Consider the following 110648-nt stretch of genomic DNA (forward strand, 5'->3'; position numbering starts at 1 on the left):
CCCGCCCGTGGCGTGATACAGGGGCAGCACCATCATCATCCGGTCGGTCTTGCGCGCCTTGGCCGCCACGCCGAACACCTGCAGGTAATAGAGCGCACGGGTATGGGCCACGATCGCCGCCTTGGGCAGGCCCGTGGTGCCCGAGGTGTACATTTTCAGGCAGGGGTCCTTGGCGCGCAGATGCGCCCGGCGCGACCGGTCCGGGCGGGCGTCAGAGACGGCGTCCAGAGCCGCGTCGAAATCCTTCGAGCCGTCAATCTCGCTTTGAGCGCCATCGGTGGCCCAGACGGTGATCTTGCCATCCAGCGCCTCGCGCGCCGTCGCGTACTGCTCCGCCAGCGCGCCCTCGACGATGAGATGCTGCGCCCCGGCGATGGTGACGCCATGGGAAAGCGCCTGGCCCTGCACCTGATTATTCAACAGCGCGGCCAGCACGCCGACTTTCGACAGACCATACCAGACCGCCACATACTCCCAGCGATTACCCATGTAGAGCGCGACCGTATCGCCAGGCTCAAGGCCGGTATCGACCGCCCAGTTGGCGATCCGGTTGGCGTAGGCGTCAAACGCGCGATAGCTGATCTCGCGATTATCCTCGTCCAGGAACGCTGTGCGCTTGGCGTGGGCGTCAACGCTGGCTTCCAATAGATCCGGCGTCAGGGTCTCGGAATCGGGAGTGATGGATTTGAGCGTACCCAGAAGTCGCGCAAGCTCAGTGATATAAAACCATTCCCGGCTGATCGCCGTCATCAGACCCATGTCCGTCTCCTCCCGATGCTGCGCCATATTGCGCTTGCGTAAGGGACAGTACGTCCGCACCAGCGCGGGTCAAGCACGCCTCTGCGCTGGGCCTACCCGGAAAATACAATCTTTGAGTGCAAACATTGAGGCGGCGAATAATTTATGTGGCCTGACCATATTGAATGTTCGGACAATCTAGGGATTTTGTAGCCCGGCCAATGTCCACAATCTTTATGGGGGAAAGTTGGGCCATGAAATGGGGTGAGGCGCTTCGCGCTTTCCGGGCTCGCAACAATATCAAGCAGGAAGCCGCTGCAGACATGCTTGGTGTAAGTCAGGCCTACATTTCCCGTCTGGAAACCGGAGCCCAGAGCCCCTCAGCGGATGTGGAAATAAAATTGCAGGCCCTTCTCTCCGAGCCCGCTCACCGCCCCGTCTGTGAATATATCAAGGCCCTGGTCAGTCATTCACCTTACATCATGTTTCTTCTGAGCCATAGCGGCGGTGATGTGTGGGTTGAGGCCGCCAGCCAGAAAGCACTGCACATGGCCGGCAAGCTGGATGCAATGGCGCCGGCGCTCGTCGTCGGAGAGCCATTGGGCATGGACAACCGCCCCGAGTCCTTTCACGGCATTCGCAAGATGATCGAGATGGGAGGTTTTGATGGCCAGCTGGCCTTTATCGACGTCATCTGGCACGCCAACCTGATCGAAACCGGTGAACTTGTGTATTTTCGAAACACGCTGGTCCCGGTGCGCGGCGAGCAGGCCCGCTGGTACATCCACGGCACCACCAGAGTCATCAAACAGGAACAATATGATCGCCTCTGGAACGAATGGGAAGGGCCGGTGCTCTGTTATGACTTCGAAAAAAAGAGAGTGAGGCAGGAGCCCGCTGGCGGAAACCGGGAAGCGCAAACCCCTGCATGAAATAATTCAATAACTTCGCGGCCATTTATTGGTTAAGCTCGACTTTACGGTTTGAGCGGCCCTGTGCCTTGTGGCGACCAGTATGCGCCACAAAGGGGAGACGCCAATGACTGAACTTTCCATGTCCGGACGTGCCGCCTTCATCGGTCTTGACGCCAGAGCCATGGCGGCTCTGAAAGCCGCCCGGCCAACCATAGACCGCACACTGCCCTCGTCGCTCGACACGCTTTACCAGCTGATCAACCAGGCCCCGGAAGCCGCCGGCAAGTTTGAGGGCGGTGATGCCCAGACGCGCGCCCGCACCGCCTGAGGCCAGACATCATGTTCCTGACCCGCTTTATTTACACAAGCCGTCCGACTTTCGTGATCCGCCCTCCGGATGTGTGCCCCAAGCTGAAGTCCTTGTACGAGGCTGGCCTGGCGCACAATCCGGCCAACGGGATCACAGGGGTTCTGGCCATTGACTCGGGCCGCTTCGTCCAGGCCCTCGAAGGCTCGCGATCGGATGTGTCGCGCACCATCCAGCGCATCATCAGGGACGACCGTCACACCGATATCGAGCTGGTGTGCATGGAGGAAGTGTCCTGTAGAGCGTTCGAGGACTGGGCAGTCGCCTTTCTGGCGCCCGATGACCTGCCCGAGTGCGAGCCTGTGCATGCCGGCGACACCGGCACCATGCCGTCCGATGCGCTGATGCAGCGCCTGATCCGGATCCGCGAGACCGGCGTGATTGCATGCCGCAGCGTAACGCCCGACCTGCGAGCCGGGGCCGCGTAGCGTCCCCTTTCCCGGCTCGTTTACTGAAGGCGCCGGACGTCATCCGGCGCCTTCATTTTATCCTGCGGCGCCTAGCTCTTGGCGCCCGGCCTCCCAATTCGGCTATACCGCGTGCTTCTGACCCCCGCGCCGCCCGGCGCGGCGCCGTGCGGGACGCCTGGAGCCTCATGACTGACGTGATCACCGCCGATAGCCCCAAGCCTGCGGCGCGCGCGCATATGCACCTGCTGGCGGCGTGGGGCCGGAGCGCAGCGGGCCTGTCCTGGTTCAGCTCGGGGCTGGGGCTGGGCGCAGCCCTGATCTATGCCGGTTTCGCCTGGTGCGCCGCGGGCGCGCTGGCGGCGCTGATTGCCGGCGAGCCGGTCTGGGGCTGGGCGCTGGGCGCCGGACTATTGGCGCTGGCGCGCGCTGGCGCCCAGTGGGGCGAGGCGCGGGCCGGTTTTGAAGCCGGCGCCCGGGTGCGTTCGCGCGTGCGCAAGCAGGCCGCCGAGGCCCTGTCCCGGCGCGGCCCCGGCTTCACCGAACGCCATGACAGCGCCGTCCTGACCACCGCCCTGATTGACGGGGTGGAAAAGCTGGACGGTTATTTCGCCCGCCACCAGCCGCTGGCGCGGCTCATCGCGCCGGTCCCGCTCTTGCTCGCGGGCCTGGCTCTCCTGGCCAGCCCGGCGGCGGGGGTGATCTTTCTGGCCAGCGCACCGGTGCTGGCCGCCGCGCTGGCCCTGACCGGGATCGGCGCCGCGGCCGCCGCGCGCGGCCAGCTGGACGCCCTGCGGCGCATGGCAGGGCGCTTCAATGACCGGCTGCAGGCGCTGGAGACCCTCAACGCCTTCAATGCTGCGGGCCGGGAGCGCGAGGGTCTGGCCCGCGCTGCGGAGGCCTTCCGGGTCCGCACCATGGCGATCCTGGCCGCCGCTTTCCTGTCCTCAGGCGCGCTGGAGCTCATCGCCTCGATCGCCCTGGCCGCCGTGGCGATTCAGGCGGCGCTGTCCCTGTCGGGCGCCTGGCCGTTCGATCTGGGCGCCGGGGTCAGCGTGCAGGCCGGTCTGTTCGCGCTCTTGCTGGCGCCGGAAATCTACAATCCCTTCCGGCGTCTGGCCGCGACCTATCATGATCGCGCCGATGCGCTGGCCGCCGCCGAAGCGCTGGCGCCGGTGTTCGGGGCCGATGAACCGGCCTCCCCCGGCGCGCCTGCGCCCTTCATCGCCGCCGCACCTGAAGTGCGCTTCATCAATGCCGCCTGCCGCTACCCGGATGGCCGTGAAGGCCTGGCGCCCCTGAGCTTCACCGCGCAGGCCGGACAGATCACCGCCCTGTGGGGACCGTCGGGCGTGGGCAAGTCCACCGCGCTGAAACTGCTCATGGGATATGCGCCGCTGACCGGCGGCGAGATCCGGCTGGACGGACAGACGCTGAACGCGCCGCTGACGGGTGCAGCGGGCTGGGTGGGGCAGAGGGCGCGCCTGTTTCATGCCAGCGTGCGCGAAAATATCGCCCTGTTCGATCCCGATCTGCCGGACGCCGCCATCTTCGCCGCCGCTGACGCCGCCGGGGTGAGCGCCTTCACCGCCAGCCTGCCTGAAGGCCTCGACACCGCGCTGGGCGAGCAGGGCGCTGGCGTGTCCGGTGGCCAGGCCCAGCGCATCGCGCTCGCCCGTGCGCTGGCCGCGGACCGCAAGCTCATCCTCATGGACGAACCCACCGCCCATCTAGATGGCGAGAGCGAGCAGCGCTTTATCGAGGCGCTGAAAATCGCCGCGCGCGGGCGCACCGTGATCATCGCCACGCACAGCCCGGCGGTGCGCGCGGCCTGCCACAAGGTCATTTCCCTCGAGCCGAGGGCGCAGGCGGCATGAAGGATCTCCTCTTCTTCCTGTCGCTGGCCCGTCAGGACCGCTGGCGCCTGGCGCTGGGCGCCGCGCTGGCGGCGGCGAGCGCTGTCACGGGCCTGGCCCTGATGGCGCTGGCAGGCTGGGTTGCGGCTGCGGCGGGCGCGGGGACCGTGCTGGTCATGGGCGCGCTGATCGGCGGCGGCGGTCTGCGCCTCCTGGCCCTTATGCGTCCGGTGCTGCGCTATAGCGAACGCATGGCCAGCCACGACGCCGCCTTCCGGGCGCTGGCCCGGTTGCGGCTGTGGGTGTTTGACGCGGCTGCTCCGCTGGCGCCGGGACCGCTGACCGCGCTGCGCAGCGGCGATCTGCTGGCGCGCGTGACCCGTGATGTGGATGCGCTGGACGCGCTTTACATGCGCATGACCACCACGCTGGCCGCTGCGCTTGCGGCCCTGATCGCCGCCGCCGTGCTGCTCGCCCTGACCGCCCCCGCAGCCCTGCCCGCTGTTCTGGGCCTCTATATCCTGACCGCGCTGGTTCTGCCCGCCGCCGCCGCGCGCTGCAGCGCGGCGCCGGGCGCACGGGCCGTGAGCGCCAGTGCGCTGGCCCGCGCCGAAGCCGCCGATCTGGTCTCGGGGCTGGCCGATCTCAAGGCCGGCGGCGCCGATGCCCGCGTGATCGCCCGGCTGGACAGCGCCAGCGTGAACTGGGTCGGCGCCCAGCGCCAGCTGAACGCGAGCGCCCGGCGCCATGGCGCAATCCTGAGCCTGGCCGGTCCGCTCATCCTCATCGCCGGCTTCGCCGCCGCCCATGCCGGGGGCGCGCCGCCCGCACTGGCCGCGCTGGCCGGGTTCGCTGGTTTCGCCCTGTTTGAAACCGCCCTGCCGCTGGTGCAAGCCGGAGAGCAATACGGACAAACCCGCACCGCCGCCGGGCGGTTGCGCGCGCTCTCGGCAACGGCTCCCGCGATCGCGAGCGCCGTTCGTCCCGCCCCGGCGCCAGCCAGTCATGATCTGGCGTTCGAGGGGGTGCGCTTCACCTATCCGGGCGCAGACAAACCCGCCCTCAATGGCCTGGATCTCACCTTGCCCGAAGGCGCGCGCCTGGCGGTCACCGGCGCCTCCGGCGCGGGCAAGTCCTCCCTCATCCGCCTGGCGCTCGCCTTCTATGCGCCGGACGCTGGCGCCGTGCGCCTGGGCGGCGCGCCTGTCCCTACGCTCGACCCCGGCGATGTCCGCAGCCGGTTGGCGCTGGCGGGTCAGCGCGCCGAGCTTCTCTCCGGGACGGTGGCGGAAAACCTGCGCCTGGCGCGCCCGGATGCGAACGAGGCCGCTCTGTGGGATGCGTTGGCGCTGGCGCGCGCGGACAAGTTTGTGCGCGAGCTTCCGGACGGGCTGGATACCTGGATTGGCGAACAGGGCGGGCTGATCTCAGGCGGGCAAGCGCGCCGCCTCGTACTGGCGCGCGCTTACTTGCGCGATGCGCCGGTACTCCTGCTGGACGAGCCCAGCGAGGGGCTGGACGCAGACACCGAAGCCGATATCGCCGAAAGCCTCGCCGTCTGGCTCGACGCCGATCCCCGGCGCTCGGCCCTGATCATCACCCACCGCCCGCGCCTGCTGGCGCTGGCGCATGAGGCGGTGGTGATGGAGGAAGGCCGCGTGATCGAACGCGGCGCGCCCGAGGCGCTTTCGGCCCGGGGCGGCGCGTTCGCCCGGCTGTTTCCCGACTATTCCAGCGAGGCCCTTTGAGGGATCAGCGCCAGAACTGCCACCATGGCGTTTCTTCCTGGGGCTGGTGAATGCCCAGCCACGCACGGCACTGCTCCACGGCAGGCGAGAGATGACCCCAGGCGGGCACATGATCGGTGATCCAGATATCCGCCGTCGGCCAGAACACCGACAGGATGAACGCCCCCACCAGAACCGTGACGATAATCGTCAGGATCGGACGAAACAGATCGGCCAGAAATTTCATAACGCGCCTCCCTCCAGCGCCAGGACTGACCCCAGCATAGCCCAGGCGCGGCTGAACCGTGAGTGAATTCAAGGAAGCGCGCGAAAGCGTCCAGGAGGCGATGGTACGGGCGGTCGGACTCGAACCGACATGACCTTGCGGCCGGGGGATTTTGAATCCCCTGCGTCTACCAGTTCCGCCACGCCCGCACGTGTTCGACGCTTATCGCGCTTCCATGCCCGAAACCGGACGCGGTGTGAAGAGGCCAGCGCCAGCACCACACTTGATCCCGGCGCGCATTCCCCCGTATCGGTGGCGTCATCAGTCCCCGGCGCGATCCCGCGCTATCAGGAGCCGCCATGTCCGGCGCAGACGCCTCTTTTGAAACCGCCCAGCCGCGCGGCGGGTTGATCGCCGCTCTTGAGGTGATCGCGCGGGAGGCGCCCGAAGAGGGCCTGACCCTGACCGAGCTGGGCGCGAGGCTGGGCGAGCGCGCCTTCGGGGTGATCCTGTTCGCTCTGGCCATCCCGGTGTGCATGCCCTTTCTCTATGGCGTGCCGCAGATCGTGGCCCTGCCCATGATGGCGCTGGCCCTGCAGATGGCCGCCGGACGCGCCCAGCCCTGGCTGCCCGCGCGCCTGGGCGCGCGCCGGCTCAGCCGCGCCGCCCTGATGCGCACCGCCCAAGGCGCACGTAAATGGTTCGGCTGGGTGGAACGTCTGGCCCGCCCGCGCCTGCGAGTCCTGACGGGGCCGGTTGGCGAGCGGGTGACGGGCGCGCTGTTCGTCCTGTTCTGCGCCTCCATCCTGACGCCGCTTCCCCTGACCAATTCCACGCCGGGCATCGCCATCGCCATCGCCGCCATCGGCCTGATCACCCGCGACGGGCTGGTGCTGCTGGCCGGACTGATCCTGGGCGCGGCATGGATCGCCATTCTGACCATCGGTTTCGCCCTGTTCGGGCTGGCCTTTGTGGAGCTGATGAGCCAGGCCATCCGCGCGGCCGCCAGCTGGGGCGGAGCTCATCCGCTCGCCCTGACTTCGGCGACGGCCGCAGGCTTGCTGGCGCTGTTTGCGCTCTGGATGGGCCTGCGGCGCCGCGCCCCCTCCCGCAGCGGGCGCGAGAGCGATAATGTGGACGCCATGGCCCCTCCACCGCACCCTGCCTTGCGCCTCATCGACCGCGTCATGCGCCCGGATCTGTGGCCGCTGATCGGAGCGGGCGGATCGGCGGCGCTGCTGGCGGGCGCGTTTGCGTTCGAGATTTTCGGCGATTTTCCGCCTTGCCCGCTGTGCATTGACCAGCGTTGGGCCCATGTCTGGGTGGTGATTGCAGGCCTCGGCCTGGGCGCGATTTTCCGTTTCGCGCCAACCCTGCCGGACCTCGCCATGCGCGCCGGAGCAGGCCTGATGGCGGCGTTTTTTGCATTTGCTGCATGGCAAGCCATGCGTCACGCGGGTCTGGAATACGGGCTGCTGGATACCCAATGCCCGGCCGCCGACATATCAGGGCTGACTTTGGAGCAGCTGATGGCCCAGCTCGATACGGCCCAGACCGTGGTCGCCTGCGACGAGGTGGTCTGGTCGCTCTTCGGGATTTCCATGGCGGGTTATAACGCCCTGGTCTCGGGCGCGCTGTGCGCAATTTCACTTCTTGTCATGTTCCGCAAACCTGTCAGGAGCGCCTCATGAGCAAGCCCTTCAAGCGCCGCACCGTGCGCCGTCCCGGCCCCGCCCGCGATGCCCGCGCCATCGAGGCGATGGTGCGCGTCGATCACGCCGGAGAATATGGCGCTGTGCGCATCTATCGCGGCCAGCGCGCCGTGTTCGGCGCCAACCGGACCACCGCCCGCACCGCCGCCCAGCTGCGCGAAATGGAGGCTGACGAACAGCATCATCTCGACGCCTTCGACGGCGATATCCGCGCCGGTCTCGCCCGCCCCACCCTGCTGGCCCCGGCCTGGAACGCCGCCGGCGTGGCGCTGGGCGCTGTCACCGCCCTGATGAGCGAGCACGCCGCCCACGCCTGCACCGAGGCGGTGGAGACCGTGATCGAGGGCCATTACAACGCCCAGATCGAAGCGCTTGAAATCATGGGCGAGACAGAACTCGCCGAGCGCTTCACCCGGTTCCGGGACGAGGAAGTCGCTCACAAGAATCTGGCGGTGGAGGAAGGCGCGCGCCAGGCGCCGGGTTATCCCGTCCTGTCCGCCGCCATCAAGGCCGGCTGCCACGCCGCCATCGAGATCAGCAAGCGGGTGTGATCCAAAAAAATAACTTGAACGCTATATAGCTCTCAGGTTATTATCCTCCATGGCCTGGACCGTGGAGATGCATCCGGCTTTTGAAGCCGAGTTTCATCAACTGTCTGAAACCGTACAGGACGCCATCGCCAGCCGGGCGCTCCTGCTGATGCGCACAGGGCCTGCGCTTGGACGCCCGTTCTGCGACACGCTCCATGGGTCCGGCCACGCCAATATGAAAGAGTTGCGGTTCAATGCAGAGGGCGGCGTATGGCGGGTGGCTTTTGCTTTCGATCTGGAGCGCAAGGCGATCATTCTGGCGGCGGGCGACAAGGCGGGCGCGCATCAGGGGCGATTTTACAAGCGTTTGATCCGCATTGCGGACCAGCGCTTTTCTGACCACCTCAAAGGGCAGGAAGGACGATGAGCATGGGACGCGATTTCACCGAGGTGCTGGCGCAGATGCCGGCTGACCGGCGCGCGCGGATCGAGGCCGAAGCCGAGCGGCTTTACGGCGAACACGTCACGCTGAGCGCCTTGCGCAAGGCCCGGGCGCTGACCCAGGCCCAGCTCGCCGAACGGCTGGGCAAATCACAGGTCAGCATCGCGCGGCTGGAAAAACGCAGCGATCTCCTCCTGTCCACCCTGCGCAGCTATGTCGAAGCGATGGGCGGCACCCTCACCCTGTCAGCGCATTTTCCCGATGGCGAGCCTGTCCTGCTTGATACGCTTCTGGACACGCATGAGGCCGAAACGGCCTGAAAGCCTCACCCCAGCGCGCGCTTCACCGCCGTGCGCCAGCCGCCCACGAGTGTTTCGCGGCGGGCGGCGTCCATGGCGGGGCGGAAGCTGCGTTCGGCGCGCCAGAGCGCGCGCGCGTCCTCGATCCCGCCAAACTCGCCAGCGCCCAGACCGGCCAGAAACGCCGCGCCCCAGGCGCTGGATTCGGTATTGACCGGGCGCACCGCCTCCACAGCCGTTATATCAGCCAGGCGCTGCAGAAAATCAGCATCGCGCGCCATGCCGCCATCGACTTTCAGCGTACTGACGCTCACCCCGTCGGCGCGCATGGCCTCGAGCAGGTCATGGGTCTGGTAGGCCACGCTGTCCAGCGCCGCGCGCGCAATCTCCGCCTTGCCGGAACCGCGCGTCAGCCCGGTGATCAGGCCCCGCGCATCGGGATCCCAATAGGGCGCGCCAAGTCCGGAAAAGGCCGGCACCAGATACACCCCGCTGTCCGGATCGGCGCCTGCGGCCAGACCCGCCGCCTCCGAGGCGCGCGCGATCAGGCCCAGCCCGTCACGCAGCCACTGGATCGCCGCCCCCGCTGACAGGACCGACCCCTCCAGCGCAAACGACGACACGCCATTGAGCCGCCAGGCCGTGGTGGCCAGCAGGCGCGCGCGTGAACGCACGGGCTCTGCGCCGGTATTGACCAGCATGAACGCGCCCGTGCCGTAGGTGGACTTCATCTCGCCAGGTTTCAGGCAGGCCTGGCCGATGGCGGCGGCCTGCTGATCGCCCGCCGCGCCGCTGATCGCCACCGGGCGGCCAAAGATCACCGGATCGCTGTCGCCATAATGACCGGCGCAATCAACGACCTCGGGCAGGACCGCGCCCGGGACGCGGAACAGGGCCAGCAACTCTTCGTCCCAGTCCCCGGCGGCGAGATTGTAGAGGCTGGTCCGGCTGGCGTTGGTGGCGTCGCTGACATGCACCCGCCCGCCGGTCAGGCGCCAGATCAGAAAGCTCTCCACCGTGCCGAAGGCGAGCTGGCCGGCCTCGGCCTTCACCCGCGCGCCAGGCACATTGTCGAGAATCCAGGCGAGCTTGGTGGCCGAGAAATACGGGTCCAGCACCAGCCCGGCGCGCGCCGCCACCATGTCCTCTGCGCCGTCGGCGCGATGGCGCGCGCAGATATCCGCCGTGCGCCGGTCCTGCCAGACGATGGCGTTATGGACCGGGCGCCCGGACGCGCGGTCCCAGACCAGCGTGGTCTCGCGCTGATTGGTCACGCCCAGGGCGGCGATGCGAAAGCCCTTGTCCTCGGCGGCGCTGAACGCCTTGCGAGCGGTGGACAGCACCGTGGCCCACAGCACTTCGGGGTCATGCTCCACCCAGCCGGGCCTTGGATAGCCTTGCGCGAATTCTTCCTGAGCGACAGCGATGACGCGCCCGGTGAGATCAAACGCCAGCGCCCGGCTGGACGTGGTGCCCTGATCAATGGCCAGAAGTGCGGTTTCCGCCATGGCGTCCTCCCTGTGATGTCTATTATGGTCAGCCCGGCTATACTCAACCTGACGCTAACGTTTCCCTGCGTCCTGGAGAATGACTTTCCATGAATTTCCGGCCTGAAACCCTTGAAAGCCCCACGCGTGCGCGCATTCGTCTGCGCGTGGCCGAAGCGCAGGGCCCAGCCCGCGGCGTCATCCAGATCCATCATGGCCTGGCCGAGCATTCGGGCCGCTATCAGCGATTCGCCCTGTTCCTGTCGGAAAGAGGCTTTCATGTCGCCGTCCAGGACCAGCGCGGCCATGGCGAGACGACCGCACCGGACGCACAACGCGGCGTGTTCGCCGCCCGCGACGGCTGGAGCCGGGTGGTCGCCGACGCCCGCGCTGTGGAAGATCATTTACGCGAGCGCTTTTCCGGCCTGCCGCTGATCCTTTACGGCCACTCCATGGGCGGCGTGACGGCCATGACCCACGCCATGGCCCGCAAGGGCGCAGTGGACGGGATGGCCATCTGGAACTCCAACCTGGCCATGGGCTCGCGCGCCGGGCTGATCCGCACCGTGCTGGCGCTGGAATCGCTGTTCAAGAAGCCCACAGACCCCTCCACGTGGATGGAGGCGCTAACCTTCAAGGGCTGGGGCAAACGCATCAAGAATGCGCGCACGGAGTTTGACTGGCTCTCGCGCCTGCCCGAAGAGGTGGACGCCTATATCGCCGATCCCCTCGCGGGCTGGCCGGCCTCCATCTCCATGTGGCGCGATCTGGTGGAAGGCACGCTGCGCGGGGAGGATGAGGAGGCGCTGCGCCTGATGCCGGCCGACCTGCCCATCCATCTGGCCGCCGGCGGTCAGGACCCGGTGGTGGATAACGGCGCGGCGGTCAAAACCCTGGCTGCCCGCCTGCATGCTGCGCGCTTTACCGATGTAACCATGCGCTTTGATCCGCAAGGGCGTCACGAGACCCTGCACGATACCGGCTTTGACCAGGCCATGGCCGATTTCGCCGCTTGGGCGGAACGGGTCTGCGGCCGGGCTGGCTAGGACAGGATTTCAGGTTGCCAGACGCGCGCGTCTCGCGCACCTTGCCAGTCCAACCGGGAGGGGCGGATGGTGAGCTTGAACGCGATTATTGCAGCACTGGCGGCGGCCAGCCTGGGGCTGGCCGGAGCGGATGACCGCCCGCCTCACGTCCTGATGCTGGACTTCATGAGCGCCGTTCAGGACGAGCGTTATGAAGACGTACTCGCTCAAGGCGCCGTGCTCACAGAACACCCGGTCTTCGCCCAGCTGCCTGGCGAAGGGCGCGCAATGATCGCCGCGGAAATGGGTGCTGCGCATTATTTCAGACGGGAAATGGATCAGGCCGAGCTGTATTTCATCCAGGCGCGCACTCTGTATCCCGCCATACACAGCGTTTCCTATTACCTGATCACCATGTACGCCTACAGCTACAGGTCTGATGAAGCCTCGGACCTGTTTCTGGGCATAGCCCCGAACGACACGAGCCTCAACGACCTCAGGCCCAACATCCTTATGGCTATTGCAGGCGGACTGCGCCGCAATGGCGACATGGCGCGGCTGGACGCCTTTCTGGAGGGGGTCTTGCGGCGCTATCAGCCGCCCGAAGGCCCCTCCGGACATGACTGGGCGCGCCAGATGGTGATCGAGCGCCATGCCGAGATGGGCCGCATTGATGAGGCCATGCAGGAGGCGCGCAATCTGGTAGGCGCCTCGGCTCTCATGAATCTGCGCGCCGAACGCCGGTTCGAGGAATTATGGACCTGGTCCGGCTTTGATCGCATCACCGATGTGCGCCGGGGGATGGAGCGGGAAACGCAAACCCTGCGCGACCAGTTGGCTGGCCGAAATCCCGCCTTGCGCGCTGCAGCACAGCTTTCAGCCAATCTTTTGCATCTGGGCGATATTGACGGGGCCGAAGAGACGGCCAGAGCCTGGCTGGCGCGGGTTGAGGCGGGCGAACGCTTTGGCGACGCATGGGAATATCACGCGCTTCTGCATGTGCGCCTGGCGGATGTGAAGCGCGCACGCGGGGACGAAGCGGGCGCTGAAGCGCGCTTTTGGCGCGCTGTTGAGACGGCGCTGGCCTCCGACCACCCGGAAATGGCGGGGCCTTATTTGCTGGATATCGCCCGGCAGCAGGCATTGACGGGACGGGCCCGGGAGGCCCTTGAAACGCTTGAACAGGTCCAGGAAGACTTCCTGACCAGCCGGGGGCGCAGCATCACCACCTATATCCGCACCCTGGCCGCTCACCAGCTGGGCGACTCGTCCGGGGCTGAGGCCCTGATGGCGGATATGCGTGAAAACAGCGGGCTAAACCATCTGCGCGTGCTTCTTTTCACAGGTCAGATGGAGGCGGCGGAAGCCGCCTTGCGGGAGCAAGTCAGCACGCCCTCCGGCGCCGAGGATATTCTGGCCATGCTGCACGCATACCGCACCCATGAGCGCGCCGTTCAGCCCGCCCTCCAGCTCGAGGCCCGCGCACGGCTGCTCGAGCTTGCAGGCCGCCCCGGCATCGCTGAAGCGATTGCAGAGGCGGGCCGGATTTTGAGTATTGACGATCTCTACGAGCTTGATCTGGAGCCGTGATCTCAGCCTTCGCGCAAGGGTGCGCTGGCGAAACTGCGTTGAACCGTCCAGCCATGGTGAACAGGCCCGGAGCCCTTGCCAAGGCCTGGCGCCTGGCGGATCGCTTCGTGGAGATAATCACCCGCCGCCTCCACCGCCCGGTCCAGCGGCAGGCCCTGGGCCATCAGGGCGGCGATGCCTGAAGCCAGCGTGCAGCCCGTGCCATGAGTGTGACGGGTCTTCAGACGTGGGCGGGTGAACAGGCGAACACCCTTGCGCGTGACCAGAATATCAATGACATCAGCGCCTTCGCCATGACCGCCTTTGACCAGTGCTGCCCCGGCGCCCTGCTTCAGCATGGCCTCTCCCGCAGCACGCTGGTCGTCAATGTCTGAAATCGTCAGGCCGGTCAGGGCTTCCGCCTCGGGAATATTGGGCGTCACCAGCGCTGCGCGCGGCAGGAGCCGGGTCTTCATGGCCTCCAGGGCGCTGTCGTCCACCAGCCGGGCGCCGGAGGCGGCGACCATCACCGGATCGGCGATCAGCGGGATGGTCTGCCCGCCCTGCTCTGCGATGGCCTGAAGGACGGCGTCGAGCACGCCGGCGCTGGCGATCATGCCGGTTTTGATGCAATCGGCGCCGATATCGCCCAGGACGGCGCCGATCTGGCCCTGGATGACATCAGCGGGGACCGGATGAACGGCGCTGACCCCTTCGGTCGATTGCACCGTTACAGCCGTTATGGCGGTGGCGGCATACCCGCCCAGCGCGGTGACCGTCTTGATGTCGGCCTGGATGCCGGCGCCGCCCGAACTGTCCGAGCCAGCGATCACCAGCACCCGGCCACGCGGGTGTTCCGGGCCGAAATCATCCGTCATGTCCGTCATGGCTTGCCTTGTGCTCCCGTTGCGGGGTTTGCTTGCCCCCGATGTAGCGCCTGAAGGGGAGACTGGCCATGGCGTCGGGATGTGAATGGATGACGAAAGCGGTCATGACGGCGGCACTGGGCGCAGCGCTGGCGGCCTGCGGCGCGCCGGCGGGCCAGGCGCCTGAGCCCATCGCGCTGGACTCAGCAAGCCTCAGCGAGACCGAGCTGGGCGGACGGCTGTCACAGGCCATCACGTTTGAGACTATTTCAGACCGGGAAGACCCGCGCGCCAGCTGGGACGCCTTCGAGGCGTTCCGCGCCTGGCTGGCCGAAACCCATCCCATGATCTTCTCGCGCATGCAGGTGGAGGATCTCGGCCACGGCACGCTCTGGTTCACGCTGGAGGGGCGCAATCGCGGCCTCCGGCCTGCCGTGTTCATCGCCCACCAGGACGTGGTGCCGGTGGAGCCGGGAACCGAAGGCAACTGGATGCATCCGCCCTTTGGCGGGGTCATCGCGAACGGTCAGGTCTGGGGCCGCGGCGCACTGGACATGAAGGGCCATCTGGTCGCGCTGATGGGCGCCATGGAGAGCCTGCTCACAGACGGGTTCGAGCCGGAGCGTACGCTTCATATCGGACTTGGCCATGACGAGGAGGTCGGCGGGCGCGGCGCCCAGTCCATGGCCGCCTGGCTGGAGGCGCGCGGCCAGCGCGCCTGGTTCGTCCTGGACGAGGGCGGCATGATCATCGAGGATTCCCCCTTCACCGGCGGGCCGGTGGCGCTGATCGGCGTGGCCGAGAAGGGCTTCCTGACCGTGGAGGTGACGGCTCGCGCACGCGGCGGGCATTCCTCCACCCCGCCCCAACAGACCTCCATCGCGCTGATGGCCGAGGCCATAGCCCGCATCCAGAACGCCCCCTTCGACATGAGTCTTGAAGGCGGGCCGGGCCGCGAGATGTTCCGCGCCCTGGCGCCCCATATGGGCGGCATGGCCGGCTTCGCCGCCGCCCGTCCGGGCCTGATGGGCTTCCTCATCGAAGGCGAGCTAAAAAAAGAGGACGCCGGGCGCGCCATGCTGGGCACCACCATCGCCCCCACCGTCATCTCGGGTGGTACGGTGATGAATGTCCTGCCCCAGGAGACCCGGCTGCTGGTCAATCTGCGCCTGCATCCGCGCGATACCGGGGAAAGCGCGCTGGCCCATCTGCGCGCCGCCGTGGCCGGGCTGGAGGGCGTCAGCGTGGAGCCCTATGAGGCCTGGTCCGACCCGCCGGGCGTCGCGGCCATGGACGGCCCGGCCTGGGACATTATCGCAGGCGCTGCGGCGAGCGCGGCCGGACCGGAGACTCCCGTGGCGCCCTATCTCATGGTGGCGACCACCGATCTTCGCCATTTTGCGGACGTGGCCGACAATCTCTACCGCTTCATGGCCGCGCGCGTGCACATGGCCGATCTGGACGGCATTCACGGCGACAATGAGCGCATCGCGCTGTCAAACCTGCCGCTGGCGGCGGACTATTTCCGCACCGTCATCCGTGCAGCAGGCGAGGACGCAGAGAGCTGAAACCTGCCCTACGCAAAAAGGATGGATGACAGGCGCCGCCGTCCTGTCTTGGCGAGCTCGGAGGCCGGACCAGCAGCGTCAAAAATGCGCAGGAGAAGTTGACGCGCGGCGGCCTCATTCCAGTCGCGGTCCAGAGTGATGGACGCCAGCAGCGCATCCACGCTGCCGGTCATGTCACCAGCGGCCAGGCGGGCGCGGGCCAGCGAAAACTGGGCTTCGGGATCCTTGGCGGCTTTTCCCGCGCGCGCTTCGGCGGCGGCCAGATCGTCTGCGCCCTCAACCTCTCCGGCGAGTTCCATTGAGGCGCGCACGGACGCCAGGGCGGGATGGGTTTTCTTCGCCTCCGGCGCACTATCCAGAAGCGCTCGCGCCTGATCGGCGTCGCCACTGATCAGGCTGACGCGCGCCAGTCCGGCGATGGCCTCGGCGCTTTCCTTGTCCATCTGCAGGGCCTGGGCGAAGTCCTGGGCGGCGCCGCCCAGATCGCCTTCGGCCAGCGCGGCCTCAGCGCGCGCGATCAGCTCCTCAATGGCGCCTTCGTCCACATCACCGGCCAGGCGAGCGATGAATTGCTTGATCTGGCTTTCCGGCAGCGCGCCCATGAAGCCGTCCACCGGCTGGCCGTTCTGAAAGGCGAATACGGCGGGGATGGACTGGATGCGCAGCTGCCCGGCGATGCCTGGGTTCTCGTCGATATTGATCTTGACCAGCTTCACCGCACCCTTGGCCGCACGCACCGCGGCCTCGATAACCGGGGTGAGCTGGCGGCAGGGGCCGCACCAGGGCGCCCAGAAATCCACCAGCACCGGAACCGTCTTGGACGGCTCGATCACATCGGCCATGAAGCTCTGATCGGTCCCCTCGCGGATGAGGCCGTCGCCGTCTGCGCCAGCCTGGGGCTGGGTCTGGGGCTGTCCGCCCGCGCCGATGATCTCCATGGGGATGCTCCTTGAAAGAGGGCCGTGAATGCTTGCCCCTTAGGTGGCCGCTTGCGGGCAGGCTTGCAAGCCTCAAGCGGCGCCAATCGCGCCAAGATCGCGCACGTCCGTCTCACGGCCCAGCGCACGCACGAAGGTGAGAAGGTCCGCGCTGGAGAGCGCCGTGGTGGCGTCGTTTTTCAGCGGATGGAAGTTCACGATGTCATGGGCCATCAGCGCCTCATCCAGGATGAAGCGCACGCGCTGCTCAGGATCATTGATGATGGCGAAGGCCGTGACCGAGCCCGGCGTGACGCCCAGCGTCTCCTCCAGCAGCTGAGCCGAACCAAAGGACAGGCGCGCGCAGCCAATCGCCTTGTGCAGCTGGTTGAGCGCAATCTCTGTCGATTGCAGCGCACTGATCAGGATGAGGGCGCCCTTCTTGTCCTTCAGGAACAGGTTCTTGGTGTGCCCGCCGGGCATCTCCGCCTTGATCGCCTCGCCCTCGGCCACGGTGAAGACCGGTTCGTGATCCACCGTGCGGTGGGCGATGCCCATCGCGTCCAAAAAGGCCAATAGCTCAGCGCGGGCGACGGGCGGGGCGGGAGGGGTGGGCGGATTGGTCATGGCCCCCGCATTAGCCTTGTCCGGCAAGCGTGCGCAAGCTCTGCGAAACGATTGGGCGCCGGTGATCAGGCGGGCTTGCCAAACCCTCTGCGATGCGCGATATACCCGCCTCCCGGCTCTGGCCGGGCCCTGTCACGCAGGTTTGAGCGGGCGTAGCTCAGGGGTAGAGCATCACCTTGCCAAGGTGAGGGTCGTGAGTTCGAATCTCATCGCCCGCTCCATTTTCCTTCACAAGACCTGATCCCCGTCCGGGGCGCTTACAGTGCGTTGCGTTACGCGCCTTCAAGGCGCTTGCGCTCTCCTTGACGTGCGGGAGCGTCCATCGGGCTGGGCCGCAAACCGGTTGGCGCGTTTGCAATAACAATGTCAGGACTTCATCGCGCTGGCGGCTCGGGCATTGGCCGTGACTAGCTTCCAGTCGCCCGCTGCGATATGGGCGGGCGTGGCGATCCAGGAGCCGCCCACGCACGCCACATTGGGCAGGGCGAGATAATCCGGAGCGCGCGCCTGGCTGATCGAGCCGGTGGGGCAAAAGACCAGATCGGGCAAGGGGCCGTGCAGGGCCTTGAGATAATCAATGCCGCCCGCCGGTTCGGCGGGAAAGAATTTCAGCGCCGCGAACCCCGCCTCGCGCGCGGCCATGGCCTCGCTGGCGCTGGCTACGCCCGGCAGGGATGGCAGGCCGGTCTCTTGCAGCGCGGCGGCGAGCGGGGCAGTCAGGCCCGGGCTGACCAGAAACGCCGCACCGGCGTTCGCGCTGTCTTTAGCGTCCTTGGCTGAGCGGATGGTGCCCATGCCCACAATCAGCTCCGGCGCGGCGTCCTGCATGGCCTTGAGCGCATCAAGGGCGGCGGCTGTGCGTAAGGTCAGCTCCACCACCCTGAGGCCGCCCGCCGCCAGGGCGCGCGCGAGCGGCGCGGCGGTGTTGGCGTCCTCAACGGTCAGGACGGGGATCACACTGGCTGCGCTCAGCAGGGCATGTGTGCTCAAGGTCATTACAAGCCTCCGGTTTCCGCCAGCGCCGCTGCACCCAGCAGAGCGGCCTCATCAGACAGGATCAGGCGCACCGGGATCGCCTCCACATAGCGCGTCATGGGCCCGCGGCGCACCCGGCGCGCCTCGAACGCGCTGGCCTCCAGCAAGGGCCGGATTCGCGGCAGAATCCCCCCCGCCAGCCAGGTGCCGCCGCGTGCGCCGGTAATGACCGATACATCGCCAGCATAAGCGCCAAGGCACGCGCAGAACAGCATCACCACGCGCCCTTCCAGGCTGGCCGGGTCGGCCAGAGCTCCGGCGGTGATCTCCTCGGGCCGCGCGCCAGGCCAGACCCGCCCCTCAATGGCGCACAGGGCGCGGTGGATATTCACCAGCCCCCGGCCGGACAGGATGCGCTCCCAGCTCACAAAGCCGTGCTCGCGCGCAATATAATCACCCACGGCGACCTCTTCGGCCGTGCGCGGGGCGAAGCCGGCATGGCCGCCCTCGGTAGCGATCACGCCATACCCGCCCGGGCGCGGCGCCAGCAGGCCCAGCCCCAGCCCTGTGCCTGGACCCAGCACGGCGACCGGCGCGTCGGGCACGGCTTCTCCTTCATTGAGCACGGCCACATGATCGGGCGGACACAGCGGCGCGCCGCGCGCCTGGGCGGCGAAATCATTGACCGCGATCAGGCCGTTCAACCCCAGCTCGCCAGCCAATGAGCCCGGATCCAGCTTCCATGTCGCGTTGGTCAAACGCATCTTGCCCGGTGCGATGGGCGCGGCGATGGCGAAGCACGCGCGCTGCGGGCGTACGCCGCCGCAGCTTTCCAGGAAGGCCATCGCCGCATCGCGCAGATCTTCAAAATCCTCATTGCGGAAACGCTGTACATGACTAAGCGCAAAGCCGCTTTCGCCCGAGCCCTCCGCCAGGGCGAAACGCGCATTGGTTCCGCCGATATCGGCGGCCAGATACAGGGCGGACGCACGTCTCGTCTTCATGCGTGAACCGGCCCCTGATCCGCGCCCAGGCGCGCGCCATCCAGTTCGGACAGGCACAACCCGCCCTCCTCGGCGCAGGCGGCCAGCTGGCGAAAGCCACTGAACAGCTCGCGCCCAAACCCGTCCTGGCGCGCCTGCGGCGCCTCCGCCGGCTCGCGGCCGGCCCACTCTGCTTCATCGATTTCAAGCTCAAGCACGCCCGCCCCGGCGTCGAGGCGGATGACATCGCCCTCACGCAGCCGGGCCAGTGGTCCGCCTGTCAGCGCCTCGGGCGTCACATGAATGGCGGCGGGCACCTTGCCCGAGGCGCCGGACATGCGCCCGTCGGTCACCAGCGCCACCTTGAAACCCCGGTCCTGCAACACGCCCAGCGCCGGGGTCAGCTTGTGCAGCTCGGGCATGCCGTTGGCGCGCGGGCCCTGGAAACGCACCACCACCACCACATCACGCTCCAGCGCGCCGGATCTGAACGCGTCGAGCATGGCGTCCTGGCTGTCGAAAATGGCGCAGGGCGCAGTGACGGCGCGGTGTTCGGGTTTGACGGCGGAGACCTTGATCACCGCCCGGCCCAGCCGTCCCGACAGGACGCGCAACCCGCCATCCCTGGCCACCGGATTTAAGGCCGGCCGCAGCACATCCAGATCAGCGCTCTCGCGCGGGGGATCACGCCAAATGAGAGCGCTACCATCAAGGCCCGGCTCTTGGGCGAACTGGTCCAGAGCGTCCGCGCCCAGGGTCAGGACATCCCGATGCAGAAGACCCGCATCCATCAGTTCGCGGATCAGGAAGGCGAGCCCGCCCGCGGCGTGGAAGTGGTTCACGTCCGCCGGGCCGTTGGGATAGATTTTCGCCAGAAGCGGCGTGACCTGGGACAGGGCGTCGAAATCATCCCAGTTGATGATCAGACCCGCCGCCCGCGCTATGGCGGGCAGGTGCAGGGCGTGATTGGTCGACCCGCCCGTGGCGTGCAGGCCGACAATGGCGTTGACGATGGCGCGCGCATCCACCGCCTGTCCCAGCGGGCGATAGTCGCGCCCGAGCGCGGTGATGGCCGCGGCGCGCCGGGCCGTCGCATCGATCATGGCGTCGCGCAGTGGCGTGCCCGGCGGGATAAAGGCGCTGCCCGGCACGTGCAGACCCATGATCTCCATCAGCATCTGGTTGGAATTGGCCGTCCCGTAGAAGGTGCAGGTGCCCGGGCTGTGATAGCTCGCGCTTTCCGCATCCAGCAGCGCCGCCCGGTCCGCCTTGCCTTCCGCATAAAGCTGGCGGATGCGCGCCTTTTCCGGATTGGGCAGGCCCGAAGGCATGGGTCCGGCGGGCAGGAACAGCACCGGCAGATGGCCAAAGCGCAGCGCGCCGATCAGCAGGCCCGGCACGATCTTGTCGCATGTGCCCAGGCAGATCGCCGCGTCAAACATGTTGTGAGACAGCGAGACAGCGGTCGCCATGGCGATGACGTCGCGCGAGAACAGCGACAGCTCCATGCCCGGCTGGCCTTGCGTAACCCCGTCGCACATGGCCGGCGTCCCGCCGGCCACCTGGCCCGTGGCGCGCACGGCGCGCAGGGCCGCCTTGATCCTGGCCGGATAGGTTTCCATCGGCTGATGGGCCGAGAGCATGTCATTGAATGCGCTGACAATACCCACATTGGGCCAGACCATGTCCTTGAGCGCAGGCTTGTCCTCACCCGACGCGGCGAAGCCGTGAGCGAGATTGCCGCAGGAGAGTATCTTTCGCTGGGGGCCATCGGCGCTGGCGCGCGCGATCATGTCCAGATAGGCCGCGCGGGTCTCGCGCGAGCGCGCCTCGATGCGCGCTGTAACTTCGGCAAGGACAGGATGAAGGGTCATGGACGGCCTCCTTTCAGGGCCACCAGCTGATCGTCAGGGGCAGGTGCTGATCCTGCAGGAGCGCGCGCACGGGCATGTCCGCCACAGGGCCGTGCGCCAGCGCCGCCTCCAGCGCCGCGCGCTTGGACGCGCCGCTGGTCAGGAGATCCGCCCGCCGCACGCCGTTCAGCGCGGCGCGCGTCAGGGTCATGCGCTGTGTGTGCACGCCGGTTACGGCGGAGGCATGCGCGGTGATGGCGCAGGCCAGCGGCCCCTTCGCATTAAGCGCCTGATCCAGCCCCTGCGCATGGGGAAACCAGGACAGGCTGTGGCCGTCATCGCCCATGCCCAGCACCACCGCATCAAACGGGCGCGGGAGCGCCGAAAGCCGGGCATTGATCGCGTCCGCGCCCGCCTGCGGCCCATCATGGGCGCTCTTCAGGCCTGTCAGGCGCGCGCTTGCGGCCCTGTCATGCAACAGGGTCTCGCGGATGAACGTCTCGTTGGACCCCGCCTCGCCCGGGTCCACCCAGCGCTCATCAGCCAGCACGACATGGATACGCGCCCAATCCAGATCGATCCCTGACAGCGCCTGATAGACCGGGCGCGGGGTTGAACCGCCAGACGCGGCGAACACCGCCACGTCCCGCTCGCGCAAACCCGCCTCCAGCGCCGCCGCGATATCGTGCGCCACACTGTCCGCCGCACTGGCGGCGCTGCTAAATTCCCGCAACCGCTCAGCTTTCATGGCCGTCATACCAGTCGCGTCCGTCACGGGCCATGAGCTGCAGGGCCTGGGGCGGGCCGTCCGTGCCGGCGGGATAGGGATGCAGCGCCAGCCCCGCTTCGCGCCAGGCCGCGATCACGGCGTCGGTCCAGCGCCAGGCCGCCTCCACCTCGTCGCGGCGCATGAACAGGGCGAGATTGCCGCGCACCACCGCCATCAAGAGGCGCTCATAGGCGTCCGGATAATCCGCCTCGAACGCCTCGGCATAGCTGAGGTTCAGGGGCACATAGCGCAGCCGCATCCCGCCCGGACCGGGATCCTTGGTCATGAGCATGAGCTTCACGCCCTCATCGGGCTGCAGCCGGATGACCAGACGGTTGGGCTGCAAACGGCCCGCATCGGCCTGGATCACGTCATGGGGCACGGGCTTGAACTGGATCACGATCTCCGAACGCCGCGTCGCCATGCGTTTGCCGGTGCGCAAATAGAAGGGCACGCCTGACCAGCGCCAGTTGTCGATATCGGCCCTAAGCGCCACAAAGGTCTCGGTGCGCGTGGCCTCGCCTACCTCTTCGCCATAGCCCTCCACCGCCTCCTGGCCGATCAGACCCGCCCCGTACTGGCCGCGCACAATGCCGGTCCTGGCCTCATCGGGTCCGATCAGGCGCAGGGCGCGCAGGACTTTGAGCTTTTCGGCGCGCACCGCATCGCCCTCCAGGCTCGCCGGCGGCTCCATGGCCACCAGGCACAACAGCTGGAGGAGATGGTTCTGCACCATGTCGCGCAAGGCGCCCGCCCGGTCGTAATAGGCCGCCCGCTTGCCCGCGCCCAGGGTCTCGGCCACGGTGATCTGGACATGGTCCACCCCGGCCGCATTCCACACCGGCTCGAACAGCATGTTGGCGAAACGCAGCACCAGAAGATTCTGGACCGTCTCCTTGCCCAGATAATGGTCGATGCGGAAAATCGCATCCTCGTCAAAGGCCTGGCCTACGGCCTCATTGATGAGGCGCGCGGAATGGAAATCATGCCCGATGGGCTTTTCCAGTACGATCCGGCTGCCTGGCGTGTTCAGCCCATGGGCCGCGATCGCCGCACACACCGAACCGTAAATCGAAGGCGGCAGGGCCAGATAGAACAGGCGCGCCTTGCTGGCCTGCGGGTCCAGCGCCGATTTGAGCGCGCCCCAGCCCGGCGCCTCGCCTTTGGCGTCGACAGGCGTATAGCTCACCCGTTCGCAAAAGGCGCTCCATTTGTCCTCACCCTTGGCGCCATTGATGAATTCGCGCGCGCGCTCAAGGAATTCCTCTGTGGTCATGTCCTCGCGTGCGGCCGCCAGAATGCGCGAGGTCTGCGGGATCTGCCCGTCGCACCAGCGGTGAAACAGGGCGGGCAAAATCTTGCGCCGCGCCAGATCGCCCGTGGCGCCGAACACGATCATGTCAAAGGGCTGGACCGGAACCAGTTCGGCCATGGGGCGGCGCTCCTACCACACTACGGCGCTTAAGGCCGGTCAGGATGGCGATCATAGCCACAGATGCACGATTGAAAACCGCCCAGCCGTCGCCCGCTGCGCACACATGCACGCGCCAGCCCCTGGCGGGCACGGCCTGACTGCCGCTGACGGCGCCGAAAACCCCGATTCTAGCAACAAGGCGCCGACGGAGCTGCGTCTTGCAGACGCCCTGGATGAACGGCGCGCCGGAAGTGGCGGCGGTGCAGCTGCGCCAGGCCGGAAGGCGTCCCCCGCACACGCACGGTTGGCGCTGGCGTGTGATGGGTTTAGATGACGCGGGGCTGCGCGCAGGCGGCCAGGCGGACGCAAGTGCATGGTGATCCTTCAGCTCATCCCTGAACTTGATGCGGGCGGCGCGGAGCGCACCACGATCGAGATGGCGGAAGCCGTCACGCGCGCCGGCGGGCGCTGCCTGGTGGCGAGCTGCGGCGGGCGCCTGGAGAGCGCGCTGCTAGAGGCGGGTGGCGAGCTGATCCGTCTGGACATGAAATCGAAAAATCCCGTCACCCTCTGGCGCAACGCCGCCCGGCTGGCCAGGCTGATCGAGGCTGAGGGCGTCCAGATCGTCCACGCCCGCTCGCGCGCCCCGGCCTGGAGCGGCCGCTGGGCGGCCCGGCGCACAGGCGCAGCTTTCGTCACCACCTATCACGGGACCTACTCGGCCCGCACCGGCCTCAAGCGCGTGTATAACGCGGTGATGGCCTCCGGCGACCGGGTGATCGCCAACTCGTACTTCATCGCAGACCATGTGCGCGCCGAACACGGCGTCGGTGAAGACCGTCTGCGGGTGATTCCGCGCGGGGTGGATCTCGATGTGTTCGACCCGGCCGCCGTGGCGCCCGAGCGCGTGGCGGCGATGCGCGCGCGCTGGGGCGCAAGTCCGGGCGAGGCGGTGGTGCTTCTGCCAGGACGGCTGACGCGCTGGAAAGGCCAGGCCTTCCTGATTGAGGCGCTGGCTGGCTGGCCGTCCACGATCCGGCTTGTGTGCGCAGGCGACGCCCAGGGGCGCGGCGCGTATGAGGACGCCCTCAAAGCAGCGGCGGAAGCGGCGGGCGTGACCCTGGTCCTGCCCGGTCATGAAAGCGATATGGCCGCCGCGTACATGGCGGCCGATCTGGTCGTCTGCCCCTCGCTGGAGCCTGAAGCCTTCGGGCGCACGGCGGCCGAGGCCATGGCCATGGGCGCGCCGGTGATCGCGTCTGACCATGGCGGCGCGCGCGAGGTGGTGGCCGAGGGCGAGACGGGCTGGCGCGCTGCGCCGGGCGATGCTGAGGCCTGGCGCAATGCCATTGCAGCAGCGCTGGCGCTTGATTCCCAGGCGCGCGCGGCGCTGGCCGGACGGGGCCGGGCGCGGGCCGCCGCACTGTTTTCAAAGCAGGCGCTGCAAGAGTCCACCTTGCAGGTCTATCGTGAACTTCTAGAGTAGCGCCATGAATGGCTCCGATGCAGACAAGCAGCAGGTTCTCGTCCTGCACGATGGCGACCTGACCAGCGTGGTGCGCATGCTGGCGGCCGCGCGCCTGATCCGCAGCCATCACCGCACGGCGCGCATCACCCTGCTCACCGGCCCCGATTTCGAGAGCCTGTTGAAATACTGTCCGTATTTCAATGCGGTGGAGACCGGGATTTCGGATACGGCCAGGAAAAATTTCTTCGACCGATTGAAGGCGGCGCGCAATTCAGGCTTCGACATTGTCTATGATCTCGGCGCCGGATCGGCCTCGAACAAGATTCGCGCCGCCATGCGATTTGCACGCACGCGCTGGGTCGAGGCGGTCTCCAATCCCAAGGCGCCGGGCCATCCCCTCGACCAGATCGCCGACCAGCTGGGCGCCGCCGGGCTATGCCGGGTAGGCCATGCACTGGGCGAGGCGCCGGGACCTGAGCTGGACTGGGTGGATTTCGTCGCCAAGCGATCGCGCACGCTGGACCCGGCCTATTTCGGCCTGCAGGAGCGCTACGCCCTGTTTTGTCCGGCAGGAGATGACAGCCCGCCCGCCCAGCGCTGGCCGAAGGAACGCTGGGCCTCGCTGGCTCATGAACTGCGTCAGAAAGGCGTGGAGCCGGTGATTGTGGGCGGTCCCTCCACCCGCGAGCTGGGGCGATATATCGCCCACATCACCCCCGGCGCGCGCGATCTTACGGGCCGGGCCAATCTGATCCAGCTGGCCGGGCTCGGCCGTCAGGCCCAGTGCGCCTTCGGCGAGGACGTCGCCCTGCTGCATATGATCGTGGCGGCGGGCTCGCCTGCGGTGATGTTCCATCCCGGCGACAACGCGCCGATTTACAGCGCGCCGCGCGGGTCTGCGCCCACGCTTCTCATGCATGCGCCGACCCTGGCCCAGATCAGCCCGTCCGAAGCTGTTCAGGCCATGCGCTGCGCAGGCGGCTTCGCCGGCGCCAGCGTGGCGGCGTGAACGCCTTGCATTTCCATACGTCATCGCGATATTCGCTACCCGAAGCCCGCGCGAGTCTGTATTCTCGCGGTCCGTTTTGCAGCTGTCATGGAGAAGACGCATAGCTCGACGTCCACACGCCGCGCCGCCGCCCAAAAAAGAGGGCCCGCGCATCAATGGGGAAATCCGCGTACCGCGGGTGCTCCTGATCGATGAATCTGGCGAGAAGCAGGGAATTGTACCCATCGATGCGGCGCTTGAAGCCGCCGCGGAGGCCGGGCTTGACCTGGTCGAGGTATCGCCCAACGCCGATCCGCCTGTCTGCAAGATCGTCGATTATGGCAAGCTGAAATTCCAGGAACAGAAAAAGAAGGCCGAGGCCCGCAAGAAGCAGAAGACGCAGGATGTCAAAGAGATCAAACTGCGTCCGAACATCGATGTGCATGACTATCAGGTCAAGGCGCGCGCGATGGCCCGCTTCTTCGAGGACGGCGACAAGGTGAAAGTCACCTTGCGCTTCCGCGGTCGGGAAATGGCGCACCAGGACCGGGGCATGGATGTCATGAACCGGGTCAAGGCCGATTTCGCCGAGACCGCCAAGGTGGAGTTCGAGCCCAAGCTCGAAGGCCGCCAGATGGTGATGATCCTGGCGCCGCGCTAGAGATTAGCTCGACGCCTGAACTCTACGGCCCGGCGCCCTGCCGGGCCGTTTTGTTTGGAGAATGGCCGTTAAGGCGTCCCGCCCTGCCCCAGCCCGCGCGCGGCGGCGGCCTGTCCGGCGGAGACGGGCGCATGGCGCGCACCGTGGATCACATAGCCGTGGCGGACCCAATAGACCTGAACGGGCGGACGCTCGACCCCGCCGGTTAGCGGACTTTGGAAGAAACCGGGCGAGAGTTGCACTGCGCGCGATGCGGCGTGGGACGCAGCGGCGTGATCAGGCCTGCCCTGGATGCCCCATGGCGTCTCTGTGCGCGTCACGGTGCGCGTATCTGCGCCAGAGACAGCGCGTGCGACCGAGCGGGGCTCATGATTATAGGGTGCGGGACCCGCGCCAGCCGGCACCGGCGCGCCTGACAGGCCCGGATCGAGGCTGAGCGCCGCGGCGCTGGCGATGAGGATCACAAGGCTCATGTGTGCCAGTATAGCACACCCGCGCGGCCTCGCGAGCTCAAACCATAGTTAACGCTCAGAAATCATACGCAATGCCCTTTTTCTCCCAGTCCCCGTAACGGGTGGGTTCGGGGCCCTTCGGTCCGCCCAGCTCGCGCTGGCGCGCCTGTTCCTCACGTTCAGCCTGACGGCGCGCCTCCGCCTCGGCCAGAGCGCGTTCCGCCTCCGGGCTCAGCGGTTTGCGCTTGTCTGCGTCCATCTCGCTCATCGCTTGCAGTTTCCTTGACCAGCGACCAGATACATAGGCGGACAGGCCGGGGCGGCCAAGTTTGCAGATGGAAACGGACATGACGGGTAATGGTTTGAGGACCTTCATGCTGCTGGCGGCGCTGACCGCGCTGTTCATGGGCGTGGGCTATCTGATCGGCGGTCCGGGCGGCGCGATGCTGGCGCTGGGCCTGGCCGCGGCGATGAATGTGTTCGCCTTCTGGAACGCCGACAAGCTGATGCTGCGCATGCATGGCGCGCGCGAAATACTGCCTGATGAACGCGATCCGCGCCTGTATCAGTTTGCGTCCGACACCGCACGCATGGCTGAAGGGGCGGGCATGCCGGTCCCGCGCATCTACGTCATCGACAATCCTCAACCCAATGCTTTCGCCACGGGCCGCGATCCCAACAACGCCGCCGTGGCCGCCACAACGGGCCTGCTGGCCCAGCTCAACCGCGAAGAGGTGATGGGCGTGATGGCCCACGAACTCGCCCATGTGCGCACGCGCGACACGCTGACCATGACGGTCACGGCCACCATCGCAGGCGCCATCGGCTTCCTGGCCAATTTCGCACTGTTCTTCGGCGGCCGCGAGCGCGGCGGGCTGATCGCGGCGCTGGCGCTGGCTATCCTGGCGCCGATCGCAGCCAGCCTGGTGCAGATGGCTATCTCGCGTGCGCGCGAATATGAGGCCGACCGCATCGGGGCGGAGATTTGCGGCAATCCCCAATGGCTGGCCAGCGCGCTGGAGAAGATCGAGCGCGGCGCGCGGCGCACGATCAATCCCAGCGCCGAGCGCAATCCGGCCACCGCCCACATGTTCATCATCAATCCCCTAAACGGCCAGGGGGCGGACAATCTGTTCTCCACCCACCCGGCGACGGCCAACCGCATTGCGCGCCTGCGTGAGATGGGCGGCGCGGCGCCCACCCCGCCCGCCGGCCCCTGGGGCCATCACGGCGCCTGGGGCGGGGCCATGGAGGACGAAGACGCCCGCGGCGGCAGATTTGGCGGACCCTGGGGTTGAAACACCTGTGAATATCCCATACCGGACATTAACCATGGCCGGGTTAGCTCTGGCGTGTTGTCACACACGCATCAGAGGGGCCCATGGCCGCACCGGCCGTTTCCATCATCTGTTTGGGCGCCTGCCTCACCCTCAGCGCCGCCCTGCCGGTGACGGGCGCCGCCCTAGGCGCGCCTGAGACCGGCCAGGCCGCTGTCCTGTTCAACCCGTCCGCCACGCCCAGCCAGCTCGCCCTGGCCGCCGCCAGCGCGGGCGTTGAGATCGTGCGTTTCGGTGGCGCGCCGGGAACCCTCATCGTCCATATCGATCAACCTGGCGGCCATGACGCGCTACGCCGCGCCGGCGCCTGGCTGATCGCTGATCCCGTCATTCTGGGCGGATGCGCCGTCCAGCCGATTAAGGAGTCTCGCTCATGAGCCGCCTTGAGACTGTCCGCACGAACGCCCTGAAAGTGCTGTTCGCGACCTTGTGCGCCCTCACCGTCCTCTATCTGGGCGCCGGGCTGATGATCGATACGGGCCGCGCGCTTACGGGCACGGTCTTCATGGCCGCCATTGTGGCCCTGGCGGGCCTGTCCTGGCGGGCCGCGCCAGGGACCTGGACCACGCGCGCCGTGTTTGGCGCAGCCATGATGGGTTTCCCGGCCGCGCTCACCTATCTGATGAGCGGCCATCCCTGGCAGATCGACATGCACATGACCTTCTTCGCTGCGCTGGCGGCGGTCACCGTGCTTGTGGACTGGCGCGCCCTGATCGCTGCGGCGGGCGCTGCGGCGCTGCATCACCTGACCTTGAATTTCGCCCTGCCCGCAGCCGTCTTCCCAGATGGCGGCGATTTCTCCCGCGTGGTGTTCCACGCCGTGGTGGTGATCGCCCAGACGGGCCTTCTGATCTGGCTCGCCCACGGCGTGGCGCGCGCGCTCAGCGAAGCGGACGATGCGCTTACCCTGGCCAACGCCGCCAAGGGCGAAGCCGATGAGCTGCTCCAGACCGACCGTATCCGCCAGGCCGAGATCACCCGCTCGCGCGAGACCATCGCCACGGTGTCCGGCGAGTTTGAACAGAGCGTCAGCCGTGTTCTGGAAGATTTGCAGACCGCCTCCGCCCAGCTGTCGGGGCTCGCAGGAGAGCTGCGCACGGATGCCGGAGCCACGCGCGCAAGCGCCGAGGGCGCAGCCGGTCAGGCGCGTGAAACCAGCGGACATGTGGAGGCCGTCGCCTCCGCCGCCCAGGAACTGGCCGCCTCAATCGCCGAGGTCACCCGCACGCTGGGCTCCGCCGATGAAATCTCCGTGCGCGCTGAAGGTGAAGCGGGTCGCGCAGGCGGCTCCATGGAAGAGCTGCACAACGCCGCGCGCGAGATCGAGGACATCGCCGGGCTGGTCAGCGATATCGCCGAACAGACCAATCTTCTGGCCCTGAACGCCACCATTGAGGCGGCGCGCGCCGGCGAGGCCGGCAAGGGGTTCGCCGTGGTGGCCAGCGAGGTCAAGCAGCTGGCGGTCCAGACCGCCAAGGCCACAGGTGATATCCGCAGCAAGATCGAGGCGATGCGCGCCGCCGCCGATGCAGCCACCAGCGCCCTGACCCAGATCGCCAGCACCATCTCCGACATCCGCGAGGCGTCGTCCAGCGCGCGCAATGCGTTCGCCGAGCAGTCCAGCGCCACCGATGAGATCGCCCGCCTGGCCGCCGATGCAGCCGGGTCCACGGCGCGGGTGGGTGAGGAAGCCAGCGCGGTCACTGGCGCGGCAGCGCGCGCCGATGAGGCAGCAGCGCGCTTTGACGACGCTTCGCGTGAACTGGCCGCCGCTGCGGCGCGCCTGGGGGAGGAACTGAGCGTGTTCCGGCGCAAACTGAGTGAAGCCGCCTAGCAGCCGCTTTCAGGGTCTAGCTCTTGAAGAAGGCTTCCGCGTCGCGCGCCAGAGCCTCGCGGGCCGCCGCCACGATGGCGGCGCCTTTTTCCGGCGTCGCCTGGGACGGATCAGAGCCGATGCGCCCGTCGGGAAAATTGCGCCGGTAATCCGCCGCGTCTGTGAACGAGCCTTGGGGGGCGATTTTCGGGCTCATGGCCACGTCCTTCACCGCGTGCGGATAGGCGTAATAGGTCACCGCCACTTCCGACGCCGTGGCGTGGCTGCCATCGCCCACGGGGAAGATGGATTTGCACACATCCATCACGCCCGGCAGCTCCCACCAGTTCATCTGGCGCAGCTTGTAGGGACAGGCGTCCCCGTCCATGGACCAGGCCGCATAGCTTTCGGCGAACGCCGCAGCGATGGTGGCGATATTGCCGCCATGGCCGTTGATGAAATAGATGCGCCGGAAGCCGTGGCGCACCAGCGAGTCGATCCAGTCATTGATCGCCGCGATCATGGTGGACGGACGCAGCGTCATCGAACCGGCAAAGCCCAGATGATGCTGGGCGACGCCCACATTGAAGGTCGGCCCCACCAGGAAGCCGGCCGCCTCGCCCGCCTCGCGCGCGATCACTTCAGGGCAGATGGCGTCGGTGCCGACCAGCCCGTTGGGGCCGTGCTGCTCGAATGAGCCGATGGGAATGACAATGCCTTTAGAGGTCTTGAGATAGGCCTCGACCTCGGGCCAGGACGCCGTTTGAAGCTGCATGGCGATCCCCTTCACGCTGGGACGGACAATGCGCGCGACAGGACAACAGCTTGGCCTCCAGCGCAAGCAGGCTTTTCACCGGGCAAGGCGGTTTGCGGGGCAGGCTGTATGCCGGCGGCCCTCCTCCATTGCGGCGCCCTGGGCGAAAGTGGGGCGCAGAGGGACACAAGCTGGCGTATCCCGCCATGCACCCATTCAGACTCCGGGCGATCGCCGGACTTAGGCTTGCGGGCTGGCGCCCCGCTTTGAAAAGCTCAGCTTAGAAACGCTATAAAGGAGTGTGCTCAGGATGCCGACTGGCCAAGGGCGCGCGCCAAGCCGATGAGCTGCCGGCGCACTGCGGGACTGTCGATTGCAAGAAACGCCCGGGCGATGTCCACCCCGTCCCGTGTTTCAAGGAGCTTGCGTAACGTGGCGTCATCGGGACTGTCTTTGGATGGGCGCCTGATCAGCCCTTCGTAAAAAAATGCAACCTCTACATCGAGGATTCCGGCGAGCTCGAAGAGACGGCCAGCGCCAATGCGATTGCGCCCATTTTCGTATTTCTGCACTTGCCGGAAGGTGACGCCCAAGGCTTCGGCAAGGTTCTGCTGAGACAAGGACAGCATATTTCTACGGAGCTTGAGCCGGCGCCCCACATACTGATCGATATAGCTTGGGGCCTGGCGCACTGGCATGGTTTGACATCTCTGTGAGTGGCGGCTGGAGCCTTTCAAGAATCACTCTTTTGCGGCTGAGCCCGCTCTTGGAGGCTGAACCAGGAAATGCGGCAACAGATCCGCAACAATTCTGCGTCCCGCGCCTTCCGGCTGCTCCAGAATCTCGCCCAGAGGACGACCAATCAACGCATCACCGGTGGCGCTAATGGCGATGAACAGCACCGCCGAGCGAATGCGGTCCCTGGCCAGCCCGTCAGCATCGCCCAGTTTCTCCTGGATCGCCTCGACCAGATCCTGCACGGCCGCTTCGACGGGCTGAAGGTGGGACAACTCGCCTGATGAGACGATCCATGCTGCGAGCCGGGCTGCGCCGCCTTCGTCAAAAGCTTCAAAAACAGTGCTGACAATATCCAGCGGAGCGCCCTGGTCAGTGCGCAGCCGCATGATCATCTGATCGAGCGTGTCGGTGAGATCGGCGACCATCGAAGCCATCACGGCCGATCTCAGTCCCGCTGCAGAGCCGAAATGGTAGATGAGATTGGCATGGGTCATGCCGATTTCAGCGCCAATCGCGGCCAGGGTCACCGCCTCCGGACCCTTTGACAGCAAGAGCGATCTCGCCGACGCGATGCTTTCATCCCGCGCCTGCTCCGGGGTGCGGCGGCGTCTTGGAGTTTGTACGTCGCTCATGTATTGACATTCCTGTAAATTACAGCCATGTAGACAGCCTCATCGGTACGAGCAGCTTGGGAGTCGTTCAAGTGCCAGCCAATACTCTAGTCGAAGATAATTCTGTGTGTGAGGAGCGCCCTCCTGCCTCTGCGGTATCCCGGCGCGTGCAGCCTTTACGTGCAATGCGGGCGCTCCGCCGCCTGATTGCCGATCAGGAGGACACCTTCCAGGTGTTCGAGATCATGAACGCGCTGGCCGGGCGGTCCATCGATCGTGGCTATGCCCGCCTTCTGGACACGCCGCAGGGCGGGCGTCAGGCCTTCCTTCAGATCGAGCTGTCTGAACGGCTGAGCGACCGGGCCTGGCTGGAGACCATGCCTGCAGGCAGCGTCGGCGCGGCCTATCTTGATTTCATGGGCGAGCGCGGCTTCACAGCGGACGGCCTCGCCGGAGAAAGCGCGAAAGTCGCCGACACCGAAATCGACGCCGCCCACCCCCGCGCCTGGTATGCGCGCCGCCTCAGGGACGTCCATGATGTCTGGCACGTGCTGACCGGGTACGGCACGGACGCCTTGGGAGAGGCCTGCGTGGTGGCGTTCTCGCTGCCCCAGACCCGCAGCGCTGGTTTCGGTCTGATCGCGGCGGGGGCGGGCGTTCAGTTCGCGCGGGCGCGCACAGGCTATCCTTGCGCGCGGGCGATCCTGCGTGCGTGGCGGGACGGCCGGCGGGCCGCCTGGCTGCCAGGTGAGGATTACGAGGCGATGATGTCCGAGCCACTGGATGCGGTGCGCACGCGGCTGCGCATCCCGCGCCCCGTACTTTATGAGCAAGTGCCTGCCGCGGTTCGCGACGGGTATCTGGGAGGCGGGAGATGAAGCGGGCGCTGATCCTCGCCAGCCTGGCGATGCTCCAGGGACCTGCAGCGGCGCTCGCGGGGACTGCCTCTGTTCCCGCCCCTGCCGGAATCTGGCTGACGCCCGCTGGCGGCGCCGTGGAGATTTCCGCCTGCGGCGAAGCCCTGTGCGGCCAGCTGATCGATGCGCAGGCGCTGCAGGATGATCCGGATCTGCGTGATGAGAACAACCGCGATCCTGCGCTGAGGTCGAGGCCGTTGCGCGGCGTAGACGTGCTCAACGGTTTCACCGGCGGACCGCAAACATGGACGGGCGGCGCGCTCTATGACCCTGAATCCGGCCGCGCAGCGGGACGCGGGCGGCTGACGCTGGCCGATGCGGACACGCTCGAGGTCCGCGGCTGCATCGCCCCCCTGCTATGCCAGACCCAAACCTGGACGCGCCGGAAGTGAGGCTCCGGCCTGCTCCGCCAAAACCCGCGCCGCCGCACGCTTATTGAACAGGACACCGTCCGCTATAGCGCCTTCGCGCGCATTGCATTCATGCGCTCCTTGCCCGTGTGAACGAGAAGCGGATCAGCGCTACTGACTACGTTGTAAGCAAGATATTCCTTGCCCCGCTAAGCCGTTAACAGGAGCGCGCCGCAATCAACATGCGCGTCAATAGATATTGACATGCGGCTAAATAAGAAGATCATGGGGTCAACTGCCGATGGAGCCGCACCCTCAGCAGATGTGAAAAAGCGGCGCTCAACAATCACAAGGCTGCCACCAACGGACGGCCGGCAAATCGGGGAGGTATTTCAATGGCTTTTTCAGCCTGTGTTCGCGCGCGCCTGGCGTCCAGCGCTTCGGCGGTTGTTTTGCTTGCAGCGGCTTCGCCCGCCTTGGCGCATGATAATTCGGAGATGGTGAACGTCTCCCAGCCCGCCGCTCAGGAGGGCGAGCGCGTGCGTGATGTGATCATCATCACCGCCCAGCGCCGCGAGCAGGAAATTCAGGACATTCCCATCGCGGTGACGGCGCTCAGCGCCGACGATCTGAGGGGCATGCGGATCGAAGGCGGCTCGGAACTGCTGCGCGCGGTGCCGAATGTGTCGTTCTCGAAAGCCAATTTCTCCATGTATAATTTCTCGATCCGCGGGATCGGGACCAAGGCGATCTCCGCCAGTTCCGATCCGGCGGTGGCGATCAGCTTCAACAACACGCCCCTGATCCGCAACCGCCTGTTCGAGCAGGAATATCTCGACGTGAACCGGGTCGAGGTGCTGCGCGGGCCGCAAGGCACGCTCTATGGCCGCAACGCCACCGGCGGCGTGGTGAATATGTTCCCCATGCTGCCCACGAACGAGTTCGAGGGTGAGATCGGCGCCGAGGTGGGCAATTATAACACCCGCCGCTTGACGGGCATGATCAACGTGCCAATCACCGACACTTTCGCGGTGCGGGCCGCCGCCGCCTCCACCCAGCGCGACGGGTTCGACTACAACAGTTTCAACGACACCTGGGTGAACGACCGCGATCTGTGGAGCGCGCGGCTCTCCGCCCAATGGGAGCCGACCGACCGGTTCAGCGCCAACATCATCTGGGAGCATTTCCAGGAGGATGACCGCCGCGCCCGCACGGGCAAGCAGTTGTGCACCCGCGACCCGGGGCCCGATATGGTGGGAAGCACGGCGGTCACCGATACTTTCATACGCAATCGCATGAGCCAGGGCTGTCTGCCCGGTTCGCTTTATGATGATGCCGCTTATGGCGTGCCGAACGCCGCCTCTTTCCCGCATGTACTGATAGCAGGCGCGTTCGCCAGCATCGGCAGGGGGGCGGACGGTATGAATACTTATTTGGTTGATCTAGGGGTCGATCCCTATGAAGGACTGGAGCAATCGCGCAATCTGAGGGAGATCGCGACCAGTTATGATCCGCTGTTCAGGGCCGAGAACGATATCGTCCAACTTAACATGGAATTCGCCCTGACCGACCGGCTGCGGCTGTATTCGCAGACCGCTTACGCCAAGGATGATTATTATTCGACGCAGGATTACAACCGCTTCGTCAGCAATCCGATCTTCAACGACACCAATGTTCTGGACACGCCCGAATCCCGGATACCGGGCGGCGTTTACACCGATCCCCAGCTCGGCCCGTCCGACCGGATGGTGTCGGCCGATCTGAGCCAGTCCGACAACCGTCAATGGTATCAGGAAATCCGTCTGCAATCGGAATTTGACAACGGGTTCAATTTCAGCCTCGGCGTCAACTGGCTGGATTTCGAATCCGAAGACAATTATTATGTGTTTAATAATGTATTCAGCGCTGTTGCGGAATATTATTACAATACCAGCACAGGAACGGGCATCCACCCGCCTGGCGCCGTTGGAGGAACGGTCACCTGCGGCGATCCGGTATTGCCGCCTCACAAGGAATGCGTCTGGGTTGACCCTTCCCCGCTCAGCGAGCTTGTTGGCGACGGGCATAATTATTTCCGCAGCCGCAATGTGGTCCAGATCCGTTCCCAGGCGGTGTTCGGCGAAGGCTATTGGGATCTGTCCCCCGATCTGCGCCTGACTGCGGGCCTGCGCTATACCCGCGACCGCAAGATCACCACCCCCTATCCCAGCCAGCTTCTGCTGGGCGCGCAGATGGACGGTCAGCCCGGCCCGTCTTCGGGCGGCTTTGTCAGCCGGGGCTATCCCGCCCTGCCGGACATCCGGCAGAGCTGGGGGGCGCTTACCGGCCGGCTGGTGCTGGACTGGACGCCCGATCTGGGCTTCACCAACGACACGCTGATCTACGCTTCCTTCGCGCGCGGCTATAAGGGCGGAGGCACGAACCCGCCCCGGGTCGATCTCAATCCGGGCGTCATCGAATACCTGCCCCTGGCCGAGGATTTCGAGCCCGAATACGTCAATGCTTTCGAGATCGGGACCAAGAACATCCTGATGGATGGCCGGCTCAGCCTGAACGCCACCGGTTTCTTCTATGACTATACCGATTATCAGGTCTCGCAGATCGTGGACCGGATATCGCTCAATGAGAATTTCGACGCGCGCATGTGGGGGGTGGAGCTGGAAGCCCTGTTCCGGCCCAACCGCAATCTCCAGCTTCACGCCAATATCGGCTATCTGAACACCCGCATCGCCAATGGCGAAGGCTCCATTGATGTCATGGACCGCACCCAGGGTGACCCCGAGTGGACCGTGCTGCGTCCCTGGGCCCAGGTGCCATCCAATTGCATCGCTCCGACCCAGCATGTGGAAACCATTCTGAATTCCAGCATGACCGATACTTTTAAGTGGTTCGGGCTTCAGGCGCTCTGCGCGGGGTCGTCGCGCTTCGGCTCGTTCAACCCCGATTTCGACACCACGATTCCGATGTGGAATTTCTTCGGCTTCACTTGGGATCCGTTGACGGAAGCACCGAATGACGGGCGCGGCATCATGGCCGATCTCAGCGGCAATTCCCTGCCCAATGCGCCGGAATGGACGGTCAGCGTGGGCGGCGCCTACACCTTCTTCATGGAGGACTGGGAGCTGACCCTGCGCGGGGACTATTACTGGCAGGATGCCAGCTATGCCCGCGTCTACAATACCGATTTCGACCGCCTGCGATCGTGGGACAACGCCAACGTCTCCGTGACCCTGGCCCGTCCCCGCGACGGCCTGTCCTTCGACGTCTATGTCAAGAACGTGTTCGACTCCACGCCGATCACCGACTTCTTCGTCAATAGCGACGATACCGGTCTGACCACCAATGTCTTCACCCTCGATCCCCGCCTGATCGCCCTGCGGGTGACCAAGCAGTTCTGAGGATCATCGAGAACCCCACCCCGCAATGCCATCTCGGGGTGGGGTCCATTAGACAGATATAACGGCTTGGCAAAGCCGGTGGGGTCCCTTTAACCAATTGAAATTAAAAAGAAAAATTCTTGACTCCTGCTTGCTGACGTATATGTTCAGAGCGCCTCAATCAGAGGCTGTATAATAACAAACATGGAGGAGATCATGCTTAAGACATTGACTTTGGCCTCGATCAGCGCTGCGGCGATGATGGCTTTGAGCTCACCGGCCTTGGCCCAGGAGTGGGATCAGGCGCCTTACGCTGGCTCTGTATCGGGCACTCTCACCCTGTCGCAAAGCATCATACTCAACTGTGATGTATCGGGAAATGTTGCCATTAGCAGCGCCACTGGTCCGGCCACGATCAACAATCCTGCTTTTAGCCCAGGTGGCTGGCAGTGCGGTTTCTTGGTCAATCCCATACAGCCATGGCAAGTTGATCTAGTTCCGGGACGGACAGATGTTGTGGATGTGACTGCTGGCGCAACATCGATACTTGGAAGCTGTGGAGGAACGGCTCGGGTTGCTTGGGATAACGCGACCAGTTCCATCACCTTCAACAATACGGCTTTCCCGCCCACTTCAGGATCAGGCGGGACGTGCACGGTCAATGGCACTCTGACTGTGAGTCCCCCACTTGGGATTGATCCTTAGGGCTGCATTCGGACGGTGAAACCGCCGTCCTCCCCTTCACCTTCGGCTGGGCGCCCTCCGGGCGTCCAGCCTTCTGGCGTTCCGGCGCACTGCGCCTGCGATGGGCGTCCCATGAACATCAAAGCCGAGCCTGGATCATGACCGCCGCTTTCGGCCCGCCCGCTTCCGCGATCGGTGAGGAGGCCATCATCAGCCTGCGCAATCAGGGCGCGCGGTCTCTCCTGGCGCTTCTGGGGATCGTGATCGGGGCGGCGTCCGTCGTGGCGCTTCTGAACATGGGGCATATGTCCCGGCTTGAAGCGCTCAACCGGTTCGAGCGCATGGGTGTGGACTCGCTGCAGGTCAACACCACGCCCACCGGCCCGGCGCCGGCCGGGCTCGACCGCGCCCTTGCCGAGACGCTGCACGAGCGGGACGCGCAGATTGTTCGTGTTGCGCCGCTCGCCGTGGGCCGGGGGCAAGTCCATTCCGGCGCCGGGAGCGCTGATGCGATGATCGCGGCGGTCACGCCCGAACTGCACGACCTGGCCGGGCTGGCGCTGGCGTCGGGCCGGGCGCTCACGGCGCTGGACGCCTGCAGCCAGGTGGCTGTGATCGGCGCCGGTCTGGTTGAGGCCCTGTCGACGTCAGGCGCGCCCGTGGCGCCGGGCCAGCTGCTTCACACAGGCGGATACGGTTTCACCGTCATCGGCGTGCTCGAGCCTATCGCGATGGAAGCGCTCAGTCCGGTGGACTATGACCGCGCCATCCTCATCCCCCTTGAGTGCGCGCAGAGGGTTCTGCCAGGTCCCGATCCGACAGCGGCCCTGATCCGTCTCACCCCCGGCGCCGACGGGGAGGCGGCGGGCGAGCGGGTCGCCGCCGCGCTGGCCAATTCACGCACGGCCGTCCAGACTCGCAGCGCGCGCACGCTGATCGACGCGCTGAACACGTATGAAGCGGTGCATTCGCGGCTGCTGGTGTCGATCGGCGCCATATCGCTTCTGGTGGGCGGCATCGGGGTCATGAATGTGATGCTGATGAGCGTGATGGAGCGCCGGAGGGAGATCGGCGTGCGCATGGCGGTGGGCGCGCGGCGGCGCGACATCCAGCTCATGTTCCTCCTGGAAAGCGCGGCTCTGGCCCTGTGCGGCGGCGTGCTGGGCGCGCTTTGCGGGATAGCTGTGTCGGCGGTTATCGCCGCCCTGTCGGGATGGGGCTTCTCCGTCGCCTGGTGGACGCTGCCGCTGGGCCCCGGTCTCGCGGCGATTGTGGGGGTGGCGTTCGGCCTCTACCCGGCGATGGCGGCGTCTCGCCTCGACCCTATCGAGGCCCTGCATGCGTCATAGCGCCCTGCATCATACGGTCATCACCGCCACCACACTGGTGCTGGGGTGCGGAGCGAGCGGCGCCATCGCCCAGCCGGACGTCCCCGCCAGCCCCATCGCGAACGTCCCCTCCCCGCAGGGCGTCGTCATTCCGCAAGGCGAGCCGCTCGCCCTGAGGCTGGACGAGGCGGTCGCCCTTATGCTGCGGCATAACCGGACGGTCCGGTCGGCCTATCTCCAGCGCGTGGCCGAACGCTTCGACCTGCGCGCCTCGGAGCGGGCCTTCATCCCCCAGGCCCTGATCGGCACGCAGATCGTCACGCGGCGCGACGCCGAGGGCGGCGCTTCGACGGATGCGGTTGTCTCTACCGGCGTGTCGTGGCGCACGCCCGTGGGAACCTCCGTAAGCTTCGTCTGGGATCAGCGCCAGTCTCTCCATGAAGGGCCAGACACAGGGTGGGGCGCGGCCACGCTGAGCGTCAGCCAGCCTTTGAGGCGCGGAGCGGGCACAGACGTGAACATGGCGCCGCTGCGCATCGCGCGCCTGCAGGAACGCATCAACCAGCTGCAGCTGCAGGCGACGGTCTCGAATGAGATCGCAGCCGTGATTCTGGCCTATCGCGCGCTGGTCCAGGCGCAGGAGCAGACACGGCTGGCCGAGCTTTCGCTCGAACGCAGCCAGGCGATACTGGCGACCAATGAGGCGCTGATCGAGGCGGGCCGTATGGCCGCCGCCGACATCGTACAGACCGAGTCGGCCGTGGCCGGGCAGGAACTGGCCGTGCTTCAGGCCCGCCAGCAGCAGACCTCCGCCCAGCTCGCCCTGCTTCAGCGTCTGGCCATCGATCCGGGCGTCAATGTGATCGCGATCGACACGATCGAAGCCGAACGGGTGCCGATCGATTTCGACCGCGCCCTGGACTACGCGCTGTCGGCCCGCGTGGACGTGCTGGCCCAGCGTCAGGCGCTGGAGCAGATGCGCCATTCGCTCATCATGGCGCGCAATGACCGACTGCTGGACGTCTCTGTGACGGCCTCGGTCACGCGTTTCGGCGACGGGGACCGTTTCCCCGCGCCGCTCGCCGGGCGCACGGATTACGCGGCGGGGCTGCGCGTGGAAATTCCCATCGGCGACATCAGCCGGCGCCAGAACGAAATACGGGCGGAGATGAATGTGCGTACAGCCGAACTGCGCCAGGAAGATCTGGTGCAGGGGGTGCATACCCAGGTGCGCGACGCGATCCAGAATGTCGAGGCGAGCTGGCGGCAGGTCGAGGCCGCCCAGCGGCGCCAGACGCTGGCTGAGCGCGCTCTGGACATCCAGCTCGAAAGGCTCCGCTTCGGACGGGGGTCGAATTTCGAGACGCTGTCGCTTCAGGCGGACCTGCGGGCGGCGGACACCCAGGCGCTCACGGCCAAGATCGCCTATCTGAACGCATTGACTGCACTGGATCAGCAGATCGGGAGCACGCTTGAGACATGGCAAGTCTCACTGAACGATTGAGGGTCCGGCCCGGCCGCCTCGTGATCGCCGCCGCCATGGGCATGCTGGCGGTGACGGGCCTGGTCTGGCTCGCGACCTTCGGGGACGGGGGTGACCAGGCGGCCAACGCGCGCAGCATAGAGGTCCGGCCCGCGCCCTTCACACTATACGCGCATTTCACCGGTCACATCATTCCTGGCGATCAGGCCGAGATCGCGGCGCCCTTCGACGGAACGGTGAGGCAGGTGCATTTCTCCTTCGGCGATCAGGTGGCCCGGGACGATCTGCTGATCACTTTCGACCCGGCTGATGTCGCCCGGGCGCGTGCAGAGGCGGAAGCCGCATGGCTGCGAGCCGAAGACGCGATGGACCGTATAGAATCCTGGAGCGAGGGTGCGGAGATGCGCCGGGCCCGGCGTGCGCTGGAGAGCGCTGACACCGATCTGCGCGATGCCGAACGGCGTCTGGAGGAGACCGCCGCCCTGTTCGAGCGCGGCCTGGTTTCCCGCAACGAACTCGAAGGCCTGGTCCAGCAGGAGCGGTCGCGCCGCCGCGCTTTTGTGCAAGCGCAGGAGGAACTCGCCGAGACGCGGCGGCGGGGGGAAGGGACCGAGCGGCGCATCGCCTATCTGGAGCGGGAAATGGCGCGGGCGCAGATGCAAACCGTCGATGACGGCGCGGTCACGGAGATCCGCGCACCGTCCTATGGCGTAATCGTGCGGCCCAGCACCGGGCGCGAGGCCGATGAAACAGGGACTGTCAGCTTACGGGTTTCGCGTGGCCAGGTATTGGCGGTCATCGCCAGCCCGGACGGTCTGGCCGTGCAGTTTCATCTTGATGAAGGCGATCTGGGCATTGTCAGCCCGGGCCAGCCGGTGAGCGTCAGCGGGCCCGGCTTTGACGGCGCCCAGCTCAGCGGCCGCATTTCAGGCGTGTCGGGGCAGGCCGAGAGAGGCGGGCGGGACGCCATGGCGCGCTTCGCCGCGCACATCCGGCTTGATCCGCTGGAACCGGACGCCGCCGAGCGCGTGCGGATCGGCATGACCGCGCACATCAGGGTCATTACCTATCACAGTGAAGCCGCTCTGGTGATCCCGCCGGAAGCCGTCCAGGGCGGCAGCGGCGGCGCCTGGGTCATGGTCAGGGACGATGCGCACAACGCCGCCGAGCGGCGGGATATTCAAATCGGGCGGGTCGGGCCCGCCGGCGTTGAAGTCCTGGCGGGGCTTGAGCCAGGCCATGTCGTTATCTGGTGAAGCGTGATTGGCTTGGGTCTTGCGCTCTGATCGTCCAGCAGCGGTCAGGATCACTCGCGGGGCATGAAAGCCATCGCCATCGGCTGCGCCGCGCAGCCGCCCGCAAATGGTTTCCGACGTGCCTGCGCGCTGGCGATAAGCGGCCCGCCTCAGCCCCCCTGGCCCGCGGCGCCGGCTTCACCGTACGCCCGGCTTGCACATAAGGTGACCGGCCCGGCAACAGAGGCGGCAAAGCAGCTTATGGAGGGGGAGCATGTGATCATGTGCAAGGCTTTGAAGCCTTGCCTCCCCCTCCACCTGATGCCGCGCGCCTATTTCGGGGGCATGCGCGCGCCGGCGTCCAGGCGCACGCATTCGGCGTTGATATAGTCGTTCTTCACCATGAAGGCGGCCAGATCGGCGTATTCGGCCGGCGTGCCGAAGCGCTGGGGGAACTGAAGATGGCTGGCCAGGTTCTGCTTCACTTCAGGCGGCATCTGCTCGTAGATCGGGGTTTCGAAGAAGCCCGGCAGGATGGTGTTCACGCGGATGCCCTCGCGCGCCAGATCCCGGGCCATGGGCAGGGTCATGCCGTAAATTCCGCCCTTGGAGGCCGAATAGGCCACCTGGCCGATCTGCCCGTCCTGGGCGGCCACCGACGCGGTGTGGATGATCACGCCGCGCCCCGAGGCGTCCGGATCCAGCGTCAGCATGCCCGCCGCCGAGATCGCCGCGCAATTGAACGAGCCGACGAGATTGATGCTGACCACCAGGGCGAACTTGTCGAGCTGGTGCATGACGATATCGCCCGCCGAGGAGCGGCGCGCAGTCTTCTCCGCCCAGCCAATGCCAGCGCAATTGACCATCACGCGCTCCTGGCCGTGGGCGGCGCGGGCGGTCTCGAAACCGGCCTTCACGCTCTCCACATCGGCGACATTGACCTTGGCGAACACCCCGCCGATCTCGGCGGCGACGGCCTGGCCGCGCGCCTCGTTGAGATCGAAAATGGCGACCTTGGCGCCCTCGGCGGCCAGACGCCGGGCCGTGCCCTCGCCCAGACCTGACGCGCCGCCGGTGACCACCGCTGCAATGCCCTTGATGTCCATGAAACGCTCCCCTTGGAGTTTGGTAAGTGATGACAGCGCGCTAAACGGCGCGTTGGCCACGGGACATAGCGCGCCTTTGCCAACGATGGAAGGCGCGGCTATGACGCGCCTGCGCGCTCTGCTAGACCACGCGGCCAGGCTTAGGGAGACCGCCGCGCCATGACCCGTTCCAACCCCCTCACCGCCCTCGTCCTGCATGGCGGGGCGGGCGTGCTCGCCGAGCGCTCCTATGACGCTGAGATCGCCCATTTGCACAGCCTGGCCGAGGAAGGCCGCGCAGCGCTGGATAGCGGCGCGCCCGCGCTCGACGTGGTGTGCGACATGGTGCGCGCGCTGGAACTGTCCGGGCTTTATGTGGCCGGCAAGGGCGCCTCGCCCAACCGGGCCGGGCGCTATGAGCTGGACGCCGCTGTAATGGACGGGCGCGCGCGCCGGGCCGGCGCGGTGTCGGCGCTGGAAGGCTTCCTGTCGCCGGTGGATGCCGCGCGCGCGGTGATGGAGCATACGCCCCATGTTCTGCTGGCGGGCGAAGGCGCGGCCCATTTTGCGCGCGAGCGGGGTCTGGCGCCTGTGCGTGATCCGGACGGATATTACATCCCCGCCGCCGCACCCGACACCCGCGCCATTCCCACCGGCACGGTGGGGGCGGTGGCGCTGGACGCCTCCGGCGCGCTGGCCGCGGCTACTTCCACAGGCGGCACGCTCAACAAGGTGTGGGGCCGGGTCGGCGACACGCCCATCATCGGCTCTGGCACCTGGGCCGATGAGCGCGCGGCGGTGTCCTGCACCGGCCAGGGCGAGTTCTTCATGCGCGCCAACGCCGCCGCCGATGTCTCGGCGCGGGTGCGTTATGCCGGATCAGACTTGGACGCAGCCGTGAAAGGCGCGCTGGACGATGTGGCGCATCTGGGCGGCGAAGGCGGCATCATCGCGGTGGACGCCTCGGGCGCGGTGTCGGCGCGCTACAACTCGCCGGGTATGAAGCACGCCATCGCCTATCCCGACGGGCGCATCACGGCGGGCGTTACATAGCTCAGCCCAGCTTGCCCTTCAGCGCGGCGGCGAAGGCTGCGCCCAGCTCCGGACCCTGTTCGGGATAGAGATAGGGCTCGATCACTTCCAGCTCCATCAGGGCCAGCTGGCCGTCGAGGCCGCGCACCATATCCACACGCGCATAGAGCAGATCGGCCTCGCCGGTGATCTGTCCGGCCGCGTCCAGCACCTGGCGCGCCAGCGCCAGCTCGTCATCTGAGGGCGTCCACACCGCTTCGCGCCCGCCGAACAGGGACTGGACGCGGTAATCGCCATCCTTGGGCCGCTTGACGAGAGCATGGGAGAACCGGCCGCCGAAGAACAGGAGAGAATACTCCCCCTCCTCCGGCACGCTTGGCAGGAAGGGCTGGATCAGGCAGGCGCCCGGGGGCAGTGCGTCAGGGGCCGGCAGCGCCTCGCCGCGCCGGATCAGGGCCTGGCGCCAGGCGCCGCCCCCCACCAGCGGCTTGACCACCAGCCGGTCGGTCTCGAACAAGGCGAACCCGTCCGCGATGGCTGCCGCATCGGCGCGCGCGCGCCACAGCGTGGGGATGGACGGCGCCCCCGCTTCGGCCATGGCGCGCAAATAAGTCTTTTCGATATTCCAGCGCACGACCGATGGCGGGTTCCAAACCGGCGCGCGGGCGGCCAGCGCATCGAGCTTTTGCAGAAACGCGGCGAGCTTGGGCGGATAGTCCCACACCGTCCCCACCATGAAGCCGTCAAAGCCGGATGCGTCGAAATCCTCGTCCCACACGCGCGCTTCCAGGGTAATGCCGGCATCCGCGCAGCCCGCCTTCAGGGCGCCGAATTCCAGATCGAACTCGAACCAGTCGGCCCGGGCGCCGGGCCGGTCCTTCATCATATCTGCGGAGGTGAGAAAACAGATGCGCGCGCTCATGGACCCGCGCTTAGCGCGCGCACGCGCCAGACGCCAGCGCCCGGGGCGCCTTGAGCGCGCGCGCGGTCCGGGCTATGGCGGGGGCCCTCCTCCAAACTCTGTCCCTGTTCCGCACGAAAGGCCGCTCCATGTCTGCAACCCGCTTTGATGTTCTGGGCGTCGGCAACGCCATTGTCGACGTGCTCGCCCGGGTAGACGAAGCCTTTGTGCAGACCCATGGCCTGGTAAAAGACGCCATGCTGCTTATCGACGAGGAGCGCGCCGACGCGCTCTATGCGGCCTTCCCCCCGGGCGAGGAAATCTCCGGCGGGTCAGCGGCCAATACGCTGGCGGGCGTGGCGAGCTTCGGCGCGCGCGGCGCCTATATCGGCAAGGTAGCGGACGATCAGCTGGGCGGAACGTTTGCGCGCGATCTGCGCGCTGCGGGGGTGCATTTCGACACCGCGCCCTTGTCAGGCGGGCCGTCGACAGCCCGCTGCCTGATCGCGGTGCCGCCCGATGCGCGCCGGGCGATGAACACCTATCTGGGCGCCTCCACCCTCCTGGACCCCGAAGATATACACCGCGAGCTCGTGTCTTCGGCCACGATCGTGTTCCTGGAGGGCTATCTGTTTGACCGCGAGGAGGCCAAGGCGGCCTATGTGCGCGCCTCCGAATTCGCCCACGCCGCAGACCGGGCGGTGGCCCTGACCCTGTCGGACGTGTTCTGCGTGGAGCGCCACCGGGCGAGCTTCCGCCAGCTGGTGGCTCACCACGTGGACGTATTGTTCGCCAACGAGGCCGAGCTCAAATCCCTCTATGAGACCGACAGCTTCGATGAGGCGCTGGCCGCTGTGCGGGCCGAAACCCGCATCGCCGCCGTCACCCGCTCGGAAAAGGGCGCTGTGGTCGTCTCCGGCGCGGACGAAGCCCATGTGCCCGCGGTGAAAATCGAGCGCCTGGTGGACACCACCGGGGCCGGCGACCAGTTCGCCGCAGGCTTCCTGACCGGGTTTGCGCTGGGGCGCGACCTGGAGACTTGCGGACGCCTGGGCGTTATCGCGGCCGGCGAGGTGATCACCCATATTGGCGCGCGCCCCCACGCCTCGCTCAAGGATCTGGCGGTCCGGGCCGGACTGTCGCTCGAGCGCTAGGCGCTCAATTGCGTTCGTCCTTGCCTGGAGCACCATCCTCCTCTTCGGGGTAGTATTCATCCTCGGCCATGGCCAGAGCTTCCTGGGAAGTGGCGTAGATCGGCACGAAATGGCATTGCTCTTCCGGCGCCAGCGCCTTGCCCTTGCGCAGGCGGTAGATGCAGTAAGCGCCCATCGCCGCCAGAGCCGCGGCCATGCCGCCAAATAGCGCGTAACCGCCCAGAACGCCCATCAGCACGCCGGCTGCGAACGGACCAATCGCTGCGCCGATGGCGAAAAACTGCAACAGGCCGCGCGTGGCCTCCAGCACCTGATCAGGGCGCAACATGTCATGGGTGCGCGCCACGGTGAGGCCGTAAATCGGAAACACCAGCGCGCCAAAGAGAAATGCGGCGCCAATCAAGGCATTGAACGAGATGGCCGCCGTCACCGACACCAGGGCGGCAGCCACGGACGCAAGAATCGTCACGCCGGCTATGACCTTGCGCCGGTCACGGGAATCCGAGAAGCGTCCTACAGGAAACTGCGAGATCATGCCGCCAACGATGGCGACAAACATGAAAACCGCCACCTGATTGCGGTCATATCCCAGATCGGTGATGAACACCGGCGCCATGCCCCAGAAGGCGCCGCCGACAATACCGCTGACCAGACAGCCTATGACCCCGACCGGAGACGCCTTGAGCAAGGCTTTCAGGCCAAGTCCGCCGGCCGGTTGCGGTGCGGGCGCGCTCACGCGCACCACGGTTGTGGGCACAAGGGACAGGACAAACAAAACAGCGGCCACGCTGAACAGCACGAAGGTGGCCGGATCCCCGGCCATGAGCAGAAGCTGACCGGCCGCCACAGCGGAGAGATTGACCACCATATAGACAGAGAAAACGCGGCCGCGCGCGTCAGCGGGCGCCTGGGCGTTGAGCCAGCTTTCAATCACCAAGGCCAATCCGACAACGGCGATGCCCGATATCAGCCGGAACACCACCCATGGCCACACCTCAACCCAAATGGCGTGGGCCAGCGCCATGGCCGTGAAAACTGCAGCGAACGCGGCGAAGGCGCGGATGTGACCGACCTGCTGGATGATGTGAACACACACATAGGCGCCAATGATGAAGCCCACGAAATAGGACGACATGATCAGGCCGATCCAGGCTGGAGCGAAGTCCTCCAGGCTGGCGCGCACGCCCAGAAGCGTGCCGAACAGGCCCGTTCCCATATACAGCAAGGCTGTGGTGAGCAGCAGAACGATGAGCGTGATGCGCGGCGTAACCAGCGTCTCGATGGTGTGGCCGGAGGCGGCCGGATTGTCCGTTGTCATGGAACCAGGATGCATTTGGGAGGATTACGGTTTTTCAGACGGCCGTCAGGATCAACGCGGCTTGAACACGCGATACACCATCGGGCCAAACAGCGCGCCCAGAACAAATGGGACCCCTATGATCAAAATACGGTTGGTTTCAAATGACCAAAACAAAAATTTCACCTCTACGAGCGCCATATTTTGCACAGCAAAAATTATAACCACTCCCAAAAGAATAATGGCGATGACCTTAAGCGCTATATTCACTTTAAACTCCGCTATCTTGCCTCGGCGCCGATCGGAACAACCAGCCAATAATCGGTAATTATACTGTTTGATACATGGAAATCAAATCTGATCATTTGCGACACTGGCACGCCGGGGCAGCGCACCGACAGAGCGCTCCGGAGCGGACAGGCCATACCCCTTGCTCTGACAGGCTTCTTCACGGGCCTGCCGCGCCGTTTCAAACCCTGGTCGCGGCGGCTCAATGAACGGTTTCAGCCGCTTAACCCAATATTCAGCACGCCCGGCCATCATGGCGCTCAATCAAGGCGTCCGTTGCGGGCGTCAGGCTGGATGCCGGGGGCTCCATGGCGCCGATCAGACATGCCATTGCACGCGTGATGCGTTCGCTGGTGATCAAGTTCACGCTGCTTAGCGGCCTCATCCTGATCCTGGCGACCACTGCGCTGATGAGCGTGGAGTACTATCTCAAACGCGCCGAGAATACCGAAACGGGTCTGGCTCACGCCCAGATCATCACCGAGCTGTTCGCCACTACGCTGGCCCCGGCCATCGCGGCCGGCGATACGGCCTTCCTGGAACAACGCCTGAGCCATTTCGCAGACCGCCCCGACGTGGACGGGCTTTACGCCGTCAATGTCAGCCGCACCGTGATCGCCGCCGAAGGCGATGTACCGGTGACCCCGGGCATGCGCGCCGCTGACGCCCTGCTGCAATCGGCGCTGGGCGCGGTGGACACACGGATCGAGACCGTGGGCGATGATATCCATGTGGCCGCCGTCGCTGTTCATGACGGACGGGTGGTGGGCGCGGTAATGACTGCGGTTCCGATCCATGCCGTGGCGCGCCCGGCGGGCGAGATTCTGCGCCGCCAGCTGGCGCTGGCGCTGGGCGCACTGCTGGTCTTCCTGCCCCTGGTGGCCTTTGTGGTGCAGCGCGCGCTGAGCCCCATGCGCAAGCTGATCGAGGCGGCGCGCGCGGCGTCATCGCGCAATCTGGACATCCGCATCGATATCCGCACCGGCGACGAGCTGGAGCTGCTGGCTAATGCCTTCAACCGCATGTTCGCGCGCCTGGAGGCGAGCGTGAAGCGGGTTCATCGCCTGGCCTATGTGGACATGATCACCGAGCTGCCCAATCGCGAACGCTTCCGCAAGGAAGTCGAGCGCGTCACCCGCGAGGCGGCCGACACGGACCGCGAGGGTGCGGTGCTGTTTCTCGATCTCGACCGGTTCAAGCGGGTCAATGATTCGCTGGGCATTGGCGAGGGCGACCGGCTGTTGGACGCGGTAGCCCGGCGTCTGCGCGAAGCGGCGCGCGGCTGGGATCTGGCCCATGGCGAGACCGGAGCCGAGCCCTCCATGGTGGCGCGCCTGGGCGGAGACGAGTTCACCGTGCTGATGCCGCATGTGCGCGATGTGGCGGACGCAGCGCGCCTGGCCCGGAGGATCATCGACTCGGTGCGCCGTCCATTCGAGATTTCCGGCCACCAGGTCTTCCTGGGCGTGTCAGCAGGCATCGCCGTGTTCCCGCGCGACGGGGACGATCCCGAAACCCTGCTGCGCCACGCCGATCTCGCCATGGCGGCAGCCAAGCGCAATGGCGGCAATGCGTTCGAGTATTTCGAAGCCTCCATGAACCGCAGCGCCTTCGAGCGTCTGGTGCTGGAGAACGAGCTGCGCGAAGCGGTGCGTGATGACCAGCTGGTGGTGTTCTACCAGCCCAAAATCAGCTTCGCCGATGGCGGCATCTCCGGCGCAGAGGCGCTGGTGCGATGGCGCCACCCGACTGCGGGCATGCTCTCGCCGGGCGCCTTCATCCAGGCGGCGGAGGAGTGCGGGCTGATCGGGGAGATCGGGAACTGGGTGTTGCGCCGCGCCTGCCGCGACGCCGAAGCCATGCGCCAGACCGGCATCGCCATGCCGGTGGCGGTCAATGTCTCGGCCATGCAGTTCGAAAGCGAAGACTTCGCGCACCGGGTCATCGAGGCCCTTGATGAGTCCGGCCTCCCTCCGCACATGCTGGAGCTGGAGCTGACCGAATCCACCGCCATGCGCGACCCCGAGCGCGTGATCGCCCAGATCGCGCCGCTGCGCGAGATGGGCGTCACCTTCGCGATTGACGATTTCGGCACCGGCCATTCGAGCCTGTCCTATCTCACGCGCATGCCCTTCGACGTGTTCAAGATCGACCAGAGCTTTGTGCGCAACATGATGGATGACGAACACGCGCGCATCGTGGTCGACACCATCCTGGCCATGGCCCGTTCGCTGAAGCTGAAGACCGTGGCCGAAGGCGTGGAGACGCCCGAGCAATACGCCGCGTTGCGCGAGCTCGGCGCGACGCTGGCGCAGGGCTATCTGTTCGCCCGGCCCATGCCCCTGGACGAGTATGAGCGCTTCGCCGCGCCCGGCGGATTTTCCGCCAGCGCCGTCAGCTGAAAGCCGGCCGCAAGGATTTGAAGCATGTGGTATTTTAGCCACTCACAAATCCTTTCTCGAATTTAATTGAACAAACCAGGCCAGTTGTGGCATAAATGCACTTGCGGCTTTCACAAGCCGCGCCCTGGTGAATGCCGTCCCCCCGCGAGCACGCCAGGACAAGCCGGACCCCTCCCGGCATTCAGACGCGCCCTTACCCCGGGGCGCGCCCAAGCAGCGCCCGGCGGCCCCCCACCGCCGGGCGCGCCATTTTCAGATCCCCTGTATGCGTTCCGGTTTTTCACGCCCTGATATCAGCACTTGGGGCGCGGGCGGGGCGGGGCTAGAAACGCTCCATGACCGGATTTGACCCTGACCGCAGCGGCGAAGACGAGATCGCGCGCCTGCTGGATGAAATCCCGCTCCTGTTCAAGGCGCGCGCCTTTGCCGAATCCCTGAACGATCCGGCCTTCTTCTCGCGCCTGGGCGAGCGTCTGGACGTGCGTGAACAGGCGCTGGCGCGCGCCTATCTCGACGGGCTGGGCTTTCCCGAAGGCGAGCCGGCCCTGCTGGGCTCCTGGGAGGACGCGGTGGGGGTGGCTGAAACCCTCGACCAGAACCCGGCGGCCTGGGAGGCCGAGGAAATGTTGCGCGCCGCCCTCACCGCCCGGGTGCTGGAGCGCCTGGACGAAGAAGCGCTGAACGCGGCCTACGCCCTGGTCCAGTCGCGCATCGGAGAGCACGCCCGCGACGCTGCCGAGGCCAGCGCGGCCATGGACGACATGTATGACGAGGACGTGGTCAACGCCGCCGCGGGCGGGCTGGTCCAGGCCGCCCATGGCGCAGTGCTGGTGCTGCTGGCCGAGGCTGAGGACGAAGACCCGCCTCATCCCTTCCTGGCGCGCTGGCGCCTGTTCGTGCGCGGACGCTGGCCGGTGGCCGTATCGGGCGCCAGCTATAACATCCTGTAACCCCGGCTGGAGCCCGACCTTATGCGCCCCCTCACCCTTGCCAGCTGGAATGTCAATTCAGTGCGATTGCGCGCGCCCCAGATCGCCCGCTTCGCGGACATGGCCCGGCCCGATGTGATCTGCCTGCAGGAGATCAAGTGCCTCGAGGACCAGTTCCCTCACAAGATCTTCGCCGATATGGGCTATCCCCACGCCGCTGTCACCGGCCAGAAGGGCATGCACGGCGTGGCCGTGGTCTCACGCCTGCCCATCGAGGCGCTGGACCCTCACCCGCTCTGTCCCAAGGACGAGGCGCGCCAGCAGCGCGTGAAGATCGAAGGCGTCGAGATCCTCAATCTCTACATCCCCGCCGGCGGCGACGAACCGGATCCGGACACCAATCCGCGCTTCCGCCACAAGCTCGATTTCCTGGGCGTGCTCGAAACCTACCTGGCCGGGCGCAAGGACGAGCCGGGCGCGCGGGTGCTTACCGGCGATCTCAATATCGCGCCGCTCGAGCATGATGTCTGGTCGCACAAGCAGCTGCTCAAGGTCATCTCTCATACGCCCGTGGAAACCGAGGCGCTGGAACGCCTGCGCAAGGCGGGCGGCTGGACCGATGCGGCCCGCGCCCTGATCCCGGAGCCGGAAAAGCTGTTCACCTGGTGGAGCTACCGCAATCGCGACTGGCGAAAGTCCAACCGGGGCCGGCGCCTCGATCACATCTGGGTCAATGGCGATCTGGAAGCTGCGGCGCTGTCAGGCGGGCGCGCGGGCTTCAAGGTCTGGGAAGACTGCCGCGACTGGCCCCAGCCCTCCGATCACGCCCCGGTGACGCTGGAATTGCGCTAGCCAAGCGCCCGCCGCCATACGGTTCCGGGATGACCCCGCGCACGCGAAGTGGTAGACTCTGCTCCTGACAGGCGGGTCCAGAGCGCCGCCAGACATCCTGAGTCAGGGAGATTTCATGAACCTGCGTCAGATCGTCCAGTCTCTTCTGGGACTGGTAATCTTCGCCCTGAGCGTGATCGCCGCTGGGGCGCTCACCACCCAGCATCTGGCGCGCGAGACCGCCAAAAGCATCTGCGCGCAAAATGGGGTTCACACGGTGGACACCTCGCCTCTCGGGCTGACGATAGAATGCCGTTCGCCAGAGGACGCAGGGCGCTGAAGCCCTTCAGGGCGCGCTGCGCTGATAATGCACCACCACGCCTTCGGGTTCGGCGGTCTCGCCAGTTTCGGAAAAGCCGGTTTTCTCCAGTACGCGGCGCGCGCCGATCAGGTGAGCCAGCGTGCGTGCGCGCACGGATTTGACCCGGGGATCGCTGAACGCCCAAGCCAGCAGCCCCTCCACCGCCTCGGTGGCCAGGCCCTGCTCGCGGAAGCTGGGCAGCATGGCGTAGCCCACCTCGATCACCCCGTCTGCGCCCGGCGGGCCGTAGAAACCGCCCGTGCCCACAGCCCGGTCCGGACCGCCTTGCATGAGCATGAGGAAAGCCCAGGCGCGCCAACCGGTTTCCTCCGGCGTCGCCATCAGGGCGTCGAGCGTGCGGCGCATGGACGGCAGATCGATCAGCTCGGGCGGCCAGGCCGGCTCGCGCCGGGCGGCCAGCGCGGCGAAGAAGGCTTCGCGGTCCTCCAGCTGCAGGCGCGCCAGTTCGGCGTCCAGCGCCACAAGGCGCAAACGCGCCGTGCGCTGCTCGATGCGCCGTGCAGATTCAGCCGGTCCGGTCATGGCCCGATATTACCCCGCTCCTCAGCCCAAGTTTAGTGTGCCCGCAGGCGCGCAGGCTTCCTAGCCATTAATTGTGACGCTTTACCCGAGCCCGCTGCGCAAGGCGCAGCATTACATCTGCATCGTCCAGCCTTCCACGCCCATGGCCGCCTGGCGGATGGCTTCCGACAGGGTGGGGTGGGCGTGGGAGGTGCGCGCCACGTCTTCCGAAGACGCGCGGAACTCCATGGCCAGCGCCAGCTCGGCGATCATCTCGCCTGCATGCGGCCCGATGATATGGGCTCCCAGGATCTCGTCGGTCTTGGCGTCAGCAAGGATTTTCACCATGCCGTCGGTCTGGTGGATGGTGCGCGCGCGCGAATTGGCCATGAAAGGAAATTGCCCGGCCTTGAATTTGCGGCCTTGCTCTTTCAGCTGTTCCTCGGTGTAACCGACCGAGGCGATCTCGGGGAAGGTGTAGACCACGTTGGGCGTGGCCAGATAATTGACATGGCCCGCCTTGCCCGCGATCAGCTCAGCGCAGGCTGCGCCGTCATCCTCGGCCTTGTGGGCCAGCATCGGGCCATGGGTGGCGTCGCCGATCACCCACACGCCGTCCGCGGACGTCTTGAAATGCTCATTGGGGATGAAGCCGCGCTTGTCGGTTTCCACGCCCACTGTATCAAGGCCGAGGCCTTCAGTGTACGGACGCCGGCCGATGCACACCAGCACCACATCGGCCTCATGGCTCTGCTCGTCGCCGCCATCCGCCGCCTCGGTGACCACGGTGAGGCCGTCCTTGCCGGTTTTCACGCCCGTGACCTTGCGCGAAAGCTGGAACTTGACGCCCTGCTTTTCAAACAGCTTGCGCGCAGCTTTCGACACCGCCCCGTCCATGCCCGGCAGGACGCGGTCGAGATATTCCACCACGGTCACCTCGGAGCCCAGCCGGCGCCAGACCGAGCCCAGCTCCAGCCCGATCACGCCCGCCCCGATCACAGTGAGCTTTTTGGGAACCTCTTTAAGCTCCAGCGCGCCGGTGGACGACACGATGCGCTCTTCATCGATCTCCACGCCCGGAAGCGGGGTCACTTCGGAGCCGGTGGCGATGACGATATGGCGCGCCTCCAGCGTCTGGGCCTCGCCATCCTCGCCCGTCACCTTGACCTTGCCCTTGCCCGCAATCGCCCCGGCGCCGTGGAATACCTTGACCTTGTTCTTCTTCATCAGGAAGGCGACGCCGTCAGTGAGGCCTTTCACCGCGCTGGCCTTGCGCGCCATCATCTTGTCCAGGTCGAGTTTGAGCTCACCCACGCCGATGCCCATGTCGGCGAAATGCTTGTCAGCTTCTTCATAAAGCTCCGAGGCGTGCAGCAGCGCCTTGGACGGTATGCAGCCGACATTCAGGCAGGTGCCGCCCAGCGTCTTGCGCTTTTCGATCAGCGCGGTCTTCAGCCCCAGCTGGCCGGCGCGGATGGCGCAGTTATAGCCGCCCGGACCACCGCCAATAATGATGACGTCAAAGCTGTCGGCCATGGTGCGTAGACCCTTTCCTTATTGCCCGGCGCTGGATGAGGAGGAGGAGGGGCGGGGCGCGTTTGGCCGCACCCTACTCCCCCCCGCGCTTGCGTCAACGCGATCTTGAAGCAGGCCAGTCCTGCATGAACGCCTAGGGCGCCGCGCCGATGCGGCTGAGCGGCACGCCCTGCTCGCGCACCACGGCGCCCTGGACATCGCGGATTTCCAGATTGAGGCTCCCGCCCTCCCAGTCGATGGCGATGACGCCGTAATTCTCCGGCGCATACATGTCCCCTATGCGGTGCGGGCCCGGTTCGTCATGCTCGTCGCGGAAGGGCATGTTCAGCGAGGAGGAGGTGATTTCGTAGAGCGGATAGCTGGTCAGATCGGCGCGCACATAAAGCCCGGCGGCATGACGGTCGCCGGATGCGATGACCACGCCATTGGCGCCAGTCTCGCGGATCAGGCGGTAGAGCCGGTCACGCTCGCGCGGCAGGGTGCGCCAGGACTCCCAGCCATGCCCGTCGGCATGAACCTGAATGGAGGATACCAGCAGGCGCAGCTCGGCCGGTTCACGCAATTGCGCCTCCAGCCAGGCCCATTGCGCCTCGCCCAGCATATCCTGGTCCGGGTCTTCACTGGGCACATAACGCTCGCGCCCCGGCGCGCCGCGTTCATCGGTGGGGGTGAGGTCAGAGCGGAACCAGCGCGTATCGAGCAAGATCACCTGCACGCGCCGGCCTTCGGGGCCGAACACATGGGCGTCGTAAATTCCCTCGCGCGACCGGCGCACATCGTCGCGCTCCGCGCCCCAGAAATCCAGGAACAGGCGCTCGGAAAAGCCCTTGAAGGCGAAATCGCGGCCCAGATCATTCATGCCGTAATCATGATCGTCCCACACCGCCAGCATGGGCTGGGCCGCGCGCAGGCGGCGGAATTCGGGCCGGGCGGCGAGCTGGTGATAGGCCGCGCGCAGCTCAGGCAGGGTGGCGTCATAGGCGCGCGCATCGCCATACACATTGTCGCCGCCATAGATGAACAGGTCATGGCCGCCCTGCGCGATCACATCCAGGATCGGTATGGCGCGCTCGGGCGTATTGCACGAGCCGAACGCAATGGAGGTCAGCACGTCCTCAGCCCCCGGCAGGGGCGGGCCGGACGGCGCGCGCGGAATGTCATAGACGAACTGGTCGTAGAACGGCTCCAGCGCCTCCCAGGGCGTGCGCGGCGCCTCCATCAGCCCCACCTCGCGCAGGAGCTGGGGCGAAGGCGGCGGCGTGTCGCGCGCCGGATCGAGCGCCACCGGCTCCCCGCAGGCGGACAAGACGAGGGCCAGCACGGCGCAGGCGGGGGCGAGGCGGATCATGGCGGGCGCTCCTGGAACGGTCCGTCAGGTGATGCGCGCGTCAGGGCCCCAAATCAAGCCTCAGCCGGTCAACCCCGTCGCGAAAGCGCACGATCTGGAAACGCACGGGCACATGCCCGGCTTCGGGACACTCTCCCCGGCCCACGCCGTGGGCGCGCGCGGTCCAGCCTTCAGGCATGCAGACATAGGCGGACTCTCCGGCGGCCATCATGTCATCGGCCTCATGCTCCACGCGCAGATAGAGCTCCGGGCCGTAGGGGAATTGACGCCACACGCTCATGCATTCGCCCGGCGCTACGTTTTGCCAGCCGGTCACGTTCTGGCCGCTCCGGGCCTGCGTCTCGCCCGCCACCGCCGCGCGCAAGGACGCCGAGGACCGGTTGCACACCGTCAGCTCGCGCAAACGCGCGGCATGCCCGTCCGGCCCGGCGCGCCCCTCAAGGCACAGCGCGGCGTCATCCCCGGGCAGGTCGCGGCAATTGATTTCATAGCGCACATGATGGCGGTTCTCGCGCCAGCCGGTCGTCACTAATGCAAACTGCGCCTCGCGCCAGGTCTGCGCACAGGGCGGGTGCGTAACCGGCCCGTCGTGGGAGCCGGCGGGCACACACAGCGCCGCGCCGCCCTGCGCAGGCCAGACAAAACTGCCCGAGCGCGCATGCACTTGCGCCTGCCCGGCCCGGCCCAACCCGATATTGCCTTCCAGGCACGCGCCGGGCTCGACCGTGAACCAGCCGCGCTGAATTTCAGCCCCGTCATCGCCCGGGCGCACAACCGAAAACGCCGCGCGCGCCGGGGTCTCGTTGCACAGCGTGACCAGCGTGTCCGAGCCGCCCGTCTGAACCGCAAGCGCGGCAATAATCGCCAGCATGATATCCCTCCCGCAAGCTCATCTTCCGATGTGCCGCGAAAAGCACGCCCTGTGAAGGGCGGAGCCTACCTACCCCGTCACCACCTGATGCATCAGGCGGCCGGGCAGGAAGCTGAAGGCGCCGGGAATGATCAGGGCGGCGAAGACCAGGGTCAGGGCAGTGATGCGGTGCTTTCCGGTCTGGCCCTTGCGGGCCTGGCGGATCAGGCCGTAGAGGCCAAACAGCGTGACCGGGATCAGTACATGCAGCCAGCTGAAAGCCCCGTTATGGCGGATGAAGATGGCCGTGACCGCGACGGTCAGCATCAGTCCGGCCCAGACATAGCCCAGCTGGCGGTGAGGCAGGGTGCCCTTGGGGGCGATAAGCTGCACCGCGCCCAGACCCAATGCAGCGATGGCCGAACCGGCGTGCAGCTGGATATGCCAGGGGGCGTCGAGGAAGGCGTCGATATTCATGGCGGCTGTCTCCGTCAGGCCTTGCGTCCTGCGAAAGACAAGGCGCGCTCCGGCCCGTCTGGAAACCGGCGTTTCGCGAACGGGCTGAAAGCGTGCGCGAATGGCGCTATGGCTGTCGTTCACGCTTCGCGAATGAACGCGGTGTGCAAGATGCTGCACTGATGGAGAGGGCGCGCATGACCATCAGCCGGAGCCTGTTGGCCCGCATTGCGCGCGAAGGCGCGGTGCTGCTGGCCGTGGGGACGTTCCTGGCGATCCTCGGCCCCTACGGCACCGGCGCCTATGGCTGGCCGGACGTCTGGGTCTACTGGACGGGGCTGATCGTTCTTGGGGCGGTGTTCGGCCATCTCACCGGTCACGCCGCAGCGCGCCTGGCGCCGGACTGGCCGCGCTGGAGCTGGTATGGCGCAGCGGCGGCGGGGCTGACCCTTCCCGTCACCGCAGCGGTGTTCGCCATCAACACAGCCTATACGGGCCGGATCTGCTGGAGCCAGCTGCCGCTGACCGCAGCCATGGTGCTGGTGATCGCCTGCGCAGTCTCCGCATTGGGCTACGCGCTCGACCAGCTCAAACGCGCCCGTGAGGCGGCCCGCGACGCGCAGCGCGAGGCCGAAAGCCTGGCCGCCGCCGGGGCGTCGCCCCGCCCCTCCCCGGCCCTGCTCGACAAGCTGCCCGCGCGTCTACGCCAGGCGGCGATCCTGTCAATGACGGCCGAGGATCATTACCTGCGGGTGCGCACCGATGCGGGCGATGCCCTGATCCTGATGCGCCTGTCGGACGCCATCGCCGCCTGTGAAGGTCTCGACGGCGCACGCACCCACCGCTCCTGGTGGGTCTCCCGCGCCGCCATCACCGGGGCCAGCCGCTCAGGCGGACGCGCCGTGCTGATCCTCACCGACGGGACGCAGGCGCCGGTCAGCCGCAGCCATTACGCGCCCTTGCGCGAAGCGGGCTGGTTCTGACGCGCGGTCAGCGCGATCCACAGCTCCGCCGCCATGAGATTGGGAACCCAGCACGCAAAGCTGATGGCGATATAGGACGAGCTGAACGGCAGGTCCGCGAGGCCCACCACGGCCAGCTGCAGGCGCAACGTCACTGCCGAGAAGGTCAGGGCGAAACTGCGGATCATCCAGCGCCGGTGCACATGATAGCGCCCGCGCGCCACCGCCTGCACCGCCATCGCCGTGGTCACCAGCCAGGCCGCGCCCAGAAGCCCGAAGCCGGCGGCCGCAATCGGGCCATGAGTATTGCCAAAGGCCAGGATCACACCGGCGGTCCCGGCGATGACGCAGCACGCCGCATAGACCACCCCCAGCCCCATATGGAGCCGGCGCCGGATTTGGCGCAGACGGGTCCAGAACTGGAACGGCCCAATCCCCAGAGCGGCGGCGCCAAACAGGGCGTGGACCGCCAGAAAGGGGATGGCGTGAGCGTTGGCCAGCACATCCACCGGCGCGCCGGGCGGTTCTGGCAGGGCGTAGCGCAGGCTCGCTGCGGCCACGGATACGCTCAAGGCAGCGAGCACTAGGAAACCGGCGTTTTTCAGCTCGAAAACCGGTGTTTTCACCATCAAAACAGCCCCTCCCACTACACGTCGCGCCGCCCCGCTCCCCCGTCAGGGCCTCAGCACATCGGCGAAGATTGCGCGGTTCGCCGCCCAGTCAGCACGGCTCTGGGCCCAGACTTCGGTGAATACACCGTCAAATCCGGGAACCGGCACGACCTCACCGGTATTGGTCGAGCCAAGCTTGCGCGCGACCGCTGCGGAGTTGATATTATCTTTTGCAATCAAATGGATGACCCGCTCCCAACGGAGCCGATCAAAGACAAAATCCAGCGCCGCCGCCGCCGCTTCCGGGCCATAGCCCTTGCCCCAGTGAGCACGCAGGATCGACCAGCCCACCTCCGGCGCCGGCCATTGATGCGGATTCCACGGACCGACCCGGCCAACCCATTGACCGGTCGCCTTCTCTTCGACCGAGAAAAAGCCGTAGCCGCGCATCTGCCAGTGGCCCATCAGCGCCGCCATATTGCGCCAGGTGATGGCGTCGGGCTGGGTTCCGCCGATATGGCGGGCCGCTTCCGGATCGCTCATCAGGGCGCAAAAGCCTGCAAAGTCAGACTCTTGTGGAACGCGCAGGCGCAGGCGGGCGGTTTCTATTACAGGGCTTGCGGTCATGGGACTCATCGGGGTTTGGATCAGAGGGCTGACTTCATGCTCGCTCCGCGCGCCGAGCAGCGCAAGCGGCTTGGCTCTTGCCGGGCGCGCCCGCGCGCGCCACCTTGGCGCTCGTCACACAAACGCGAGGCGCATCATGCCCTTCGACCACGCATCAGGATCGGGCGGACCGGCGCTCAACGTGCTGGGCGGACCGCTGGCCGATTGCAGCCATGATCCCAAGACCGGCTTTTACCGCGATGGCTGTTGTCATACCGGGCCCGAGGACCGGGGCGTGCACACGGTCTGCGCGGTGATGAGCGATGACTTCCTGAAATTTTCCATGAGCCGGGGCAATGACTTGTCGACCCCGCGCCCCGAATACGACTTCCCCGGCCTGAAGCCCGGCGACCGCTGGTGCCTGTGCGCCGCGCGCTGGCGCGAGGCCTATGAGGCGGGCTGCGCGCCGCAGGTGATCCTGGCCGCCACCCATGCGCGCACGCTGGCCGTCGCGCGCCTCGAAGCCCTCGCCGCCCACGCCGCAGACCGGCATTAGGAGATTGATATCATGACTGAACCGGCTTTCGAGATCGTCGAGGAACGCTCCGGCTCCAAGGGCCGCTATGCGGCGCGCGCGCAAGGCAAGCCGGATGCGGAGCTGACCTTTTCCATCATGAACGAGCACACCATCATCATCGACCATACCGGCGTACCCGATGAGTGGCGCGGCATGGGCGTGGGCAAGGCGCTGGTGGAGCGGGCCGTTCTGGACGCCCGCGCGCGCGGCGTGCGCATCGTGCCGCTCTGCCCCTTCGCCAAGGCCCAGATCGACCGCAATCCCGACTGGCAGGACGTGCTGGGCGGACGTCCCAAGAGCTAGCGTTCAGTCCGCTTCGGCCCCGAACGGGCGGGCGAGCAAGACTTCAATGGCCCCGTCCACATCCAGCGCGCCGGACAGGACCGCGTTCACCGCATCACAGATCGGCATCTCCACGCCCACTCGCCGGGCCAGTTCCACAACGGCGGGCGCCGTGGCGACGCCTTCGGTGACGGCTGTGCGCGCGGCCAGAATGTCGGCCAGCGACTCGCCCCGGCCCAGCGCCAGCCCGCAGGACATGTTGCGCGACTGGGGCGAGGAGCAGGTCAGCACCAGATCGCCCAACCCGCACAGGCCCGCCAGCGTCTCGCGGCGCGCGCCCAGCGCCAGGCCCAGCCGGGTCATCTCGGCGAAGCCGCGCGCGATCAGGGCCGCATGGGCCGAGCGCCCAAGCTCCTTGCCCTCGCTGATGCCGCAGGCGATGGCGAGCACATTCTTCACCGCCCCGCCCGCTTCCGCCCCGATGAGATCGGGCGCCCAGTAGGGGCGGAAAGTGGCCGAACCGATGGCGGCCATCAGCCGCTCGCCCAGCCCCTGATCCTCGCACGCCAGCGTCACTGCGGTGGGCAGGCCCTTGGCCACATCGATGGCGAAGCTCGGCCCTGACAGGACGGCGGGCACAGCGTGGGGAACGGTCTGCGCCAGCACTTCAGTCATCAGCGCCAGCGAGCCCTGCTCGATGCCCTTGGCGCATAGCACCACAGGCGCGCCCGGCGCGATGTGGGCGGCGAAAGCGGATAGCGTGCGCCGGGCGTGCTGGGCGGGACAGACCAGCAGATACGCCTGGCAGCCCGCCAGCGCTTCGGGGGATGTCTCGGCCCGGATCGCGTCTGCCAGGCGCACGCCCTTTAGGAAGGCGGTGTTTTCGCGGGTGGCGCGGATCGCTTCGGCCACGTCGCGCTCATAGGCCCACAGCGCCACATCGCGCCCGGCGCGGGCGCCCGCCTGGGCCAGCGCCGTGCCCCAGGCGCCTGCGCCGATCACCCCGATGGACTGGATGGCTTGCATCAAACTCTCCTTCAGGCCTTGGGGCCCTTGCGCCCGCCGCCCGTGGCTGGATCGCGGGCCGCCGCGTCGGCATCCAGCGGCCAGCGCGCCCGGGCCGGGGCGTCGAGCCCGTCTACGAGGCCCAGCGCCAGCCGCTCGGCGCCCGCCAGCGCAATCATGGCGGCGTTGTCGGTGCAATATTTCAGGGGCGGGGCGATCAGCTCGAACCCGCGCGCCTGCGCGGCTTCAGTCAGCGCCGCACGCACCGTCTGGTTCGCCGCCACACCGCCCGCCGCCACCAGCGTGCGGGAAGCCTGCGGGAACGCCTCGATGAAGCGGTCCATGGCCCGGCCCGTGCGTTCGCTGAGATGGCTGGCGATGGCGCTCTGGACGGCGCCAGCCAGATCCGCGCGGTCCTGGTCACCGGGCGCCTCCAGCGCGTCCCAGGCCCGGCGCGCGGCGGTCTTGAGGCCCGCAAACGAGAAGTCGCAGCCCGGCTTGCCCGTCAGCATGCGCGGCAGATCAAAGCGCTCAGGGTTACGCGCCGCGCGCGCCGCGCGCTCCACCGCCGGACCGCCGGGAAAGCCGAGCCCCATGATCTTGGCGGTCTTGTCGAAGGCCTCGCCCGCCGCATCGTCGATTGTGGAGCCCAGCCGCGTCATGGCGCCCACGCCCTCCACGATCACCAGCTGGGTATGCCCGCCTGACACCAGCAGCAAAAGATAGGGAAAATCGAGCTTCCGGGTCAGGCGCGGCGACAGGGCGTGGCCTTCCAGATGATTGACCGCCACCAGGGCGATGCCGGCGCCCAGCGCCAGCCCCTTGGCGGTCATCAGCGCGGCCATCACCCCGCCGATCAGGCCTGGTCCGGCCGTGGCGGCGACGCCGTCAAGCTCATGAGCCGACAGTCCGGCCTCAGCGAGCACTTCGGCGGCCAGCCCGTCCATGCGTTCGGCATGGGCGCGCGCGGCGATCTCCGGCACCACCCCGCCATAGGGGGCGTGAGCGGCGTCCTGACCCAGAACGCGTTCGGCCAGAACCGTGACGCTTCCGTCCGGCGCCCGGCGCAGAACGGCCGCGGCGGTGTCGTCGCAGCTGGACTCAAGGCCCAGCACGGTCAGCGCCTTTTGCTGCGGTGGGACGGGTTGCCCCGATGGGAAAGCATGGGATAACGCCATATGTGATCGTTAGCGCTGCGCGCGTCCTCATACAATGGGCGCCGCCTGTCAGGAGCGCCCATGCCGTTTACACCGATGCCCATCGCCACGCGCACCTCGCCGCTGGCCCTCGCCCAGGCCCATAATCTGCAGGCCATTCTGGCCCATGCCGCCGGGCAGGAAGACAAGGACGCCGCGTTTCCGATCCTGGGCATGAGCACCACAGGCGACCGGATCACCGACCGCGCCCTGCTGGCGGCGGGCGGAAAAGGCCTGTTCACCAAGGAGCTGGAGACTGCGCTGCTGGCGGGCGAGGCGCGCTTTGCGGTGCACTCCATGAAGGATGTGCCCACGCGCCTGCCCGATGGATTGACCATCGCGGCTATCCTCGAACGCGAGGATCCGCGCGACGTGCTGCTGGTCGCGGACGGTTCGGCACGGCTCGCCGATCTGCCGCAAGGCGCGGTGCTGGGCACCGCCTCGATCCGGCGCCAGGCCCAAGCGCTGGCTGCGCGGAACGATCTGCAGGTTGTCCTCCTGCGCGGCAATGTGGACACGCGCCTGGGCAAGCTGCGCAGCGGCGAGGTGGACGCGACCTTCCTGGCCCGCGCCGGATTGCGCCGCCTGGGCCGCGCCGAAGCCGCTCTGGCCCCGCTGGAAATTGACGACATGCTCCCCGCCCCGGCCCAGGGCTGCGTGGGGGTGGAGATTCGCGCCGGCGATGAAGAGGCCGAAGCCCTGTGCGCGGCCATCCAGCATCCCGACAGCGCGCTGGCCGCCGCCGCAGAACGCGGCGTGCTGGAAGCGCTGGACGGCTCCTGCCGCACGCCCATCGCGGCGCATGCCACACTTGACAACGGCCGGATCCGGCTTCGGGCCGAAGCCCTCTCCACCGATGGTCAACAGGTCTGGCGTGATGCCGGCGAAGCACCCGTGGGCGGGCTTGAAGACGCCGCCGAACTGGGCCGCCATGTGGGCGAGGCCATCCGCAAGGCGGGCGGCGCGGCCCTCGCCGAGATCATTGCCGGCACAGGCTGAGCCATGAGGGAGCGCCCGCCGGTTCTGGTCACCCGCGCCGAGCCGGGCGCTGCGCGCACCTGTGAAACACTGGCCAGGCTCGGCTACCGCGCTGTGAACGCCGCCACGGCCCGCATTGAGCCCATGGACGCCCGCCCGGACTGGAGCGCGGCTTCGGCCATCATCGTCACCAGCCCCAATGGCGCCGCCCGCCTTGCCGCCCTTGGCGCGCCCCCTCACCTTCCTGTCTATGCCGTGGGCGAAGCCAGCGCCCGCGCCGCCCGCGAGGCCGGCCACGGCACGGTGATCACCGGAACCGGCGACGCCGCAGGCCTTCTGGACGTGATCCTCGCCGCCTCGCCGGACGCCCCGGCCAGGCAAGGCCGCATCATCCATTTGCGCGGCGCCGATCAGGCCTTTGATCTGGCTGGCGCGCTGCATGCGCTGGGCAGGCCCACCGACAGCCATGTGGTCTATCGCGCCCGCGCCGTGGACGGCCTCAGCCAAGAAGCCAGCGCCGCGCTGGGGCCGGACGCCATCGTGTTGATCCACTCCCCGCTGGGCGCAGAACGCCTGCTCGAACAGACCGAACGCGCCGGGCGCCTGTCAGCCCTCGCCGCGGCCCGCGTCATCGCGATTTCCGACGCCGCCGCGGCTCCCTTGCGGCGCGCAGGCGCGGGCCGGATCACGCTGGCGGCGCGCCCGGACGAGGCCAGCCTCCTTGATGCGCTGGCGGCGATTTGCCCCCCTCACGCATGACACCAGACGGTGGCGCGGACGGGCGGCGCAGCTTAGACTCACCCGATAGTCAAACAGGACCGCAGCCGGGACGAGCGTGATGAGCGGGCGGAAAAAACCTCAATCCTCAACCGACGAACCCGTGGACGCCGAGTTCAAGCCGGTCGACAGCGAGGCCGACACCCCGCCCGCGCGCCGGAGCCTTCTGGGCTGGCTGAAGCTCGCCGGCTTTGTCGCCGCCGCCGCGATTCTGGGCGGTCTGGGCGGCTGGGTCGCAGGGCGCGTCGCGCCCGCGCCCGAGCCCGCTGACCTCTCCGCGCTGGAAGCCCGGCTGGACGCGCTGGAACAGGACGCCTGGCCCATCGTCCCGGATCTGGAGCGTGTGCTGGACAGTCTCGATGACCGCCTCACCGCGCTCGAAGCCAGCGGCCCGGCGGACGCCTTGCGCGCCGAGGCGCTCGAACAGCTGGTGCGCGATGCGGCGGGTCTCGCCGAACGCGTGAGCGCGCTGGAGGAAGCCGGCCCCGGCGAGGGCGCAGATGAGGCGGCGCTGGAGGCGCTGGAATCCCGGCTGCGCGAGGCGGAGGCCGCCTCCGCTGAGCGTCTGGACGATCTGGAAACTCGCCTCGCCGCCCTGGCCGCCGGCGAGGCGGGCGATACAGCCGATATCGCCGCCGCTCTGGCGCCCCTGCAACGGCGCCTGGGTGAGCTGGACGCGCGCATCGCCACCGTGCAGAGCGAGGCCGGCGCGGCGCCCGATCTGAGCGCCCTCACCTCCCGGCTCGACGCCATGGCAGAGCGCATCGAGGCGGCTGAGCGCCTGGCCCGCAGCGCATCCGAGACCGCTGCGGGACCCGCTGCGCCTGATCACGCCCGCCGGGCGCTCGCCTATACCGATCTGGCTGAGGCGGCCGTTCGTTCCGGCCCGTTCGCGCTGGAGCTGGCCGAGTTGCGCCGCGCCTGGCCTGGGGCGCCTGGCGTGCAGCGTCTGAACGCCCATGCCCGCAACGGCGCGCCCTCGCGCGAGCGCCTCATCGCGAGCTTCCCCGAAACCGCCCTGCGCGATGCGTCGGGCGAGACGCAAGTCTGGTTCGGCGTGCTGCGGGTGGCCCGCCAAAGCCAGGCTCCCGGCCCTGCGGACGCGGCGCGCGCGGCGCTGGATGAGGGCGATCTGGCTGGCGCCGTCAGCGTGATCGAAGCTCTGGACGGCCCCGCCATGGAGGCGGCGGCGGAGTGGCTCACAGGCGCGCGCGCGCGCCTTGATATCGAGGCGGCGATCAGCGCCCTGCGTGACGCGCTGCAGGCGGAGGCGGGCGAATGATCCGGCTGATCCTCACCATCGCGCTGTGTGTGGTCACAGCGGTTCTGGCGGTCTTCCTCACCCTCAATCCGGGCCTGGTGCGGGTGGAGTTCCTGGGCGTCGCCGCCGAGGCGCCGTTTGCGCTGGCCATGGCGCTGTTGATCCTGTCGACCTTCGTGCTGGTGGCGGCCTGGTGGGTGATCGCCAAGGCCTGGGGCGCGCCCGACGCGTTCCGCAAATTCCGCCTGCGCCGCAAGCGCGATCAGGGCTTTGACGCGCTGGAACGCGCCCTCATCGCCTCGGCCGCCGGCCAGGGCGCGCTGGCCGTGCGTCAGGCCGCGCGCGCCGAGGCGCTGCTGGACCGTCCGGCGCTGTCGCGGCTGCTTTCTGCACGCGCGGCCGAAGCCGATGGCGATCTGGCCAGCGCGCAGAGCCTGTATGAGGCCATGCTGGAAGACCCGCGCACTCGTCTGGTGGCGCGCCGGGGGCTGGCGGCCATCGCCGAGGCGCGTCAGGACCCGGTGGGCGTCATCACCCATGCACGCGAGGCGTTCGATACCGCAGGCCCCGCCCGCTGGGCGTTTGATTCGCTGTTCTCGGCCCAGGTCAACGCCGCGCGCTGGCGCGATGCGGAAGCCACCCTGACCGAAGGCGAAAAGCGCGGCCATGTGGACAAGGCGCGCGCGGCGCGCACCCGCGCCGTGCTGCTGACCGCCGAGGCGCGGCACATCGAGGACGCCGATCCTGAAACGGCGGCCAAACTCGCCGAGCGCGCCGCCAGCGCCTCTCCGGGATTCGCCCCCGCCGCCGATCTGGCCGCGCGGCTTCTGTCCGCCCAGCGCCGCCACCGGCGCGCCGCCGAGATTGTCGAGGCCGCCTGGACGCGTGCGCCGCACCCGGCGCTGGCGCGCGCCTATGGCGCCTTGCGCAAGTCCGACACCAAGGCCAAGCGCGCCGAGCGCCTGCGCGAGCTGGCCGCGCTCAATCCCGAGCATCGCGAGAGCCGCATCCTTCTGGCCGAGACCGCGCTGGACCAGTCCAACCGCGAGGCGGCCCGCGCCGCCCTGGCCTCGCTGACCGCCCAGCCGCCGGTCTCGGCGCGGGTTTGCGTGATGGCCGCGCGCGCCGCGCAGCTGGACGGCGACCAGAACGCGGCCCAGCGCTGGATGACCCGCGCCGCCCACGCGCCGGGCGAGGCCGACTGGTCCGATCTGGATGAAACCGGCGCCGCCTTCCCCTTCACCGATGAGGACTGGAAGCGCATGGTGGACGCCTGGGGCCGCGAAGAGCGCCTGATCCATCCGCGCCATGAGCGCTTCGAGATCGCCGCCGCCGCAGCCCCCGAGGCTGCGCTGCTGGCGGCGCCCTCAGCCCCGGCGGCTGCAAAACCGGGCGACAAGCCCGCTGCGGACAGCTATCAGCCCCCGCGGGCGCCGGACGATCCCGGCGTCGAGGACGAGACGCGCAAGGACTGAGCCCGCATGAGCCTGCTTACCCCGAAAAAGCGCCTGCTGATCGGCGTCACCGGCGGCTCGGCGTCCGGCAAGACCGAGATCGCGCGCGCCGCCGCCCGCGCCGCCGCCCCGCTCAGCGCCATCGTCATGGCCGAGGATGATTATTACGGCGATCATGGCGCCAAGCCCGATTTCGACCCCGCCGCGTTCAATTTCGACCACCCGGCCTCGCGCGATCATGACCTGCTGGCGCGCCAGCTCGCCGCCCTCAAGGACGGCAAATCGGTCAAGGCGCCGGTCTATGACTTCACCATCCACCGGCGCCGCGCCGACACCCGCCGCATCGAGCCGGCCGATGTAATCGTGGTGGAGGGCATCCATCTGTTCTGCGATGCCGCGGTGCGCGCCCTGTTTGACCTGCGCGTGTTTGTGGAGGCGCCCGACGATATCCGCCTCGCCCGCCGGCTCCTGCGCGATGTCAATGAGCGCGGGCGCACGCCCCAGTCGGTGGTCGGCCAGTATCTGCGCACCGTGCGCCCCATGCATCACGAATGGACCGCGCCGGGGCGCGAACACGCCCATCTGGTGATCCATAATGACGCCGCCGCGGCCCGGCCCGCCGATCACCTGGCCTCGTTTTTCGAAACCCTGTCCCTGCCCGTGTGCGACGCCATCGACCGCTTCAAGGCCGAGCGCGCCGGACGGTAATCGGAAGCTGATGACCGGGGCTGATCCGGCGCTCAAAAGCGCTGCGGCGCGGCGCACACACCCGCTTGCCCGCGCACCCGTTCGCCGCTAGTGTCCGCCCCCGCTGAACCGGGCCTCGCGCCCGCTCCGGCAAGCCGCTTTAGCTCAGCTGGTAGAGCAACGCATTCGTAATGCGTAGGTCGCGTGTTCGAGTCACGCAAGCGGCACCATTTTTCCACAAGCCCATGATTCCTTAGTGGATATAGCTCCAGAAACATCTTCCAGCAAAGCGTTGGGAGCGATCTTAACTGCAGTGACGAGGCGCTCGATGGCACCCAGGTTTGGGTTCCGTTCGGCTGCTTCAATCCCGCTGATGTAGGTTGTATGTAGCCCGTTGAGTTCGGCCAACGCCTCTTGCGTGAAGCCGAGCTCGCGTCGCCGCCACTGAACGCTGGGCTATCTCAGCCCCATGGAGTACGAAAGAAGAACTGTGGAAGCTTTGGATGTTGCCCACCGAAGCGGCGGCAGCTCAAGGAGTGCTCTTGCAAGATTTATCTCACGTTACTGTAGCCGAGCTTCTGAAGCTTCATTCCCAGATCGGAGAAGCGTTGCGGGCAAGGGGTGTGGTGCGCAGCGCCAACAATCCTACCGGCGACCTCGCCGAGTATCTGTTCTGCGCTGCCTTTGGCTGGAAGCAGGCTCCGAACTCCGAGCAAGGATATGATGCTACCGGCCCGGACGGGACGCGTTATCAGATCAAGGGGCGGCGGGTGCATCGACGAAACTCGTCGCGTCAGTTGTCGGCCATCCGCGATCTTTCGAGCCAGCACTTTGACGTGCTAGCAGGCGTGATCTTCGATGATGATTTCCGCGTGGTCAGGGCGGCGCTGATCCCGCGTGAGGTGGTGGAGGCGCGGTCGAAGTATATTGCGCACACCAACAGCCATAAATTCATACTGCGGGACGACGTCTGGTCGGCACCAGATGTTCAGGACGTGACCGCTGAAATTGCAGCGGCGATGCCTTAGATCGTGTTCATGCCCCCGCTGAACCGGGCCTCGCGCCCGCTCCGGCAAGCCGCTTTAGCTCAGCTGGTAGAGCAACGCATTCGTAATGCGTAGGTCGCGTGTTCGAGTCACGCAAGCGGCACCATTCCCATTCAAAACCCGAACCGGTTGCACAGGCGGCGCGGCGGCGGGCCCTGGCCGCGGTCGATGAGGGCGCGGGCTTCGGCGTCGAACCGCTCGCACCCGGTCCAGGCGTTGAACGGGATGGGCGCCAGATAATCAATCGTGAAGTGGAGAAAAGATATCTCCCGGGCGATCGCCTCGCGCTCCATGGCGCGCGCCATCGCGTCCAGCCCGGCGGGCTCTTCCCCGGTAACGCGCCAGTACAGGTAACGCAGTTCGAACGCCTGGGTCTCCCAGTCCCCCCAGGCCTCGATGGCGCAATGAAGGCCGAACGCATCGCCCGCGTCGGCGGCGTCGGCCAGGCCCTGGCGCTGGGGAAAACGCGCCGCGCAATCGGCTGGAAACCGCTCCATGCGCTCCATAAGCGCCTCGATTTCGCGATCATCAACCGGAGGCGCGCCGGGGAAGCAGCCAAATTGGGCGGGCGGCCCCAGGCCCGTCAGGATGAGGCTGCGGGCGGGCTCATCAAACACCGTGCAGCCGGTCTCGGGGCTGGCCTCAAAGGGGGCCAGAAAATCATTTTCCATGTGGAATCTGTAAATCCGGACCGCAAGCGTTTGCTGTTCCAGGGCGCGCGCCTGCGCCTCAAGCTGCGGCGTCTTCACCCCGGTCACACGCCAGTGGATGTAAAACAGCTCGAACGGCTCGACGCTCACCTCGTCCCACACCTCCACCGCGCAGGTCAGGGCGAACGCATCGCCATGCATGATGCTGCTCTCGAGCTGTTCGAAGGCGTCAAAGCGCTCGGCGCATTCAGGCGGCAGGCGGGCCATGCGCGCCTCATGGGCCTGCCATTCGGCGATCTCGCTGCAGGCGGGCGCCGCAGCCAGAGCGAGCGCTGAAAGCGCGAAAATCACCCAACCCCTGATCATGGCCGCAGCTTACAGCCCGCCCCCTGGCTTGAAAAGACAGGTTGGACCCGCCGCCCCTGCCCGCACCCCCTGCCCTGCGCGTCAAATCGCTGTAATGTCCGCACCCGGAGCAAGGTTTTGGAGGCGGGACGATGACGGCGATGCTGACCCTGGCGGGCGGGATCGGGCTGTTTCTCCTGGGCATGGGGCTGCTCACGGACGGGCTGAAGATCGCCGCGGGCGGCGCGCTGCGCACCTTGCTCCAGACCTGGACGCGCACAAGCGTGCGCGGCTTCGCGGTCGGCGTGCTGATCACCGCCGTGGTGCAATCGTCCAGCGCGGTGACGGTGGCCACGGTCGGCTTCGTCAATGCGCGGCTCCTGAGCCTGCGCCGGGCGGTGTGGGTGATCCTCGGGACCAATGTGGGCACCACCATGACCGGCTGGCTGGTGGCGCTGGTCGGGGTGAAGGTGGATGTGGGCGCGCTCGCCCTGCCGCTGATCGGGATCGGCATGGCGCTCACCCTCACCGCGGGCGAGCGCGCCCGGCTGGCCGGGGCGGGGCGCTCGCTCACCGGGTTCGGGCTGTTCTTCCTGGGCGTGGGCGTGCTGGCGGCGGGGTTTGGCGGCGTCGCGCCCTCGCTGGCTGCGCTGACGCCGGAGAGCGCAGGGCTCCTCTCCATCGCCGCCTTCGTGCTGATCGGCGCGCTGGTCACCGTGCTGACCCAATCGTCCAGCGCGGCCATCGCCATCGTCCTGACCGCCAGCGCCGGGGAGGCCTTCGCGCTGGAGCTGGCCGCGGCGGCTGTGATCGGCACCAATCTGGGCACCACCTCCACCGCCGTGTTCGCAGCCCTGGGCGCAGGCGCGCCCGCGCGCCGGGTGGCGAGCGCGCACATCCTGTTCAACCTGTTCGCCGGCGCCGTGGCGCTGATCACCCTGCCCCTGCTGCTGCCCGCCGCGCGCGAGCTGGCCGGGCTGGCGCTGGGGTCGGAGGACATGCCCTCCACGCTCGCCCTGTTCCACACCCTGTTCAATGTCACCGGCGTGATCCTCGCCTGGCCGCTGGTGAACCGGACGGTGCGCTGGCTCTCGGCGCGTTTCGTGACCGAGGACGAGACGCTGGCGCGCCCGGCCCATCTCGATCCCACCTCCCTGCCCGTGCCGAGCCTGGCGCTCAATGCGCTGGCCATGGAGCTGGCGCGCATGACCAGCCTGACGCTGGAGCTGGTGCGCGAGGCGGCGGGGCCGAAGCCAGTAGCGCGCAAGCGCCTGGCCTTGCGTGCGGACGGGCTGATGCAGCTGGGCGAGCGCATCCGCGAGTTTCTCGCCCGGCTCAACGCCTCGGCCCTGCCTGAAAGCGTGACCGCCGCAGTGCCCGATCTGGTGCGCACGCTGCAGCATCTGGAAGAACTAGCGGGTCTGGCCGCCGAGATCGCGCCCGACCGCACGCCGCCGGGCCGGTTCGGCAAGGGCGAGGCATGGCTGGCATTGCAGCAGGCGCTGCAGGCCTGCCTCGATTTCGATCCGGCGGGGATGAGCGAGCTGGCGTTCGAGCGCAGGCTGAAAAAGCTCGATCGCACCTTCCAGAGCGCCTACCGGGATGTGAAGACCGAGCTGCTGCACGGCGTGTCGAAGGGCGAGCTGGACGTGGGCGCTGTGGACCCGGCCCTGATGCACGCCAGGCGCATCCGCCAGATCTGCGATACGGTTCTGAAAGCGCGCCGGCGCCTGCACGCCTGGCGCCCGCTGGCCAGCGACACCGATCCCAAGGGCGCAGAGCCCGCTGAGACCGCGTCAGCCGAAAGCTGAACCGCTCTTGCCGGGCAGGCAGCGGATCAGGCGGCTGTCACGCACGCCGGCGCGCCGGTGGGGTACCGCTTCGCTCTGATAGAACTTGTCCGTGACCATTTCCAGAAACGCGCCCGCGCTGGGATAGGCCGCGATGAAGGCCATATCCCAGGCCTCGTCCGCCGGGCCGATCAGCGTGCAGCGCGGCGAGCCGCGCCAGAGAATGCGCCCGCCCACCCGCGCGAACACCGGCGCAGAGGTCTCGCCATAAAGCCTGTAGGCCTCCGCCCCGCTCATCGCGCGGCCATCGGGGTAGTCTGCGTGCTCACGCAGCGAGATCAGGTTGAGCATCTCCACCGGCTCGTCGCGCGGCAGCGCCTTGAAAGCCTCAAACGCGGCGCGCTCAGGATCGATATGGCTCATTCACTGCGCTCCTGCGGCGCCAGCACCAGGGCCACCTGAACGCTCTCGTCCGGGCTGGCGGCTGTGCGCGCGCCGTCCGGCGCGGCAGGTGCGCGCAGGGCGGTTTCAGCGCTGGTCACCGCCTTGAGGTCCTCGACCGTATCGCCGATCAGCGCCTCCAGCGGCCCCTCGCCGATCACGGTCAGCACGCTGACCGGCGTCTTCATGGACATCTGGGCTTCGGACTTCACCTTGCGCGCGGCGGCCAGCACGTTGAGGAAGGCCTCGCCTTGCGTGCGGAACGCATCTTCCCCGGCCTGATCGGACTGGCGCGGCCAGTGACCGCAGGCATGGACCGTGCCCGCAGCCTCACCGTGGAAGACGGCGTGCAGGGCGTCCGTGACGTAAGGAATGAAAGGCGCGAACAGGCGGATCAGCGCGTCGCTGGCGTGCCACAAGGTGAGCGCCGCAGAGCGTTCCTCGACCGAGGGCGGGCCTTCATAACGAGTGCGCCGCTTCACGATCTCCAGATAATTGTCGCAGTAATCGCTCCAGAAGAAGGCCTCGATGGCGCGCTGTGCGGCGGCGTATTCATACGCTTCGAAGCTTTCCGACGCCTTGCGCACGGTCTCGGCGAGCTTGCCCATCAGCCACACATCCATGGGATGGCTGATGCGCCCCGATTCCACATCGGCGCGCGGCGTCGCCGGATCGAGGGGGCCGTGGGCTTCAGCCGCGCTGATCGCCATGTGGGCGAGCTTGGAGGCGTTCCACAGCTTGGTGACCAGGCGCTTGCCCTGTTTGAGCGTGTTGACCGCCAGCGCTGTGTCCTGGCCCAGACGCGACGTGCCCGTCCAGTAGCGCACCGGGTCCGTGCCGTACTCGTCCAGCAGCTTGATCGGATCGATGATATTGCCCTTGGACTTGGACATTTTCGATCCGTCGCCCGCCAGGCACCAGCCGGAAATGGCGATATCGCGCCAGGGAACCTGGTTCTCGTGATGGAGCGCCTTGACGATGGTGTAGAAGGCCCAGGTGCGGATGATCTCATGGGCCTGCGGGCGCAGGGCCATGGGGAACTGGCGTTTGTGGGTCTCGTAGTCGAAGCTCAGCTCTTGCGTGATCGAGCGGGTCACCAGCTGGGGCGAGACTGACGAGGTCGCCCAGGTGTCCATCACGTCGCGCTCGCCCTCCACCTCGTGAGGTTCATAGCCGCGCGGCGCCTGCAAGGTGGGGTCCACCGGCAGCTCGTCTTTCGACGCGACGATAATCTTGCCTTCCTCGCCGGGGCGTTTGGAGTACCAGACCGGCAAAGGCACGCCGAAATGGCGCTGGCGCGAGATGGACCAGTCCCATTTGAGCCCCTCCACCCAGCTTTCAAAACGCTGGCGCATATAGGCCGGACGCCAGGTGATCTCGCGGCCCTTGGCCAGGATCTCCTCCTTGAAATCCAGCGTGCGGATGAACCATTGCGGCGTGACGATGATCTCCAGCGGCGCGCCCGAACGCTCGGCCGCCGGGATCACCTGACGGGTGGGCTCCTGATTGAGCACCGCGCCGCGCTCTTTGAGCAGCTCCAGGATCGCTTCCTTGGCCTTGGCCGCCTTGAGGCCGGCCAGCGCGGCGGAGATCTCGCGCGCGCCGTCCGGATCCAGGCTCGGCCAGCCCTCATCGCCGAAGGGCAGGTCCGCGATCATCTTGCCGGCCTGGTCGATCACCAGGCGCAGGGGCAGTTTGTGGGTGCGCCACCACTGGATATCGGTGACGTCGCCGAACGTGCAGCACATCACCACGCCGGTGCCCTTTTCAGGGTCCACGCTGGGCTCTGCGAAAATCTCCACCGGAACACGATAGAGCGGGGTGATGGCGCGCTTGCCGATCAGCTCGCCCGCACGCGGATGATCGGGATGGATCATCAGACCGCCGCACGCGCCGATCAGTTCCGGGCGCGTGGTGGCGATCACCACCGGCTCGCCGCCGCCCTCAACCTCGAAGGCGATATAGTTGAGCAGGCCCTCGCGCTCGATCTCCTCCACCTCGGCCTGGGCGATGGCGGTGCGGTCGGCCGGATCCCACAAGGTGGGCTCCAGGCGCCGCTCCAGAAGGCCCTTGGCGTAGAGGTCCAGGAAGGACATCTGCGACACCGCGCGGCTTTCGTCCGAAATGGTCTGGTATTCCCGGCTCCAGTCCACGCTCAGCGCCAGGCGCGAGAACAGATCGCGGAATTGCTGGTGATATTCAGGGATCACCTCGCGGCACAGCGCGATGAATTCATCGCGCGCCATGGTCCCGCCGCGCACCTTGCGCACCTTCTCCACCAGCCGCTCGGTGGGCAGGCCGTTATCGTCCCAGCCGATGGGATAGAGCACGTTGCGCCCGCTCATGCGCATATAGCGCGCCATGATGTCGGCCTGGGTGTAGGAATAGACATGGCCCACGTGCAGCGCGCCAGACACGGTCGGGGGCGGGGTGTCGATCACGTAATCGGTGTCGGCCGGCCGGGCCGGATCCCAGCGGAAGGCGTCATCTTCTGCCCAGCGCGCGCGCAGCGCGGCCTCATTGGCCTTGGCGTCATAGGAATCGGGAAACGGGGTCATGGGCGCAGGACCGTGATGTCTGGAGCGGCAGGGATTGGCTGGCGGTCTTAGACGATTTCGCCGCAGTGCAAAAGCGGGCGTGCTGGGGGCCGGGCCCACATTACCCACATGCCTGGCAGGCGGGCGCCCGCCTCAGGGCTGCCCGCCCTCCGTCAGCGTTCCGGACCTGTCCGGGCACCGGGTCACGATGCTGGCAGAGGAAAAGTCAAACTCGAGGCGCCAGCAATCAAGCAGCACATCGCTCCCGATGGTGATCCGGTATGGATCATCAGCCCGGCGCGCGCCGGGCGCCCTGACCGTGATGCGGTCTATAGGCCCGTAGCGGCGTTCATACTCGACCCTGGCATGATGGGCTTCAATCTCGCCGCGCTGGGCGAAGCGCAGAATGGATGCCGGCGAAAGGCCTTGAAGCTCGAACCCGGTATTGCGGTGTTCAAACGCCAGCGCCTGTTCGATAAACCAGAATGAAGCAAACACCAGCGCCTCTTCCGGCTGGGCGATCAGGCTGCGGTCTTCAAGAGCCATGGCGGTTGAACGCTCCAGTGAGGAGGGGCGCGAGACGCTGAAGCTGATCTCGAAGGGCAGACCGTATGACCGCGCCTGCCCGACCCATTCCAGCCCGCGCCGGCCCTCGAAGCGGGATACGGTCATCGGCGCATGGGCGGGGCGCTCGGGATCGTGAAACACCATTATGAGACGGTCAATATTCTGAAGCGCAGCAACGCCGATCACGCCGTCTGCGCCGTCAGCCATCACGGTGTCCTCAAACCAGACCACGCGCTGGCGAAACGCCCGTCCGCCATGAGGCAGGATCCGGGCGCGCCCGGTGCGCCCACGCGTCACATCCCCCTGGATATCCAGACGGACGCCCAGTGACAGAACCGGATTGGACCTCAGCCCCAGCCGGTTGGCCGCCTCAGGATTGAGCAGAATGAAGCGGGGGCCATCGGGGGCCACAAGCAGGCGCACAGGATGGCCGTTGATATCAGCCGCCAGCATGGGCCGCTGACCGGGCTGGGCCTCCACCACCAGCTCAGCGCCCCGCTGGGCCGCATATGCCGCCCTGAATGAAGCGATACAGGAGATGATCAGGGTGAGACAGACAAGCGGACCGGTCAAAAGGCCCTGCCGCCAGAATAAAATCATGCCGCCCTCGCCGGTTTCACCTCTGGAGCTCAACCTAGTTCAGAACAAGCCGGATGGCGCGAATAATGTGCAATTTAATGGTCCGGCAAGGCGGCTTGATCCCCTTCTCCGCCTTATACCGATGCAGCGCAGGGCTTTGTGCGCGGGCCGTGAGGGGCCTACATGAAGGCCTCATCGTCACGCCTGCACCGGACCTCTCCTCATGACCGAGTATTCGCCCCGCGAGATCGTCTCCGAGCTTGACCGCCACATCATCGGCCAGTCCGAGGCGAAGAAGGCGGTGGCCATCGCCCTGCGCAATCGCTGGCGGCGCAAGCGCCTGCCCGAGGGCCTGCGCGAGGAGGTGACGCCCAAGAACATCCTGATGATCGGCCCGACGGGCGTGGGCAAGACCGAGATCTCGCGCCGCCTGGCCAAGCTGGCCGGCGCGCCCTTCCTCAAGGTGGAGGCCACCAAGTTCACCGAGGTGGGCTATGTGGGCCGGGACGTGGATTCCATCGCCCGCGATCTGGTCGAGGTCGCCATCTCCATCGTGCGCGAGGCCAAGCGCGAAGAGGTCAAGGCCAAGGCCCATGGCGCCGCCGAGCGCCGGGTTCTCGATGCCCTGGTGGGCGCGGATGCGTCCGCCTCCACCCGCGAGGCCTTCCGCAAGAAGCTGCTGGCGGGCGAGCTGGACGACAAGGAGATCGAGATCCAGCTCTCCGATGACTCTTCGCCGCTGAGCAATATCGACATTCCCGGCATGCCCGGCGGGGTGGGGATGATCAATCTGTCGGAGATTCTGGGCAAAGGCTTTGGCGGGCGCGCCAAGACCGTGCGCACCACGGTCAAGGACGCCTACGCCCCCCTGATCAACGAGGAAGCCGACAAGCTGCTGGACGAATCCCAGATACAGGCCGAGGCGGTGCGCCTGGCCGAGAATGAGGGTATCGTCTTCCTGGACGAGATCGACAAGGTCGCCGCCCGCGCCGAATCGCGCGGCGCGGACGTGTCGCGCGAAGGCGTGCAGCGCGATCTCCTGCCCCTGATCGAGGGCGCCACCGTGGCCACCAAATACGGGCCGGTGAAGACCGACCACGTGCTGTTCATCGCCTCGGGCGCGTTCCACGTGACCAAGCCCAGCGATCTCCTGCCCGAACTGCAGGGCCGCCTGCCCATCCGGGTGGAGCTGCGCGCCCTCACCCGCGACGATTTCCGCCGCATCCTCACCGAGCCCCAGGCGAGCCTGGTCACCCAGTATGTCGCGCTGATGAAGACCGAGGGCTTCGAGCTGACCTTCGAGGACAGCGCCATCGACGCCATCGCCGACTACGCGGCGGAAGTGAATGCCAGCGTGGAGAATATCGGCGCGCGCCGGCTGCAGACCATTCTGGAGCGCGTGGTCGAGGAGATCAGCTTCACCGCCTCCGACCGCCCGGGCGAAGCGCTGAGTGTGGATGCTGCCTATGTGAAGGACCGCGTCGATTCGCTGGCCAAGAACGCCGACCTGTCGAAATTCATTCTGTAGACTCTTTGAGTGGTCGCCTTTTCGAACCGCAAAACCGGTTCCCACTTTTGCTGAAAAGGCTCCGGATAGCGACAAGGATTGTCAAAGTGTGTAGGATGACCCTCTCGCTTTAGCCGGAGGCCGCCATGCACATCTCCCTGACCGAACGCCTGGAAGCCTGGGTCCGCGCCAAGGTGGAGAGCGGGCTCTATAACAATGCCAGCGAGGTCATCCGCGAGGCCCTGCGCACCCAGATGCGCGCGGAACAGACCTATCAGGAGAAGCTCGACGCCCTGCGCGCCGAGATCGACAAGGGCTGGGCCCAGGCGGATGCGGGCGATGTGGTCGAGTTCGACTTTGATGCGATCATGAAAGAAGTCGAGGCTGAACTGGCCGATGCTGACGATGCGCCAGACGCGCAGGCTATAGCGGACGCTGTGCATGGCTAGGCTTCGCTTCACGCGTGACGCCAACGCGGACATGAAAGCGATCCTGAAATACTCGGTGTCTCAATGGGGCAAAAGCGTCGCCACCGGCTATGTGCAACGTCTGGAGCGTTCCTGCGAACGCGTGGCGGCCCGTCCTGAAACCGGCCGGACGCGGTCAGACCTGCGCGAGGGCCTGAGGTCGGTGGCGGTCGCCAGCCATGTGGTTTTCTTCAGGATTGACCCCGACTCCGTCACCATCGTGCGGGTGCTTCATGCGCGCCAGGATCCCGGCTCCGCGCTAGAGACAGGCGCTTAGGCTCTGTCCGCACTGCAGCAGCCCTGCGCGTGCTTAACGCCCGTCAGCGCAGCGAGGACGCGCGGCCTTGATGTCCGCCGCCGCCCCTGAACCCCGCCCCCCTGCAGCGCGTGGCGCGCCATGGTGTTGCCGCCTGCATCCCCCTGTGCTAGTTCGGCGCCGGGTTGGAACGGGCGTCCGGGCTCAGGCCTGAAGCGGCGTTTCAAAACTCAAGTTCCTTCAAAGGCTTGCACGCGCTCCGGCGTGGTCTGCAAGCGGGCATCACGAGAAGAAAGCGGCGCACACGGTGACCACCGGACAGGATGCGATCACGAGCGAGGCGGGCGGGCGCTATGCCCGCGCGCTGTTTGAGCTGGCAGATGAGGCTGGCGCGCTGGACGCGGTCGAGGCGGACATGACGGCGCTGGGCGCCGCGTTCGCCCAGTCCGCCGAGCTGCGCCGGGCCCTGTCGAGCCCGGTGCACAAGACCGGCGACAAGGCCGCGGTGCTGGCCGCTCTGGCCCAAAAGCTGAAATTCCAGGACATGACCGCGCGCTTCCTGGCCGTCACGGCCGGCAATGGCCGCGCGGGCGAGCTGCCGGACATGGCGCGCGCCTTCGCCGCGCTGGCGGCCAAACGCCGCGGCGCCTTGTCGGCCGACGTGGCCAGCGCGGATGCGCTGACGGCCGCCCAACTCAAGGACCTGGCCGCCGCGCTTAAGACGGCGCTGGGCAAGGACGTGGAGATCCGCGCCGAAGTGCGGCCGGAACTGATCGGCGGGCTGATCGTCAAGGTCGGCTCGCGCCTGTTTGATTCCTCTCTGAGCACGCAGCTCGAGGGTTTGCGCAAATCGTTGAAAGAGGCCTGACGCCATGGACATCCGGGCTGCGGAAATCTCCGCCATTCTCAAAGACCAGATCAAGAATTACGGCGCCGGCGCGGACGTGTCCGAAATCGGCCAGGTATTGTCAGTGGGCGACGGCATCGCCCGCGTTCACGGGCTGGACGAGGTCCAGGCCGGCGAGCTGGTGGAGTTCACTGGCGGGGTGAAGGGCATGGCCCTGAACCTGGAGCGCGACAATGTGGGCTGCGTGATCTTCGGCGATGACCGGGGCATCAAGGAAGGCGACACCGTCAAGCGCCTGGGCTCCATCGTGGACACGCCGGTGGGCAAGGGCCTGTTGGGCCGCGTGGTCAACGCGCTGGGCGAGCCGATCGACGGCAAGGGCCCGCTCAAAGACGTCGCCGAGCGCCGCGTTGTGGACGTGAAGGCGCCGGGCATTCTGCCGCGCAAATCCGTGCACGAGCCGATGGCGACCGGCATCAAGGCCATCGATGCGATGATCCCGGTGGGCCGCGGCCAGCGCGAGCTGATCATCGGCGACCGCCAGACCGGCAAGACCGCCATCGCGCTCGACACCATCCTGAACCAGAAGCAGATCAACGAAGGCGATGACGAGAGCAAGAAGCTCTACTGTGTCTATGTCGCCATCGGCCAGAAGCGCTCCACCGTCGCCCAGATCGTCAAGACGCTCGAGGAGAACGGCGCGCTGGACTACACCATCGTGGTCGCCGCCACCGCCTCGGACCCCGCGCCGATGCAGTTCCTGGCGCCCTTCACCGGCTGCGCCATGGGCGAGTTCTTCCGCGATAACGGCATGCATGCCCTGATCGTGTATGATGACCTGTCCAAACAGGCCGTGGCCTACCGCCAGATGTCGCTGCTGCTGCGCCGCCCGCCCGGCCGCGAAGCCTATCCCGGCGACGTGTTCTACCTGCACTCGCGCCTCCTGGAGCGCGCAGCCAAGCTCAATGAGGACCATGGTTCAGGTTCGCTGACCGCCCTGCCGGTCATCGAGACCCAGGCCAATGACGTGTCGGCCTATATCCCGACCAATGTGATCTCCATCACCGACGGCCAGATCTTCCTGGAAACCGACCTGTTCTATCAGGGCGTCCGCCCGGCGGTGAACGTCGGTCTGTCGGTGTCGCGCGTGGGCTCTTCGGCCCAGACCAAGGCGATGAAAGCCGTGGCCGGCAAGATGAAGGGCGAGCTCGCTCAGTATCGCGAGATGGCCGCCTTCGCCCAGTTCGGCTCCGACCTGGACGCCGCCACCCAGCGCCTGCTGGCGCGCGGCGAGCGCCTGACCGAGCTGCTCAAACAGCCCCAGTTCTCGCCCCTGTCCATGGAAGAACAGGTGTGCGTGATCTTCGCGGGCACGCGCGGCTATCTCGACAAGATCGCCACGCGCGATGTGGGCCGGTTCGAGGCGGAGTTCCTGCGCCATCTCCACGCCGACAAGGCGGACCTTCTGGAGACCATCCGCAAGGAGCAGAAGCTGTCTGACGAGACCGAGGCCAAGCTGAAAAGCACGGTCGAGGCCTTCACGGCGCGCTTCGCCTGATCCCTTACCGCCGGCGGCATGACGCCGCCGGCGCCTTATTGACCCCAGCGGCGCGGAAATCATGGCCAGTCTCAAGGACCTGAAAAACCGGATCAGCTCGGTCAACTCGACCAAGAAGATCACCAAGGCGATGCAAATGGTCGCCGCCGCCAAGCTGCGCAAGGCGCAGGACGCGGCCGAGGCCGCGCGTCCCTATGCCGAGCGCATGGCCGGCGTGATGGCCAATCTGGCCACTGCGATGGACGGCCCAGAGGCCCCGCGCCTGCTGGTGGGAACCGGCCAGGACGAGGTGCGCCTGCTGGTGGTGGCCACCGCCGACCGCGGCCTGTGCGGGGGCTTCAACACCAATATCTCGCGCCTGGCGCGCGAGCGCGTTGCCGCCCTGACCGCGGCGGGCAAGACGGTGAAGATCCTGTGCGTGGGTAAAAAGGGCGCGGACGCCCTCAAGCGCCTGCATGCAGACAAGATCATCGAGGTGATCGAGCTGAAAAGCGTCAAGGCGCTGGACGGCGCGGTGGCCGGCCGGATCGGCGAGCGCGTCGTGTCGCTGTTCGAAGAGGGCGCGTTTGACGTTTGCGAGGTGATCAGCTCGCAATTCGTCTCCGTGATCACCCAGAAGCCGCGCGCCCAGGTGTTGATCCCGGCGCGCGACGCCATCGACGAGAGCGTGGCCCGCCCCGATCTGAAAGGCGCGATCTACGAATACGAGCCGGACGAGGAGCAGATCCTCGCCACCTTGCTGCCGCGCTATGTGAACACAGTCATCCTGTCGGCGCTCCTGGAGAACGCCGCCGGTGAGATGGGCGCCAAGATGGCGGCCATGGACTCCGCCACGCGCAATGCCGGCGAGCTGATCAACAAGCTGAACCTGCAATACAACCGCACCCGCCAGGCCAAGATCACCAAGGAGCTGATCGAGATCATCTCCGGCGCCGAGGCGGTGTGACGCAACACCACGATTTCGGGCGGACGCGGCCGCGCCGCCCCTGGACAAGAAGAGGCTGAGTACGATGAGCAAACTCAAGGGCCGGATCGCACAGGTCACAGGCGCGGTCGTCGACGTGGAGTTCGAAGGCGGTCTGCCGGACATTCTCAATGCGCTGGAAACCGAGAACGCCGGACGCAAGCTGGTGCTGGAAGTGGCCCAGCACCTGGGCGAGAACGCCGTGCGCACCATCGCCATGGACGCCACCGAGGGCCTCAAGCGCGGCCAGGCCGTCACCGACACCGGCGAGCCGATCAAGGTTCCCGTCGGCCCCGGCACGCTGGGCCGCATCCTGAACGTCACGGGCGATCCCATTGACGAGGCCGGCAAGGTCAACACCACCGCCGTAGCCCCGATCCACCGCCCGGCGCCGGACTTCGAGGAGCAATCCACCGAAGCGGAAATCCTGCCCACCGGCATCAAGGTCATCGACCTGCTCTGCCCCTACGCCAAGGGCGGCAAGATCGGCCTGTTCGGCGGCGCGGGCGTGGGCAAGACCGTGCTGATCCAGGAGCTGATCAACAACATCGCCAAGCTGTTCGGCGGCTATTCGGTGTTCGCCGGCGTCGGCGAGCGCACCCGGGAAGGCAATGACCTGTACTGGGAGATGATCGAATCGGGCGTGAACAAGAACCCGAAAGACAATGACGGCTCGGTTGAAGGCTCGCGCTGCGCGCTGGTGTTCGGCCAGATGAACGAACCGCCGGGCGCGCGTGCGCGCGTGGCGCTGTCCGGTCTCGCGCAAGCCGAATATTTCCGCGATGAGGAAGGCAAGGACGTCTTGTTCTTCGTGGACAATATCTTCCGCTTCACCCAGGCTGGCGCGGAAGTGTCGGCGCTCTTGGGCCGCATCCCGTCCGCGGTGGGCTACCAGCCGACGCTGGCCACCGACATGGGCGCGCTGCAAGAGCGCATCACCTCCACCAAGAAGGGCTCGATCACCTCGGTGCAGGCCGTGTACGTGCCCGCCGACGACCTGACCGACCCGGCCCCGGCCACCACCTTCTCGCACCTGGACGCCACCACCGTGCTGTCGCGCGCGATCTCGGAAAAAGGCATCTACCCGGCCGTGGACCCGCTCGATTCCACCTCGCGCATCCTGGAGCCGCGCATTGTGGGCGAAGAGCACTACAACACCGCCCGCCGCGTGCAGGAAATCCTCCAGCGCTACAAGTCGCTGCAGGACATCATCGCGATCCTGGGCATGGACGAGCTGTCCGAAGAGGACAAGCTGATCGTGGCGCGCGCGCGCAAGATCGAGCGCTTCCTGTCCCAGCCCTTCGACGTGGCCGAAGTGTTCACCGGCTCGCCGGGCATCCAGGTGCCGGTTGAGGACACGGTGCGCTCGTTCAAGGCGATCTGCGAGGGCGAGTATGACCACCTGCCCGAGCCCGCCTTCTACATGGTCGGCACCATCGAGGACGCGGTGAAGAAAGCCGAACGCCTGGCCGCTGAAGCGGCGTAGAGCTGACAATGGCCTCCGGCCACCCCACGCTGCGGATCGAGGATTGCGTCAACAGCGCATGTCCCTGGTCCGGAAAACCGGTGAGCGCCGATTCGCTCACCGTCTATCGCGGGGCGGTGGTAGGCTTCTGTAATCCCGGCTGCCGGGACAAGTTTGAAGCGGCGACCCGCGCGTTCGACAGCGTGATAGCCGCAAGGGACGATGACAATGGCTGACAAGCTTCATTTCGATCTCGTCTCGCCGGAAAAGCGCGTGTTCGCCGGTGAGGTGGACATGGTCGTGGTCCCTGGCGAGGACGGTGATTTCGGGGTGCTGGCCGGGCACGCTCCGTTCATGAGCACGATCCGCTCGGGCGCCATCGCGGTGCATGAGGGCGGGTCGGTGACGCGCACCTTCATCCATGGCGGCTTCGCCGAAGTGACCCCGGACGGGCTCACCATCCTGGCCGAAGAAGCCATCGCGCTGGATTCGGTGAACGCCGAAAGCGTGTCAGCCGAGCTGACCAAGGCGCGTGAAACCCTCTCCATGGCCCGCGACGACGCCGAGCGCGCCGAAGCCGAGGCCCGCGTGGACAAGCTCGAAGCCCTGCTGGCGGCGCTAGCTCACTAGCCAGACGGCCGCAACCGGACATGAAAAAGGCCGCGCTCTTTCGAGCGCGGCCTTTGTGTTTTGGGGTGGCGCCGGAGGTCTAGAAGTCCACGCCCAGACTCACATACAGCCGCCGAGGCTCCAGAATGGTGGAGTAGACATTGCTGGTGAGGATCTGGGCGGGGTTATTGCGGCGCGGGTATTCGCGATAGTCGATGAAGTCCTTGTCCGTCAGGTTCTGCACCACCGCCGTCAGGCGCACCTGATCGCTGAACCGCCAGGTGGCGCCCAGATCGAACTGGGTGAAGCCGCGAAACGCGCCCAGCGCCTCGAACGCGCCCTGGGCCGATCCGCCATCCTGGGGCTCGTGATAATTGCGCGGACGCCAGGCGCTGGAGCGGTATTCCGCCGTCAGAAAGCCCGTCAGCCGGGACGTGGCGTCCCATAAAAGCGTGGCGTTGGCCATGTGATCGGGCACAGACACCAGCGGATCACCGACACGGCTGGCTGCACTGTCCGGGTTGAGCTGACTGCGGGTGACCTCGGAGTCAGTGTAGGTGTAGTTGGCCTGCACCCGCCAGTCAGTGGCCAGCTGGGCCGTAGCGGCCAGTTCCAGCCCCTGAATGACCGCCTCGCCGATATTGAGCGATACGCCCGCATTGGCGCCCGTGCCGCGCTCGACCAGATTGGTCAGTTCATTGCGGAACACGGTGGCCTGCACCGACCAGGGACCGGGATTATAAAGGGCGCTGACCTCGTAATTGGTGCTGGTCTCAGGCTTCAGGTCCGGATTGCCGAAAATCGGCGTCGTGCCCTGATTGCCAAATCCGATAATGCCGCTGGACAACTGCTCCACCGGAGGCGTGCGGTAGCCGCGCCCGGCGCCGCCTTTCAGCGTCCATGCCCCCGCCGGCGCCCAGACCAGATAGAGGCGCGGGGTGAACTCGCCGGAAAACGCCTCGCTGTCATCATAGCGCAGCCCGCCCGTCAGGGTGAGGCTGGGGCTGAGCGCCCAGCTGTCCTCAATGAACACGGAATACTGGCTGACCGCCGCAGAGCCGCCGCCGAACAGGCCGTCCGTCAGCTCAGGGTCGAGATACTGGCCGCCCACGGTGAGCGTATGCGCGCCCAGCTCGCTGACCAGCCGGGTGTCGAACACCCAGGTCTCCATTTCCAGCACGCGCGGGCCGCCCTCAACGGCCGGATCCAGACCGCTGCCCGCATTGATCGTGCGCCCCAGCGTCTCGACAAAGTCATGGGTCAGGCTGGTGAGCCATGTGCCAAAGCTGAATTCGCCCTCATGCGAAAGCCGGAATTGCTGGCGGTTAAAGCCTAGCTCGCGCTGATAGCCGCGGCAGAAATTGGGGTCGGTGAAATCGCCATGAGAGCAAGGCCCGCTGGTCCCTTGAAGGCGGTGCAGACCGCCCATCTGGCCACGGTCATTATTGTAGGTCTGCTCGGTGCGGTCCCAGCGAAAGGAGAAACGCTGTCCCGGCGCCGCGTCGAAATCCAGCCGGGCGCCCATCGTGACGATATCGGCCTGAACCGGGTTTTGTCCCATGGTGGCGCTCTCCACCAGCCGCTCGGGCGCAAACGGATCCACGCCGGGAATCTCGATATTGGAGTCGCCTCTCCGGGACACGCGCGCATAGCCGCTAAAGCCCAGGCGCTCGCCCAGCGGGCCGGCCAGATAACCTTCCGCCAGCGCTGTTGAGCCGAAGCGCGAATCCTCCTGGAACGTGCCCGATACCTGCACCGAGCCGCCCCAGGTCTCGCCCGGCTGGCGGGTGATCACATTGACCACGCCACCGATCGCGTCCGAGCCGTAAAGCGTGGACATGGGTCCGCGGATCACCTCCACCCGCTCAATCGCGGCGGCGGGCGGGAAAAACACGCTGGCGGCGTCATTAAAGGCATTGGGCGCCACTGTGCCCATTACGTTCTGGCGCACGCCGTCGAGCAGCACCAGGGTGTAATCGCTGGGCAAGCCGCGCAGGGATATCGCCTGATTGCCCGTCTTGCCGCTGCGCGCATCAAACGGCCGGGCGTTCACCCCCTCAACCCCCGTCACAATATCCACCAGGCTGAGAATATTGCGGCGCTCCATCGCCTCGCGCCCGATCACGGTCATGGAGGCGGGAGCCTGCTCGATCCGCTGGGTATAGCCAGCCGCTGTGACCACGATCACATCGACATTCTGCTGGCCCGCATCCGCGTCCGCGGCGGCGTTAGCAAAAGCGGGCGCGGCGGCCAGGATGGCGGCGGCGCTGGAGAGGAGGAGACGTTTCATTTTCTGGGACCAACATGTTTGGTGATTGCGAGGCATTTGCAATACGCGCCCACGACCGGCCCTGTCCATAGTTTTTGAGAATGAATTGCAGTTAAGGTTCTGCGGCGTTCGCGCGCAGGGCTCGCGGCCTACCCCTCGCCGCCCGCCTGGTCCTGATCGCCGGCGTCCAGCACGTCAGGCAGGCGCACGCGCAGCCAGCCCTCTTTCACCGACACCTCGGGCACGGCCTCGCGGGTGAAGGCGGCGTAGATCACGCCGCCCGGCCCGGCGATCTCCAGCACATCGCCCGCGCCGAAATCCTGCACCGCACGGACGTTGCCGATGGGCGCTCCGTCCTCGTCACGCGCCTCCAGCCCGATCAGATCGGCGTGGTAGAACTCGTCTTCGTCCGGCGCGGGCAGCGCCGCGCGCGGCACGTGCAGGAGCGCGCCCTTCATGGCCATGAGCTGTTCGCGGGTCAGGCCCTCGCGCACCGTGACGATGAGCACGCCGGACGGGCCGGGCTTGGCCTTCACCGGGGTCAGGATCACCTGGCCCGACGCATCCAGGAACGGGCCATAGGAACAGGCCGCTCCGGCATCGCCGAAGGGCTTGATCTTCGCCTCGCCGCGCACGCCATGGGCGCCCGCAAGGGCGGCGATGACGACCAGATCGGGCGGGGCGGATGAAGGCATGGGATCAAGACCGGCCCGGCCCTGCGGGGAGATATCCCCTCGCAAGGGCCGGATATCCGGATGACTAGGCCTTGGCCGCTTCGTCTTCAGCAGCGGCGTCTTCAGCCGGCGCTTCGGCGGCGGCTTCTTCAGCCGGAGCTTCAGCAGCGGTCTCTTCGGCGGGGGCCTCCTCAGCGGCGGGCGCCTCGGCGGCGGCCTTGGCTTCGGCTTCAGCCGTCTTGCGGGCCTCTTCCTTCTCGGCGCGCTCGGCGGCGCGTTCCTTGGCTTTCTCGCCCGGCTCGGCCTTTTTCGGGTTATTGCCCGGCTTCCACTCCATCACCCCGGCGGCGGCCAGGAAGCGCGCCACGCGGTCGGTGGGCTGGGCGCCCTTCTTGATCCACTCGGCGGCCTTTTCCGCGTCCAGCTTCACGCGGTCGGCGTGATCCTTGGGCAGCATGGGGTTATAGGCGCCGATCTTCTCGATGAAGCGGCCATCGCGCGGATTGCGGCTGTCAGCCACCACGATGCGGTAATAGGGGCGTTTCTTGGCGCCGCCACGGGCGAGACGGATTTTCACAGACATGGGTTCTGGGTCCTTTTAGGTGTTCGAGATCATTTTTTCGGTTTGGCGCCGGGCAGGCCGGGAAGGCCGGGAAAACCGCCCGGAGCGGGCGGTTTCGTGGGGCCGCCAGCGCCCGGCAGGCCTGGCAGTCCACCCGCGCCCGAAGGCGCGTGTCCTTTGAGAAGATCGGCCGCGGCGGCATCCAGCCCCGGCCCGCCCATGCCGGGGGGCATCTTGCCCCCGCCCGGCATGCCCGGCAGGCCCTTGCCCTTGCCGGCCTTCTTCATCATGTCCGCCATCTGGCGGTGCATCTTGATCAGCTTGTTGACCTCGGGCACTTCGACGCCCGCGCCCTTGGCGATGCGGCGCTTGCGGCTGGCTTTGAGGATGTCCGGCTTGGCGCGTTCTTCGGGCGTCATCGACAGGATGATCGCCTCCTGGCGCGCAATCGCCTTGTCGTCAAAACCCGACGCGGCCATCTGGGCCTTGGCCGCCTTGTTCATGCCGGGCATCATCCCCATGATCGAGGCGAGCCCGCCCATTTTCTTCAGCTGGCCGAGCTGGTCGCGCAGATCCTCCAGGTCGAACTTGCCCTTGGCCATCTTGCGGGCCAGGCGCTCGGCCTTTTCCTGATCAACCTCGGCTGCCGCCTTCTCCACCAGGGAGACGATGTCGCCGCGCCCCAGGATGCGCCCGGCCAGGCGGCGCGCATCAAACGCGTCGAGCCCGTCGACCTTTTCCGAGACGCCCAGGAACTTGATCGGCAGGCCGGTGACCCAGCGCATGGACAGGGCCGCGCCGCCGCGCCCGTCGCCATCCATCCGCGTCAGGATCAGGCCGGTCAGCGGCAGGCGCTCATGGAAACGCCGCGCCGTCTCCACCGCGTCCTGGCCGGTCAGGGCGTCAGCCACCAGCAGCGTCTCGCGCGGGCGTGCGATGTCGGCGATGCGCGCGGCCTCGGCCATCATCTCTTCATCGATGGAGGTGCGGCCGGCGGTGTCCAGGATCACCACGTCATAGCCCTGCAGGCGCGCCGCGCTCATGGCGCGCTTGGCGATCTCGGTCGCCGACTGGCCCTTGACGATGGGCAGGCTCGCCACCCCCGCCTTCTCGGCCATCTGCGCCAGCTGCTCCATCGCCGCCGGGCGGCGGGTGTCGAGGGAGGCGACCAGCACCTTCTTCTTCTCACGCGAGCTCAGGCGCAGGGCCAGCTTGGCCGTGGTGGTGGTCTTGCCCGAGCCCTGAAGGCCCGCCATCAGGATCGCCACCGGCGGCTCGCCGGCCAGCGACAGGCCTTGCGGCCCGCCGTCCTCGCCGCCCAGCAGCACCACCAGCTCGTCATGGACGATCTTGATGACCTGCTGGCCAGGGGCCACGGCGCGGATGACGCGCTCGCCCACCGCCTCAGCGCGCACGCGGCTCATGAAGTCCTTGACCGCCGGCAGGGCCACATCGGCCTCCAGCAGCGCCACACGGATCTCGCGCAGGGCCGCGTCCACGTCCTTCTCAGAGAGCGCGCCGCGCCCCGTGAGCTGGTCGAAGACGCCGGACAGGCGGTCGGTCAACGTGTCGAACATCAGTCGTCCTTCAAAAGCATCAGCGCGCCCCTGAAATCGCACCGGCAAGCGCACACGCCGCAACGACCCCGCTGGACGCAACGCGTCGAGCCTGGGTGTCTCGCCGGCCTCCGGGAGTTGCTCCCGCGCTTGTGCGGGCTCCGTGTGCCGGTGATGACGAGCGTAATGCCGGTCCTTCAGAGAACCCGCGGGGGATAGGGGGAGACGGGCGGAGAGTCAAGGGTGGGGAGGCCGGGAGCCACGCAGTGACAGGGCCAGCAGCACACCCAGCACGGCTGCGATGTAGAGGTCGGATGCCATGGCGGCGAGCTTGAGCGTGTTGAACGCTTCAGCCGACAAGGCATGACGCACGCCCGCAGCGCCAAAGAATACAAAGCCGAGAAGTGCCGCTGCACGCCGCCAGGAGGCCGCCCCCAGGCTGATCATGGCCATCAACCCCATGGCGATATTGGCGAAGCCCAGCTCCTGGATGAAGGGGATCACCACCGGATCGCTGATCTGGAAAATGCTCGCCGCAGTGAAGTCCGGGCGCATAACCTGGCTTGCTCCTGCCGTAAACAGGCGCACGCCCACAGCCCAGAACACAAACCATTTGAGCGCCAGCTCGGTCAGGCCAGCCATACTGCGCCCGCGCGTGCGCTCAATGGCGATGGACGCCAGCGGCAGCGCTACAAACAGGGCGAACAGCATGCCCAGATACATGGAGCCCTCCCTGTGAGGATGGGGCCGACAGTATCCCTGATGGGGACGGGCGTGGCTACCCGCTCACCTTCTTCAACCGCTCGCGCAGCTCGCCTAGGACGAACTCATTGCCAGCGGCGATATCGCCGGTGGTCATGACGTCGCCGGTTGCGTCGATGGCGCCGGCGAAGCCGCCCGCCTCGCGGATCATCACCATGCCTGCGGCGATGTCCCAGGGTTTCAGCCCGCGTTCCCAGAAGCCGTCAAACCGGCCCGCCGCCGTCCAGGCCAGATCCAGCGAGGCCGCGCCATAGCGCCGGATTCCGGCGCACATCGGCATGATGGCGTGCAGTTCTTTGAGGGCGCGCGCATGGCCGGTCTTGCCGAAGAAGGGCAGGCCGGTGGCGATCACGCAGTCCTGGAAATTGCGCCGGTCGGCGACGCGCAGGCGCCGGTCATTGAGATAGGCGCCGCGGCCCTTTTCGGCGTGGAACAGATCGTCGGTGGCGGGGTTGTAGATCACCCCGGCCACCAGCTCGCCCTCGCGCTCCAGCGCCACCGAGATGGCGAAATGGGGCTGGGCGTGGGTGAAATTCGTGGTCCCGTCCAGCGGATCGACGATCCAGCGGTGGGAGCGGTCGGTGCCCTCCACCACGCCGCGCTCTTCCATCAGGAAGCCATAACCGGGCCGCCCCTTGGACAGCTCGGCAAAAAGAACTTCTTCCGATTTGAGATCGGCGGCGGTGACGAAATCGGCAGGGCCCTTGCGGGACACCTGCAGGTGCTCGACCTCGTTGAAATCACGCGCCAGCTTGCGGCCCGCCTTGCGGACCGCGCCGGTCATCACCTGCATCAGGGCGGAAACGGTGCTCATGGGCTCTAGTCGGCCCGGCGCACGTAGGAGCCGTCCTCGGTGGACACGACCACCTTCTCGCCAACGCCGACAAATGGCGGCACGGCCGAGCGAATATTGCCGGTGAGAATGGCCGGCTTGTAGGAATTGGCTGCGGTCTGGCCCTTCACCACCGGCTCGGTCTCGATCACTTCCAGCTCAACATGGTTGGGCAGGGAGATGCCGATGGGCTTGTCCTCATAGAATTCCAGCGTGACCATCATGCCGTCGGTGAGATAGGCCGCGCGCTCCTCGCCCACGAAATCCACATGCAGCGAGATCTGCTCGTAGCTTTCAGTGTTCATGAACACCAGCATCTCGCCCTCGGGATAGAGATACTGATAGTCGCGCTGCTCCAGGCGCACGCGCTCCACCTTGTCGGCCGAGCGGAAACGCTCATTGAGCTTGCGTCCGTCCAGGATGTTCTTCAGCTCGACCTGGGCGAAGGCGCCGCCCTTGCCGGGCTTGACGTGATCGGCCTTGACCGCCGTCCACAGCGTGTCCTGGTGCTTGAGCACCATGCCGGGCTTGATTTCATTGCCGTTGATTTTCATGGCCGCTCATTTCAGTCCTGCTGGCCGCGCTTCAATGATGGCGCGGCGCCCGTCTTCAACCGGGCGCGGGTGTATCAGCGCGGGGGCATGGCGGCAAGGCAATCACACCGCCGCGGCCAGCACGCTCATCAAGCGCCGCGCCCAGCCGAGGCCAAACGTGGGGAAGGTGTTGAGGCGGGCGTAGAACACCATGCGCCGCGCCGCGATCTCGCAAACCGTGTCGGCGGGTTTCAGGCGCGCGGCGGCCGCCAGCGTCTGCGGGCCGATCACACCGTCATCGGTGACGTTCACCGCGCGCTGCAGGAACAGGGCGGCCTGGCGGGGCCCGTGATTGACCGCAGCGTCAAACACCATCGCGTCCACGCCGGCGGGCAGTTCATCACAGCGGCAGGCGTCCCAGTAGCGCGCCTTGTAAATCTCGCCGGCTTCCTGCCGGGTCATGGTGCGCACATCATCGCGCGTCACCGGCGTGCCGCGCCAGGCCGCCAGCACCGCTTGCGTTATTCCGAAATTGGTCGCCCCGCCGGGATCGGAAGGGTGATCTGAAAATCCGCCCTCCACCTGGAACACATGCGCCAGCGCCTGCTCGAACCGGTCCATCTCCGCCTCCCTCTGTCCTGATCTTGCACGCCCAGCATGGGGGCGCGGGAGCACAGGGGGATTGGGGCGCGGACAAGGGGGAAGGTACGGTTCACGCAGCACTCAAACCCGTTTCAGCCGCCGGGCAACGGGTTTAGGCTGCGCGCCCATGATTCCGCCGCTCTCTCCGCTTGGCTTTGGCGTCTCCGGCGCGCTCGGCACGCCGCTGGTAACGCGCGCCGAGGCCCAGCGCCTGATCACGCGCGCCTTCGAAGGCGGGGTGCGTGTGTTTGACACCGCGCCCGCCTATGGCGCAGGCGAGGCCGAGCAGCGCCTGGGCCAGGCGATCCGAAGCCTCGGGCGCGAGCGCCTGTTCGTGATCACAAAGGCGGGGATAGAAAGCGCCGGGCTGATGCGCCGGCGGCGCGATTTCTCTCCGGACGCCATCGAGGCGAGCCTGACCGCCAGCCTGAAGCGCCTCGGGGTAGAGGGGGTGGACGGGTTCTTCCTGCACGGTCCGGGCGGCCATGAACTGACCGATGCGCTGTTTAAGCGCCTGGATGCGCTAAAAGCGGCGGGCGCCTACGCGCATCTCGGCGTGGCGGGGCTGGGAGAGGAGCTGGACGCGGCGCTGGGCGCGGGCCGGTTCGACATGATGATGGCGCCGGTCCATCCCTTTCTCGATGTGCGTGAGGAGGCGCGGCTCGCCGCCGCCCGCGCCCGCGGGGTTCGCGTCATCGCCATACAGAGTGCGGGCGACGCCCCGGTCCAGCGCCGCCTGCCGCGCCGCCCCGCCGATCTCTATGCGCTGGCGCGCAGCCTGCGCCCCGCCGCGCCGGGACGCGGGCGGGTGGAGCCGGTGACCGGGGCACGCGCGGCGCTGGCCCGCCCGGAAGTCGACACCGTGCTGATCACCACCACCCGGCGCGCGCATCTCGACGCCCACCTGGCCGCCCATCTGGCCGACGCCCTCGCCTGACAAGCCTGGCGCGCTAGCTCTGCGCTCATGAGCCAGAGCGATCTATTCAGGACTGAAACCGCCAGCGCCCTGCCCGCGCCCACGCGCGCGGCGGGGCTTGAACGTCTGACCGCCTTCACCCCCGCCATGGGCCGGGCCTATGCAGCGAGGCGCAATGAGGATCTGGGCCCGCACGACCGCTCGAATGTATCGGGCTTAAGCGCCCATGTGCGCCGGCGCCTGTTGCGCGAGGACGAGCTGGCCAGCGCCGCCCTCGCCGCCCACGGGCTTCAGGAGGCGGACAAGTTCATTCAGGAGGTATGCTGGCGCACTTACTGGAAGGGCTGGCTGGAGATGCGCCCCTCGGTCTGGGCGGACTACCAGGCCGGGCTGGCGCGTGATCTGGAGGCTCTGGAGCGCGATGGCGCGCTGGCCCGGCGCTATCAGGACGCGGTGGCGGGGCGCACCGGCATCACCTGTTTCGACGCCTGGGCCGGGGAACTCACGGAACTGGGCTGGCTGCACAATCATGCGCGCATGTGGACCGCCTCTATCTGGATCTACACGCTGGGCCTGCCCTGGCGCCTCGGCGCGGACTGGTTCTTGCGCCATCTGATCGACGCGGACCCGGCCTCCAACACGCTCAGCTGGCGCTGGGTGTGCGGACTGCACACGCCGGGCAAGACCTATCTGGCGCGCGCCGGCAATATCGCCCGCTTCACCGGCGGCCGCTTCCAGCCCGGCCCTGGCGAACTGGCCCGCGAGGCGCCGCCTCTGGCCGATGATCCCGGCCATCCCGCTCCCGCCCCCCTCCAGTCCGGCGCGCGACCGGACCCGGCCGCCCCGGTCTTCCTCCTCATCACCGAGGATGATCTCCATCCCGAGAGCTGGGGCGTGGGCGCGCTCGATATCGCAGGCGGCGCCGTCCTCGATGCGAAAGAGGGCCTGAGCCCCCTGCCCCGGGGCGCAGCGGCGCAAGCCTTCAGCGCCAGCGCGCTGGAAGACGCCCGCCAGAGGGCGTCTGATGCGTTCGGATGCGCTTTCAGTACGAAAACCTCGATTTTCGACGCAAAACAGGCCGTTTTGAACACACCAGCACGCCAGATTGTCACACAACGCCCCTGCCAGGGGCCTGCACGCAGCGCGCTGGACGCCGCCGCGCCGGACATCAGATCGGCAGGCCTCAGCCTGATCGAACTGCGCCGGGATTGGGACCGGGCCTTCTATCCACATGCGGGAAAAGGCTTTTTCAAGCTGAAACAAGCCATACCAGCCGTGCTGCGCTCGCTCGGCCTTCACTGAGCGCGCCGCGCACCGGATGACAATCCGCGCCAGCCCGGCTAAGCCATGACAGTCCCGCCAAACCCGGCGGGCTGAACCAGAACAAGGGCTTGTCATGCAGTCGGATCTGCTGGCCAAACTCAAGGCGCTCGCCGAGCCCTCGCGCCTGCGCATCGTCTCGCTCCTGTCCCAGGGCGAGATGACGGTCAGCGAAATCATCCAGGTGCTCGGCCAGAGCCAGCCGCGCGTGTCGCGCCACCTCAAACTGCTGGCCGACGCCGGACTGTGCGAGCGTTTTCCTGAAGGTGGATGGGTGTTCTACCGGCTGGTGCGCACCGGACCTGTATCGCGTCTGGCCGCGCTGATCGAGGACTTCACCGACACCGACGATCCCCAGGTGCAACGCGACCGCCAGCGCCTGTCCGAACTCAAACGCCTGCGCGCCCAGAGCGCGGAGCGTTTCTTCGAGGCCGCCGCCGTCCAGTGGGCCCAGATCCGCTCCATGCATTTCTCCGAAGCCGCCGTGGAGGCCGAACTGGTGAGGCTTGTGGCCGGCCAGCGCTTTACCCGGCATGTGGATGTGGGCACCGGCACCGGACGCATGCTGGAGCTGTTCAGCGCCCAGGCCGATGAGGGCATGGGCGTTGATTTGTCTCGCGAAATGCTCTCGGTGGCCCGCGCCAAGCTGTCCGAAGCCGGCCTCTCCACGCGCTTTGTGCGCCAGGCTGACGCCTCGGCCCTGCCGCTGGATGATGGCGCAGCTGATCTCGTCACCGTTCATCAGGTGCTGCACTATCTCTCCGACCCGCGCGAGGCGCTGCGTGAATGCGCGCGCGTACTGGCGCCGGACGGTGTCTTGCTGATCGTTGATTTCGCCGAGCACCGCCACGAGACCCTGCGCGTCGAACATCACCACCGCCATCTGGGCTTTCCGCCGGCCCAGGTGACGGGCTGGCTCACCGGCGCGGGGCTGGATCTGACCCAGCTGGTGACTCTAGAGCCTGAAGGCATCAAGGGCGGGCTCACCGTCCTCATCTGGGCCGCCCGGCGCCCGCAAGACGCACATGGAGACGTGCCCGCATGACCCTCGCCGCCCTCGACGCCCATGCCCGGCGCCTGGCCGGCGCGGACATGCGCACCCTGATCGCCGAACCGGGCCGCGATGACGCGCTGGTTCTGGAAGCGGCGGGCCTGGTCTTTGACGCCCGGCGCCAGCGCCTGGACCTCCAGGCCTGGAAGGCGTTGCTCAACACGGCGCAGGACGCCCGGCTGCCCGAAGCCTTCGCCGCCATGGCCCGCGGCGACGTGATCAACACCACGGAAAGCCGCCCGGTGCTTCACATGGCCTGCCGCAATCCGGACCGTCTCGCTGACCCGGCCCTCGCATCGCGCCTGCGCGGCGCGCGCGAGCGCACGGCCGCCTTCGCGGATGCTATTGGCGCTCCCGATGCGCTGGCCGGCCATCCGGTGCGGCGCATCGTCAATATCGGCATTGGCGGATCGGATCTGGGGCCGCGCTTCATCTATGACGCGCTGAAAGCCTGGCGGCGTGAGGGCGTCGAGGCGCGCTTCGTGTCCAATCTCGATCCGGCCGATCTCGATGACGCGCTGGAGGGCGCCGAGCCCGAGACCACGCTGGTGGTCATCGTCTCGAAATCCTTCACCACCCAGGAAACCCTGATGAATGGCCAGGCCGCACGCGGCTGGCTCGCCGCCCGGCTGGGCGAAAAGGGCGCTGATGCGCGCCTGTGCGCGGCCACCGCCGCGCCGGACAAGGCGGCGGAATTTGGCGTGGACCCGGCGCGCATCTTCCCGTTCGAGGGCGGGGTGGGCGGGCGCTATTCCTTATGGTCGCCGGCGGGCATCGCCATCGAGCTGGCCGTGGGCGCCAAGGTCTATGCCCGCCTGCTGCACGGCGCGCGGGTGATGGATGACGATGCGCTGGAAACCCCGCTGGCCACCAATCTCGCCGCCGCCAAGGGTCTGGTGGACGCCTGGAACCGGGCCGTTCGCGGCCTGCCTTCGCGCTGCGTGGCGGCCTATTCCTCACGGCTCGAACGCCTGCCGGCCTATCTCCAGCAGCTGGAGATGGAAAGCCTTGGCAAATCCGCAGCCCATGATGGCGCGGCGCTTCCCCCGCGCCATTCGGGCGCACTGGTCTGGGGCGGGCGCGGATCGGATCTGCAGCACTCGGTCTTCCAGTGGCTGCATCAGGGCCAGGACGAGGCGCCGGTGGATTTCATCGCCCTCAATGACTCCAGCTTCATGGAAGACCCGCGCGCCCGGGCGCTGAACGCCAATCTCGCCGCCCAGGGCGCAGCGCTCACGACAGGGCGCGCTGGCGAGGGGGAGCTGGCGGCGCACAAGGCCATCGCCGGCGGGCGCGCCAGCAGCACCATCCTGATGCCCGGCCTGACGCCGGAGAGCCTGGGCGCGCTGGTGGCGCTGCATGAGCACAAAGTGTTTGCCGAGAGCGTGCTTTACGGCCTCAACGCCTTTGACCAGTGGGGCGTGGAGCTGGGCAAGGCGCTTGCCCGCGACCTGCTTTCCGGGGACATGAGCGGCTTCGATCCGGCTGCGCGCGATCTGGCCCGCCGCCTCGGTCTCTGACGTGATGAGCGCCAGGCGCTTACACGCGTTCGCCGGGGCGTGCGAATCCGCATACACGCACCCACACACGACCGTCCTGATGAAGGCCGCCCCATGACCAGCACCTCTGCCCTCCCCGCGCTCGATCCCGCCCAGATCAAGCCGATGGCCGACGCCATCCGCGCGCTCGCCATGGATGCGGTGGAAACCGCCAAATCCGGCCATCCCGGCATGCCCATGGGCATGGCCGACGCGGCGGCGGTGCTGTGGTCGCGCCATGTGACCTTTGATCCCGCCAACCCGTCCTGGCCGGACCGTGACCGCTTCGTGCTCTCGGCAGGACACGGCTCCATGCTGGTCTACGCGCTTTTGCACCTGATCGGTGTGAAAGGCGTGACCATGGATCAGATCAGGAATTTCCGTCAGCTCGGCTCCAACACGCCCGGGCATCCCGAATACGGCCACACGCCGGGCGTGGAGACCACCACCGGCCCGCTGGGCCAGGGCATTTCCACCGCCGTGGGCATGGCGCTGGCCGAGCGCATGCTCAATGCGCGTTATGGCGATGAGCTGGTCGACCATTACACCTGGGTGATCGCCTCGGACGGCGACCTGCAGGAGGGCATCAGCCAGGAGGCCATCGCGCTTGCCGGCCACTGGAAGCTGAACCGGCTGATCGTCCTGTGGGACGATAACTCCATCTCCATCGACGGCGCCACCGACCTGTCCGACACCACCGACCATGGCGCGCGCTTTGAAAGCGCGGGCTGGCGGGTGATGCGCGTGGACGGCCATGACGCCGCCGCTATCGACAAGGCCTTGACCAAAGCGCGCGCCAGCGACCGGCCGGTCATGATCGCCTGCCGCACGGTGATCGGCAAAGGCGCGCCCACCAAGGCCGGCACCGCCGGCTCCCACGGTTCGCCCCTGGGAGCAGACGAGATCGAAGGCGCCCGCAAGGCGCTGGACTGGCCCCATGGCCCGTTCGAGATTCCGCAAAGCGTCTATGACAGCTGGGCTGGCGTGGCGAAACGCGGCGCGGCGGCGCGCGCCGCCTGGGCTGCACGCCATCAGGCCTCGAACCGGCGCGCTGACTTCGATGCGCAGCTCTCCGGCGAGACGCCGCGCGCGGCGCTGGACGCGCTAAACGACCATATCCGCGCCGTGCTGGCCGACAAGCCGGCGCTGGCCACCCGCGCCGCCTCGGGCAAGGCCATCGAGGCGTTCTGGGACAAGATCCCCGGCCTCGCGGGCGGTTCTGCCGACCTCACCGGTTCGGTCAATACGCTGGTCAAGGGCATGGCTCCGCTCAGCGCGGACAATTACGCCGGCCAGTACATCCATTACGGCGTGCGCGAGCATGGCATGGCGGCGGCCATGAACGGCATGACCCTGCATGGCGGGGTGCGGCCCTATGCCGGGACGTTTCTGGTGTTTTCCGACTATTGCCGCCCGGCGGTGCGCCTGTCGGCGCTGATGAACCAGCCGGTGATCTATGTCTTCACCCACGATTCCATCGGGCTGGGCGAGGACGGCCCCACCCACCAGCCGGTGGAGCATCTGTCGGCCCTGCGCGCAATCCCCAATCTGGTGGTGCTGCGCCCCGCCGACGCGGTGGAAGCCGCCGAGGCCTGGGCGGTCGCCCTGACCCGTACCGACGGCCCCACTGCGCTGATCCTGTCGCGCCAGAAAACCCCGCACCTGCGCACTGATGACGGCGCGGCCAATCTCAGCGCGCGCGGCGCCTATGTGCTGCGCGAAGCGGACGGTCCGGCCCAGGTGACGCTGGTCGGCACCGGCACCGAAACCGCGCTGGCGGTGGAGGCGCAAGGCCTGCTCAAAGCGCGCGGCGTCCACGCCCGCGTGGTCTCCGCGCCGAGCCTTGAGACTTTCCTCAGCCAGGACGCCGGCTATCGCGACAGCGTGGTTGATCCCACCCTGCCCGTGGTAGCCGTTGAAGCGGGCCTGCGCTGGGGCTGGGACGCGCTGGTCGGGCGCGATGGCGGATTTGTGGGCATGACCGGCTTTGGCGCCTCGGCGCCGGCTGAAGCGCTCTTCGATCATTTCGCCATCACCGCCGAGGCCGTGGCGAACGAGGCGGCCAAGCGCGCCTGAGCTTGACCGCACCACGCGCGCCCCGGCAAGCTGGTCGTCCCGCCGCTGACAGGACGCACATCCATGAGCCTTGTTGAGGAAATGATCGAGGATGGCCTCGATCTGAGCGATAATGCTGCGCTGGCCGCCTTCATTTCCGGCGCCCACCCTGTGGACGCCGCTGCGCTGCTGGACTCGCTGGAGCCCGAACAGGCCCGTGATCTTCTGCTGGCCGAACCGCTGGGTCACCAGACGGAGATCTTCGGCTATCTGCGCGGCGAGACCCAGGAAGCCCTCGCCCATGTGATCGAGCGCGCCCGGCTGGTCGAAATCGTCAGCGAGATGAATGCCGATGACCGGGCTGATCTCTACAACCGCCTCACCGAGGAACAGCGCGATGCGCTGATGCCGGGCCTGGCGCGCGCCGAGCGTGAGGATATCCGCCGCCTGGCCGCCCACGAGGAAGGCACGGCGGGCGCCATCATGACCTCCGACTATGCGGTGCTGGCGCCGGACCTGACAGCGCGCGAGGCCATTGAATCCCTGCGCCGGGAGGCGCCGGACAAGGAAACCATCTACCGCGCTTATGTACTTGACGCCGAACGCAAACTACTCGGTTCGGTGCGCCTGCAAGCGCTGATCCTGGCTGCGCCCGAAACCCGGGTGGATGCATTGATGGAGCGCGGCGCCCTGTCTGTGCGCATGGAGGAAAGCCAGGAAGAGGTCGCCCGCAAGATCGCGCGCTATGACGTGCTGGCCATTCCGGTGATCAATGAGTCCGGCGAGCTTGTCGGCATCGTCACCCATGACGACGCCATGGACGTGGCGCAGGCCGAGGCCACTGAGGACTTCCACAAATTCGCCGCCCACGGCGCCATGGTGGAAAGCGTGCGCGACGCGCCGATCCGCACGCTCTACCAGAAGCGCATCTACTGGCTGGTCATGCTGGTGTTCGCCAACATCTTTTCCGGCGCGGGCATCGCCTATTTCGAAGACACGATTGCGGCCTATGTGGCGCTGGTCTTCTTCCTGCCCCTGCTGATCGATTCGGGCGGCAATGCCGGCTCCCAGGCGGCCACCCTGATGGTGCGCGCGCTGGCCACTGGCGAGGTGGTCATCCGCGACTGGAGCCGCATGCTGGGCCGCGAATTGCTGGTGGCGATCCTCCTGGGCCTGACCATGGCGCTGGCGGTCACCCCGCTGGGTTATCTGCGCGGCGATCATCTGATCGCCATCGTGGTGGCGCTGACCATGGTGCTGGTGGTGATCACCGGCAGCCTGATTGGGATGAGCCTGCCCTTCCTCCTGCACCGGCTGAAGCTGGACCCGGCCACGGCCAGCGCGCCGCTGATCACCTCCATCGCCGACGCCACCGGCGTGATCGTCTATTTCTCCATCGCCACAGCGATCCTGATCCGGTGAACTCTGTCCGATATGGGCGCCATTGTGACAGACCCGCCCCTGAAACCGCTCGCGCCCCCCGGCCCTGACCGGGCTATGCTGGCGCCATGAGCACAGCGATTCGTCTGTTGGGGATTGATCCCGGACTGAACGCCACCGGCTGGGGGCTGATTGATCAGGCCGGAACCCGGCTGAGCCTGGTGGGATGCGGGGTGATCCGCGCCCCGGCGCGCGCGCCCATGGCCGAGCGGCTGCGCGTCATTCATGATGCGATTGAAGCGCTGATCGCGCAGCACCAGCCCCATGAAGCCGCCGTGGAAGACCAGTTCGTGCACGTCAATCCGGGCAGCGCCCTGAAGCTGGGACAGGCGCGGGCCGCAGCCATGCTGGCGCCCGCGCGCGCCGGGCTGAGCGTGGCCGAATACGCGCCGCGCCTGGTCAAGAAATCCGTGGTGGGCACGGGCGCAGCGGAAAAAGCGCAAGTGGCGGCCATGATCTCGGTGCTCCTGCCCGGCGCCAAGGCCGAGGCCGACGCCGCCGACGCGCTGGCGGTCGCCATCTGCCACGCGCACCACCGCACATCACACACGAGGGCGGCGTCATGATCGGCAAGCTCAAGGGCGTCGTGGACAGCGTCGGCGAGGACGAGGCGGTGATCGATGTGAACGGGGTGGGCTATCTGGTCCATGCCGGATCGCGCACGCTCTCAAGACTGAGCCCGGGCGAGAGCGTCAGCGTGCATGTGGAGACCCATGTGCGCGAGGACGCCATCAAGCTGTTCGCCTTCCTCACCGATCAGGAGCGCGCCTGGTTCGTGCGCCTGCAGGCCGTACAGGGCGTGGGCGCGCGCCATGCGCTGGCGCTGCTGGACGCCATCGGGCCGGGCGAGATCGAAAGCGCGGCGGCGCTGGGCGATTCATCGGCCTTCGCCCGCGCGCGCGGGGTCGGCCCCAAGCTCGCCCAGCGCATCGCCACCGAGCTGAAAGACAAGGCGCCGCCCGCCGGACGCACCCTGGGCTTTGGCGCGCCGCTGACGCCCGCCGGCTCTGGCGTGCCGGCTGCTCCCGGCGCCAGCGCGGCGCGTGATTCCGCCGTCTCGGCGCTGATCAATCTGGGCTATGGCGAAAGCGATGCGCGCCGCGCCGCCGCCGCCGCCCTGCGCGATTTGGGCGAAGACGCCAGCGAAGGCGCCCTGATCAAGGCCGCGCTCAAGGAGCTGGCGCGATGAGGGGGGCGCTGCACCCCTCACCTCTATCCTCTCCCCCAGGGAGGGGAGAGGGGGCTTTGGCGTACCACTCTCTTCGGAAATGCCTGGCGCCAAGCCCAAAAGAGTATTCGGGGCGTTCAAGACCCCTCTCCCCCATGGACATGGGGGAGAGGATAAAGGTGAGGGGGTGCGGGCGCCATTTTCGCCAACCCCTCCCCAAGGAACCGCCCCATGACTGAACCGGACCGCATCATCTCGGCGGAAGACCAGGCCGGGGACGGGCGCGACAAGGCGCTGCGGCCGCTGTCCTTCTCCGATTTCGTCGGCCAGAGCGCCGCGATCTCGAACCTGAAAGTGTTCGTGGACGCCGCCGGACGGCGCGGCGAGGCGCTTGATCACGTGCTTCTGTCCGGCCCGCCGGGGCTGGGCAAGACCACGCTGGCACAGATCGTCGCGCGCGAGCTGGGGGTGAATTTCCGCGCCACCTCCGGGCCGGTCATCGCGCGCGCAGGCGATCTGGCCGCGATCCTGACCAATCTGGAAGCGCGCGACGTCCTGTTCATCGACGAGATCCACCGCCTGCAGCCGGCTGTGGAGGAGATCCTCTATCCGGCCATGGAGGATTTCGCGCTGGACCTGGTGATTGGCGAGGGGCCGAGCGCGCGCACCGTGCGCATCGACCTGCCCCCCTTCACCCTGATCGGGGCGACCACGCGGGCGGGCCTGCTGGCCACACCCCTGCGCGACCGGTTCGGCGTGCCGGTGCGGCTGGAATTCTATGACGCGGCGGAGCTGGCGCGCATCGTCGCGCGCGGCGCCGGCAAGCTGGGCGCGGCCATGACCGAGGACGGCGCCATGGAGATCGCAAGGCGCGCCCGTGGCACGCCGCGCGTGGCCGGGCGCCTGTTGCGCCGGGTCCGTGACTTTGCCGAATCCGATGGCGTTGAGGTGATCAACCGCACCGCCGCCGACGCAGCCCTGGCGCGTCTGGAAGTGGACGAGGTCGGGCTGGACAGCCTCGACCGGCGCTATCTGCGCGTCCTGATCGAAAGCTTCGCCGGCGGGCCCGCCGGTGTGGAGACGCTGGCGGCGGCCTGCGCCGAGGCGCGCGATGCACTCGAAGACGTGGTCGAGCCGTTCCTGATCCAGCAGGGCTTCATCCAGCGCACCCCGCGCGGCCGGATCGCTGCAGCGCGCGCCTGGCGCCATCTGGGGCTGGAGCCGCCGCGTACAGGACCGGATCTGTTCGGAGAAGGGTCATGACGCCAGACGGTGGCGCCTGGTCCGGTGGCCTCCACCACCTCCCCGTCCGCGTCTACTACGAAGACACGGACTTCACCGGCGTGGTGTATTACGCCAATTATCTCAAATTCCTGGAGCGCGGGCGCACGGACGCTTTGCGTATGGCAGGCGTCTCCCACAGTGATCTTCTGGCGCTCGACCCGCCGCTGGGCTTCGCCGTGCGTCAGCTCAGCGTGGAATACCTCGCCCCCGCCCGCATTGATGATGCGCTGGTGGTGGAAACCCGTTTCGAAACCGCGCGCGGAGCGCGCATGGTCATCGCCCAGCGCATCCTGCGCGGCGATGCGGTGCTGCTGACCGCGCAGGTGGAGGCCGCCTGTATTGATCTGGACGGGCGCCCGCGCCGCCTGCCGGCCGTGATGGTGGACGCCATCGCGCGCGCCAGCTCACGCGGCGGCTGAAGACTCCCGCTGCGTCATGCAGTTAGGCGCTGCGCTCTTCCCTTAATTCGCCGCAATCGCCCGTCTTCATGCGCGGCTCGAATACGGGCCAAGCCTTGGCGCAAGGCTTGCACCCGGTTAAACAGCGTGCCGGGGACGCCGGCATTCACATCCGCGCCAGCAATGGCGCGCCGACGAGGGGTCAAAAGCGAGCCGTCATGGAAAGCGTAGCTGTTGAACTGGCCAGCCCGCAGGGCGAGCTCACCATCCTCTATCTGTTCATGCGCGCCGACATCGTCGTGAAGGCGGTGATGGCGATCCTGGTGTTCATGTCCATCTGGTCCTGGGCCATCGCCATTGAAAAGGCGCTGGAATACCGCAAGGCCCATGCCCGCGCCGTGCGCTTTGAAAACGATTTCTGGTCCGGCGCAGCGCTCGATGACCTGACCAAGCGTTATGCCCGTGATCCGCGGGAGCCGTTCGGCCGGGTGCTGGCGGCTGCCTTGCGCGACTGGGACGGGTTCTCGGTGGCCAAGTCCGGCGGCGCCGAGGCCGGACGCGAATTGTCCAAGATGGAAAAGGGCCTGGGCGTGCTGGCCAGCATCGGCTCCTCGGCGCCCTTTATCGGCCTGTTCGGCACGGTGTGGGGCATCATGAACGCCTTCCGCGCCATCGCCACGGCTGAGAACACCTCGCTGGCGGTGGTGGCGCCGGGCATCGCCGAGGCGCTGTTCGCCACCGCACTAGGGCTGTTCGCAGCCATCCCGGCGGTGATCTTCTTCAACGCGCTGAGCTCCAATCTGGGCAAGTACGCGGCCAAGCTGGAAGGCTTTGTCGATGACCTGACCGCGTTGGCCAGCCGGGAGAGCTGATCATGGGCGCAGGCGTCGACAATAATTCAGGCGTCAAGAGCGGCCGCCGCCGCTGGAAGCCGGCCGCCGAGATCAACGTCACCCCGTTTGTGGACGTGATGCTGGTTCTGCTCATCGTGTTCATGATCTCCGCCCCGCTGCTGACGGTGGGCATCGAGGTGGACCTGCCCGACACCGAAGCGCGGGCCATGACCACCTCGGAGGAGCCGCTGACCATCACCATCCAGTCGGACGGAACGATCTTCCTGATGGAAACACCCGTACCCTATGACGAGCTGGGTCCGCGCCTGCGCGCCATAGCCGGCGCCCAGTCGGGCGCGCGGGTCTATATCCGCGCTGATCGCGGCGTGCCTTATGGCGAGGTGATGCGGGTGATGGCGCGGGTATCGGCCTCCGGCCACCCCAATATCGGGCTCGTCACCGACCCGGTCCGCGACTAGGGAGGCGCGCGCGCATGCGCCAGGCCTTGGGATTTCTCCTGTCGGCCGTCCTGCACTTCGCCCTGGTGGCGTCGGCCTTCATCTATTTCCCCCAGGCTAGCCGCCTGGCCTCCGAGAGCGTCATCATTCCGGTGGAGCTGGTGACGCTGGCCGATGTCACCAATGTGCGCGCCGCGCGCCCTGAACCCGAGCCCGCACCGGAACCCGAGCCCCAGCCGCAAACCCGCCCCGAACCTGTGACGGCGCCCGACCCCATACCCCTGCCGCCCGAACCGGAGCCTGAGCCTGAGCCTGAGCCCGAACCGGTGCGCGATCCGGACCCCGAGCCGGAACCGGCGCCTGCACCGCAGCCGGAACCGCGCCCGCAGCCGCAACCCCAGCCGCGCCAGCCCGAGCGGGGCCTGGATCTGGATGATCTCTCCCGTCTGGTGGATCGCTCGCGTCAGGAGACGCGCACGGGCGCGGCTGAGACCGGCGAAACCCGCCGGGGCGCCGGGGAAGGCACGGCCATGACCGCTACGCTGCAAGACATGCTGCGCAGCCAGATCGCGCGCTGCGTGCGCTCCAACGCCGATGCCCCCTCCAACATGGATTTGCGGGTGGTGGTGGACGTCCAGCTGGAACGCGACGGCACGCTGTCGCGCCCACCGCGCCTGCGTGACGAGAGCCGGGTCATGAACTCGTCCAATCCCTTCCTGCGGGTTGCCGGCGAACGCGCCGTACGTGGCGTGATCGACTGCCAGCCCTATCGCCTGCCGCCTGAAGTCTATGCCCAGTGGCGTCATCTTGAAGTCAATATTGACACTCAGGCTGGCCGTTCATGATCCTACGTGTCATTCCGCTCCGGAGCCGCCTCATGATCTCTTTCAGCTTTTCCCGTCTGGCGGCCGGCCTGGCCGCCCTTGTCCTGCTCACCCTGCCCGCTCACGCCCAGGGTCCCCTGCGGGTGGACGTGACCGAAGGCCATCTCGATCCCATGCCGGTGGCCATTCCAGATTTCATCGGCGCTGATGGCCGCGCGGCTGAGGCCGGCGAACAGATCGCGCGGGTGGTGACCAATAATCTGCGCAATTCGGGCCTGTTCGCCCCGGTGGACCGGGACGCCCATATCGAGCGCATCGAAAATATCGATTTGCGCCCGCGCTTTGGCGACTGGCGGGTCATCAACGCCCAGGCCTTGCTGATCGGGCGCGTCACCATTGACGGCGAAGACCGCATGCAGATCGCCTTCCGGCTCTGGGACACCGCCACCGAGCAGCAATTGCTTGGCCTGCAATTCGCCACCACGCCCGATAACTGGCGGCGCATCGCTCACAAGGTCTCCGACGCGATCTATGAGCGCCTCACCGGCGAGCAGGGCTATTTCGACACTCGCATCGTCTATGTGGCTGAATCAGTTGGACAAGATGGCGAAACGATCCGGCGCCTGGCAGTGATGGACCAGGACGGCGCCAATCCCTCGCTGCTCACCGACCGCTCTTTCATGGCGCTTCTGCCCAACTATTCGCCCGGCGCCCAACAGATCACTTTCGTGGCCCAGCGCGAAGACGGCCGAAATATGAGCTATCTCTATGATCTCGCCACCGGGCGGCGGGAGTCCCTGTTTGAGGGCGGCCCCTCGCTCAGCGCGGACGGCCAGTCGCTGGCGCCGCGCTTTCATCCCGACGGACGCTCGCTGGTGGTCGCGGCGGAGCGTCACGGCTCGCACCATATCTTCCGCTACGACCTGCGCAGCCGCATTCTGCGCCAGATCACCAGCCATCCTGCGGACGATGTGTCGCCCTCCTATGCGCCCAGCGGCGAGCAGATCGTGTTCTCCTCCAACCGCGCCGGACGGTCCCAGCTTTATGTCATGAATGCTGACGGGTCTGACGTGCGCCGCATCACCTTCGGGGATGGGCAGTATTTCGCTCCGGTCTGGTCACCGCGCGGGGATCTGGTGGCGTTCGTGCGCCAACAGGCTGGCGGACGCTTCTCCCTGGGCGTCGTGCGTCCGGACGGGTCAGGCGATGAGCGCATCCTCTATGAAGGCTATTTCGTCGACAGCCCCACATGGGCGCCCAATGGGCGGGTTCTGGCCTTCACCCGGGGGGAATTCGCCCGCGAGGGCACCGAGTATTCAATCTGGAGCGTGGATCTGGCCGGTTTCAATCTGCGCCGCCTGCCCACTCAGGGACCGGCGTCGGATCCGGCCTGGTCGCCCTTGATTGAATAGGTCTGGCATGCAAGAGTTTTTTGGGTTCGCGCACATACGAGGGGGAATTGCGTGTTAGCCCGGAATTCGGATACAAGCGCGAGCCCCGCGGGTTAAGCCCCGGGTTTCTGGAGGGAATACCATCATGATGCGCCTGACTTTTGCTGCTGTCGCCGCGCTTGGCCTTCTGGCCTCTGCCTGCGCCAGCCGTCCCGAGCCTACGCCTGAGCCTGCGCCGGCCCCGGCCCCTGCGCCAGCGCCCGCACCGGCGGAACCGGCGGGACCGACCCCCGGCAGCGCCGCGCATTTCGAAGCCAGTGCGGGCGACCGCGTGTTCTATGGTTTCGACCGTTACGACCTGACCAGTGAAGCGCGTGAAACGCTTCGCCGCCAGGCCGCCTGGCTGGCCAGCTACCCCAACACCCGCATCCTCATCGCCGGCAATACCGACGAGCGCGGCACGCGGGAATACAACCTGGCGCTCGGGGCCCGGCGCGCCAACGCCGCGCGTGACTTCCTGGTCGCGCAAGGTGTGGATGCGTCCCGGATCCAGACCGTATCGTATGGCAAGGAGCGGCCCACCTGCCGCGAATCCAACGAGCGGTGCTGGGCCATCAACCGGAACGCCACCACCATTATTCAGTCCGGCGCCGTCTCGTAATTGAGACCGCCTGACAAGGCCTGAAGCCCTGCGCCCGCAAGCCCCGCTTGCGGGCGCTGTGCTGTACGGGCCCGCGAAGGCCTTGATTTCGCCTTTCCGACAAGGACACTGCGCGCCAGAGACCTTGTCCCCGCGCGTTCCAAGGAGACCGCCATGATGCGCGCCGCCCTCTTCGCCATTACCGTTCTGACTGCTCTGGCTCTGGCCGCGCCCGCCGACGCACAGAGCCGGCGCGAGCTGCAGATGCGCCTCGACAATCTTGAAGCCCGGCTGGCCCAGATGGAGACGAACGCGCAAGCGGGCGATCCGCTGGCGGAAACCCTGCTGATGCGTCTGGATGCGCTGGAGCGCGAACAACGCGTGCTCACCGGCGAGATTGAGCGGCTGACCCACGAAAACCGCCAGCTGCGCCAGCAAATTGAGCAATCCCGCACAGCGTCCAGGGCCATGCATGGCGAAGACAACGGGACTGCCTTCGAGGGCGCGCACCCGGTGCTGGGTTCTGATGAAATCGATCCTGACGATCCATTCGGCGAGGCGCGCGCTGGCGCTGTCCAGCCCCTGCGCCTGCCCGATAATGGCGGTTCCCCAGCCCGGCCTGACGCATCCTCCGCCAGCGATCCGGACGCCCTGTTCGCCCGCGCCCGGACCCGTCTTCTCGACGGCGACTTCGCGGGCGCGCGCGACGGCTTCCAGACCTTCACCGAGCGCCATGGCGATCACCCCCAGGCGGGCGAGGCCTGGTACTGGCTGGGTGAGACCCATTTCGTGAACGGCGATCTGCAAGACGCCGCCGACGCCTATATCGCCTCCTTACGCGCCGATCAGCGCGGCGGGCGTGCGCCGGATGCGCTGGTGCGCCTGGCCGCCTCGCTGGCCGGGCTGGGCCAGACCAGCCGGGCCTGCCAGCTTCTGGGCAGTTTCCCGCGCGAATACCCCAATGCCAGCCAGGATGCGCGCCGGCGCGCCGAGCGCGAACGCACGCGCATCGGGTGCTAGGCGCCGCCGATGTCAATGCGCCGCGCCTGGCGCTGGGCTTTTCAGGCGGCGGGGATTCCACCGCGCTCCTGATCGCCCTGCGCGAAGGCTGGCCTGGCATCCCTGTGCATGCGCTGATCGTTGACCACCGCCTGCGCCCGGACAGCACGCGCGAAGCGGCTCTGGCCGCTGAACGCGCGCGCGCCATGGGCGCCGAGCCGCACATCCTGACCTGGGATCAGCCCCGCCCCGGACAGGGCGCGGCGCGCTTGGCCCGCCACCGGCTGATGGCGCAGGCCTGCCGCGCTCTGGGCGTGAAAATTCTGTGTCTGGGCCACACGCTGGATGACCGGGTGGAGACACTGCGCATGCGCCAGGCGCGCGGCGGGCCGGAGCACACCCTGACCGCCATGGCGCCGGTGAGCATCTCGCCGGTCTGGCCCGAAGGGCGCGGCCTGACCATCGTGCGCCCCCTGGTCGGCGTGTGGCGCGGGGCCCTGCGCAGCGCCCTGGCGCGCCGGGGGGCGGAGTGGATCGAGGACCCGTCCAATGAGGACCGGCGCTATGAACGGGTGCGGCTGCGCCAGACTCCCTTGCCGGTCCATGAGGCCAGCGCCCTGCTTGAAAGAGCCGATGACATTCAGGGCTTTATTCCGGATATGGGCGAAGGCGATATCGAGCTGATCGAGTGGAGCGGCCAGTTCTCGGACACCGGCTGGTATCAGTTTCGCAATGGCGCGATGTATGAGACCAGCCGTCACGTGCTGCCCATGATCGGACAGGCCATGCTGGCCGCCATGTCCGGAAGCCCGGCCCTGGCGCCCTTGCGCGCCTCCAGGCCCTTCTTCACCGCCCTGTTCAATGCACGCGCCTTCACCGGATATGGCGTCCATTTGACCGCGTCCGGCGCCCTGGGACGTGATCCGGGCGCCGCCGGGCGCGCTGATGGCGTGACCGCGGCGCCGCCGGTCGAGGTCCAGGCCGGACAGACCTTGGTGTTTGACGGACGCTACGAGATCACGGCCAAGGCCCCCCTGACCCTCAGCCTTCTGGGCGCGCGCCGCCCCGGGCTCGGCGAGGACGGCGCGCCCGCCGTCCTGCGCCCGTCCCTCATCCTGATCGAGGGACAGGACGGGGCCGAACTTGCACGTGCGGACGGGCCGGGGCGCTGGCTTTGGCGCGAACGGCTGAACAATCTCATGCTTTCGCCTGCGCTTCCGGCGTGGTTTGATGCTAGAACAATGCAAGCGCGCGCATGCGCCGCACTGGCGGTGACGGCGGCGCGCACCAATATCTGACGTCGTGCAGGCGCCCCGAAGGCCTGCATGTCCGGTGTGCGCGCCCGGCTGACAAGTCGCGCTGAAAGACATGGCGGGCGACATGAATATGCGCAATTTCCTCGTCTGGGCGATCCTGCTGCTCTTGCTGCTGGCCCTGTTCAACATGCTGCAGGGCCCCACGCGCGAGCCGGCCGCCACCGAGGTGAATTATTCGCGTTTCCTGGACCAGGTCGAAGCGGGGCAGATCCGCTCGGTCACCATCCAGGGCGATGTGATCACGGGTGAGACCGCCAATGGCGCGGCCTTCCGCACGGTGGTCCCGGGCGACGCCAGCATCTCCGAGGCGCTGCGCAATTCAGGCGTGGAGATCACCGCCCGCCCGGCCAGTGACGGCAATGGCGGCATCTGGGGCCTGCTTCTGGGCTGGTTCCCCATGCTGCTCCTGATCGCGGTGTGGATTTTCTTCATGCGCCAGATGCAGGGCGGCGGACGCGGCGCCATGGGCTTTGGCAAGTCCAAGGCCAAGCTGCTGACCGAGAAGTCAGGCCGGGTCACATTTGACGACGTGGCCGGTATCGACGAGGCCAAGGAGGAGCTCCAGGAGATCGTGGAGTTCCTCAAAGACCCCTCCAAATTCCAGCGTCTGGGCGGCAAGATCCCGAAGGGCGCCCTGCTGATCGGTCCTCCGGGCACCGGCAAGACCCTGACCGCGCGCGCCGTGGCGGGCGAGGCGGGCGTGCCTTTCTTCACCATTTCCGGTTCGGACTTCGTGGAGATGTTTGTCGGCGTGGGCGCCAGCCGCGTGCGCGACATGTTCGAGCAGGCCAAGAAGAACGCGCCCTGCATCATTTTCATTGACGAGATCGATGCAGTGGGCCGCTCGCGCGGCGCCGGCCTGGGCGGCGGCAATGACGAGCGCGAGCAGACCCTCAACCAGCTCCTGGTGGAGATGGACGGCTTCGAGGCCAATGAAGGCATCATCCTGATCGCGGCCACCAACCGCCCCGATGTACTGGACCCGGCGCTCTTGCGCCCGGGCCGCTTCGACCGTCAGGTGGTGGTGCCCAATCCGGACGTGACGGGGCGCGAGAAAATCCTGAAAGTGCACATGCGCAATGTGCCGCTGGCCGCTGACGTGGACCCCAAAGTGGTCGCGCGCGGCACGCCGGGCTTTTCAGGCGCGGATCTGGCCAATCTGGTCAACGAGGCCGCCCTGATGGCCGCCCGGCGCAACAAGCGCGTGGTGTCCATGGCCGATTTCGAAGAGGCCAAGGACAAGGTCATGATGGGGCCCGAGCGCCGCTCCATGGTCATGAGCGAAGAGGAAAAGCGCCTCACCGCCTATCACGAAGCCGGCCACGCCATCGTGGCGCTCAACGTGCCGGGCTCCGATCCGGTTCACAAGGCCACCATTATTCCGCGCGGGCGCGCGCTGGGCATGGTCATGCAACTGCCTGAGGGCGACAAGTATTCCATGTCCTACAAGCAGATGACCTCGCGTCTGGCCGTGCTGATGGGCGGCCGCGTCGCCGAGGAGATCAAGTTCGGCGAAGACAACGTCACCTCGGGCGCGGCGGGCGACATCAAGATGGCCACGCGCCTGGCGCGGGCCATGGTCACCCAGTGGGGCTATTCCAAGGATGTGGGCCTGGTCGATTACGGCAATGACCAGGGCGAGGTCTTCCTGGGCCAGCAGCTGGTGCAGTCCAGCTCGGTGTCCGCTGACACCGCCGCCCGGATCGAGGCCGAGGTCAAGCGTCTGATCCAGGCCGGCCATGAGGAAGCCCACCGCATCCTCACCGACAAGAATGATGACTGGGAAGCCATCGCCCAGGGCCTTCTGGAATACGAAACCCTGAGCGGTGAGGAGATCAACAATCTCATCAAGGGGGTCAAGCCGGTGCGCGACACCTATGTGCCGCCCAAGGCCGGGTCTGACGAACCGCCCGCCGGCGCGGTTCCGGAAGTGGCCGAGGATGATGACGAGATCGGCGCCCCCGGAGGGCTCTCGCCCAAGCCGGGCCCGGCCTGACCCTGGCCAGGCCTGAAGACTGGATACGCAGCGAAGGCGAAGGAACCCTCCTTCGCCTTCGTGTTGTTCCAAACGCCCCGCAGGACCGGATCGAGGGTGTCGTGACTGCGTCAGACGGACACGCCCGTCTCAAGATTCGCGTGCGCGCCGCACCCGACAAGGGCGCGGCCAATACAGCCGTGATCAAGCTTCTCGCCAAGGCGCTGGGCGTGCCGAAAACATCCCTCAGCCTGATCTCCGGCCAGACCGCGCGAATGAAGACGGTGCATGCCGCAGAGCTGCAGCTGGATGACGCCAAAACCCGCCTGCTCGGCCTGACCGGCCCATCTTAGCTCCTTCAGCGTCAGGCCTTTGAGCGTTTTTCATTGCCAGGCGGGGCTGATCGCGCTTCAAGCGGGGCATGACTAGCGCCCTCGCCCCCCATGACCGCTGGCGCCCCCTTGTCATGGGGGTGGTCAATGTGACGCCGGATTCGTTTTCCGATGGCGGACGCTATCTTGGAGCCAAGGCTGCGTGCGATCACGCCCTGACTCTTCTGGATCAGGGCGCGGACTGGCTGGATATCGGCGGGGAGAGCACCCGCCCGGGCGCGGAACCTGTCAGCGCAGACGAGGAGGCGGAGCGCATCCTGCCCGTGATCGAGGCCGTGCTGGCCGTCCGGCCTGACGCGCGAATCTCCATTGACACGATGAAGCCTGAGGTGGCCGG

The 110648-nt window shown here is 67.1% G+C and carries 110 protein-coding genes, 4 tRNA genes and 1 pseudogene (2 of these 115 running past the window's edge); 72 read left to right on the top strand and 43 right to left on the bottom strand.

All coding sequences use genetic code 11. From position 1 onward, the window contains the following. Window positions 1-786, bottom strand: partial view of a long-chain-acyl-CoA synthetase gene (locus F1654_RS10480; RefSeq protein ID WP_150023503.1) — the start only. The gene continues 1056 nt to the left of window position 1, outside the view; the window shows 786 of its 1842 coding nt (coding positions 1-786); its start codon is at window positions 784-786; its stop codon lies off the left edge, out of view. 206 nt (window positions 787-992) lie between these two features. Here F1654_RS10480 and F1654_RS10485 point away from each other — a divergent pair, with 206 nt between their 5' ends. The 5 genes from F1654_RS10485 to cydC all read left to right on the top strand — a co-directional run bounded on the left by F1654_RS10485 (window position 993) and on the right by cydC (window position 6030). Beyond that, window positions 993-1670 carry a helix-turn-helix transcriptional regulator gene (locus F1654_RS10485; RefSeq protein ID WP_199200542.1) on the top strand — a complete coding sequence of 226 codons (678 nt, stop codon included), beginning with the start codon at window positions 993-995 and terminating at the stop codon, window positions 1668-1670. A gap of 106 nt (window positions 1671-1776) precedes the next feature. Further along, a complete protein-coding gene (locus F1654_RS10490) occupies window positions 1777-1980 on the top strand; it encodes a protoglobin domain-containing protein (protein ID WP_233205246.1) in 204 nt (67 codons plus the stop codon). An 11-nt stretch (window positions 1981-1991) separates the two neighbouring features. Continuing rightward, window positions 1992-2447: a BLUF domain-containing protein gene (locus F1654_RS10495; protein WP_150023506.1), complete on the top strand. Its 456-nt coding sequence runs from the start codon at window positions 1992-1994 to the stop codon at window positions 2445-2447. Between the two features lie 167 nt (window positions 2448-2614). Continuing rightward, the gene (cydD, locus tag F1654_RS10500) at window positions 2615-4303 is read left to right on the top strand and encodes a thiol reductant ABC exporter subunit CydD (protein ID WP_199200544.1); all 1689 of its coding nucleotides are present in this window, start codon (window positions 2615-2617) and stop codon (window positions 4301-4303) included. Continuing rightward, window positions 4300-6030, top strand: coding sequence for a thiol reductant ABC exporter subunit CydC (gene cydC / locus F1654_RS10505; protein WP_150023508.1), 1731 nt, complete (start codon window positions 4300-4302; stop codon window positions 6028-6030). Before cydD ends, cydC begins: the two co-directional genes overlap by 4 nt. A 4-nt stretch (window positions 6031-6034) precedes the next feature. Here the strand turns inward: cydC and F1654_RS10510 are convergent, their stop codons facing one another. Both F1654_RS10510 and F1654_RS10515 read right to left on the bottom strand, forming a co-directional pair. After that, on the bottom strand, window positions 6035-6256 hold the full coding sequence (locus tag F1654_RS10510; protein WP_150023509.1) for a hypothetical protein: 222 nt from the start codon (window positions 6254-6256) through the stop codon (window positions 6035-6037). Between the two features lie 101 nt (window positions 6257-6357). Further along, window positions 6358-6444, bottom strand: a tRNA-Leu gene (locus tag F1654_RS10515). A gap of 150 nt (window positions 6445-6594) precedes the next feature. On the opposite strand from F1654_RS10515, the gene F1654_RS13925 reads away from it, so the two are divergent. Genes F1654_RS13925 through F1654_RS10535 form a run of 4 tightly spaced genes read left to right on the top strand, consistent with a single transcriptional unit; the run spans window position 6595 to window position 9239 of the window. Then, window positions 6595-7926 carry an exopolysaccharide biosynthesis protein gene (locus F1654_RS13925; RefSeq protein WP_199200545.1) on the top strand — a complete coding sequence of 444 codons (1332 nt, stop codon included), beginning with the start codon at window positions 6595-6597 and terminating at the stop codon, window positions 7924-7926. After that, a complete protein-coding gene (locus tag F1654_RS10525; protein WP_150023510.1) occupies window positions 7923-8498 on the top strand; it encodes a demethoxyubiquinone hydroxylase family protein in 576 nt (191 codons plus the stop codon). The genes F1654_RS13925 and F1654_RS10525 overlap by 4 nt, the downstream gene beginning before the upstream one ends. A 49-nt stretch (window positions 8499-8547) precedes the next feature. Further along, a complete protein-coding gene (locus F1654_RS10530; RefSeq protein WP_150023511.1) occupies window positions 8548-8904 on the top strand; it encodes a type II toxin-antitoxin system RelE/ParE family toxin in 357 nt (118 codons plus the stop codon). Further along, window positions 8901-9239 carry a helix-turn-helix domain-containing protein gene (locus F1654_RS10535; RefSeq protein ID WP_233205247.1) on the top strand — a complete coding sequence of 113 codons (339 nt, stop codon included), beginning with the start codon at window positions 8901-8903 and terminating at the stop codon, window positions 9237-9239. Before F1654_RS10530 ends, F1654_RS10535 begins: the two co-directional genes overlap by 4 nt. Before the next feature lie 5 nt (window positions 9240-9244). On the opposite strand, the gene glpK is transcribed toward F1654_RS10535, so the two are convergent. Continuing rightward, a complete protein-coding gene (gene glpK, locus F1654_RS10540; RefSeq protein ID WP_150023512.1) occupies window positions 9245-10726 on the bottom strand; it encodes a glycerol kinase GlpK in 1482 nt (493 codons plus the stop codon). Between the two features lie 89 nt (window positions 10727-10815). Between glpK and F1654_RS10545 the strand changes: the two genes are divergently transcribed. Continuing rightward, a complete protein-coding gene (locus tag F1654_RS10545) occupies window positions 10816-11751 on the top strand; it encodes an alpha/beta fold hydrolase (protein ID WP_150023513.1) in 936 nt (311 codons plus the stop codon). 66 nt (window positions 11752-11817) lie between these two features. Further along, window positions 11818-13320 (top strand): hypothetical protein, encoded by a 1503-nt coding sequence (locus F1654_RS10550; RefSeq protein ID WP_150023514.1) that lies wholly within the window; start codon window positions 11818-11820, stop codon window positions 13318-13320. Between the two features lie 2 nt (window positions 13321-13322). Here the strand turns inward: F1654_RS10550 and thiD are convergent, their stop codons facing one another. Then, a complete protein-coding gene (gene thiD / locus F1654_RS10555) occupies window positions 13323-14186 on the bottom strand; it encodes a bifunctional hydroxymethylpyrimidine kinase/phosphomethylpyrimidine kinase (RefSeq protein WP_233205248.1) in 864 nt (287 codons plus the stop codon). Between the two features lie 89 nt (window positions 14187-14275). Between thiD and F1654_RS10560 the strand changes: the two genes are divergently transcribed. After that, window positions 14276-15733, top strand: coding sequence for a M20/M25/M40 family metallo-hydrolase (locus F1654_RS10560; protein WP_199200546.1), 1458 nt, complete (start codon window positions 14276-14278; stop codon window positions 15731-15733). Window positions 15734-15741: 8 nt separating this feature from the next. Here the strand turns inward: F1654_RS10560 and trxA are convergent, their stop codons facing one another. After that, window positions 15742-16671, bottom strand: coding sequence for a thioredoxin (trxA, locus tag F1654_RS10565; RefSeq protein ID WP_150023516.1), 930 nt, complete (start codon window positions 16669-16671; stop codon window positions 15742-15744). Window positions 16672-16743: 72 nt separating this feature from the next. Continuing rightward, entirely contained in the window at window positions 16744-17277 is a 534-nt protein-coding gene (locus F1654_RS10570; RefSeq protein ID WP_150023517.1) for a prolyl-tRNA synthetase associated domain-containing protein, read from the bottom strand. 146 nt (window positions 17278-17423) lie between these two features. Between F1654_RS10570 and F1654_RS10575 the strand changes: the two genes are divergently transcribed. Then, window positions 17424-17498 (top strand) — tRNA-Gly (locus tag F1654_RS10575). Between the two features lie 145 nt (window positions 17499-17643). Here the strand turns inward: F1654_RS10575 and eda are convergent. Genes eda through zwf form a run of 5 tightly spaced genes read right to left on the bottom strand, consistent with a single transcriptional unit; the run spans window position 17644 to window position 23289 of the window. After that, window positions 17644-18273 carry a bifunctional 4-hydroxy-2-oxoglutarate aldolase/2-dehydro-3-deoxy-phosphogluconate aldolase gene (gene eda / locus F1654_RS10580; protein WP_150023518.1) on the bottom strand — a complete coding sequence of 210 codons (630 nt, stop codon included), beginning with the start codon at window positions 18271-18273 and terminating at the stop codon, window positions 17644-17646. Beyond that, on the bottom strand, window positions 18273-19256 hold the full coding sequence (glk, locus tag F1654_RS10585; protein WP_150023519.1) for a glucokinase: 984 nt from the start codon (window positions 19254-19256) through the stop codon (window positions 18273-18275). Before glk ends, eda begins: the two co-directional genes overlap by 1 nt. Beyond that, complete coding sequence (gene edd / locus F1654_RS10590; protein WP_150023520.1) at window positions 19253-21109, bottom strand: phosphogluconate dehydratase; 1857 nt, start codon at window positions 21107-21109, stop codon at window positions 19253-19255. The genes glk and edd overlap by 4 nt, the downstream gene beginning before the upstream one ends. A 13-nt stretch (window positions 21110-21122) precedes the next feature. After that, window positions 21123-21845, bottom strand: a complete 723-nt coding sequence (pgl, locus tag F1654_RS10595; RefSeq protein ID WP_150023521.1) for a 6-phosphogluconolactonase — start codon at window positions 21843-21845, stop codon at window positions 21123-21125. Then, on the bottom strand, window positions 21826-23289 hold the full coding sequence (zwf, locus tag F1654_RS10600) for a glucose-6-phosphate dehydrogenase (RefSeq protein ID WP_150023522.1): 1464 nt from the start codon (window positions 23287-23289) through the stop codon (window positions 21826-21828). The genes pgl and zwf overlap by 20 nt, the downstream gene beginning before the upstream one ends. Before the next feature lie 355 nt (window positions 23290-23644). On the opposite strand from zwf, the gene F1654_RS10605 reads away from it, so the two are divergent. From F1654_RS10605 to infC, 3 genes are all read left to right on the top strand, one after another. Then, window positions 23645-24757 carry a glycosyltransferase family 4 protein gene (locus F1654_RS10605; protein WP_150023523.1) on the top strand — a complete coding sequence of 371 codons (1113 nt, stop codon included), beginning with the start codon at window positions 23645-23647 and terminating at the stop codon, window positions 24755-24757. Window positions 24758-24761: 4 nt separating this feature from the next. Beyond that, a complete protein-coding gene (locus F1654_RS10610; RefSeq protein ID WP_150023524.1) occupies window positions 24762-25748 on the top strand; it encodes a glycosyltransferase family 9 protein in 987 nt (328 codons plus the stop codon). 100 nt (window positions 25749-25848) lie between these two features. Next, window positions 25849-26388 (top strand): translation initiation factor IF-3, encoded by a 540-nt coding sequence (gene infC, locus F1654_RS10615; RefSeq protein ID WP_150023698.1) that lies wholly within the window; start codon window positions 25849-25851, stop codon window positions 26386-26388. A 68-nt stretch (window positions 26389-26456) separates the two neighbouring features. Here infC and F1654_RS10620 read toward each other — a convergent pair whose 3' ends face one another. Next, window positions 26457-26861 (bottom strand): hypothetical protein, encoded by a 405-nt coding sequence (locus F1654_RS10620; protein ID WP_150023525.1) that lies wholly within the window; start codon window positions 26859-26861, stop codon window positions 26457-26459. A gap of 55 nt (window positions 26862-26916) precedes the next feature. After that, window positions 26917-27108 carry a DUF1674 domain-containing protein gene (locus tag F1654_RS10625; RefSeq protein ID WP_150023526.1) on the bottom strand — a complete coding sequence of 64 codons (192 nt, stop codon included), beginning with the start codon at window positions 27106-27108 and terminating at the stop codon, window positions 26917-26919. Window positions 27109-27187: 79 nt separating this feature from the next. On the opposite strand from F1654_RS10625, the gene htpX reads away from it, so the two are divergent. The 3 genes from htpX to F1654_RS10640 all read left to right on the top strand — a co-directional run bounded on the left by htpX (window position 27188) and on the right by F1654_RS10640 (window position 30011). Next, window positions 27188-28138, top strand: a complete 951-nt coding sequence (gene htpX / locus F1654_RS10630) for a zinc metalloprotease HtpX (RefSeq protein ID WP_150023527.1) — start codon at window positions 27188-27190, stop codon at window positions 28136-28138. Between the two features lie 83 nt (window positions 28139-28221). Beyond that, complete coding sequence (locus F1654_RS10635) at window positions 28222-28554, top strand: hypothetical protein (RefSeq protein ID WP_150023528.1); 333 nt, start codon at window positions 28222-28224, stop codon at window positions 28552-28554. Next, a complete protein-coding gene (locus F1654_RS10640; RefSeq protein WP_150023529.1) occupies window positions 28551-30011 on the top strand; it encodes a methyl-accepting chemotaxis protein in 1461 nt (486 codons plus the stop codon). Before F1654_RS10635 ends, F1654_RS10640 begins: the two co-directional genes overlap by 4 nt. Before the next feature lie 16 nt (window positions 30012-30027). Here F1654_RS10640 and F1654_RS10645 read toward each other — a convergent pair whose 3' ends face one another. From F1654_RS10645 to F1654_RS10655, 3 genes are all read right to left on the bottom strand, one after another. Beyond that, window positions 30028-30765 carry a creatininase family protein gene (locus F1654_RS10645; RefSeq protein WP_150023530.1) on the bottom strand — a complete coding sequence of 246 codons (738 nt, stop codon included), beginning with the start codon at window positions 30763-30765 and terminating at the stop codon, window positions 30028-30030. Between the two features lie 284 nt (window positions 30766-31049). Then, complete coding sequence (locus F1654_RS10650) at window positions 31050-31442, bottom strand: helix-turn-helix domain-containing protein (RefSeq protein WP_150023531.1); 393 nt, start codon at window positions 31440-31442, stop codon at window positions 31050-31052. Between the two features lie 42 nt (window positions 31443-31484). Continuing rightward, complete coding sequence (locus tag F1654_RS10655) at window positions 31485-32114, bottom strand: helix-turn-helix domain-containing protein (RefSeq protein WP_150023532.1); 630 nt, start codon at window positions 32112-32114, stop codon at window positions 31485-31487. 164 nt (window positions 32115-32278) lie between these two features. On the opposite strand from F1654_RS10655, the gene F1654_RS10660 reads away from it, so the two are divergent. The 6 genes from F1654_RS10660 to F1654_RS10685 all read left to right on the top strand — a co-directional run bounded on the left by F1654_RS10660 (window position 32279) and on the right by F1654_RS10685 (window position 41488). Further along, window positions 32279-32971, top strand: a complete 693-nt coding sequence (locus tag F1654_RS10660) for a Coq4 family protein (protein WP_150023533.1) — start codon at window positions 32279-32281, stop codon at window positions 32969-32971. Continuing rightward, entirely contained in the window at window positions 32968-33402 is a 435-nt protein-coding gene (locus F1654_RS10665) for a DUF2147 domain-containing protein (protein ID WP_150023534.1), read from the top strand. The genes F1654_RS10660 and F1654_RS10665 overlap by 4 nt, the downstream gene beginning before the upstream one ends. Window positions 33403-33857: 455 nt before the next feature. Next, a complete protein-coding gene (locus tag F1654_RS10670) occupies window positions 33858-36758 on the top strand; it encodes a TonB-dependent receptor (protein WP_233205250.1) in 2901 nt (966 codons plus the stop codon). Window positions 36759-37579: 821 nt separating this feature from the next. Continuing rightward, entirely contained in the window at window positions 37580-38770 is a 1191-nt protein-coding gene (locus tag F1654_RS10675; RefSeq protein ID WP_150023536.1) for an ABC transporter permease, read from the top strand. Continuing rightward, entirely contained in the window at window positions 38760-40253 is a 1494-nt protein-coding gene (locus tag F1654_RS10680; RefSeq protein ID WP_150023537.1) for a TolC family protein, read from the top strand. The genes F1654_RS10675 and F1654_RS10680 overlap by 11 nt, the downstream gene beginning before the upstream one ends. Continuing rightward, complete coding sequence (locus tag F1654_RS10685) at window positions 40229-41488, top strand: efflux RND transporter periplasmic adaptor subunit (protein ID WP_150023538.1); 1260 nt, start codon at window positions 40229-40231, stop codon at window positions 41486-41488. Before F1654_RS10680 ends, F1654_RS10685 begins: the two co-directional genes overlap by 25 nt. Before the next feature lie 311 nt (window positions 41489-41799). Here F1654_RS10685 and F1654_RS10690 read toward each other — a convergent pair whose 3' ends face one another. Further along, a complete protein-coding gene (locus tag F1654_RS10690; protein ID WP_150023539.1) occupies window positions 41800-42573 on the bottom strand; it encodes an SDR family NAD(P)-dependent oxidoreductase in 774 nt (257 codons plus the stop codon). A 159-nt stretch (window positions 42574-42732) separates the two neighbouring features. Here F1654_RS10690 and F1654_RS10695 point away from each other — a divergent pair, with 159 nt between their 5' ends. Next, window positions 42733-43605, top strand: coding sequence for an isoaspartyl peptidase/L-asparaginase family protein (locus F1654_RS10695; protein WP_150023540.1), 873 nt, complete (start codon window positions 42733-42735; stop codon window positions 43603-43605). A gap of 1 nt (window position 43606) precedes the next feature. Here the strand turns inward: F1654_RS10695 and F1654_RS10700 are convergent, their stop codons facing one another. Next, window positions 43607-44506, bottom strand: a complete 900-nt coding sequence (locus F1654_RS10700; RefSeq protein WP_150023541.1) for an ATP-grasp domain-containing protein — start codon at window positions 44504-44506, stop codon at window positions 43607-43609. 128 nt (window positions 44507-44634) lie between these two features. On the opposite strand from F1654_RS10700, the gene F1654_RS10705 reads away from it, so the two are divergent. Beyond that, on the top strand, window positions 44635-45639 hold the full coding sequence (locus F1654_RS10705; protein ID WP_150023542.1) for an adenosine kinase: 1005 nt from the start codon (window positions 44635-44637) through the stop codon (window positions 45637-45639). A gap of 4 nt (window positions 45640-45643) precedes the next feature. Here F1654_RS10705 and F1654_RS10710 read toward each other — a convergent pair whose 3' ends face one another. Next, complete coding sequence (locus F1654_RS10710) at window positions 45644-46957, bottom strand: MFS transporter (protein WP_199200547.1); 1314 nt, start codon at window positions 46955-46957, stop codon at window positions 45644-45646. A gap of 51 nt (window positions 46958-47008) precedes the next feature. Next, on the bottom strand, window positions 47009-47206 hold the full coding sequence (locus F1654_RS10715; protein ID WP_150023544.1) for a LapA family protein: 198 nt from the start codon (window positions 47204-47206) through the stop codon (window positions 47009-47011). 326 nt (window positions 47207-47532) lie between these two features. On the opposite strand from F1654_RS10715, the gene F1654_RS10720 reads away from it, so the two are divergent. From F1654_RS10720 to F1654_RS10735, 4 genes are all read left to right on the top strand, one after another. Beyond that, a complete protein-coding gene (locus F1654_RS10720; protein ID WP_199200549.1) occupies window positions 47533-49626 on the top strand; it encodes a putative bifunctional diguanylate cyclase/phosphodiesterase in 2094 nt (697 codons plus the stop codon). A gap of 335 nt (window positions 49627-49961) precedes the next feature. Next, window positions 49962-50576, top strand: a complete 615-nt coding sequence (locus F1654_RS10725) for a hypothetical protein (RefSeq protein ID WP_150023545.1) — start codon at window positions 49962-49964, stop codon at window positions 50574-50576. A gap of 21 nt (window positions 50577-50597) precedes the next feature. Continuing rightward, window positions 50598-51407 (top strand): exodeoxyribonuclease III, encoded by an 810-nt coding sequence (locus F1654_RS10730; RefSeq protein ID WP_150023546.1) that lies wholly within the window; start codon window positions 50598-50600, stop codon window positions 51405-51407. A 115-nt stretch (window positions 51408-51522) separates the two neighbouring features. Continuing rightward, on the top strand, window positions 51523-51726 hold the full coding sequence (locus F1654_RS10735; RefSeq protein ID WP_150023547.1) for a hypothetical protein: 204 nt from the start codon (window positions 51523-51525) through the stop codon (window positions 51724-51726). Between the two features lie 6 nt (window positions 51727-51732). Here the strand turns inward: F1654_RS10735 and F1654_RS10740 are convergent, their stop codons facing one another. The 5 genes from F1654_RS10740 to F1654_RS10760 all read right to left on the bottom strand — a co-directional run bounded on the left by F1654_RS10740 (window position 51733) and on the right by F1654_RS10760 (window position 56480). Next, window positions 51733-52290 (bottom strand): GNAT family N-acetyltransferase, encoded by a 558-nt coding sequence (locus F1654_RS10740; RefSeq protein WP_150023548.1) that lies wholly within the window; start codon window positions 52288-52290, stop codon window positions 51733-51735. 111 nt (window positions 52291-52401) lie between these two features. Then, window positions 52402-53805: a dihydrolipoyl dehydrogenase gene (gene lpdA, locus F1654_RS10745; RefSeq protein ID WP_150023549.1), complete on the bottom strand. Its 1404-nt coding sequence runs from the start codon at window positions 53803-53805 to the stop codon at window positions 52402-52404. A 133-nt stretch (window positions 53806-53938) separates the two neighbouring features. Continuing rightward, on the bottom strand, window positions 53939-55153 hold the full coding sequence (locus F1654_RS10750; protein WP_150023550.1) for an alkaline phosphatase D family protein: 1215 nt from the start codon (window positions 55151-55153) through the stop codon (window positions 53939-53941). Window positions 55154-55193: 40 nt separating this feature from the next. Then, the gene (locus F1654_RS10755; RefSeq protein ID WP_150023551.1) at window positions 55194-56024 is read right to left on the bottom strand and encodes a DUF1036 domain-containing protein; all 831 of its coding nucleotides are present in this window, start codon (window positions 56022-56024) and stop codon (window positions 55194-55196) included. Window positions 56025-56093: 69 nt separating this feature from the next. After that, window positions 56094-56480 carry a DUF2306 domain-containing protein gene (locus tag F1654_RS10760; RefSeq protein ID WP_150023552.1) on the bottom strand — a complete coding sequence of 129 codons (387 nt, stop codon included), beginning with the start codon at window positions 56478-56480 and terminating at the stop codon, window positions 56094-56096. A 176-nt stretch (window positions 56481-56656) separates the two neighbouring features. Between F1654_RS10760 and F1654_RS10765 the strand changes: the two genes are divergently transcribed. Further along, entirely contained in the window at window positions 56657-57442 is a 786-nt protein-coding gene (locus F1654_RS10765; RefSeq protein WP_199200550.1) for a LytTR family DNA-binding domain-containing protein, read from the top strand. Here F1654_RS10765 and F1654_RS10770 read toward each other — a convergent pair. Both F1654_RS10770 and F1654_RS10775 read right to left on the bottom strand, forming a co-directional pair. After that, entirely contained in the window at window positions 57409-58050 is a 642-nt protein-coding gene (locus tag F1654_RS10770; RefSeq protein WP_150023554.1) for a DUF2306 domain-containing protein, read from the bottom strand. The two genes, F1654_RS10765 and F1654_RS10770, sit on opposite strands and share 34 nt — an antisense overlap. Window positions 58051-58095: 45 nt before the next feature. Next, a complete protein-coding gene (locus F1654_RS10775) occupies window positions 58096-58659 on the bottom strand; it encodes a GNAT family N-acetyltransferase (RefSeq protein ID WP_150023555.1) in 564 nt (187 codons plus the stop codon). Window positions 58660-58795: 136 nt separating this feature from the next. On the opposite strand from F1654_RS10775, the gene F1654_RS10780 reads away from it, so the two are divergent. Together F1654_RS10780 and F1654_RS10785 are read left to right on the top strand one after the other, a co-directional pair. Then, window positions 58796-59194 (top strand): DUF2237 family protein, encoded by a 399-nt coding sequence (locus F1654_RS10780; protein ID WP_150023556.1) that lies wholly within the window; start codon window positions 58796-58798, stop codon window positions 59192-59194. Between the two features lie 12 nt (window positions 59195-59206). Further along, a complete protein-coding gene (locus F1654_RS10785; protein ID WP_150023557.1) occupies window positions 59207-59518 on the top strand; it encodes a GNAT family N-acetyltransferase in 312 nt (103 codons plus the stop codon). A 3-nt stretch (window positions 59519-59521) separates the two neighbouring features. On the opposite strand, the gene F1654_RS10790 is transcribed toward F1654_RS10785, so the two are convergent. Beyond that, on the bottom strand, window positions 59522-60523 hold the full coding sequence (locus tag F1654_RS10790; RefSeq protein WP_150023558.1) for an NAD(P)H-dependent glycerol-3-phosphate dehydrogenase: 1002 nt from the start codon (window positions 60521-60523) through the stop codon (window positions 59522-59524). Window positions 60524-60534: 11 nt separating this feature from the next. Continuing rightward, window positions 60535-61680 (bottom strand): tRNA (adenosine(37)-N6)-threonylcarbamoyltransferase complex transferase subunit TsaD, encoded by a 1146-nt coding sequence (tsaD, locus tag F1654_RS10795; RefSeq protein ID WP_150023559.1) that lies wholly within the window; start codon window positions 61678-61680, stop codon window positions 60535-60537. Window positions 61681-61740: 60 nt separating this feature from the next. Between tsaD and hemC the strand changes: the two genes are divergently transcribed. The 6 genes from hemC to F1654_RS10825 all read left to right on the top strand — a co-directional run bounded on the left by hemC (window position 61741) and on the right by F1654_RS10825 (window position 67085). Beyond that, complete coding sequence (gene hemC / locus F1654_RS10800) at window positions 61741-62697, top strand: hydroxymethylbilane synthase (protein WP_150023560.1); 957 nt, start codon at window positions 61741-61743, stop codon at window positions 62695-62697. 3 nt (window positions 62698-62700) lie between these two features. Next, the gene (locus tag F1654_RS10805; protein WP_150023561.1) at window positions 62701-63435 is read left to right on the top strand and encodes a uroporphyrinogen-III synthase; all 735 of its coding nucleotides are present in this window, start codon (window positions 62701-62703) and stop codon (window positions 63433-63435) included. A 79-nt stretch (window positions 63436-63514) separates the two neighbouring features. Further along, window positions 63515-64735: a hypothetical protein gene (locus F1654_RS10810; RefSeq protein ID WP_150023562.1), complete on the top strand. Its 1221-nt coding sequence runs from the start codon at window positions 63515-63517 to the stop codon at window positions 64733-64735. Next, a complete protein-coding gene (locus tag F1654_RS10815; protein ID WP_150023563.1) occupies window positions 64732-66189 on the top strand; it encodes a heme biosynthesis protein HemY in 1458 nt (485 codons plus the stop codon). The genes F1654_RS10810 and F1654_RS10815 overlap by 4 nt, the downstream gene beginning before the upstream one ends. A 6-nt stretch (window positions 66190-66195) precedes the next feature. Continuing rightward, window positions 66196-66876 carry a uridine kinase gene (gene udk, locus F1654_RS10820; RefSeq protein WP_150023564.1) on the top strand — a complete coding sequence of 227 codons (681 nt, stop codon included), beginning with the start codon at window positions 66196-66198 and terminating at the stop codon, window positions 66874-66876. 133 nt (window positions 66877-67009) lie between these two features. After that, window positions 67010-67085: transfer RNA gene (locus F1654_RS10825), tRNA-Thr, on the top strand. On the opposite strand, the pseudogene F1654_RS10830 reads toward F1654_RS10825, so the two are convergent. Continuing rightward, window positions 67069-67287: pseudogene (locus F1654_RS10830) on the bottom strand (helix-turn-helix domain-containing protein); the annotation flags it as partial. The gene F1654_RS10825 and the pseudogene F1654_RS10830 sit on opposite strands and share 17 nt — an antisense overlap. Window positions 67288-67358: 71 nt before the next feature. Between F1654_RS10830 and F1654_RS10835 the strand changes: the two are divergent. Further along, the gene (locus F1654_RS10835) at window positions 67359-67883 is read left to right on the top strand and encodes a hypothetical protein (protein ID WP_199200551.1); all 525 of its coding nucleotides are present in this window, start codon (window positions 67359-67361) and stop codon (window positions 67881-67883) included. Window positions 67884-67931: 48 nt separating this feature from the next. Further along, a tRNA-Thr gene (locus tag F1654_RS10840) sits at window positions 67932-68007 on the top strand. A 7-nt stretch (window positions 68008-68014) separates the two neighbouring features. On the opposite strand, the gene F1654_RS10845 is transcribed toward F1654_RS10840, so the two are convergent. Next, on the bottom strand, window positions 68015-68917 hold the full coding sequence (locus F1654_RS10845; protein ID WP_150023566.1) for a hypothetical protein: 903 nt from the start codon (window positions 68915-68917) through the stop codon (window positions 68015-68017). A gap of 131 nt (window positions 68918-69048) precedes the next feature. Between F1654_RS10845 and F1654_RS10850 the strand changes: the two genes are divergently transcribed. Continuing rightward, a complete protein-coding gene (locus F1654_RS10850) occupies window positions 69049-70707 on the top strand; it encodes a Na/Pi cotransporter family protein (RefSeq protein WP_150023567.1) in 1659 nt (552 codons plus the stop codon). Here F1654_RS10850 and F1654_RS10855 read toward each other — a convergent pair. The 3 genes from F1654_RS10855 to F1654_RS10865 form a co-directional block, all read right to left on the bottom strand. Beyond that, the gene (locus F1654_RS10855) at window positions 70693-71109 is read right to left on the bottom strand and encodes a DUF1330 domain-containing protein (RefSeq protein ID WP_150023568.1); all 417 of its coding nucleotides are present in this window, start codon (window positions 71107-71109) and stop codon (window positions 70693-70695) included. The genes F1654_RS10850 and F1654_RS10855 overlap by 15 nt on opposite strands. Next, a complete protein-coding gene (locus tag F1654_RS10860; RefSeq protein WP_150023569.1) occupies window positions 71106-73685 on the bottom strand; it encodes a valine--tRNA ligase in 2580 nt (859 codons plus the stop codon). The genes F1654_RS10855 and F1654_RS10860 overlap by 4 nt, the downstream gene beginning before the upstream one ends. A gap of 132 nt (window positions 73686-73817) precedes the next feature. After that, window positions 73818-74831, bottom strand: a complete 1014-nt coding sequence (locus tag F1654_RS10865) for a hypothetical protein (RefSeq protein ID WP_150023570.1) — start codon at window positions 74829-74831, stop codon at window positions 73818-73820. A gap of 202 nt (window positions 74832-75033) precedes the next feature. Here F1654_RS10865 and hslU point away from each other — a divergent pair, with 202 nt between their 5' ends. From hslU to F1654_RS10910, 9 genes are all read left to right on the top strand, one after another. Further along, window positions 75034-76338 carry an ATP-dependent protease ATPase subunit HslU gene (gene hslU / locus F1654_RS10870; protein ID WP_150023571.1) on the top strand — a complete coding sequence of 435 codons (1305 nt, stop codon included), beginning with the start codon at window positions 75034-75036 and terminating at the stop codon, window positions 76336-76338. 125 nt (window positions 76339-76463) lie between these two features. Then, window positions 76464-76766 (top strand): type II toxin-antitoxin system ParD family antitoxin, encoded by a 303-nt coding sequence (locus tag F1654_RS10875; protein ID WP_150023572.1) that lies wholly within the window; start codon window positions 76464-76466, stop codon window positions 76764-76766. Then, window positions 76759-77061 (top strand): type II toxin-antitoxin system RelE/ParE family toxin, encoded by a 303-nt coding sequence (locus F1654_RS10880; RefSeq protein WP_150023573.1) that lies wholly within the window; start codon window positions 76759-76761, stop codon window positions 77059-77061. Before F1654_RS10875 ends, F1654_RS10880 begins: the two co-directional genes overlap by 8 nt. Before the next feature lie 286 nt (window positions 77062-77347). Further along, a complete protein-coding gene (locus F1654_RS10885; RefSeq protein WP_150023574.1) occupies window positions 77348-77908 on the top strand; it encodes a F0F1 ATP synthase subunit delta in 561 nt (186 codons plus the stop codon). Between the two features lie 4 nt (window positions 77909-77912). Beyond that, entirely contained in the window at window positions 77913-79445 is a 1533-nt protein-coding gene (atpA, locus tag F1654_RS10890) for a F0F1 ATP synthase subunit alpha (protein ID WP_150023575.1), read from the top strand. A 61-nt stretch (window positions 79446-79506) separates the two neighbouring features. Beyond that, complete coding sequence (locus F1654_RS10895) at window positions 79507-80391, top strand: F0F1 ATP synthase subunit gamma (RefSeq protein ID WP_150023576.1); 885 nt, start codon at window positions 79507-79509, stop codon at window positions 80389-80391. Window positions 80392-80455: 64 nt separating this feature from the next. Next, window positions 80456-81895: a F0F1 ATP synthase subunit beta gene (gene atpD, locus F1654_RS10900; protein ID WP_150023577.1), complete on the top strand. Its 1440-nt coding sequence runs from the start codon at window positions 80456-80458 to the stop codon at window positions 81893-81895. A gap of 8 nt (window positions 81896-81903) precedes the next feature. Beyond that, window positions 81904-82110 (top strand): eL24 family ribosomal protein, encoded by a 207-nt coding sequence (locus tag F1654_RS10905; protein ID WP_150023578.1) that lies wholly within the window; start codon window positions 81904-81906, stop codon window positions 82108-82110. Next, a complete protein-coding gene (locus F1654_RS10910) occupies window positions 82103-82504 on the top strand; it encodes a F0F1 ATP synthase subunit epsilon (RefSeq protein WP_150023579.1) in 402 nt (133 codons plus the stop codon). The genes F1654_RS10905 and F1654_RS10910 overlap by 8 nt, the downstream gene beginning before the upstream one ends. Before the next feature lie 79 nt (window positions 82505-82583). Here F1654_RS10910 and F1654_RS10915 read toward each other — a convergent pair whose 3' ends face one another. From F1654_RS10915 to F1654_RS10950, 8 genes are all read right to left on the bottom strand, one after another. Beyond that, on the bottom strand, window positions 82584-84773 hold the full coding sequence (locus F1654_RS10915) for a TonB-dependent receptor domain-containing protein (RefSeq protein WP_150023580.1): 2190 nt from the start codon (window positions 84771-84773) through the stop codon (window positions 82584-82586). Between the two features lie 128 nt (window positions 84774-84901). Continuing rightward, window positions 84902-85492, bottom strand: a complete 591-nt coding sequence (rimM, locus tag F1654_RS10920; RefSeq protein WP_233205252.1) for a ribosome maturation factor RimM — start codon at window positions 85490-85492, stop codon at window positions 84902-84904. 19 nt (window positions 85493-85511) lie between these two features. Next, window positions 85512-86009: a 30S ribosomal protein S16 gene (gene rpsP, locus F1654_RS14150; RefSeq protein ID WP_150023581.1), complete on the bottom strand. Its 498-nt coding sequence runs from the start codon at window positions 86007-86009 to the stop codon at window positions 85512-85514. Between the two features lie 29 nt (window positions 86010-86038). Further along, window positions 86039-87565 carry a signal recognition particle protein gene (ffh, locus tag F1654_RS10930; protein WP_150023582.1) on the bottom strand — a complete coding sequence of 509 codons (1527 nt, stop codon included), beginning with the start codon at window positions 87563-87565 and terminating at the stop codon, window positions 86039-86041. 216 nt (window positions 87566-87781) lie between these two features. Next, the gene (locus F1654_RS10935; RefSeq protein ID WP_150023583.1) at window positions 87782-88267 is read right to left on the bottom strand and encodes a DUF6790 family protein; all 486 of its coding nucleotides are present in this window, start codon (window positions 88265-88267) and stop codon (window positions 87782-87784) included. A 55-nt stretch (window positions 88268-88322) separates the two neighbouring features. Further along, window positions 88323-89120 (bottom strand): inositol monophosphatase family protein, encoded by a 798-nt coding sequence (locus F1654_RS10940; protein WP_150023584.1) that lies wholly within the window; start codon window positions 89118-89120, stop codon window positions 88323-88325. Window positions 89121-89125: 5 nt separating this feature from the next. Then, entirely contained in the window at window positions 89126-89692 is a 567-nt protein-coding gene (gene efp, locus F1654_RS10945) for an elongation factor P (protein WP_150023585.1), read from the bottom strand. A gap of 102 nt (window positions 89693-89794) precedes the next feature. Further along, window positions 89795-90292 carry a glycoside hydrolase family 108 protein gene (locus F1654_RS10950; protein WP_150023586.1) on the bottom strand — a complete coding sequence of 166 codons (498 nt, stop codon included), beginning with the start codon at window positions 90290-90292 and terminating at the stop codon, window positions 89795-89797. 148 nt (window positions 90293-90440) lie between these two features. Here F1654_RS10950 and F1654_RS10955 point away from each other — a divergent pair, with 148 nt between their 5' ends. From F1654_RS10955 to folP, 20 genes are all read left to right on the top strand, one after another. Beyond that, window positions 90441-91250: an aldo/keto reductase gene (locus F1654_RS10955; RefSeq protein ID WP_150023587.1), complete on the top strand. Its 810-nt coding sequence runs from the start codon at window positions 90441-90443 to the stop codon at window positions 91248-91250. Window positions 91251-91277: 27 nt separating this feature from the next. Further along, window positions 91278-92531: an FAD-binding domain-containing protein gene (locus F1654_RS10960; protein WP_233205253.1), complete on the top strand. Its 1254-nt coding sequence runs from the start codon at window positions 91278-91280 to the stop codon at window positions 92529-92531. 94 nt (window positions 92532-92625) lie between these two features. Further along, window positions 92626-93594 carry an ArsR/SmtB family transcription factor gene (locus F1654_RS10965; protein WP_150023588.1) on the top strand — a complete coding sequence of 323 codons (969 nt, stop codon included), beginning with the start codon at window positions 92626-92628 and terminating at the stop codon, window positions 93592-93594. After that, a complete protein-coding gene (gene pgi, locus F1654_RS10970) occupies window positions 93591-95120 on the top strand; it encodes a glucose-6-phosphate isomerase (RefSeq protein WP_150023589.1) in 1530 nt (509 codons plus the stop codon). The genes F1654_RS10965 and pgi overlap by 4 nt, the downstream gene beginning before the upstream one ends. 93 nt (window positions 95121-95213) lie before the next feature. Further along, entirely contained in the window at window positions 95214-97214 is a 2001-nt protein-coding gene (gene tkt / locus F1654_RS10975; protein ID WP_150023590.1) for a transketolase, read from the top strand. An 81-nt stretch (window positions 97215-97295) separates the two neighbouring features. Continuing rightward, window positions 97296-98615 carry a magnesium transporter gene (gene mgtE, locus F1654_RS10980; protein ID WP_408628264.1) on the top strand — a complete coding sequence of 440 codons (1320 nt, stop codon included), beginning with the start codon at window positions 97296-97298 and terminating at the stop codon, window positions 98613-98615. Window positions 98616-98701: 86 nt separating this feature from the next. Continuing rightward, entirely contained in the window at window positions 98702-99199 is a 498-nt protein-coding gene (ruvC, locus tag F1654_RS10985; protein WP_150023592.1) for a crossover junction endodeoxyribonuclease RuvC, read from the top strand. After that, window positions 99196-99822 carry a Holliday junction branch migration protein RuvA gene (gene ruvA, locus F1654_RS10990; RefSeq protein WP_150023593.1) on the top strand — a complete coding sequence of 209 codons (627 nt, stop codon included), beginning with the start codon at window positions 99196-99198 and terminating at the stop codon, window positions 99820-99822. The genes ruvC and ruvA overlap by 4 nt, the downstream gene beginning before the upstream one ends. Window positions 99823-100032: 210 nt before the next feature. Then, a complete protein-coding gene (ruvB, locus tag F1654_RS10995) occupies window positions 100033-101064 on the top strand; it encodes a Holliday junction branch migration DNA helicase RuvB (RefSeq protein WP_150023594.1) in 1032 nt (343 codons plus the stop codon). After that, complete coding sequence (gene ybgC / locus F1654_RS11000; protein ID WP_150023595.1) at window positions 101061-101504, top strand: tol-pal system-associated acyl-CoA thioesterase; 444 nt, start codon at window positions 101061-101063, stop codon at window positions 101502-101504. The genes ruvB and ybgC overlap by 4 nt, the downstream gene beginning before the upstream one ends. Window positions 101505-101701: 197 nt before the next feature. After that, window positions 101702-102355, top strand: a complete 654-nt coding sequence (locus tag F1654_RS11005; RefSeq protein WP_150023596.1) for a MotA/TolQ/ExbB proton channel family protein — start codon at window positions 101702-101704, stop codon at window positions 102353-102355. Window positions 102356-102357: 2 nt separating this feature from the next. Continuing rightward, window positions 102358-102795, top strand: a complete 438-nt coding sequence (locus F1654_RS11010; RefSeq protein ID WP_150023597.1) for an ExbD/TolR family protein — start codon at window positions 102358-102360, stop codon at window positions 102793-102795. A gap of 14 nt (window positions 102796-102809) precedes the next feature. Beyond that, complete coding sequence (locus F1654_RS13935) at window positions 102810-103619, top strand: cell envelope integrity protein TolA (protein WP_199200552.1); 810 nt, start codon at window positions 102810-102812, stop codon at window positions 103617-103619. A gap of 32 nt (window positions 103620-103651) precedes the next feature. Beyond that, on the top strand, window positions 103652-105010 hold the full coding sequence (gene tolB / locus F1654_RS11020) for a Tol-Pal system beta propeller repeat protein TolB (protein WP_150023598.1): 1359 nt from the start codon (window positions 103652-103654) through the stop codon (window positions 105008-105010). A 124-nt stretch (window positions 105011-105134) separates the two neighbouring features. Further along, entirely contained in the window at window positions 105135-105650 is a 516-nt protein-coding gene (pal, locus tag F1654_RS11025; RefSeq protein ID WP_150023599.1) for a peptidoglycan-associated lipoprotein Pal, read from the top strand. A 153-nt stretch (window positions 105651-105803) separates the two neighbouring features. Further along, entirely contained in the window at window positions 105804-106649 is an 846-nt protein-coding gene (locus tag F1654_RS11030; RefSeq protein WP_150023600.1) for a tetratricopeptide repeat protein, read from the top strand. Continuing rightward, window positions 106643-107926, top strand: a complete 1284-nt coding sequence (tilS, locus tag F1654_RS11035) for a tRNA lysidine(34) synthetase TilS (protein WP_199200553.1) — start codon at window positions 106643-106645, stop codon at window positions 107924-107926. The genes F1654_RS11030 and tilS overlap by 7 nt, the downstream gene beginning before the upstream one ends. A gap of 70 nt (window positions 107927-107996) precedes the next feature. Next, a complete protein-coding gene (gene ftsH, locus F1654_RS11040; protein WP_150023602.1) occupies window positions 107997-109940 on the top strand; it encodes an ATP-dependent zinc metalloprotease FtsH in 1944 nt (647 codons plus the stop codon). A gap of 23 nt (window positions 109941-109963) precedes the next feature. After that, window positions 109964-110272: a DUF167 domain-containing protein gene (locus F1654_RS11045; protein WP_150023603.1), complete on the top strand. Its 309-nt coding sequence runs from the start codon at window positions 109964-109966 to the stop codon at window positions 110270-110272. Window positions 110273-110340: 68 nt separating this feature from the next. After that, window positions 110341-110648, top strand: partial view of a dihydropteroate synthase gene (gene folP / locus F1654_RS11050; RefSeq protein WP_150023604.1) — the 5' portion only. 538 nt of this gene lie beyond the right edge of the window; only the first 308 of its 846 coding nucleotides appear in the window; its start codon is at window positions 110341-110343; its stop codon lies beyond the right edge, outside the window.

Origin of the sequence: Alkalicaulis satelles, from assembly GCF_008630495.1 — a bacterium.
In the GTDB taxonomy this organism is placed as follows: domain Bacteria; phylum Pseudomonadota; class Alphaproteobacteria; order Caulobacterales; family Maricaulaceae; genus Oceanicaulis; species Oceanicaulis satelles.

What these genes read in the sequence shown, in the direction of transcription:
- F1654_RS10485 (WP_199200542.1), top strand. Translation starts at nt 993, where the DNA reads ATGAAATGGGGTGAGGCGCTTCGCGCTTTCCGGGCTCGCAACAATATC.
- F1654_RS10490 (WP_233205246.1), top strand. Translation starts at nt 1,777, where the DNA reads ATGACTGAACTTTCCATGTCCGGACGTGCCGCCTTCATCGGTCTTGAC.
- F1654_RS10495 (WP_150023506.1), top strand. Translation starts at nt 1,992, where the DNA reads ATGTTCCTGACCCGCTTTATTTACACAAGCCGTCCGACTTTCGTGATC.
- cydD (WP_199200544.1), top strand. Translation starts at nt 2,615, where the DNA reads ATGACTGACGTGATCACCGCCGATAGCCCCAAGCCTGCGGCGCGCGCG.
- cydC (WP_150023508.1), top strand. Translation starts at nt 4,300, where the DNA reads ATGAAGGATCTCCTCTTCTTCCTGTCGCTGGCCCGTCAGGACCGCTGG.
- F1654_RS10510 (WP_150023509.1), bottom strand. Translation starts at nt 6,256, where the DNA reads ATGAAATTTCTGGCCGATCTGTTTCGTCCGATCCTGACGATTATCGTC.
- F1654_RS13925 (WP_199200545.1), top strand. Translation starts at nt 6,595, where the DNA reads ATGTCCGGCGCAGACGCCTCTTTTGAAACCGCCCAGCCGCGCGGCGGG.
- F1654_RS10525 (WP_150023510.1), top strand. Translation starts at nt 7,923, where the DNA reads ATGAGCAAGCCCTTCAAGCGCCGCACCGTGCGCCGTCCCGGCCCCGCC.
- F1654_RS10530 (WP_150023511.1), top strand. Translation starts at nt 8,548, where the DNA reads ATGGCCTGGACCGTGGAGATGCATCCGGCTTTTGAAGCCGAGTTTCAT.
- F1654_RS10535 (WP_233205247.1), top strand. Translation starts at nt 8,901, where the DNA reads ATGAGCATGGGACGCGATTTCACCGAGGTGCTGGCGCAGATGCCGGCT.
- glpK (WP_150023512.1), bottom strand. Translation starts at nt 10,726, where the DNA reads ATGGCGGAAACCGCACTTCTGGCCATTGATCAGGGCACCACGTCCAGC.
- F1654_RS10545 (WP_150023513.1), top strand. Translation starts at nt 10,816, where the DNA reads ATGAATTTCCGGCCTGAAACCCTTGAAAGCCCCACGCGTGCGCGCATT.
- F1654_RS10550 (WP_150023514.1), top strand. Translation starts at nt 11,818, where the DNA reads ATGGTGAGCTTGAACGCGATTATTGCAGCACTGGCGGCGGCCAGCCTG.
- thiD (WP_233205248.1), bottom strand. Translation starts at nt 14,186, where the DNA reads ATGACGGACATGACGGATGATTTCGGCCCGGAACACCCGCGTGGCCGG.
- F1654_RS10560 (WP_199200546.1), top strand. Translation starts at nt 14,276, where the DNA reads ATGACGAAAGCGGTCATGACGGCGGCACTGGGCGCAGCGCTGGCGGCC.
- trxA (WP_150023516.1), bottom strand. Translation starts at nt 16,671, where the DNA reads ATGGAGATCATCGGCGCGGGCGGACAGCCCCAGACCCAGCCCCAGGCT.
- F1654_RS10570 (WP_150023517.1), bottom strand. Translation starts at nt 17,277, where the DNA reads ATGACCAATCCGCCCACCCCTCCCGCCCCGCCCGTCGCCCGCGCTGAG.
- eda (WP_150023518.1), bottom strand. Translation starts at nt 18,273, where the DNA reads ATGACCTTGAGCACACATGCCCTGCTGAGCGCAGCCAGTGTGATCCCC.
- glk (WP_150023519.1), bottom strand. Translation starts at nt 19,256, where the DNA reads ATGAAGACGAGACGTGCGTCCGCCCTGTATCTGGCCGCCGATATCGGC.
- edd (WP_150023520.1), bottom strand. Translation starts at nt 21,109, where the DNA reads ATGACCCTTCATCCTGTCCTTGCCGAAGTTACAGCGCGCATCGAGGCG.
- pgl (WP_150023521.1), bottom strand. Translation starts at nt 21,845, where the DNA reads ATGACGGCCATGAAAGCTGAGCGGTTGCGGGAATTTAGCAGCGCCGCC.
- zwf (WP_150023522.1), bottom strand. Translation starts at nt 23,289, where the DNA reads ATGGCCGAACTGGTTCCGGTCCAGCCCTTTGACATGATCGTGTTCGGC.
- F1654_RS10605 (WP_150023523.1), top strand. Translation starts at nt 23,645, where the DNA reads ATGGTGATCCTTCAGCTCATCCCTGAACTTGATGCGGGCGGCGCGGAG.
- F1654_RS10610 (WP_150023524.1), top strand. Translation starts at nt 24,762, where the DNA reads ATGAATGGCTCCGATGCAGACAAGCAGCAGGTTCTCGTCCTGCACGAT.
- F1654_RS10620 (WP_150023525.1), bottom strand. Translation starts at nt 26,861, where the DNA reads ATGAGCCTTGTGATCCTCATCGCCAGCGCCGCGGCGCTCAGCCTCGAT.
- F1654_RS10625 (WP_150023526.1), bottom strand. Translation starts at nt 27,108, where the DNA reads ATGAGCGAGATGGACGCAGACAAGCGCAAACCGCTGAGCCCGGAGGCG.
- htpX (WP_150023527.1), top strand. Translation starts at nt 27,188, where the DNA reads ATGACGGGTAATGGTTTGAGGACCTTCATGCTGCTGGCGGCGCTGACC.
- F1654_RS10635 (WP_150023528.1), top strand. Translation starts at nt 28,222, where the DNA reads ATGGCCGCACCGGCCGTTTCCATCATCTGTTTGGGCGCCTGCCTCACC.
- F1654_RS10640 (WP_150023529.1), top strand. Translation starts at nt 28,551, where the DNA reads ATGAGCCGCCTTGAGACTGTCCGCACGAACGCCCTGAAAGTGCTGTTC.
- F1654_RS10645 (WP_150023530.1), bottom strand. Translation starts at nt 30,765, where the DNA reads ATGCAGCTTCAAACGGCGTCCTGGCCCGAGGTCGAGGCCTATCTCAAG.
- F1654_RS10650 (WP_150023531.1), bottom strand. Translation starts at nt 31,442, where the DNA reads ATGCCAGTGCGCCAGGCCCCAAGCTATATCGATCAGTATGTGGGGCGC.
- F1654_RS10655 (WP_150023532.1), bottom strand. Translation starts at nt 32,114, where the DNA reads ATGAGCGACGTACAAACTCCAAGACGCCGCCGCACCCCGGAGCAGGCG.
- F1654_RS10660 (WP_150023533.1), top strand. Translation starts at nt 32,279, where the DNA reads ATGCGGGCGCTCCGCCGCCTGATTGCCGATCAGGAGGACACCTTCCAG.
- F1654_RS10665 (WP_150023534.1), top strand. Translation starts at nt 32,968, where the DNA reads ATGAAGCGGGCGCTGATCCTCGCCAGCCTGGCGATGCTCCAGGGACCT.
- F1654_RS10670 (WP_233205250.1), top strand. Translation starts at nt 33,858, where the DNA reads ATGGTGAACGTCTCCCAGCCCGCCGCTCAGGAGGGCGAGCGCGTGCGT.
- F1654_RS10675 (WP_150023536.1), top strand. Translation starts at nt 37,580, where the DNA reads ATGACCGCCGCTTTCGGCCCGCCCGCTTCCGCGATCGGTGAGGAGGCC.
- F1654_RS10680 (WP_150023537.1), top strand. Translation starts at nt 38,760, where the DNA reads ATGCGTCATAGCGCCCTGCATCATACGGTCATCACCGCCACCACACTG.
- F1654_RS10685 (WP_150023538.1), top strand. Translation starts at nt 40,229, where the DNA reads ATGGCAAGTCTCACTGAACGATTGAGGGTCCGGCCCGGCCGCCTCGTG.
- F1654_RS10690 (WP_150023539.1), bottom strand. Translation starts at nt 42,573, where the DNA reads ATGGACATCAAGGGCATTGCAGCGGTGGTCACCGGCGGCGCGTCAGGT.
- F1654_RS10695 (WP_150023540.1), top strand. Translation starts at nt 42,733, where the DNA reads ATGACCCGTTCCAACCCCCTCACCGCCCTCGTCCTGCATGGCGGGGCG.
- F1654_RS10700 (WP_150023541.1), bottom strand. Translation starts at nt 44,506, where the DNA reads ATGAGCGCGCGCATCTGTTTTCTCACCTCCGCAGATATGATGAAGGAC.
- F1654_RS10705 (WP_150023542.1), top strand. Translation starts at nt 44,635, where the DNA reads ATGTCTGCAACCCGCTTTGATGTTCTGGGCGTCGGCAACGCCATTGTC.
- F1654_RS10710 (WP_199200547.1), bottom strand. Translation starts at nt 46,957, where the DNA reads ATGACAACGGACAATCCGGCCGCCTCCGGCCACACCATCGAGACGCTG.
- F1654_RS10720 (WP_199200549.1), top strand. Translation starts at nt 47,533, where the DNA reads ATGGCGCCGATCAGACATGCCATTGCACGCGTGATGCGTTCGCTGGTG.
- F1654_RS10725 (WP_150023545.1), top strand. Translation starts at nt 49,962, where the DNA reads ATGACCGGATTTGACCCTGACCGCAGCGGCGAAGACGAGATCGCGCGC.
- F1654_RS10730 (WP_150023546.1), top strand. Translation starts at nt 50,598, where the DNA reads ATGCGCCCCCTCACCCTTGCCAGCTGGAATGTCAATTCAGTGCGATTG.
- F1654_RS10735 (WP_150023547.1), top strand. Translation starts at nt 51,523, where the DNA reads ATGAACCTGCGTCAGATCGTCCAGTCTCTTCTGGGACTGGTAATCTTC.
- F1654_RS10740 (WP_150023548.1), bottom strand. Translation starts at nt 52,290, where the DNA reads ATGACCGGACCGGCTGAATCTGCACGGCGCATCGAGCAGCGCACGGCG.
- lpdA (WP_150023549.1), bottom strand. Translation starts at nt 53,805, where the DNA reads ATGGCCGACAGCTTTGACGTCATCATTATTGGCGGTGGTCCGGGCGGC.
- F1654_RS10750 (WP_150023550.1), bottom strand. Translation starts at nt 55,153, where the DNA reads ATGATCCGCCTCGCCCCCGCCTGCGCCGTGCTGGCCCTCGTCTTGTCC.
- F1654_RS10755 (WP_150023551.1), bottom strand. Translation starts at nt 56,024, where the DNA reads ATGCTGGCGATTATTGCCGCGCTTGCGGTTCAGACGGGCGGCTCGGAC.
- F1654_RS10760 (WP_150023552.1), bottom strand. Translation starts at nt 56,480, where the DNA reads ATGAATATCGACGCCTTCCTCGACGCCCCCTGGCATATCCAGCTGCAC.
- F1654_RS10765 (WP_199200550.1), top strand. Translation starts at nt 56,657, where the DNA reads ATGACCATCAGCCGGAGCCTGTTGGCCCGCATTGCGCGCGAAGGCGCG.
- F1654_RS10770 (WP_150023554.1), bottom strand. Translation starts at nt 58,050, where the DNA reads ATGGTGAAAACACCGGTTTTCGAGCTGAAAAACGCCGGTTTCCTAGTG.
- F1654_RS10775 (WP_150023555.1), bottom strand. Translation starts at nt 58,659, where the DNA reads ATGACCGCAAGCCCTGTAATAGAAACCGCCCGCCTGCGCCTGCGCGTT.
- F1654_RS10780 (WP_150023556.1), top strand. Translation starts at nt 58,796, where the DNA reads ATGCCCTTCGACCACGCATCAGGATCGGGCGGACCGGCGCTCAACGTG.
- F1654_RS10785 (WP_150023557.1), top strand. Translation starts at nt 59,207, where the DNA reads ATGACTGAACCGGCTTTCGAGATCGTCGAGGAACGCTCCGGCTCCAAG.
- F1654_RS10790 (WP_150023558.1), bottom strand. Translation starts at nt 60,523, where the DNA reads ATGCAAGCCATCCAGTCCATCGGGGTGATCGGCGCAGGCGCCTGGGGC.
- tsaD (WP_150023559.1), bottom strand. Translation starts at nt 61,680, where the DNA reads ATGGCGTTATCCCATGCTTTCCCATCGGGGCAACCCGTCCCACCGCAG.
- hemC (WP_150023560.1), top strand. Translation starts at nt 61,741, where the DNA reads ATGCCGTTTACACCGATGCCCATCGCCACGCGCACCTCGCCGCTGGCC.
- F1654_RS10805 (WP_150023561.1), top strand. Translation starts at nt 62,701, where the DNA reads ATGAGGGAGCGCCCGCCGGTTCTGGTCACCCGCGCCGAGCCGGGCGCT.
- F1654_RS10810 (WP_150023562.1), top strand. Translation starts at nt 63,515, where the DNA reads ATGAGCGGGCGGAAAAAACCTCAATCCTCAACCGACGAACCCGTGGAC.
- F1654_RS10815 (WP_150023563.1), top strand. Translation starts at nt 64,732, where the DNA reads ATGATCCGGCTGATCCTCACCATCGCGCTGTGTGTGGTCACAGCGGTT.
- udk (WP_150023564.1), top strand. Translation starts at nt 66,196, where the DNA reads ATGAGCCTGCTTACCCCGAAAAAGCGCCTGCTGATCGGCGTCACCGGC.
- F1654_RS10835 (WP_199200551.1), top strand. Translation starts at nt 67,359, where the DNA reads ATGTTGCCCACCGAAGCGGCGGCAGCTCAAGGAGTGCTCTTGCAAGAT.
- F1654_RS10845 (WP_150023566.1), bottom strand. Translation starts at nt 68,917, where the DNA reads ATGATCAGGGGTTGGGTGATTTTCGCGCTTTCAGCGCTCGCTCTGGCT.
- F1654_RS10850 (WP_150023567.1), top strand. Translation starts at nt 69,049, where the DNA reads ATGACGGCGATGCTGACCCTGGCGGGCGGGATCGGGCTGTTTCTCCTG.
- F1654_RS10855 (WP_150023568.1), bottom strand. Translation starts at nt 71,109, where the DNA reads ATGAGCCATATCGATCCTGAGCGCGCCGCGTTTGAGGCTTTCAAGGCG.
- F1654_RS10860 (WP_150023569.1), bottom strand. Translation starts at nt 73,685, where the DNA reads ATGACCCCGTTTCCCGATTCCTATGACGCCAAGGCCAATGAGGCCGCG.
- F1654_RS10865 (WP_150023570.1), bottom strand. Translation starts at nt 74,831, where the DNA reads ATGATTTTATTCTGGCGGCAGGGCCTTTTGACCGGTCCGCTTGTCTGT.
- hslU (WP_150023571.1), top strand. Translation starts at nt 75,034, where the DNA reads ATGACCGAGTATTCGCCCCGCGAGATCGTCTCCGAGCTTGACCGCCAC.
- F1654_RS10875 (WP_150023572.1), top strand. Translation starts at nt 76,464, where the DNA reads ATGCACATCTCCCTGACCGAACGCCTGGAAGCCTGGGTCCGCGCCAAG.
- F1654_RS10880 (WP_150023573.1), top strand. Translation starts at nt 76,759, where the DNA reads ATGGCTAGGCTTCGCTTCACGCGTGACGCCAACGCGGACATGAAAGCG.
- atpA (WP_150023575.1), top strand. Translation starts at nt 77,913, where the DNA reads ATGGACATCCGGGCTGCGGAAATCTCCGCCATTCTCAAAGACCAGATC.
- F1654_RS10895 (WP_150023576.1), top strand. Translation starts at nt 79,507, where the DNA reads ATGGCCAGTCTCAAGGACCTGAAAAACCGGATCAGCTCGGTCAACTCG.
- atpD (WP_150023577.1), top strand. Translation starts at nt 80,456, where the DNA reads ATGAGCAAACTCAAGGGCCGGATCGCACAGGTCACAGGCGCGGTCGTC.
- F1654_RS10905 (WP_150023578.1), top strand. Translation starts at nt 81,904, where the DNA reads ATGGCCTCCGGCCACCCCACGCTGCGGATCGAGGATTGCGTCAACAGC.
- F1654_RS10910 (WP_150023579.1), top strand. Translation starts at nt 82,103, where the DNA reads ATGGCTGACAAGCTTCATTTCGATCTCGTCTCGCCGGAAAAGCGCGTG.
- F1654_RS10915 (WP_150023580.1), bottom strand. Translation starts at nt 84,773, where the DNA reads ATGAAACGTCTCCTCCTCTCCAGCGCCGCCGCCATCCTGGCCGCCGCG.
- rpsP (WP_150023581.1), bottom strand. Translation starts at nt 86,009, where the DNA reads ATGTCTGTGAAAATCCGTCTCGCCCGTGGCGGCGCCAAGAAACGCCCC.
- ffh (WP_150023582.1), bottom strand. Translation starts at nt 87,565, where the DNA reads ATGTTCGACACGTTGACCGACCGCCTGTCCGGCGTCTTCGACCAGCTC.
- F1654_RS10935 (WP_150023583.1), bottom strand. Translation starts at nt 88,267, where the DNA reads ATGTATCTGGGCATGCTGTTCGCCCTGTTTGTAGCGCTGCCGCTGGCG.
- F1654_RS10940 (WP_150023584.1), bottom strand. Translation starts at nt 89,120, where the DNA reads ATGAGCACCGTTTCCGCCCTGATGCAGGTGATGACCGGCGCGGTCCGC.
- efp (WP_150023585.1), bottom strand. Translation starts at nt 89,692, where the DNA reads ATGAAAATCAACGGCAATGAAATCAAGCCCGGCATGGTGCTCAAGCAC.
- F1654_RS10950 (WP_150023586.1), bottom strand. Translation starts at nt 90,292, where the DNA reads ATGGACCGGTTCGAGCAGGCGCTGGCGCATGTGTTCCAGGTGGAGGGC.
- F1654_RS10955 (WP_150023587.1), top strand. Translation starts at nt 90,441, where the DNA reads ATGATTCCGCCGCTCTCTCCGCTTGGCTTTGGCGTCTCCGGCGCGCTC.
- F1654_RS10960 (WP_233205253.1), top strand. Translation starts at nt 91,278, where the DNA reads ATGAGCCAGAGCGATCTATTCAGGACTGAAACCGCCAGCGCCCTGCCC.
- F1654_RS10965 (WP_150023588.1), top strand. Translation starts at nt 92,626, where the DNA reads ATGCAGTCGGATCTGCTGGCCAAACTCAAGGCGCTCGCCGAGCCCTCG.
- pgi (WP_150023589.1), top strand. Translation starts at nt 93,591, where the DNA reads ATGACCCTCGCCGCCCTCGACGCCCATGCCCGGCGCCTGGCCGGCGCG.
- tkt (WP_150023590.1), top strand. Translation starts at nt 95,214, where the DNA reads ATGACCAGCACCTCTGCCCTCCCCGCGCTCGATCCCGCCCAGATCAAG.
- mgtE (WP_408628264.1), top strand. Translation starts at nt 97,296, where the DNA reads ATGATCGAGGATGGCCTCGATCTGAGCGATAATGCTGCGCTGGCCGCC.
- ruvC (WP_150023592.1), top strand. Translation starts at nt 98,702, where the DNA reads ATGAGCACAGCGATTCGTCTGTTGGGGATTGATCCCGGACTGAACGCC.
- ruvA (WP_150023593.1), top strand. Translation starts at nt 99,196, where the DNA reads ATGATCGGCAAGCTCAAGGGCGTCGTGGACAGCGTCGGCGAGGACGAG.
- ruvB (WP_150023594.1), top strand. Translation starts at nt 100,033, where the DNA reads ATGACTGAACCGGACCGCATCATCTCGGCGGAAGACCAGGCCGGGGAC.
- ybgC (WP_150023595.1), top strand. Translation starts at nt 101,061, where the DNA reads ATGACGCCAGACGGTGGCGCCTGGTCCGGTGGCCTCCACCACCTCCCC.
- F1654_RS11005 (WP_150023596.1), top strand. Translation starts at nt 101,702, where the DNA reads ATGGAAAGCGTAGCTGTTGAACTGGCCAGCCCGCAGGGCGAGCTCACC.
- F1654_RS11010 (WP_150023597.1), top strand. Translation starts at nt 102,358, where the DNA reads ATGGGCGCAGGCGTCGACAATAATTCAGGCGTCAAGAGCGGCCGCCGC.
- F1654_RS13935 (WP_199200552.1), top strand. Translation starts at nt 102,810, where the DNA reads ATGCGCCAGGCCTTGGGATTTCTCCTGTCGGCCGTCCTGCACTTCGCC.
- tolB (WP_150023598.1), top strand. Translation starts at nt 103,652, where the DNA reads ATGATCTCTTTCAGCTTTTCCCGTCTGGCGGCCGGCCTGGCCGCCCTT.
- pal (WP_150023599.1), top strand. Translation starts at nt 105,135, where the DNA reads ATGATGCGCCTGACTTTTGCTGCTGTCGCCGCGCTTGGCCTTCTGGCC.
- F1654_RS11030 (WP_150023600.1), top strand. Translation starts at nt 105,804, where the DNA reads ATGATGCGCGCCGCCCTCTTCGCCATTACCGTTCTGACTGCTCTGGCT.
- ftsH (WP_150023602.1), top strand. Translation starts at nt 107,997, where the DNA reads ATGGCGGGCGACATGAATATGCGCAATTTCCTCGTCTGGGCGATCCTG.